Below are 115,343 nucleotides of genomic sequence, written 5' to 3'. Positions count from 1 at the left end.
AATCTAGCAAATTTTGCTTGGTGGGTGCCACGCTTAATTAAAACAGTTATTTTCTTTCCTATTCAAGTAATTGCCACTTATTATTTAGGCAATAAAATTCCCTTTAAACGTTTATTTGGAAAACCATTATCTGAATTAGATCAATAAATTTAAAATTAAAAGAGTCACTTTTCATCATCCCAGAAAAGTGACTCTTTTTTATTGTGCTTTTTGATTAAACTGCGCTTCGTAAAGGTCACGATAATAACCCTGTTCTTTTTGCAATAATTCGTCATGGGTGCCAATTTCAACTACTTGACCATTGTCCATAACTAGAATTTTTTCAGCACTTTTGATTGTTGCTAAGCGATGGGCAATAACAAAACTGGTCCGGCCAGTCATCATTTGTAAAAAAGCATCCTGAATTTTTTGCTCGGTCAATGTATCAACTGAACTGGTCGCTTCATCTAAAATAAGCATCGGCGGATTACTAATCATCGTGCGTGCAATAGTCATTAATTGTCGTTGTCCTTCAGAAATTTTAACGCCTTGGGAACCAATCTCGGTATCTAGTCCTTGAGGTAAACGCATGACGAAATCAAAAATATGGGCTTTTTTCATGGCTTCTATAATTTCTTCGTCAGAGGCTTCAGGATTCCCGTACGTTAAATTTTCCCGAATGGAGCTATCGAATAGCCAAGTATCTTGGAGAACCATACCAAAACTTTTTCGTAAGCTATCCCGAGTAATTTGAGTAATGTCGTGAGTATCAACCGTAATTTGACCATGGTCGACCTCGTAAAAGCGCATTAACAAATTCACTAATGTTGATTTACCCGCACCGGTTCGCCCAACAATGGCAATTGTTTCTCCTGGTTCAGCAATTAAATTAAAGTTTTCGATTAAAGGTCGCGTCGGCGTGTAAGAAAAATCAACGTCTTTAAATTCAACACGGCCTCGCGCTTCTTTCAAAACAATTGCGTTCGGGGCATCAGGACGTTCAACTGGTTGATCCATCATATCAAAGGTACGTTCCAATCCAGCTAAGGCGGCTTGGATTTGGTTGGTGATTCCTGAGAGTTCAATAAAAGGTTTAGAAAATTGACTAGAGTAAATGGTGAAACTGGAAATAACACCAACTGTGACTAAAGGATTGCCACTTAAAACTAACAAGCCACCGACTAATCCAATTGATAAGTAAGATAAATGGTCGATAAATCGAGAAAGTGGGTTGGTTAAGGAAGAAGAAAACTGAGCCTTCTGTCCTTTTTCATACAACGTTTGATTCAATGCTTCAAATGTTTCTTGCGTAGCTTGTTCTTGTTGAAAGGCTTTAACAATTTTTTGGTTGCCAACCATTTCTGAAACGAAACCGGAAATTTCACCAACAATCGTTTGTTGTGCAGCAAAGTTTTTTTGTGAAGCTTTTGCAACAAGCCAGTTTACAATAAAAATAATCGGCGTACTGATAAGAACCACTAATGTGAGCAGGGGACTTAGCCGAATCATAAAGAGCAAAGCAACAACGACGGTGGCTATGCCAGAAAATAATTGGTTGAAGACAGCCGAGCAAGCCATTGAAATATTGTCAATATCGTTGGTAAAGCGACTGACGATATTTCCGTGTGACGTTTGGTCATAATAACTTAACGGTAATTGATTTAAATGGGCAAAGGCATCTTTTCTCAGCTGTGTGGTCGATAAATAAGACACGCGATTACCGAGACGTTGAATCAGCCATTGACTTAGAACGGTTACGAGTAAAATCCCTGCTAATAAACCTAAAATTTTGATGAGTTGCGCAGCATTGACTTGTCCTTTACCCACCATTGTATCAACGGATTTACCTATATAATAAGTCATGAGGACAGTCGAAAAACCACTGAGAATTCCTAGGATTAAGGCGCCAATAATTTCTTTTGGATAGCGTAGTAAATACGGCTTAAAACGTGAGAAGGCACCAAAATGAATTTTTTTAGTTTGCATGGGTATCCTCCTCCTGTGACGCAACGATTTCTTGATACTCTTTAGAAGAAGTAAGTAATTCTTCGTGGGTGCCAAGGCCAGCGACTTTTCCACTATCTAGGACTAAAATTTGATTCGCCGTTGCAATCGAACTCACGCGTTGTGAAATTAAAATAACGGTTGTCTCTGCTCGTTCTTTTTGTAAAGCACGACGCAGATTCAAATCTGTTTGATAGTCGAGGGCACTCAAGGAATCATCTAAAATAAGTAAATGCGGTTTCCTAATCAAGGCACGGGCAATGGTCAACCGTTGTCTTTGTCCACCAGAAAAGTTTTTTCCGCCTTCGTTAACAGGCGTGTCTAACCCTTGGTCTAATTGTTCAACAAATTCTTTACATTGGGCGATAGCTAATGCTTCCCAACAGTCTTCATCAGTTGCATTTGGTTTGCCCCATTGTAAGTTTTCTCGAATAGTCCCTGTAAATAAGACGGCAGTTTGTGGAACACTTGCCACTTGTTGGCGTAAAGTAAAGAGCGGCCAATCGCGCACATTTATACCATTAATAAAAAGGTTTCCTGCACTCACATCATAAAATCTGGGAATGAGTTGGGTTAAGGTACTTTTCCCGCTGCCGGTAGGTCCTGTGATGCCGAGAATTGAGCCTTTAGGAATCGTAAAATTGATATTTTCCAAAGCCAAACCGGCCTCTGGTTCATAGCGAAAATCTACATGGTCAAAGGTAATATCACCAAATTGTGGAGATGTTTTTGCTGATTCTGGTGTATCTGTTAACTGGCTTTCTACAGTTAAAACCTCATTGACACGGTTTGCGGAAGCGGCAGCTCGCGTAAAAATTACCACGAGATTAGAAGCAACAATTAAAGCGAGCATCATTTGATTCATATAATTGATCAATGCTAAAACTTCCCCTTGTTGCAGGGAACCGAAAGAAACTTTTAAGCCACTAAAATAAAGTAAAAATAAAATTCCAACATTCATAATCAAAGTGGTTAAAGGCGTTAATAAAGCAGAAACATTCGATACACGAATGTAAATATCGCCTAAATCATCTGAAGCTTTATCAACATGTCGTTGCTCTGTTTCCTTTCTAGCAAACGCACGGATCACACGGACACCGCTTAAATTTTGACTAATTTGACGGTTTAACCGATCCAAATATTCTTGGACTTTTTGATATAAAGGCACAGTCACTTTAATGATAATAAAGAGAATAAGGCTAAAAATTGGTAAAAGTAATAGGAAAAGAAAGCCCATCTGCACGTCAATGTAAAAAGCCATGACCACAGAACCGATACTTAAAAAAGGTGTCCGAATGACCAACCGAATAAACATCGCTAAAGCCAATTGAAGCTGATTGATATCGTTTGTGATCCGGGTGATGAGGGTATCTGTACCAAAACTATTCAATTCTTTGTGTGAAAGCTGATTAATTTTCTTCATTAATTGATTTCTTAGCTCCGTCCCAAAACCTTGCGAAGCGACTGAAGCATAATATTGACAAATCATGACAAAAAATAAACCAACTAACGACATAACAAGCATCCAGAGGGCCATTTCTATGACAGTCTGTCGGTCGTTTTGACGAATACCGACATCGACTAAGTGAGCCATGAATAAGGGCAAGACTAACTCGAAACAAGCTTCTAAAAATTTGAAGACTGGACCGAGGATAATTTGTTTTCGATAATTTTTTGCGTATTTCAATAAACCAAACATAAGATTCCTCCCTTTGCTGCTCTCATTGTAGCCTAATCTTTCAATGAAAGAAAGTTGTTCGCTACATTTTCTCAACTTCTGTTAAAATAGAAGAAAAGAGCAAAGAAGTGGAGTGTGACAGAAACGTGGAAAAAATGAGTCAGGTTATTTTGTTATTTTTTATTTATTCCTTTATCGGCTGGTTATGGGAAACGGTGTATTGTTCATTAAAAGCCAAAAAATTTGTTTATCGAGGATTTTTGGTAGGGCCTTATTGTCCTATTTATGGATTTGGGGTCTTAAGCGTTCTCTATTTTGTGGAACCCTTTGAGAACAATCTCTTGGTATTGTATGTCGGATCGGCTGTTTTAGTGACGATTTTAGAATATGTCACTAGTTATGGCTTGGAAAAACTGTTCCATGCCTCTTGGTGGGATTATCATGATGTACCTTTTAATTTAAACGGTCGCGTGGCTTTACCGGTTTCTCTTTTTTGGGGATTGGGGTGTGTCTTGATTGTCAAAGTTATTCAACCAGAAATCGCCAAAGTTGTCAGCTTTTTACAAGCAACCTTTGGCAACTACTTAGCACTTTGCATAGTGATTGTAATGGGGCTTGACTTAATTTATACGTTGCTGAACATGCAAGGTTTCAAAAAACTTATTACCGAGATGGGCCAAACGTTGGAAACGAACCAACAAGAATTTAAGCAACGGTTGAACACAAAAATGGAAATCGCTACAGCTGATTGGCAGAAGTTAAAAGAACGAACCAAAAAAGAGCATTTCCAAAATCGATTAAATTTCCAACAACGTCGTTTTATTAACAATTACCCAAAACTAACTTTAAAAAACATTAAAAATTCCAAAGAAGTGCGGCATCTCTTAGAAGATTTGAAGAAAAAAGGCCAATAATTAACAAAAAATATTACAAAATATTTCAATCAATGGTCTAATGGGATGAAAAAAAGAAAAATCGTCAAAAGCTAGTTTTTAAGGCGTCTTAAGAAATTCTTAAAGAATTGAGATAGAAATGGACTAATGAATAAACGCAGGATAAAAAAAGAGTTGCATTTAAATTGTAACAAATTGTAACACGATTGAAATAAAACAAGCCCTCCTGACTAGTATAATGAGTAGGTGTTTTAGATAAGTTAGGAAAGGTGTTGGATTTAGTGAAGGTTAAAAAGTTGATACCATTTTTAACAACAATGATGCTTATCAATTTTGGACTTCCAGTCGCTGCGGCAGCAGAATCACTTGATTCGTTGCAAGAAAAAGAAGCGCAAGCGAAACAATCTGGGGAGTTAATTAGTAAAGAAATCAATTCAGCCTTAGACGATGTAAATGCTAAATATGCGGAAATCGAACGTTTAAAAACGCAAATTTCAAAAGCGGAAGATACGTTGAAAACTTCGAAAGAGGAAATAGAAAAAACAGAAAAAAATATTTCTCGTCGTAAAGAAGCTGTTGGCGATCGTATGAAGGATATTCAATTAAATGGCGACCAACGTACTTGGCAAGCCTTATTAGATGCAGAAAATTTATCAGATTTCTTTAATCGGGCCTACGCCATGACCGTTTTACAAAACTTTGAACGGGAAAAGATTGAAAGCTTAACTAGCGAAAAAGAAAAATTAGCTGCATTACAAGAAAAAGTTGAAAATACGCAAACAACTTTAAAACAAAATGAAGAGAAATTACAAGTTGAAGCTTCTTCAATGAATAATAAAGTCTCTGAGTTAAAAGCAAAAATGGCGGATAATGAAGAATTATTGGCTCAAATTTCGACAGACAAACAGAAAGAGCAACAACGCTTAGTCAGCGAAAAAGCAGCAGCTGAGGCACAGAAAAAACGTGCGGCAGAAACTGCCAAAGCAGAAGCAGCGAAGAAACAAGCAGCTGCCGACAAACAAGCGCAAGCAGATGCGGCGGCTAAACTAGAAGCCGAAGCTGCTGAAGAGTCAAGCAGTCAAGCATCAAGCTCTTCTACAAGTACGGAAAGCAGTAGCACTGAATCTTCAAGTTCAGCTAGTTCATCCGAATCGTCATCAACGACAGAATCATCGACAGGCGAATCATCAACACCAGGAACTGGCTCTGGTCGTGTTCTTCAGATGGAATCAACCGCTTATTCTTGGCGCGAAGCTGGTGCAAGTAATCTAAGTGCTACTGGTATTGACTTAAGTAAACAAAGCAATGTAGTTGCAGTCGATCCAAGTGTAATTCCTCTAGGTTCATTAGTGAAAGTCTCTGGTTATGGCTTTGCTATTGCTGGAGATACAGGTGGCGCTATTCAAGGAAATATTATTGATGTTCATTTTGATTCAGTAGACCAATGCCGTCTTTGGGGACGACGTCAGGTTACAGTAGAAATTCAATAATAAATTTGTTATACTAAAGACAAGATAAAAGGAATTGGCTAAGTCAGTAATGATAGTAGCCAGTTCTTTTTTAGTTAAATGTAAAGGAGAATTACAATGATTCGCTCGGCAACAAAAGAAGACGGTCAAGCGATTGCTCGGCTGGTCTTAGTTATTTTAAAAGATATGGAGTTACCAATTTTAGAAGAAGTCTCAGAAGAACAAATGATTGACCTGTTAGCAGAGGCAACGGCGTATCCAACCTATCGCTATGGCTATCAACGAATTTTAGTTTATGAACATGCAGGTGAAGTTGCAGGGATTGCTGTCGGCTATCCTGCGGAAGATGAAAAGATTATTGATGAACCTTTAAGAGAAGTCTTTAAAAAACATGGCTTAGCAGAAGATGTTCGGCTATTTATTGAAGAAGAAACCTTGCCTAATGAATGGTATTTAGACACGATCTCTGTGGATGAACGTTTCCGTGGAATGGGAATTGGTTCTAAGTTATTAGATGCTTTACCTGAAGTAGCCAAAGCTAGCGGGAAGCAAGCCTTGGGTCTAAATGTTGATTTTGACAATCCAGGGGCGAGAAAGTTATACGCAAGTAAAGGCTTTAAAGATGTCACAACAATGACTATTAGTGGTCACTTGTACAATCATATGCAAAAAGAAGTGTAAAAATAACGAAGCTAAAGTCAATCACTTTAGCTTCGTTATTTTTCATTAATCCGTTAAAGGATCAAAATCTAATCCAAAATCATCGGAAGTTTTTTGTTTTTTCTTATTATATAACCAGTAGTCAAGGACAGCTGCTATGCAGATGCACAACGGTGCGTCCTCATCATTGGCAACAGTTAAAACAAAATAGTCGCCTGTACAAAGCATGGTTTTATCCATTGACATAATTTTTTTATGGACTTGATAAATTGAATATTGATGCGCTTTGATATCACCAACAACTGCCCAGTGAAGGCCTTGAACATAATAGAAATCAGCATTCAAATTGAACAGTTTTCGTAGAGTACCCACTTTTTCAAAACGCTGATATAACTCAAATCGTGTACCAAAAGTCCAAGAAACTTGTTTAATACTGGCTAGAATTTCTCCGTTCATTGCATATAAAGAAAGCGCATCTCCTCGTGTGCCCCAGCGCCCCACCAATAGAAAAAGTGAACGGCCTGCTTGGTCTTTCACGATGGTTCGCGTAACTTTTCCTAACTGTTGTTCTTGAATAAAAAATTCAGACACGACACGATCTCCTTTCTATATATAAATGAGTGCTGTAACTGGTAGTGCTTATTACAAATCTTCTCTTATTGCACGCAGGATGGCTTCGCCAACACCATTTTCTAAATTAGTGGCTGTTTCATATTTAGCGTATTCTTTTAATTCCAGTTCGGCATTGCCCATTGCAAAACTTACCCCAGCCCATTGAATCATGCTGACGTCATTTAAATTATCACCAATAGTCATGACTTGTTCAGCGGGAATCCCACGTTCTTTAGCGACGCGCGCAACCGCAATCCCTTTTTGTGCTAGGCGGTGGTTAATTTCAATATTATTAAGAGCAGAAGAGGTAACAACCAAATCATCTAGTTCTTCTACTTCCATCCCAGCAGGACCTAATACTTTCGGCCCATCCATACTGAAGCCAATAATTTTAAGGACTTCAATCGAATCATCTTTTAAAATGTCGTCTAAGCGATCAACATAGGTAATATGCAATAAAGATAGGTGTGCTGAAGCCATGGCAATCGCCACTTTATAAGTTAAATGGGGCATGGATTCTGCAATATGAGCGGCAAAGTTTTCAATTCTTTTTTCTTGATGTTCAGAAAAAATACCTTTATTTGTAGAGATTTCATAGTAAACATTGTGTTGACTCAAAATAGTTAGTACTTCTGTTACTGTTTCTTTTTCGATCCCAGCCGTGAAAAGTGAGTGTCCATCTTTGTCGAACACTTGGGCGCCGTTTAAAGTAATCATGGCGCAGTCAATTCCAGCTTCTTCTAACGCGGGCTTCGCTTCGGTATATGCGCGGCCAGTAGCAACCATAAATTCGATTCCTAAACGTTCCGCTTCGCGAATTGCTGAAGCGTTATCATTTGTGATGCTCATTTTTGCATCTAAAAGTGTTCCATCCATATCTGAAGCAATTAATTTAATCATCGATTCTCTACACCTCATTATCTATTTAAAGCTTACCTATAGTTTACCACGTTTTTCCAAGAGAAAGTACCCAGAAATTTCTTGTCAGGTTTGGAGAAATTCGTTATGCTTAGAGAGCGAAGGAGTGAGCATTATGAAAGAAATTATTCACAATAGTTGGCAAACCGTTTTATCTGCTGAATTTGAAAAACCGTATTATCAAGAATTGCGGGAATTTTTGAAAAAAGAATATCAGACACAAACGATTTATCCAGATATGTATCATTTATTTTCAGCGTTAGAACTAACCCCTTTTGAAGAAGTAAAAGTAGTAATTTTGGGACAAGACCCATATCATGGACCCAATCAAGCACACGGACTAAGTTTCTCTGTCCAGCCAGGTGTGAAAGTGCCGCCATCTCTTGCGAATATTTACAAAGAATTACAAGCTGATTTAGGGTACCAACCCGTCAACCATGGCTTTTTAGAAAGCTGGGCTAAACAAGGCGTGTTATTATTAAATACTGTGTTGACCGTTCGGGCAGGTCAAGCCTATTCCCATCGAGGTAAAGGTTGGGAGCAACTGACAGATGTCATTATCGAAAAGTTGAATGAGCGTGAAAAACCTGTTGTTTTCATTTTATGGGGACGTCCTGCTCAAGAAAAAATTAAAATGATTGATACGACTCGGCATGTGATTATCAAATCGCCACATCCAAGTCCATTGTCAGCGCATCGTGGTTTTTTTGGCTCACGTCCGTTTTCTCAAGCGAATGCCGCTCTAGAAAGCTTAGGGGAAACGCCGATTGATTGGCAACTTCCTGAAACAGTGTAATGTAACAGCGCAAGCTGTTATAGTGTAGAAGAGTTAGTTTGTGAAAAGTTTATCGGATTATTGGTTTTTTTGACTAATACAGCTAGAAAAAACTGTTATTTTCTTTGAGAATAGTGTATGATGGATTTTGTAAATATAAAACTGGAGGGTTTATCGTGGAATTATTCGATAGCTTAAAATTTAAAGTCGTACGCCGTAATATCAAAATTGTTTTCCCTGAAGCAACAGATCCTAGAATCTTAGGTGCTGCTGCCCGCTTAAAATCTGATGAATTAGTAGAACCAATCTTAATTGGTGATCCAACAGATATCGCAAATGCTGCTATGGCTCGTGGAATCAACACATCAAACTTTATTATTATCAATCCAAATGATTATGAAAAATGGGATGAAATGGTCGAAGCATTTGTTGAACGCCGTAATGGAAAAGCTACTAAAGAAGATGCTGAAAAAATCTTAAAAGATGTCAACTATTTCGGTACTATGTTAACTTACATGGGTATTGCTGATGGTATGGTTAGTGGTGCTATCCACTCAACAGGTGATACAGTTCGCCCTGCGTTACAAATTATTAAAACAAAACCAGGCGTGAGCCGTACAAGTGGTGCTTTCTTAATGATTCGTGGTCGTGACCAAGAAAGATATTTATTCTCAGACTGCGCGATTAACGTGAACCCAACTGCACAAGAATTAGCTGAAATTGCTGTTGATAGTGCCAAAACAGCTGAATTATTTGACATTGAACCAAAAGTTTCATTGTTAAGTTTTTCAACAAAAGGTTCTGCAAAAGCACCAGAAGTAACAAAAGTTGCTGAAGCTACAAAAATTGCGCAAGAATTAGCACCTGAATATGCGATTGATGGTGAATTACAATTTGATGCTTCTTATGTATCTTCTGTTGCACAATTAAAAGCGCCTAACTCAAAAGTTGCTGGAGAAGCAACAGTCTTTGTATTCCCAGATTTACAATCAGGAAATATTGGCTACAAAATTGCTCAACGTTTAGGTAACTTTGAAGCAATTGGCCCAATCTTACAAGGATTGAACAAACCAGTTTCTGACTTATCACGTGGTGCAAACGAAGAAGATGTTTATAAATTATCAATCATTACAGCTGCTCAAACATTAATGAACGACTAATTAACTATGTCAAAGCATGATAAATAAGCAAAGTAGAAGTTGAGGTTCCCAGGACACTTGGGCCTCAACTTTATTTTTTTGAAGCTGCCACTAGTCAACTTATTGAATTTTCGGTATACTTTCATACATAGATTCTTGCAGATGGGAGGCAAAAAAATGAACATTGTCCTGAACAATCCATTGGAAACAGAAGCAATTGCTAAAATCATTGGACAAAAGGCACAAGCTGGTGATGTAATTGTCCTGACTGGTGATTTAGGGGCCGGTAAGACGACAATGACGAAAGGGATTGCTTTAGGATTAGGCATTTCCCAAATGATTAAAAGTCCCACCTATACGATTATCCGCGAATATCCACAAGGACGACTTCCGTTATACCATATGGATGTCTATCGTGTTGAAGAGGGTGCGGATGAATTAGGGTTAGATGAGTATTTTGAAGGAGATGGGCTATCCGTTGTAGAATGGGGCAGCTTGATTGAAGAAGAATTGCCAGAAGATTATTTAGAAATTATTTTGAATAAAGATTCTCAAGAAGCTGACAAGAGAGTTCTTGAATTCCGTGGAACTGGTCCATTGGCAGAAGAAAGAATAGCAGAGATTTTACAAGCGTGGGAGGCTCGCGAATATGACTGAACAAACATTTTCTATTCGAGAAGCAGTGCCTACTGATGCGGATCAATTACTATCTGTGATGTCAAAAATTGGGAGTGAAACGCCCTATTTGGTAATGGATGAGCGAGGAATGGCCATGTCGACAACAGAATTGGCTGAAAATCTAGCAACACTCTATGAATCGCCAAATAATGTTTTATTGGTGGCATTAGCGGGAGAAGCGATCATTGGGACCGCTTCTGTGTCTGCTTCTTCTAAAAAGCGGATGGAGCATATTGGTGAAATCGGCATTAGTATTTTAAAAGAGTACTGGGGCTATGGACTGGGCAGTATCCTGATGGAAGAACTTATTCGCTGGGCGCATGAAAGTTATGTTATTCGTCGCTTGGAATTAACGGTACAGGATCGTAATCAACGAGCGATTCATGTCTATAAAAAATTAGGGTTTGAAACAGAAGCAATTATGCCTCGGGGCGCCAAAACAGACCAAGGTGAATTTTTAGATGTTCATTTAATGCGTTTGCTGATTGATTAATTATTGGTTAATAATTTTAATTTCTTAAATAATCGAACGATAATTGCATGAAAAAACAAAATTTTCGCAATTATCGTTTGTTTCATATTTATTTTTCTGATATTTTTGTTATAATTATAGAAGAATTTAACGAAAAAATGAAAATTTATTTTGGGAAGGGATGTAAGAAATGGCAAAGGCAACGAAAATGAATGTTAACTATCGAGAGTCGATCTTGGATCGTGCGTATCGTTTAGAGCTAATAAAAAAAGATGAGTATGCAAAACATCAAGAAAAATTATCATTATTAAATGAAAAATTGTCTGACGGGGAACCAGCTCAATTTGATGCAAAAGAAGAAACGTTTTGGAAAAAAATTTCGCAAAAAGTTATTTTATAAAAGTAATACATACGAATAAGAGCGTACACATAGAAAGAAGCGTAAGCAGTGTTAAACTGCTTACGCTTCTTTTTTAATGAATAGGAATAACTGTTTCACGCTTAATTAATTTGTGAGGAATAACGAGACGGACACCATTCGTCAATTCTTCGTGGATTAATTCATATAATTTTTTCATCGCCATTCGACCTAATTCTGACGTGTCGATGTCAATACTTGTTAGATAAGGATGTGTCAATGTTGAAAAGATTGAGTTGTTAAAACTAATAATGGATAACGTTTCAGGAACTTGATAACCATAGATTTGCGCAAGTTGCATCGTCCGCAAAGCAAAGATATCATCAATCACCACCAACGCCGTGGCATTATTTTGATGAAGAATATCATCGAAAGCCATGTAATCTTCAGGTTTTTCTAACGCAACGCTTGGTAAAACAGTTAATCCTTGCATCATCATTGCTTTTTGATAACCAAAGTAACGTTCAAAGTACAAACTTTCATGCGTTGTATTGGTCACAAATAAAATATTTTTATGGCCGTTTTCAATTAAAAATTCCGTCGCTTGTTTCCCTAATAATTGATTATCATTATCCACGTAAACTATTTCCGTTTCATGTTGGTAAGGTTGACCAATTAAAGTAAAGGGAATGTTGTTTTCGTATAAGTAATCAATGACGGGGTCCTTACTATCTGAATACACAAGAATAAAACCGTCCACTTGTTTTTGAAGATGCATTCTTTTAACGTTTTCCAATAGTACATCAAAACTTTTGGCAGTTGCAATAGCAGTAGTCATATCATAAAGACGGGCTTCCTCATTGATGGCTTCCATAATTTCTAAATAAAATGGATTCCCTAACCGTTCTTTCGAATCTAAAGGAGGTAAAATTACGCCAATGGCACTTGAAATTCGTTTACCCAAATTCCGTGCCGTCATATTTGGCACATAGCCTAAGTCATCCATGACTTTTCGCACTTTCTTTTTTGTCGATTCAGAAATACTTGGATGATCGTTAATGACACGCGAAACGGTTGAGGTTGCAACCCCCGCTTTCTTAGCGACATCTTTTACTGTAATTGCCATTTTTGCCACGCCTTTCTTAGTGATTATAGAAGGTTAAATTGATAAACCGTTTGGTAGGTTTGCTTTTTATTAGCTGGTAATAAAATAGAGCCCCACTGAGGATGATGAACAATGTCTGGATACTCTTGTGGTTCAATTGCTAAGCCATAGTTTGAATGCATAGCTTGTCCATTAATAGAAAAAGGAGCCTCAAAACCAGTCGTAGAAAATAATACCATACTTTGGTTCGTTGTTGCTATCGTCATTTTTCTTCCAGAAGTAGGTTCTTGTAAGCAAAATTGTGGCTGTCTTAAGTCAGAGCCAACTAAGGAGAAAACATCATCTAACCCAGTTGGATAGCGTTGGAGGATTGTTTCGATAGGTGTCAGTTCATTAAAACGTATGGATAGTTCAGAAGCTGGTAAAATCCGTCCAGTAGGCAGCTTATTATCGTCTAATTCTAACATACCTTGACAGTTCAAAGATAGCAAATGTGACAGAATGTCTAACTTTCCATCGCCAGATAAATTAAAGTAGGCGTGGTTTGTAGGATTAAAAAGTGTTTCCTGTTTACTCCGTCCAGTACTGATCATTCGTAAATGATTATCCTCTAGCTGATAAGTGATGGTGGCCTCAATTGGTCCAGGATAGCCAGAAATGGTATCGGTTAAATGAAAAGCAACGCCAATGATATCTTTTTTTTCAAAGGGCTCGACTGTCCAATATTGAAAAGACCACCCCTTTGAGCCACCATGGATATGATGACCGTCGCTATTTTGTTCTAATATTCCATTTTGCCAATGGCCATTACGAATACGTCCAGCAACTGGTCCAACAGTGGCGCCAAAAAAGCTTTGATCCTTTAATACATCTTGATACGAATCATACGATAAAAGGATATTTTCCCAATGATTATTTTTGTTTGGCATAAAAAGTTGATGGAGGCGCGCGCCATAATTGAGAAGAACGACTTCTAAAAAGTCGTTCTTCAAAGTAATTTTCTTTAAGTTTGTGTTTGGAATATCGGTTACGGTGATACGATTATCCTTCATGATCAAGCCACACTTTTTTTAAGTAATCAAACGTTAAAGCGCTCGTCTCTGGCACGATGGGCAACCCTTCGCCTAACTCTTCTTTGCGGCCAACGCCAACAGGTTGCGCTCCACTAGCAAGAATCGCTTGAATCCCAGCTTTGGCATCTTCAATGCCAAGACATTCTGCTGGTGTCAAATCAATTTCTTTCGCAGCTAAAATGAAAATATCTGGAGCGGGTTTGCCTGCCTGAACGTCTGCTGGATTAGCAATGGCATCAAAAAGGGGCGTCAATTGCATTTTTTCTAAAAGGAAAGGCCCATTTTTACTTGCAGAAGCCAAGGCGATTTTAATATTGGCTTCACGTAATTCCGTTAATAAAGAAAGAATTCCTGGATAGACATCTTCAGGCGTAATTGCTTGGATCATTTCCAAGTAATAATCGTTTTTCCGTTGCGCTAACTGGGCAAATTCTTCAGAAGAAAACGTGCCTTCTTTTTTTCCGTATTTTAACAGTAACTGCAGAGAATCTTCACGGCTTACACCTTTCAATTGTTCGTTGAAAACACGGTCAATGGAAATTCCAATTTCGTTTCCTAATTTTTTCCAAGCGTGGTAATGAAATTCTGCTGTATCAGTAATAACGCCATCTAAATCAAACAAAACGCCTTTAAACATGAACTTCTTCCTTTCTAATCGGTAAAACTAATCGATCTTTTAACGTGTATTTTTGATCGTAAACAGTTAATGGAATTGCAGGGCCGTCGAGTAAAGTGAAGGCCACTTGGTCTGCTGCAACTTCAACAAATAGTAAACGATTCCGATAATTAATGTGGAACGAGTAGGCTGTCCATGTCGCTGGTAAAAAGGGTGCAAATTTTAGTTGTTGATGGTCCGTTTTCATTTGGGCAAAACCTTGAACAATCGCTAGCCAACTACCAGTCATTGAGGTAATGTGTAAGCCATCTTCTGTATCATTATTGTAATTATCTAAGTCAAGGCGCGCTGTTCGTTGATACATTTCCACTGCTTTTTCTTCCATGCCTAATTCAGCAGCTAACACAGCATGAATGCTTGGTGAAAGAGAAGATTCATGGACAGTCATTGGTTCGTAAAAGTTAAAGTTCCGGCGTTTTTCTTCTAAAGAAAAGGCGTCATTGAAGAAATAAATTCCTTGAAGAACATCGGCTTGTTTAATGAAACAAGACCGCAAAATTTTATCCCATGACCAATGTTGATTTAAAGGCAGCTCACTAAGTGGTAAATCAGAAACAGGCATTAAATCTTTATCTAAGAAAGTGTCATGTTGTACAAAAATGCCTAATTCATTATCCACTGGGAAGTACATATTTTCTACAATGTCTGCCCATTTAGCTAATTCGTCGTCTGCAATTTTGAGCGTTGTTTCTTCTTGGAATTTTAAATAAGACTCACGGGTGTAACGTAGAACCCACGCAGCGATGGTATTGGTATACCAGTTATTATTGATATTATTTTCATATTCATTTGGCCCCGTTACGCCATGAATCATATATTGTTTATGACGTTGGGAGAAGTGGACCCGATCTGCCCAAAAACGAGCGATTGCTACAAGTACTTCTAGACCAGCATCTTTTAGATAATCTTCGTCTCCTGTATAGTTGACATAATTATAAATCGCATAAGCAATCGCACCATTTCTGTGAATCTCTTCAAAAGTGATTTCCCACTCATTATGACATTCGACACCAGTAAAAGTAACCATTGGGTAAAGCGCACCCTTTAACCCTTGTTGTTGGGCATTATGAATGGCTTGAGGCAATTGATTGTGGCGATATTTCAGTAGATTTTTAGTAACTTCGGGCTTAGCCAACGCCAAGTAAAGTGGGACAGCATATGCTTCAGTATCCCAATATGTGGCACCACCATATTTTTCGCCAGTAAAGCCTTTTGGTCCGATATTTAAACGATCGTCTTCGCCATAGTAGGTTGAGAAAAGTTGGAACAGATTAAAACGAATGCCTTGTTGGGCTTCGTCATCTCCTTCAATAACAACATCAGCTAATTGCCAACGTTTTGCCCAAGCGGCAGCTTGCCCAGCTTTTGCTTCAGGGTACAAGGTAGTCATTTCTGCAAATAATTCGTTTACTCGTGTGATTTGTTGCGTTTCTGGCACATCACGACTGGTAACGACAAGCACTTCTTTTGTGATGGCGGTCGTTTCGCCTTCGTTTAAAGACACCGTCAATTCTGCGGTTAAAGCCAAGGGCTGTTGTGTATATGTAGGCACAACAGAGGCTCCATCAATGAAATGGCGCATGCCTGCAGTCACTGTAAAACGCTCTATTTCAAAGTTGTTAGGAATGGTCTTAGTCGTGACAAAGCCAAGTGTTTCTTGTGTTTCAATAGCTATTTCTTCCCAAAAATGTTCTTCATAATTGCTGTCTTCATTTTGAACATCGCTATCCAATTTTGAGTGAAGAGTGATTGTGCCTGTACCTTCCAGCATTTCAATTGTTAAGTAGATGTAAGCTGCCTCTTTTTTTTCTAAGCTTAAAAAACGTTCAAAAGAGAAGCGCACTTTGTTCTTCGGTGTTTGGATGGTGAATTGCCGAGAAAGAACCCCGTTTTGCATGTCTAATTCTAAAGAAAAATCTTCGTAAGGTGTAGTGGCTAAATCAATTGTTTGTCCATCAATTTGTAAGTCCATTGCGATGAAATTAATTGCGTTAATCACTTTGCCAAAATATTCAGGATAACCATTTTTCCACCAACCAACACGTGTTTTGTCTGGATACCAAACACCTGCTAAATAGGTTCCTTGATGGTGGTCGCCAGAATAGTGTTCTTCAAAATTTCCCCGCATCCCCATATAGCCATTGCCAATGCTCGTTAATGATTCTTGTAAACGTAAATTTTCTTTATCTAAGTGTGTAGTACGGATTTTCCAAGGATCAATTTGGAATAAACGTTTGATTTGTTTCATGAGAATCCCCCTCAGTGATTTTATTGATAGGTCTATCATAAACGCAACCGATTGCATTAGTCAATAGTCAATGCTTAAAAAGTGTAATCTTATGAATAAAAGCTGAAACAAAGGTAGGTTAGAAGGAGCTTTATTTGCTTTATTAAAAGACAAAATAAAAAAGGATTAAGTAGTAGGGAGTTGTTTTCCACAATATTTTTGAAATTAAAGCATTTACAAAAAGGAAACAGGAGTATATAATGGCAACATAACGAAACCGATTGCGTAAGGAGTGGCAGGAATGAAAAAAATGTTTAGTTTTGAGTTTTGGCAAAAATTCGGGAAAGCTTTAATGGTCGTTGTGGCAGTAATGCCCGCAGCGGGTTTAATGATTAGTATTGGGAAATCGCTTCCTTTAATCGATCCTAATTTAGGCTTGTTAGTAACAACAGGCGGAGTTCTGGAGAGTATCGGTTGGGCAATTATTGGCAACTTACATTTACTATTTGCGTTAGCAATAGGTGGCAGTTGGGCCAAAGATCGTGCAGGTGGCGCATTTGCAGCGGGGATTTCTTTTGTTTTAATCAACCGTATTACTGGAGCCATTTTTGGTGTAACAAATGAAATGTTGGCTGATGAACAAGCTTTCACGCATACCTTATTTGGCACCAAGATTATGGTGAAGGGATTCTTTACAAGTGTCTTAGAAGCTCCGGCATTAAATATGGGTGTTTTTGTAGGGATTATTGCTGGTTTTGTCGGTGCGATGGCTTACAACAAGTATTACAATTATCGGAAATTACCAGATGCGCTATCATTTTTTAATGGTAAACGGTTTGTCCCATTTGTCGTTATTTTGTGGTCAACAATTGTCTCAATTGCATTAGCACTTATTTGGCCAAATATTCAAGCGGGAATTAATAATTTTGGGTTATGGATTGCGCAATCTCAAGATAGTGCACCTATTTTAGCGCCATTCTTATATGGAACGTTGGAACGTTTGTTATTACCTTTTGGGTTACATCATATGTTGACGATTCCAATCAACTATACACAATTAGGTGGAACGTATGAAATTTTATCTGGCGCACAAGCTGGAACCCAAGTCTTTGGTCAAGATCCTTTATGGTTGGCTTGGGCAACAGACTTAGTGAATCTTAAAGGCGCTGGTGATATGAGCAAGTATCAGTTTGTCTTAGAAAATTGGACACCAGCTCGATTCAAAGTAGGCCAAATGATTGGTTCTTCAGGGATTTTAATGGGGATGGCTTTGGCGATGTATCGTAATGTCGATGCAGATAAAAAAGCTAAATATAAATCAATGTATTTTTCTGCTGCTTTAGCTGTTTTCTTAACTGGTGTGACAGAGCCGCTAGAATTCATGTTTATGTTTGCTGCAGTGCCGCTTTATGTGATTTATGCCGTGATCCAAGGTGCTGCTTTTGCAATGGCTGATATTTTACCATTGCGTGTGCATTCGTTTGGAAATATTGAATTGTTAACAAGAACACCGCTAGCAATAAAAGCTGGTTTAGGTGGCGATTTAATCAATTTTGTTTTAATGGTCATCATTTTTGGTGCTGTCACTTATTTCTTAGCCAATTTCTTAATTAAAAAATTTAATTACGCAACACCTGGAAGAAATGGAAACTATGACAATGATAACGGCGAAGAAATCGCATCTGGCGCGGCTGGTTCAGGCGTCGTCGATCAGCAAATCGCGCAAATTGTCTACTTACTTGGTGGTAAACAAAATATCAAAGAAGTTGATGCGTGTATGACACGCTTACGTGTCAGTGTAAAGGATCGAGAAAAAGTCGGTTCGGAAGAGGCGTGGAAACGGGCAGGCGCAATGGGCTTGATTGTGAAAGATAATGGCGTTCAAGCCGTTTATGGACCAAAAGCTGATGTTTTAAAATCCGATATTGAAGATTTACTAGCTTCCGGCGTTGACATTCCAGAACCAGTTATAGCAGAAAGTACAGCAGGAGTGCCAACAACGAATTTCTTAGGTAAGAAAAAAGATTTCGTGGCTGTAGCGACAGGGGAAGTTATTCCAATGGCGCAAGTCAATGATCCTGTCTTTTCACAAAAAATGATGGGGGATGGATTTGCAGTTAAGCCTCTAGAAGGAGAGGTGGTGGCACCAATTTCGGGGAAAGTTCTAAGTGTTTTCCCAAGCAAACATGCGATTGGGCTACAAACAGAAGAAGGTATCGAAGTACTTGTCCATATGGGGATTGATACAGTCGAAATGGCAACACCTGCTTTTGAATCTTTTGTTAAAGAAGGACAATCATTGAAAGCTGGGACGAAACTAGCTAAAATGAACTTGGATGTGATTGAACAAGCTGGCAAAGAAACAACGATTATTGTCGCTTTTACAAACAGCGACAAAGTGGAACAAGTAGTTATTCATCAACTAGGAACCACCACTGCGGGGACTGTGATCGGACAGATTGAAATTTAAATGATTAGGTCGGGCACAATCAATAATTGTGCCCGACCTAATAACATGTAAGAGAAGGGGAAAAGATGAATCTTTTAACAATCAATACTCATAGCTGGTTAGAAGAAGAACCATTAAAAAAATTAGAGGAGATTGCCAAGGTGATTTTATCTTCTGAAAGTGAAATAATTGCCTTACAAGAAGTGAATCAGAAAGTCGCTTCCAAGAAAGTGCCGTTAGAACAGTTAACTACTTTTTGTCCCATAGCGACCCAAACGCCAATCCATGAAGATAATTTTGCATATCTAATCGTTCAATATCTAGCTGAAAAAGGCCAACACTATTATTGGAGTTGGGAAATGAGCCACATTGGTTATGCTATTTATGAAGAAGGGAACGCACTACTTTCGAAATGTCCGTTGACTAGTGAAGCTCTCCTTATTTCAGAAAGCCAAGAACCAACGAATTATCGAACAAGAAAAATCTTAGTAGCGGAGACAGAGAGTTCAAAAGGTACGCTTACTGTTGTCTCTGGTCACTTTTCTTGGTGGGAAACACCCTGTACAGGTTTTGCCTATGAATGGCTACAATTAGAGAAATACTTAGCGATGGGGCAACAACCGTTAGTCATTTTAGGCGATTTAAACAACCCAGCTGGTACAACTGGCTATCAATTAGTGGAAAATAGTTACTTGCCGATTCAAGATGCATTTGTTGTAGCGGAAGAGACAAGCGGTGAAGCGACAGTAGAGAAAAAAATAGATGGCTGGGAAGAAAATGAAGCAGCCTTGCGGATTGACTACGCATTTGTTCCAAAACAGTGGCACGTACGAAAATATGAAGTAATTTTTGATGGTAGGAAAACACCGATAGTCAGTGATCATTTTGGCTTACTCATTCAACTAAAATAAGAAAAAGCGCTGAATTTTCAGCGCTTTTTCTTATTTATTCGCTCATGTAATTATTCTTCTCAGTCTTGTTTGGCTAATTCTTGATCCCGAAGGATGGTGGCCTCAATCCCTTTGATGACTGTTGAAATAAACGCATTGTTTTCTAATTCGACAATCCCAGCAACCGTGGTTCCGCCAGGAGAACTGACTTGGTCGATTAAAGTCCAAGGATTCTCTGTGCTATTTGCCAAAGTTTGAGCGCTGCCTAGTACAGCTTGTGTGGCAATTTCTAAGGCTAACTCTTTGTTCATACCATTTTTAACGGCTGCTCGGGCAATCGAATCAATAAATAAGAAAGCATACGCAGGAGTGCTACCTGCAATAGCAGTAAAAATCGAAAAATACTGTTCCTCTAATTCCCAGGCTTGGCCAACTGCTCGAAACAACGATAATACAGTCTGGATGTCTTCAGGGGATGCAAAAGCGTTGCCACAAACAGCTGCTGCACCTGCGCCAATCAATGCATTCATATTTGGCATCACACGAACAAGACGAAGCGGTTGGGTAGTCTCAAACAGTTGATGCAATTCTGCAATAGTCGTACCTGCTGCAATGGAAACAATTAACGGTTGCTTGTCTAAAATTGCTTCTTTTGCTTCAAGTAAAGCTGCTTGAACGAATTGCGGTTTCACCGCTAAAATAACTAAGTCAGCTACTGTAATAGCTTCTTGAGGCGAAGCAACCGCGTGTGCACCAATTTCTTGTGCAAAAGCGGCGGTTTTTTCGACTTGAATATCATAAAAATAAAGGTTTTCTGCGGCAATAAATTGCTTTTTTAGCGCACCTTTGGCAATAGCGGATGCCATATTTCCAGCACCGATAAAACTAATTTTCATAAAAAATTCCTCCTAAAAACTGTTGAATCTCTTTTTTCGTGTTACCATGTATCTAGTATAGAAGGAAACGCCAAAGAAAAAATAGAGGGAGTAAAGTAAAAAGTGTTGGATTATGAGGTGATTAATTGGCAAGCAAAGAAGAGCAATATGCAGCATTTTATCAGTTTTTAGAGACCTTAGATTGTTATTTAACCACTACCAATGCTCTTGAGAATGAAGTAGCGCAATTTAAGGAAAATCCGCATCGAGAAATTGCGGGCTTTATGTTGGCATCTTCGGAAACAATTGACGTTCCGAAAGGATTTATTCGGATGCTCTATTGTTTAGAGCAAGATGGCAATGCTTATTTGGATCAACAAAGGTGTTCGTTTTCGGCTGGCCAAGTCATGATTGTCAATGAGGCCACCTCGGTTAGCTATCAGGGGCAAGGAATGTCTATGATTATATTTTATTTTAAAAAGCACTATTTTCTTGATACGCTCTTAAATCAGCTGGCGGAAGAACCAGTCATGTATCGTTTTTTTACAGAAATTGCTAGCAGTGAATTTGAAAACATTCCTCGATATTTCGTTTTTGCCAGCCAGCCAAATTCGGATGTCCACGTCTATTCGCTATTATTACTGAAACAAATTGTGAAAATGGCCTATTTTAATAATAAAGTGACCAAAGCGGCCTTTGTTTTGCTGGTGGTGGAACTAGGTCAACTGCCTAGAGAAGCTTTAAAGATGCAAGATAATTATTTGTCGAATCATCAACGTGTCGAGGTGATTTTAGCGTATATTGAGCAACAGATTGCGCATGTCACTTTAGCAGAAGTCGCCGCTAAATTTCATTTTCATCCGAATTACTTATCGAATTTTTTAAAAGAAAAAACAAACAAAACGTTTACGGAAATTGTCTTAGCCTACCGAATCCAATTGGCGAAAAACTACTTGAAGCAAACAGATTTATCGATTCAAACGATTGTTGAACGAATCGGCTATCAAGACAAAGCCTTTTTTTATAAACGTTTTAAAGAAGAAATGGGCATGACCCCAAAACAATATCGACAGAAAGAGGGAATGGCAGATGTACGAAGAAGTCTTTGAAGAATTTCAGTTAACTGTAGTAGAATTACCAATCGAATTCGTTGATGATTTGCCTGTCTATCGCGGACACTTAAAAGAATTAACGTTTCTTTCAGCGGAAGCCTCTTCACGAAAAAAACTTTACCAACAGCTTTTACAGGCTTATTTGTTGTATAGAGAAGAGAATCAAGCAGTTGTTGAAGAGGAAGAAATAACCTCCTCATTATTGTCTACAGAACAGTTATTAAAATACTATGATGGTGAAACGTTCGATGGGTTTCAGTTGCCATCAAATGAATAAGAAAGCAGGGGAACAAATGGATACAATGGCAAAAATTAATAAATTTCGTGATGAAAGAAATTGGCGCCCCCACCATAATGAAAAAGATTTGGCGCTCTCAATTTGTTTAGAAGCAGCAGAATTGTTAGAACTTTTTCAATGGAAAACAGCAGAAGAAGGCATCAAACAAGAAGAACGAATCAAAGAAGAATTGGCTGATGTTCTCATTTACTCCTACATGATGGCTGATAATTTAGGGTTTGATTTGGACGAAATTATCGAAGAAAAGTTGAAGAAAAATGCGTTGAAATATCCAGTGCCAGACTAAGAAGCTTGTATTTTGATTACACGCCCCAAAGTTTAGAAAAATATCAGTTTGGGGCGTATCAAAATTGATACTTTTTTAGTTTCAACTAGTTGTATTTGATTTAATCTATTGTCTCGAATAAGTAGATGAATCCTATCTGCGAAGTGGGTGTCGTTTATACTCCTAGTCTTAGCCAACGTTTATTATTTACCCTTGCAATAGCCAGCGCGATGACTGTTAGAACTATAATATACAAGATAATCAATAAATTGTGGTCAAAACTAATTGAGTTTTCTGAGCCTTCTAAAAAATTCTGGACGTTTAGATATAATTCGTTTGAAGCATCAAATATTGCAAAAAAACGTAAAAATCTACCAATTGCAACAAAAAGTACTGTTGTAATCCAATAGAGTATGCTAAAACCGATAGATAAAAGAACGTTAGCAGATAAAAAACTGATCAACGCAACAATTAAAATATACTGAATTGAAATCATCGATAATAAAAAAAACATTTGCAGAATTACAGAAAAATCCATAAAAATAAAGGAAACGATAAATAACAGAACTAGAATACTGCCTAGGGTCTCTACCGTAAGTGTCAAAACTTTTTTTATATAAAAAGTAAGGCTATTGGTATTCATCATACGATAAAATAAAATTGTTTTTCCTGAGTATTCTTTATTAATAAAGAAAGAGACTAGAAACGAAAACATTAGAAAGCCAAATTGTGTAAATACAGTATATGTACTAAATAAGTATTCTCGGTAACTTAACCTAGTTACTTTATCGATGCCAATAGGTAGAATCCATCCCATTGCAAAGATTGCAACGATAATTGCAATTAAAATAATCATTATTTTGTTGGAAATCGTTTTTTTAATTCCAAAATTTCACCCCTCAATATACTTCTGAATAACTTCAGTTTGATTAGTAAAACGAATCATTTTGAAATCTTCAATTAAGTAATAGTTGCCTTTTAAATTTTTTAAATCTGATAAATTGTGTGTGATGTTTAGAATAATTTTTTTAGGATGATTTTTTATATATGCAAGTAGAAATAGATAGATTTCATTAATTGTTTGTTTATCTAAGGCGTTGGTAATTTCATCTAATACAATAATTGATTTATCTTCCAGAAAAAAAGAAAGTAATTTTAGTTTTTGTTTTTGTCCATCACTTAATTGTCCAATTAAGGAAGTTTTAGAAATATTTGTAGCGTGCAAAGAATGAGCCAAGTGTGCGACTGAATCTAAACCAAATATTTTCTCTAGAAGAATAAATAATTCGCAGACTTTTAAATCGTTAGGGACATTAGAAAAGCTTGAAATAATCGTAACATTTTTACTTATTTCAGAAGGGATTAAACCACTTCGGTTTAACAATAAATCCTTAGCAAATTGTGATTTCCCTACACCGTTTTTCCCTAAGATATGATTAATCACCCCTTTTCTAAATGAAACTTTTGTATGTTCTAAAAGTAATTTATTATTTATTTTCAATGTGTAATCATTTAGTTCTAACAACTTAGTCACCTCACACAAACCAACTAATGACTGTTTCAATGACCAATAACAAACTAATTGCTTGTATTAGCTTTACAATCAAGTGATTTTTTCTTTTATTTTCTAATTCATCTACACGGAATAACGTGATTAAAACTTTATAACCATCAGAGTTTAACACAGAAACTAGATTCCATATAAACGCATATGAAAAAAATGAATGAACTGTCGAGTATTTTACTTTTTTAAAATAAGAGATTGATGACCTGAATAAAGTTAATGGTTAGATGATTTCATTTAGATTACCTTTTAGTAAATCAAAGATTATAAAATTCTAATTTTAAGAAGGTATACTAATCGTATCAACTGTTTTGGTAAATGTAAAGGAGATTTTTAGAAAATAACAAGAGAAAGATCACGGGAATATCCAAATAAAATAGAAATGTATGAATAGAAACTTTTTCATTGACTTTCACATGGTGTCAAGGTTTATGATAAGAATATCAATTGAATGAAAAGGAGACTCTATGTATCAAATTGGGCAATTTGCCAAGTTAATGGATATTTCCCCACGGATGCTGCGTCATTATGAAAAAGCAGGAATTTTTGTTCCAAATGAAATTGATAAAAAAACAGGATATCGCTATTATAGCGCACATCAAATTCCTTTATTGAAACAAATTTTACTGTTAAGAGATTCAGGGTTTAAAGTTGAAGAGATGGCGGAAACTTTGAGAAAACTTAAGGATGCTTCTTTTTTGGAAACTATTTTGTTAAGAAAACGAGATCAATCGCGACATTTAATTCAAATGGAGGAGCAAAAGATTAAAAAAATTAATCAACAGTTAGTAGCTTTGAAGGAGGAAAAACAAATGATTAAAGGGACAGAAATCGATTTTATTGTTAGTGATAGCCTTAAGGCGCTTGCCTTATATAAAAAGGTGTTTGAAATAGAGGTAGTAGAAGCAACTGAATACCCTATCGGAATGAATGAAGCGGTTTTTCAACTTTATGGCACGAGGTTTCACATGTTAGATGCCAATGAAGAATATGGTTTAAAATCACCAACCCAAGAACATCCCAATACTATCTGGTTTAATATAACAGTAGAAAATATTGAAGAGACACATCAACTGGCAATGGAAAACGGTTGTCAAGAAGTACAGCCTATTACTGAAATGATGGAAGGAGCGCTCAAAAATTCATTGTTTATTGATCCGTATGGGTACATGTGGATGCTCCACCAAATCTATCAAGAGTTGAGTTTTGATGAGCGGATTGAGATTTTAGAAAACGAGCTGTAAAAATCAATATTCTTGTGTTTGTTTAACTAGTTATCTGAAAAGAACGTAACGTTTGTCAACTAAGCGTTACGTTCTTTTTTATGCGTGTTAACAGAAATTAGTTAAAAAGATAGAAATTTGAACGTCTCCTGAATACTATGATATGCGTTTTGCTTATGGAAATGTGTCTATTGCTAAATTTCTAGCAAGTTCACGTTCTGACAGGCAACTAAAAAAGACCAGTATGTATGCGAATCGTCATGATTGGTGGGTTACAAGCAACGAGGGTTCTTCTGATGATGGCTCCGGTGACAGTTTCGGAGGTGGGAGTTTTGGCGGAGGTGGAGGTACTTCAAGTTGGTAGAAAGTTAAACTAGGTTAGGATGAACTTGGGATAACAAAAGCGCCTCTTAGAAACCAAGGTTTCTAAGAGGCGCTTTTGTTATCGTTACGTCACAGGAGGGATTCGAACCCCCGACCGTCCGCTTAGAAGGCGGATGCTCTATCCTGCTGAGCTACTATGACAATAGTTGTAACACAACAAAGCTAATTATAATGGAAGTAGTGTTAGAAAGTCAATCGGAAATTTAAATAACAGAAGAAGTTTTTTTGGAGAGAGAAAGTGAAGAAAATAGAGAGTTTATATTGACGAGGTTTTCTGGTTCTGTTATTATAGTTAGTGTTGTAATTGTGGTCTCCACAGCTACAACCGCACAGAACAAGTTTTTAAGCATGAGTAATCATCACTTGGGATGGCGAGTCTAAGTCTAGAAGAAGGAGGTGCTGTATAGCATGTACGCAATTATCAAAACTGGTGGTAAACAAGTGAAAGTTGAAGTAGGTCAAGCAATCTACGTTGAAAAATTAAACGTTGAGGCTGGCGAGAAAGTTGTTTTTGACGAAGTTATCTTAGTAGGTGGCGAATCTACAAAAGTTGGTGCGCCAACTGTTGCAGGCGCAACTGTTGAAGGAACTGTTGAAAAACACGGCAAACAAAAGAAAGTCGTGACTTTCCAATACAAACCTAAAAAACACTCTCACCGTAAACAAGGTCACCGTCAACCGTATACAAAAGTTATGATCGAAGCAATCAACGCTTAATCTCTCTTGTTGACAGGAAAGAAGGCCTATCAATGATTAAAGGTTCTTTTAAACGAACAGGCTCCGGCCGAATCGTTTCATTTGAATTAACCGGGCATGCTGAAGCAGGTCCTTATGGCAGCGATGTGGTTTGCGCGGCAGTTTCTGCCTTAGCAATTAGCACAGTCAATGGGATTGATGCCTTAGCAGGTTTTGAACCGATTGTCGAAGTTGAAGATGTAGAAGGTGGCTACCTTTATGTCGAGATGTTAACAACTGTCAATCAGGAACAAAAAAATATTGCCCAAATTCTATTAGAAAATCTTTTATTAGGTTTACAATCAATAGAGAACGAAAATACTGAATTTATTCAAATAAAAACAATCACTGAGAAATAGGAGGTGCAGACTATGTTATTGACTATGAATTTACAATTATTTGCCCATAAAAAAGGTGGCGGTTCTACATCAAACGGCCGTGACTCTGAATCTAAACGATTAGGCGCTAAAAGTGCTGATGGCCAAACAGTTACAGGTGGTTCAATTTTATACCGTCAACGCGGAACTAAAATTTATCCAGGTGTGAACGTTGGAATCGGTGGTGACGATACGTTATTTGCAAAAGTTGACGGTGTGGTACGTTTCGAACGTAAAGGCCGCGACAAAAAACAAGTATCAGTTTATCCAGTAGCTAACTAATACGATTAAAAAGCTGAATCTCCGGATTCAGCTTTTTTTGTCTTGCATAAAGGGTTAGCCGGAAAATAAAGAAACATCTCAAAATAAAAAAAATCTCACATTGGGTTTAACTGCTTGTCTGACAAGGTTAATTGATGATATATTTAATGTAATAACAAGCATGTTATAAAATAATTGAGTCAAAAGAAAGAAGGGTATTATGCAGAAGAATTTTAGTGTAGTAAAGAAGTACGTGAATTTGATTTTGGATATTGTATTAGGGATTTTAGGAGTTTTCTTATTAGTATTTATGGCTAGTTATTTAGTTGACCTCGCTACATATCTCATGAAGCCAATGACGCCGGATAATTTTTCAGTTATCATGCAAGAAATTATTTCATTCTTTATGTTATTTGAGTTTATTATGATGATTCTTCGCTATATTCAAGAAGGACACCATATTCCGATTCGTTATTTGATTTTAATTTGTTTAACCGCAATTTTACGTCAATTAATGGTTGCACATGGCGATGGCTTGCAGACTTTATTGTTATCTTTATCAATTCTTTTACTAGTGCTTGTACTATTTATTCTCGGGTTAAATGGCAGCAAATTTTATACGCTAGGAAAAGCGAAAGTAGAAGAAGATCACGAGCAAGATTTTCATCATTAATCGAACATAATCAAAGACCGTCCAACGTGAGAATTTTTCTCTAACGTGGGGCGGTCTTTTTAATGCATAGTTAAATAGTTAACTCAATCAGTTCAATTGTTGGTAAGACACCAAAGCGTGCGCTGATTTTAGTGGTTCCGATTCCTGGGTGAACAATTAGCGGCGTTTCATCTTCTAAATGATAAAGCCCATGTGTATATTTTTTAGCAAGCTGATTTTTGTAAGTGAAAAAAGGCAAGCGAATCTGTCCGCCGTGACTATGTCCTGCTAAAATGAGGTCAATGTTTTTGTTGACTGCTGAGTCTGCGACATCTGGCTCATGGGTTAGTAGCAGAGTGGGCGTTCCAGTAGGGCGGTTGACTAAAGCTGCAGCTAAGTCGGTTTGTCCATATAACGAATCTTCTAAACCAGCGACGTACAAGGAGATGCGGTGTGAGACAGGCAGTAATTTGCCCGTGTTTTTTAGTACGGTAAAGTCGGCAGCTTCTAAGATTGTTTCGTAAAAATTGGTATCTAACCCGCTATACTCGTGGTTGCCATAAATAGCGAATTTGCCATATGGGGCGTTAATTTTACGGAAAAGTTGACTCACTTCATCCTGAATTTCGATACCGAAACGGGCATAATCATCAAATAAGTCTCCTGTAAAAACGACTATGTCTGGTTGTAATGTATTTGTTTTTTCAACAATCTGTTTTAAGGCCTTCACAGAATAATTCTTTTTTAAATGAATATCAGAGAGTTGAACAATCCGTAAGGTTTTCCCTGATTCTGTTACTTTAATTTGATTTTTGTGTATGACTAAGCAGTTAGGTTCAATAAAAAAACTATAGCTTAAAATGCCGATAATAATGAAAAATAGTGCCAGAAATAAATAAACGTTCATAATTTCCTCCTTGAAGTCGCTAAAGTAGTTTACTACAAAAGTGTTAAGCAAAAAATAAGGAAAGGTAAAATTTTCAGTAAACTTTCTCGATGAAGTTTTTTGGTGATTCATGCTTTTCTGAAGTAAATTTGCTATAATGAAAAATGAGAAAAAAGAAAGAAGGTCGAACCAATGATGGCAAGAGTCGAAAAGCTACGGGAGTTAATGAAAGAAAATAATTTACAAGGATTTTTAGTGACAAGTCCGTATAATTTACGTTATTTAACCAATTTTACTGGGACAACAGGCTTGGCAATGATTACATTAGATAAAGCTTTTTTTGTAACGGATTTTCGTTATACGGAACAAGCTGCGGAACAAGCAACTGGTTTTACTATCGTTAAAAACACAGGACATATTTTTGACGAAGTAGCAGATTTAGCTGAACGTTTGCAATTAGATAATTTAGCTTTTGAAGAAACGCAAGTTAGTTTCGCTGATTATAGCTTATTGGAAGAAATTTTACCATGTGAATTAGTTCCTGTAATGGGTTTGATTGAAGAATTAAGAGAAGTGAAAGATGAAGAAGAAGTAGCGATTATTGAAAAAGCGTGTGCCATCGCGGATCAAGGATTTGCCTTTGTCTTAGAGATGATTAAACCTGGAATGACAGAGATTGAAGTGGCTAATCAATTAGATTTCTTCATGCGGTCAAAAGGAGCCAGTGGTGTTTCTTTTGAGACAATTGTGGCCAGCGGTCTACGTTCAGCGATGCCACATGGCGTTGCTAGCCATAAAGTCATCGAAAAAGGTGAGTTAATCACTTTGGATTTCGGTTGTTATTATGAAGGCTATGTTTCTGATATGACACGGACATTCGCTATTGGTAGTATTCAGCCAAAACTAAAAGAAATTTATGATATTGTTTTAGAAGCACAATTAAAAGTGTTAGCAGAAGCTAAACCTGGGTTGACGGGCATTCAATTAGATGCGATTGCACGGGATCATATTGCTTCCTATGGCTATGGCGATGCGTTTGGCCACAGTACTGGTCATGGCATTGGATTAGAAATTCATGAAGGACCAAATGTTTCATTCCGAGCAGATAAACAGTTTGTACCAGGGAATGTGATTACGGACGAACCTGGAATTTATTTGCCAGGAATTGGTGGCGTGCGTATTGAGGACGATTTATTGATTACTGCTGAAGGTAATCGTGTATTGACACACGCGCCAAAAGAATTAATCATTTTATAAAGGTTGGGAGAACATGGATATTCAAGAGTATCAGCGGTTTATTAGCGCGTTTTATAAAAAACGTAACTGGTATCAATATGATCCGTTTATTCGTTCCAACTTTTTAACAGAAGAAGTCGGCGAAGTTTGTCGGGCCATTCGGACAATTGAAATTGGCCGTGATCGACCGGATGAAACAGTTTTGGCAGATGAAGAGAATCTGGAAAATTTAACGGAAGAGTTAGGCGATGTGTTGGATAATTTATTTATTTTAGCGGATAAATATGACATCTCTTTAGAAATGATTATGCAAAAGCATCGGACGAAACTAATGGAACGTTATCCTGAAGAATAAAGACGTAAAAATAAGAAAGCCAAAATTACTTGGTCTTTCTTATTTTTACGTCTAAAGCCTTGAATTAGAAATTTATGACAAGAAATTATCTGTTCTTTTAGTCAGAACTTAGCTTTTCTGGTAGCGAAATAGGCTAATTAATGATAAACTAAGAACGAGTATTGATAAGCAAAATTTGGACGTTCTTTCACAACTAACTGAAGAAACCAGTGTTGTTTTAATTTTTAAGAATCATCCGTTGCTTAAAAGAGAATCCTTAAGAGACTTAGTGATTCATCAAATAAATCGTTTATTTAACGATTTTGTGCGTAATAGATAAGGAGGACAACCAAATGTCAGAAGAAAAAAATCTTGTAATCAATGCAAACGATTCTTTAGGAGAAATCGTGATCGCTCCTGAAGTCATTGAAGTAATTATCGGAATCGCTGCTTCAAAAGTAGAGGGCGTTTATGGGATGCGCGGCACGTTTGCCAATAATGTGAATGAATTATTAGGCCGTGCAGCACACGGCAAAGGTGTATATTTACGAACAGAAGAAGAAGGCTTAAAAGTCGATATCTATTGTTACTTGAACTACGGTGTTTCTGTGCCAAAAGTTGCATTAGAAATGCAAGACCGTGTGAAACAACAAGTCTTATTTATGACAGATATTGATTTAGTTGAAGTGAATATTCATGTTGTAGCGGTAGTACCTGAAAAAATCCCTCAACCAGACTTAAATGAATTATTCCCAGAAGATGAAGATGGAGAAGAGAATGAGTAAAACAGAATTAACCCGTCACGAGATTCGTGAAAAAGCGCTCCAAGCCCTTTTTCCTTTAGATTTTAATGCTGATTTAACCAAACAAGATGCCATTGATTATGCATTGGCTTATGATAATCGGGAAATCGTCAGTGAAGATGGCGAAGACCTAGTCCCTACGTATTTAGATTTACTTGTCGGCGGTGTGTGTAGCCGCAAAGCAGAACTAGACGAAGTGATTACGAACCATTTAGGTAATAACTGGTCTATGCAACGCTTAGCAAAAATAGATATTGTTATTTTACGTTTAGCTATTTTTGAAATGCTATACGTTTCAGATGTGCCAAACATTGTGGCATTAAATGAAGCCGTTGAGTTAAGTAAAAAATACAGCGACGACCGTTCACGTAAATTTGTTAATGGTGTGTTATCAAATGTAATGAAAGAAATTGATTCAGAGGCGTAAGCTCTGAATCTTTTTTTACTATCTAACTGGTGTTAAGATACTGGGTTATATGCTAAAATAAATACTATTAAAGAAGTAAAGAAACAATAGAGGGAGCGAAGGAATGAGTACAGTAATTAACGGTCGTGAATTAGCAGATCAAATGCAAGCAGAGATTCAAAAAGATGTAGAAAAGATGACACAACAAGGCATCCAACCAGGATTAGTTGTTTTATTAGTTGGGGAAAATCCTGCCAGCCAAACGTATGTGAGAAATAAAGAACGTGCAGCAGCCAAAATTGGCATTCTGTCAAAGGTCGAAAAACTGCCAGAAACTATTTCAGAAGAAGAATTATTGGCTGAGATTGACAAATATAATCAAGATTCACGCTTTCATGGCATTCTTGTACAACTACCTTTGCCAAAACATATTGATGAAGAAAAGATTTTATTAGCGATTGATCCCAAAAAAGATGTAGATGGGTTCCATCCAATGAATTTAGGCCGTTTGTTTGTAGGCAAACCTGAAATGATTCCTTGCACGCCGTATGGAATTATGAAGATGTTTGAAGCCTATGATATTGATTTAACAGGTAAACGTGCGGTGGTTATTGGTCGAAGTAATATTGTTGGCAAGCCAATGGCACAATTATTGTTAATGAAAAATGCGACCGTGACGATTGCCCATTCTAAAACTGAACATTTAGCAGAAGTTGCAAAAGAAGCGGATATTTTAGTTGTAGCAATTGGACGCGGGCATTTTGTCACCAAAGAGTTCGTGAAACCAGGTGCGGTAGTGATTGATGTGGGTATGAATCGCAATCAAGAAGGAAAACTGATTGGTGATGTAGCATTCGATGAAGTTTCTGAAATTGCAAGCTATATCACGCCGGTTCCCAAAGGTGTTGGCCCAATGACGATTACCATGTTAATGTATCAAACAGTCGAGGCAGCAAAAAAACAAAAGTAAGGTGAAAAAATGACGCAACAGTATTTAACAGTAACAGCCTTAACGAAGTATTTAAAACGTAAATTTGATGCAGACCCTTACTTAGGACGTGTCTATTTAACAGGTGAAATTTCGAACTTTCGCTTCCGAGCGAACGCGCATCAGTACTTCAGTTTAAAAGATGACCATGCGAAGATTTCTGCAATTATGTTTAAATCAGCCTTTCAAAAATTGAAGTTTCAACCAAAAGAAGGCATGAAAGTCATGGTGGTGGGGCGGATTTCGCTTTATGAAAACAGCGGCTCCTATCAAATTTATATTGAACATATGGAACCAGATGGTGTAGGTGCACTTTATCAAGCATTGGCAGAATTAAGAGAAAAACTAGGAAAAGAAGGACTTTTTGAAGGGCCTAAACAACAGTTGCCTCGTTATCCCAAACGAATCGCTGTGGTTACAAGTCCTAGTGGTGCTGTTATTCGGGATATCATTACGACAGTCAAAAGACGGTATCCGATTGCACAACTGGTCCTTTTTCCAACCTTGGTCCAAGGCGAGCAGGCGGCGGATGACATTGTGCGGAACATTCAGCGAGCCGATGCGCAAGGCGATTTTGATACGATGATCATCGGCCGTGGCGGTGGTTCAATCGAGGATTTATGGCCATTTAATGAAGAAAAAGTGGCTCGAGCCATTCATGCTGCCACCACACCGATTATTTCATCGGTTGGTCACGAAACAGATGTGACAATTGCCGATATGGTAGCAGATGTTCGTGCGGCAACGCCAACGGCAGCAGCGGAACTAGCGGTACCAGTTTTAAATGAAGAACTATTAAGAATTAGTGAACGGCGTAGTCGTTTAGAACAAAGCTTTTTATATCTCTTACAACAACGAACAGAACGTTTCCAACGACTACAAAACTCTTATGTGTTTAAGCAACCTGAGCGACTTTATGAAGGTCAAACGATTAAATTAGATCGAATGACGCAACGTCTTTTCCAAGCAATGACAACAATTCATCACAAAAAACAACGTCAAGCCCAAGGAATTATCGCTCAATTGCAACAACAGACACCAAAGGGACAATTAAGAGAAAGTCAGCAACAATTGGCATTTTTACAACGAAACTTGCAAACACAAATGACACAATTGTTCCTAAACAAACAAAAGCAATTCACGTCTGCTGTTCAACAACTAGACTTACTCAGCCCACTCAAAATTATGGGTCGAGGATATAGTTATACTACAAAAGAGGACCGTGTCGTTAAAACTGTTACCGAGTTACAGCCAGCAGATCAATTAACGATTCATTATGCTGACGGTACAGTTCAAGCAAACGTCGAAACAATAACAGCGAAAAAAGAGGAGTTTTAACATGCCAGCAAAAGAAAAAACGTTTGAAGAATCATTAAATGCCTTAGAAGAAATCGTTCAGCGCTTAGAACGAGGAGATGTTCCTTTGGAAGAAGCCTTAGCTGCCTTTCAAGAGGGCATGGCATTAAGTAAACAATGTCAAGATACATTGGAAAAAGCGGAAAAAACTTTAACGAAAATGATGACAGAAAACAATGAAGAAATTGTTTTTGAAGAGAGCGAGGAAGCGTAATGACGAATTTTAGTCAACAGCATTTACCGTTGGTTGAAAAAGTCATGGTCGATTTTATCGCAGAATATACTGAAAATGAGCGTTTGAAAGAAGCAATGCTCTACTCAATACACGCAGGTGGCAAACGATTACGCCCGCTATTAGTGTTAACAACAGTGGCCGCTTTTCAAAAAGAGATGGAAACACAAGACTATCAAGTGGCTGCCTCTTTAGAGATGATTCATACGTATTCATTAATTCATGATGATTTACCAGCAATGGACGATGATGATTTACGTCGTGGCAAACCAACCAATCATAAAGTGTTTGGTGAAGCGACTGCCATTTTAGCAGGGGACGGCTTATTAACAGGTGCATTTCAGTTACTTTCTTTGAGTCAATTAGGCTTAAGTGAAAAAGTTTTACTGATGCAACAACTGGCAAAGGCAGCGGGGAATCAAGGCATGGTTGCCGGCCAAATGGGTGATATTGAAGGAGAAAAAGTCAGCTTGACTTTAGAAGAGTTAGCGGCTGTTCATGAAAAGAAAACCGGAGCGCTAATTGAATTCGCCTTAATTGCTGGGGGCGTATTAGCCAATCAAACAGAAGAAGTCATTGGTTTACTGACACAGTTTGCGCATCACTATGGCTTGGCTTTTCAAATTCGTGATGACTTATTAGATGCCACAAGTACAGAAGCAGATTTAGGTAAAAAAGTAGGCCGAGATGAAGCGTTGAATAAAAGTACGTATCCAGCTCTTCTAGGGATTGCTGGCGCGAAAGATGCGCTAACACATCAATTAGCAGAAGGCAGCGCTGTTTTAGAAAAAATCAAAGCAAATGTTCCCAACTTTTCAGAAGAACATTTAGCAAACTTGTTAACTCAGTTACAATTGAGATAGAAAGAAGGCACTTATGAAAAAAGAACGCGTCGATGTCTTGGCGTTTAATCAAGGACTATTTGAAACACGAGAAAAAGCCAAACGCAGCGTGATGGCTGGTTTGGTTTACAATGATAAAAATGAACGTTTAGATAAACCAGGGGAAAAAATTTCTGTGGAGACACCCTTACATACTAAGGGCCAAGTAATGCCTTATGTTTCTCGTGGGGGCTTAAAACTAGAGAAGGCACTAAATGTTTTTGCAATCAACGTTCAAGGCAAAACAATGCTAGATATTGGTTCCTCCACAGGTGGTTTTACCGATGTTGCTTTACAAAATGGGGCTCGTTTGAGTTACGCTTTAGATGTTGGCTATAACCAACTAGCATGGAAAATTCGGCAAGATGAACGCGTGGTGGTAATGGAACGTACCAATTTTCGCTATAGTAAACCCGAAGATTTCACCGAAGGGGTGCCGGATATTGCAACGATTGATGTTTCCTTTATTTCATTACGCTTAATTTTGCCACCTCTTCATGATATTTTGAAAAAAGGTGGTAGTGTGGTGGCGTTAATTAAGCCACAATTCGAAGCTGGCAAAGAGTTTGTTGGGAAAAAAGGAATCGTGCGTGATCCAGAAACCCATCAAATGGTTGTGGAGGAAATTACACGCTTTGCCATGAATAACGGTTATGATGTGAAAAACTTAGATTTTTCACCAATCACTGGTGGCGAAGGAAACATTGAATTTTTGGCACACTTAGTTTCTGTTGAAGGAGAAGGATCCTATCAAGCAACAGAATCCATTGAAGAAGTTGTCGCGCATGCGCATCAAAAATTAGCGGAATGATGAGAAAGGCAGCAAATTTTGTAGACTAAGCAATTAAATAAAAAGGGATCTGAGACAGTCATTAGAAGTATAGCTGTCTCAGGTCCTTTTTTTATTTTATAAATAAATTGGTGAGACATTTAATAATGATAAAAAGGAATTTAAATAAAAATAATCGTTGAAATAGACTTATTGGCTCTTGTTTTATTGTGAGAAAATAACATTTTTAAAACTAATATTTTTTAAATAATAATTAAAAAAACATTATCGATATTATTTAATTTAATTTTAATTTACTGATGTGTTTTTTAATGTTAAACTAAGGATAGTTCTGATCAGACAAACTATTTTAGTAAGACCAAGTAATTGAATAGAGAGGTAAAAAAATGAAAAAAATGAAGTTATTAATTTCTGGTTTTTTTTGTAGCAATCGTTTTGAGTACTAGTGTTGATACATTTGCAGCCTCTAGGTTTCCTGGCATATTATCGAGAGGAATTAATGGAATTAGTTATTGGCTAGGACCAACCGCAACATTTGGTAATACCGATACAGCGATTAGAAATTGGATGTATACTCCGTGGGGGAATCCTTTGTATATTTATAAACAAGGAAATAACTATGGGACATCAATTGATTTTTATTCAACAAAGTTAAATCTGGGAATAGGTGGGGTTACAGATTTTTTTGATGGCAGAGATAGGATGATTGCAACTGGGATGCGAGAAGCTCCGCGAATAAACTACTACTATGCTAAAATTAATTATAATACTATGTATTCACGGGCTTCATCGATGAAGAATGGGACTATTGCTAGACATGAAATTGGGCATGCGCTCGGGATTGCACATTCAAATGGCATTATGATACGTTCTGTAAGTACTAATACAAATCTTGCTGTTGATAAAGCGAATAATGATATCTTAGCAAGAATATATGGGTGGTGAAAAAATGAAAAAAAATCCCATAGTATTTTTGTTAGCGCTTTCTTTATTGGCGTGCGCTTTCTTAATGATTAATTTCGTTAAAGAGAACGAGAAGAAACAAGTTGCTGCTGAAAAAATAACAACAACTTCCACTTCATTAAAGAAAAAAGCTTTGAAAAATAGTATTGATTCTTCAGAAAGAAAATATTATTCATATCTTGATGAAATTGACCAAAGTAAAGTTATTAATCAATCCGGTGGATCGCAACGACTGTTAATGTATAATCCTGAAATCCCAAAAGATATCCAATCTTTGTCAACAAATATTGTTATTGGCAAAGTTCTTTCTTTAGATAAAGCAGACGCGCCTGCTAATGATCCTAGTAGTCCCTATAATGGAGAAATCTATCCATGGACATTTGGGAAAATCCAAGTACTAAAAAATATTCAAGGCGAATTAGCATCTACGATTGAATTTGCGCGACCAGGTGGCATTATGGAAGAAGGGCGAATGTTTTTAAATGATGCGAAAGAAAATGTTGATAAATTGAATCGTGGGCGTGCAACAAGACGAATGGCGCCAATTCAGCAAAGTCGTCAGCTTGTTGAAATACTACAGTATGAAGGAGATTTTTATTTAGAAGCTGGTGAGACCTATTTGTTTTATGTTTATTGGGATAAGGAATGGAATAAGGGGTTAATAATGGGCTATCAATACGGTTCTTTACGTTTAGAAGACGAGCAGCAACCTGCTGAAGAATTAACCCAAAGGAATCGCCGAGCGATTGGCAAAACGTGGAATGTTGTCAATGAATTAACCAAAGAAACGACTAATTTAACTACCTATTTAAAAGATGAATTAGGAATTGAACTTCCAGCAGAATAGAAGTAGAGAATAACAAAAAGTCAGCGGAGCTTCCCTTGCTTTTTGTTATTCTTTTCTTTGTTTAGTCTTTTAAAATGCATAAAAATAAGCTATGATGAGGGCAAGAGTAAACTGAAAAGGAGAGCGGCGCCATGAGAAAGCAAGATAGACACCGTTTAATTACACGTTTATTGACTGAAAAAAATATTCAAAAGCAAGAAGATTTTGTCAACTACTTACAAGAAAAGGGCGTAGCTGTAACACAAGCAACAATTTCTCGCGACATTAAAGATATGAAACTGATCAAAGTTCCATCTGCAGAAGGGGGTTATCGGTATAGCCTTCCATTAGAAACACAAGCTAATACGAGTGCTAAACTTGCAAAGCTTTTAAAAGATGCCTTTGTAGCTGCAGAACAAATGGAAAAATATGTCGTATTACGAACCATTCCTGGCAATGCGGCGGCGTGTGGTAGTTTAATCGAAAAGAATTACCAAGAGAAACTTTTTGCCGTCATCAACGATGATGATAGTGTTCTCATGATTGCGCGAACTGAGGAAGCAGCAGAAAAACTTCATAAAGAGCTGTTAAGCTATCTATAAAGAATGAGGTGAACAAGATGTTACAAGAACTTTCCGTGAAAAATTTTGCGATTATCTCTTCGTTACAATTAGAGTTTCAAATGGGTATGACCGTTTTAACGGGAGAAACGGGTGCGGGGAAATCCATCATTATTGATGCAATGGGATTACTCACAGGCGGACGCGGCTCCAGTGACTATATTCGTCAAGGAGCAAATAAATGCACCTTAGAAGGACTTTTTTCAATGCCGAAAAGTCAAGAATTAAAGCAATTATTAGAAGAATTAGGTATTGAAACAGAAGAAGATTCTTTAGTGATTCAACGAGATATTTCCGCTTCTGGTAAAAATGTTTGCCGTGTCAACGGACGGATTGTCAACATTACTAATTTAAAAAGAATTGGGGAATATTTAGTAGATATTCATGGCCAAAACGAACATCAAGAATTGATGCAAAGTGAACGCCATATTGATATGTTAGATGAATTTGGTGGGAAAAAACTTTTAGCAGTCAAAGAAAAATATACACAGGCGTATCAAGAGTATCGCGCACTCGAAGCCAAAGTCAGAAAGCGACAAAAAAATGAAAAAGAATTTGCCCAAAGAATGGACATGCTTCATTTTCAAAGTGATGAAATTGCTAGTGCACAGTTAGTCGCTGGCGAAGAAGAACAATTGTTAGAAGAACGCAATAAACTGAACAATTTTCAAAAGATTGCTGATGCACTGACGATTAGTTATGCCGCGCTAAATGGTGAAGACGATAGTAGTTTGGATAAAATCGGAACAAGTATGAATGAACTCGCTTCGATTGAATCCCTTGATCCAGAATATAAATCATTGTCAGATACTGTTCAAAATGCTTACTACTTACTACAAGAAGCCAGTGGAGATCTTTCTAGGTTAATTGATGGCTTAGAACTAGACGAAGGTCGCTTGAATGAAGTAGAAAATCGTTTGGAATTAATCCGTCAAATGAAACGTAAATATGGCGATTCAATCGAAACGATTTTATCTTACTATGAAGAAATCACCAAAGAGTTAGCAGAGGCTGATTTTTTGGAAGGTGGTACAGGTGACTTAGAAGCGTTGCTTGCAGAGAAACAACAAGCGGTTCATCAACAAGCGTTAGCTTTACGAAAAGAACGAAAGCGCCTAGCCAAAGAGCTCGAACAACAAATTTTAACCGAATTAAAAGAACTATATTTGGAGCGAACTGAATTTGAAGTCCGCTTTACAGAACTTGAGCATTTACAAGAAAATGGCTTAGACGGAGTAGAATTTTATATTACTACTAACCCAGGGGAACCATTAAAACCGTTAGTTCGGGTGGCTTCTGGCGGAGAACTTTCGCGAGTGATGCTGGCTATGAAAACAATCTTTTCTCAAACGCAAGGGATCACTAGTATTGTTTTTGATGAAGTAGATACAGGAGTCAGTGGCCGAGTAGCACAGGCGATTGCCGATAAAATTTATCAAATTTCAGAAAATTCGCAGGTGTTGTGTATCACGCACTTGCCACAAGTGGCGGCCGTTGCCGATGAACATTATTTTATTGAAAAAGAAATCGTGGCGGGTCGGACAGAAACAAGCGTCCGAATTTTATCTGAAAAAGAGCGAGTAAACGAAATTGCGCGTATGCTCGCAGGAAGTGAAATTACGAAATTAACCATTGAACATGCACAAGAGCTGTTGGCGATGGCGAAAAAATAGCCGCTCTATTTGAGTAAGTAAAAAAAACAGCCCCTTCAATTGATAGAAGGGGCTGTTTTTTTACTTTTAATGTGTGAAAAAGTTCTCCAGTTTAAAGACTAAGAATCGCTGTTAAAACAGTTGAACCTACAATTGCGATCAGCATTAGCCAAACCACGACTTTCGTGATTTTTGAAAAGCGACTTTGTTCTTTGTCGTTCATAAATGACACGTCCTTTTTAATTTCTGCTAATAGTGTACAACCTTTTCCTGAAAACAGCAACCTAAAGTTATAAGAGATTCTTTTTCTTTAAAATTCGAATACTAATTATGCAGATTAAGGTAGTGATGGCAAAAATAATCCAAAAGGAATATTCATGCTCTGCAAAAGGGAGTTTCACATTCATGCCGTAAATTCCTCCGATGATGGTTGGAATGGTCAGGACAATTGTTAAGGATGTTAAAATTTTCATGACATTATTTAAGTTATTTGAAACGATTGCTGAAAAAGTATTACTAATGTTATCAACTAATTTTAGTTGTATTTTAGTCGTATTCAGTCCTTGTTCTAGTTCAATCAGAATATCCCTTAAAAATGGCAAATGTTTTTCTGGATGATTAAAAATTTCAGCGCTATATAAACGTTTTAATACTTTTAAATTATCCGTTAAAGCTGCTTCGAAATAAACTAGACTTTTTTGAATGTCCATAATCTGATACAATTGACTATTTTCTGTGGCTACTTGGAGCTCTCCTTCAAGTTTGTTGGTTTGTTGGATAAGTGCTTGTAAGTTTTTATTGAAGGAAAGGGCCATCTTCCATGAAAGGGCTAAAATTAAGGCCTTCTCAATAGAAAGATCTTGATGGGTGAACGCCTCTTTTTGGATCCCATGAACGATGTCGTTAGGCCCATTGCTAACAGTAATTAGTTTGTTATCGACGGTTGCGATTAAAGCAATCGGCACCGTTTCTACTTGCAGATAGCCACTAGGACTGATACTAGCTTTGGGATAACGAAATAAAAGTAACGTAGGCGTTTGTAATTTTTCGTGGCGGAAACCTTCCACTCGAGCATTTTCTTCATCATCTAAAACGCCGGTAAGATAATCTGTTGGTAAGTGGTATTGATTGACGAGACGCTCGATTTCTTCTTCTGTAGGAGATTCTACCGAAATCCAACTTAGGGCTTCATCGTCTGGTGAACAAGGTTCAAAATAGTCATTTTTCAATAATAAATAATTAATCAAAAGATTCACCCCGAATCAACATTTTTTGTTCTAAATCCATTATAATAGAAGTATGACACAATACGAGAAGAAAAGCTTATAAAAAACATTCAAAAATAAGTGGCCGCGATAGGTGAGGCCTCGTTTTGAAAATGGTTTGATAAGTAATCCGTTTTTTATATGAAAAAGCAAGCAAAAAGGGCTTTTAGCACATATATTTAAACGAAATGAAACATCTGTGTAACGTTGATGAAGTATAGTTATAGCAGGTGGAATGAAAGGATTTGTTGAGAGAATGGTGTCGTTTTCGGCAATAATGTTATTTTGGTATATTTTTCCGGTAATTGTGCTCTTTGCATGCAATTTTCTCGTGTCCACTTTTTCCCTAACGGAACGTTGGAAAATAAAAGCACCGGATTTGGCCATTCCGTTTTTATTCATAGGGATCCATGAGTTATCCAAAGATAGTTATGATGAATCGATTATGCCGTATTTTGTGATTTCTATTTTGTTATTAGGAGTCGCTGTTGCCCTGTTTCAAGCTTATTATTATGGAGAGATTTTATATAGACGATATTTCAAGATGTTTTGGCGGTTGACGTTTTTACTAACGTTTGTGTTGTATGTGTTGCTTATCTTGCTAAATATCAGTCATTATCTACTGTAATAAAGCGTGGAGACAATAGGGGAAATACGCTGTGGGAAAATGTCCCCCACAACTCCCCACTCCGTGGGGTTTTTTTGTTATTTGTGGGGTTATTTTATAAAAAACATAGTAAAAACCTTGTTATAATAACATTTTTTGTTGGGTGATGCTTGTTACATAAAACCCTGTAAATATTACAGAAATTTTAAATAACAGTTAAAAAATAGAAGTTTTTAGATTTATAGTGGTAGAAAGTGGTGGGATGTGGTAGACTTGTTCTATCAAGTGGAAAAGCGGGTGTATTGGCTATGCTTATGGGTGAATACCAACATAATATCGATGCCAAAGGCCGCCTAATCGTTCCATCAAAGTTTCGTGAGGAACTTGGTGAAAAATTTGTGGTAACGAGAGGGATGGATGGCTGTTTATTTGGTTATCCTTTAAATGAATGGTCACAACTTGAAGCAAAACTTCAAGAAATGCCCTTAGCTAAGAAAGATGCACGTACCTTTGTACGATTCTTTTATTCCGCTGCAACAGAATGTGAGATTGATAAGCAAGGTCGTATCAATATTCCGGCGAATTTACGAACACATGCCAGTTTAGAAAAAGGCTGTGTTGTTATCGGCGTCTCTAACCGAATTGAAATTTGGAGTGACGAACGTTGGCATGCATTCTCTGATGAAGCTGAAGAAAACTTTGATGAATTAGCAGAAACAATGATTGATTTTGGATTTTAGGAATGAGGCAAATGATGACTGAAGAATTTCGCCATTACACCGTTCTTTTAAAAGAAACAGTGGATGGATTACAAGTGAAGCCGGATGGCGTATACGTAGATTGCACACTCGGTGGTGCCGGACATAGTGAATACTTACTGACACAATTGAATGAGCACGGTCATTTATATGCCTTTGATCAAGACCAAAAAGCGTTGGCACATGCTAAGACTCGTTTGCAGAAATATGTAGACAAAGGTCAAGTGACCTTCATCAAATCAAATTTTAGAAATATTAAAGAAGAATTGGCAGAACACGGGGTGTTCCATGTTGATGGGATTCTATACGATCTAGGTGTTTCTTCACCACAATTAGATGAAGCGGAACGTGGTTTTAGCTATCATCAAGACGCGCCCTTAGATATGCGCATGGATCAAGACGCACCCTTGACGGCTCGCGAAGTGGTGAATACGTATAGCTATAGTGAGTTAGTAAAAATTTTCTTTCGTTATGGGGAAGAGAAATTTTCGAAACAGATTGCTCGAGAAATTGAACGTGTTCGTGAAAAGCAGCCAATTGAAACAACAGGTGAACTTGTTGAGATTATTAAGACGGCGATTCCAGCTCCAGCAAGACGCAAAGGTGGACATCCTGCAAAACGAATTTTCCAAGCAATTCGCATTGCCGTTAATGATGAATTAGGGGCAGTTGAAGAGTCGCTAGAACAAGCAATTGATTTGCTAGCGAAAAATGGCAGAATCAGTGTGATTACGTTCCATTCGTTAGAAGATCGTATTGTTAAAACAATGTTTAAAGAATACAGTACGGTACAAGATTTGCCACCAGGCATTCCAGTGGTACCAGAAGAATTTCAACCAGAATTAAAAGTAATTACTAGAAAACCAATTTTACCAAGTGACAGTGAGTTATCTGAGAATAATCGTTCACGAAGTGCGAAGTTACGCATTGCCGAAAAAATAAAATCTAGATAGAGAGAGGGGTAGACACATGGCTGAATTGAAGAAAGTAAATGATTTCCATTATGAAGCACCAGAAATGGATCAGCCAACTGTGGCAACAGAGCAAGACAGAAAAATGCAAGAGGAAACACTACCTGTCCCCACTCTATTACCCAAAAAGAAACTAAAAAATGTCTCTTTACTAGAAAAATTAATCGGTGTTGTATTAGTTTGTGCAACGATTGGTATTGCAATTGCGACAATTCAAGTAAGAACGACAATTGTCCAAACCATGAACGATATTACAGAAACACAAGCAGTCATTAAAGAAAAGGAAGATAACGCTTTGAAATTGGAACAAGAAAGAAGCGAACTTTCTAAATCAGATCGAATCAAAGATGTCGCTAAAAAACAAGGACTAGAAAATAACGGCGACAATGTTAGGACTGTTAAATAATGAGTAAAAGACATAAATTTAAACAATTCATGAAAAAGAAAAACTTAAATCCGATGAACAATCGTAAAAAAGTAGGCATCATTTTATTCGCTACGAGTATTGGATTGTTCTTTTTATTTGCCTTTAGAACGACATACATTGTGGCAACAGGCAAAGTAGCCGGTGTATCGCTAAAGGAAAAAACAGCTTCTTTATATGAAGGAAGCCAAGTGGTAAAAGCTAAGCGAGGATCAATTTTAGATCGATATGGTAATCCAATCGCAGAAGATGCTACTTCCTATTCGTTATATGTCGTATTATCAAAAAAATATACGGGACAAAATAATGAAAAGCTATATGCGGAGAAAAAAGACTTCGATGATATTGCTGAAATTTTAGCGAAATATACCAAACTAGACAAAAAAACAGCATTGAAATACTTGAATAATGGGATCCATGAAGATGGGTCAACACAATATCAAGTGGAATTTGGTACGGGTGGTCAAAACATCACCTTGGAAACACGCCAAAAAATTGAAGCAGATTTGAAAAAGAAAAAAATCTCAGGTGTTTATTTCAATGAACATCCAGCCAGATTATATCCCAATGGGCAGTTTGCTTCTCACTTTATTGGCTATACAAAAGCAGCCAATCCAGATGATGATAAAGAAGGCTTAGTAGGCGCGATGGGACTAGAACAGGCCTATAATGATATTTTAAGCGGAACCGATGGCCGTGTGTATTTTGAAAAAGATATTTACGGTAATGCCTTACCAGGAACTGTGGCGGAAGAGAAAAAAGCAGTGGATGGTCAAGATATTTACACAACGCTAGATAGTCGCTTGCAAAATACCTTAGAAGATTTGATGACGCAAGTTAATGAAAAATATGAACCAGTTTCCATGACTGCCATGTTAATGGAAGCAAAAACAGGCGAAATTGTTGCCATGTCTCAACGGCCAACATTTAATCCTGAAACGAAACAAGGATTAGACAATAATGGCACGTGGCAGAACCTATTGGTTGAAAGTCCGTATGAACCTGGCTCAACGCTTAAATTATTTACGTCGGCGGCTGCTATTGAGCAAGGATTGTTTAATCCAAATGAATCATTTAACCGTATAGGTGGTATCACTGTTGGTGACACCACGATTAACGACCATGATGTCGGCAATTTAAAAGACAAAACGTCTTTAACTTATCGTCAAGCTATCTCTTGGTCTAGTAATATCGGAATGGTGAACTTGGAACAACGAATGGGTGGCGACAAGTGGGTCGAATATTTGAAAAAATTTGGGTTTGGTTCAAGCACACATTCAGGTTTAACTTCAGAACACACTGGGAAACTTCCAGATAATAATATTGTTGATCGGGCCAATTCAGCTTTTGGTCAAGGGATTACGGTTACTAATTTCCAAATGATGAAAGGTTTCTCAGCTATTGCAAATGACGGTTCAATGTTGCAACCTCATTACATCAGCAAAATTGTTGACAAAAATACAGGAAAAGAAACGATTACGGAACCACAAATCGTAGGAACCCCAATCAAAGCGCAAACAGCTCAACAGATTCGTACGTACATGATTGATACTGTTGAAGACCCGACTTACGGGATTGCGTATGATATTTATAAAGTGCCAGGCTATCATGTTGCTGCCAAAACAGGAACTGCCCAGATTTCAGATGGTAAAGGGTACGTTGATGGAGCAAGTCAAGTCTTGTCTTCTGTAGTGGAAATGGTCCCAGCGGATAATCCTGAATATGTTTTGTATATTACACTGAGACAAGCAAAATCAGGTTCGCCTTCAGAAGCAATGGCGGCAATTGCAAACCCATTAATGAAATTAGCGTTAGACATTAAAGAGACAGATCCGGAAACAACGAAAGTAGCTTCTGATAAAGTCACAGTTGCTGATTATAAAAACATGACACCAGCGGAAGCGTTGGCCAATGCCAAAGTGAACGGGGTGGATCCTGTGATTATCGGTGATGGTGAAAAAATCAAGAAACAATCAACGCCGGCTGGTCAAACATTAATGCCTAATCAGAAATTGATTTTGATCACAAATGGAACGAACTATATGCCTGATTTAACCGGCTGGTCGAAGAGCGATGTTACCAAGTTTGGCGATCTATTAGGTTTGACTGTCGAGTTTAAAGGTGAAGGCTATGTGACGAAACAAAGTATCGCTGCTGAAACTGAAATTACGGAGAAAAAATTAACCGTGACTTTAGAAGGCACAGAATAATAACGTAGAATAATTAGGAGAGATAACATGGAGTGGACACAGATTTTTATTCCCATAGTGGTGAGTTTTGCCATTACAGTGAGCGTAATGCCACTATTCATTGGCTATTTTCAAATGAAAAAACAAGGGCAGGTTACTCGTGAAGATGGCCCGACTTGGCATAGCGTGAAAACAGGTACCCCTACAATGGGGGGAGTCGTTTTCCTTGTAGCCAGCTTGATTACTTCATTAGCAATGGGGTTGTTTTTCCACCAATTTACGCCGTCTCTACTAATTATTCTATTTATTTTAGTATTATACGGTTTGCTAGGTTATTTAGATGATTTCATTAAAGTCTTTAAAAAACGGAACATGGGCTTGAATTCTCGTCAAAAATTAATTGGTCAAATTTTTGGTGGGTTGGTTTTCTACTTTGTTTATCGAAGTGAAGGCTTTTCAGACACCTTAGATTTGTTTGGAGTAGCAGAAGTTCCGTTAGGTATTTTTTATGGCGTGTTTATTATTTTTTGGTTAGTCGGTTTTTCTAATGCCGTGAATTTGACAGATGGGATTGATGGCTTAGTTGCTGGTTTAGGAACAATTTCATTTGGTACTTATGCAATTATTGCCTGGAAACAACAACAATTTGATGTTGTGATTATCTGCCTAAGTGTGATTGGTGGGCTGATTGGCTTTTTCCCTTATAATAGAAAACCAGCAAAAATCTTCATGGGTGATGTTGGTTCATTAGCATTAGGTGGATTGTTAGCAGCAATTTCAATTATTTTGCATCAAGAATGGACGCTACTTTTAATTGGACTTGTCTACGTTTGTGAAACAGCAAGTGTTATTTTACAAGTTGCTTCATTTAAATTATTTGGTCGACGGATTTTTAAAATGTCACCAATTCATCACCATTTTGAAATGTGTGGTTGGTCTGAATGGAAAATTGATTTTGTCTTTTGGTCTGTCGGTTTAATCTGTTCAGGAATCACATTATGGATTCTTTTCTAATCTATCAAAGGGGAAATTGACAATGAAAAAAATAACAACCTATCAAAACAAAAAAGTGTTGGTTTTAGGACTAGCTAAAAGTGGTGTCAGCGCAGCGAAACTCTTACATGAGTTAGGTGCGCTCGTTACCGTTAATGACGCAAAACAATTTGATCAAAACCCTGACGCCCAAGATTTATTAACCTTGGGTATTCGTGTTGTTACAGGGGGGCATCCAATTGAATTGTTGGATGAAGAATTTGAACTAATCGTTAAAAATCCTGGTATTCCTTATACAAATCCACTTGTGGCAGAAGCACTAACTCGGAAAATTCCTATCATAACTGAGGTGGAATTAGCAGGTCAAATTGCCGAATGTCCAATTGTCGGCATTACGGGCACCAATGGCAAAACAACCACGACCACGATGATTGGTTTATTGCTAAACGCTGACAGAACGGCTGGTGAGGCACGTTTGGCGGGAAATATTGGTTTTCCAGCGAGTACGGTGGCTCAAGAAGCAACAGCCAAGGATGATCTTGTGATGGAACTTTCTAGTTTTCAGTTAATGGGAATTGAGACGTTTCACCCACAAATTGCAGTAATTACAAATATTTTTGAGGCACACTTGGATTATCATGGTTCGCGGAAAGAATATGTTGCTGCAAAATGGGCCATTCAAAAAAACATGACCGCAGAGGACACCTTGATTTTAAATTGGAATCAAGTAGAGCTTCAAACGTTAGCCAAAACCACAGCTGCCAACGTATTGCCTTTTTCAACGAAAGAAGCAGTAGAAGGGGCTTATCTTTTAGATGGGAAATTATATTTCAATGAAGAATATATTATGCCCGCCGATGAGCTAGGGATTCCTGGTAGTCACAATATTGAAAATGCACTCGCAGCGATTTGTGTAGCTAAATTAAAAAATGTATCGAATGCTCAGATTAGACAAACTTTGACAAACTTTTCAGGCGTTCCCCATCGAACGCAATTTGTTGGCGAAGTTCAGCAAAGACGTTTTTATAACGATTCAAAAGCAACCAATATTTTAGCTACAGAGATGGCGTTAAGTGGGTTTGACAACCAAAAACTACTTTTACTTGCGGGTGGCTTGGATCGCGGTAACTCATTTGATGAATTGGTTCCTGCTCTGCTGGGACTCAAAGCAATTGTTTTATTTGGAGAAACTAAAGAAAAATTGGCGGAAGCTGCTAAAAAAGCGAACATTGAAACAATTTTATTTGCTGAAAATGTTCAAACGGCGGTTACCATTGCCTTTGATTATTCGGAAAAAGATGATACTATTTTACTATCACCTGCTTGCGCAAGTTGGGATCAATACCCGAATTTCGAAGTACGCGGGGAAGCCTTTATGCAAGCTGTTCAACAATTAAAAGAAAGTGAAATGTGAGAAAATGAAGATACTAGTAACTGGTGGTGGCACAGGTGGGCATATCTATCCTGCGTTATCCTTCGTCGAACACGTCAAAAAAGAAGCACCTGCAACAGAATTCTTGTATGTGGGAACAGAAAATGGTCTAGAAAGTCAAATTGTGCCAAAGGCGAAAATTCCATTTAAAACGATTAAAATTCAAGGATTCAAGCGTTCGCTAAGTCCTCAAAATTTTAAAACAATTTATTTATTTTTAACAAGCATTAATAAAGCAAAAAAAATTATTCGTGAATTTCAACCAGATGTGGTCATTGGTACAGGCGGTTATGTTTCTGGTGCAGTAGTTTATGCGGCCCACCAATTGAAAATACCGACAATTATTCATGAACAAAATAGTATCCCCGGAATGACAAATAAATTTTTAAGTCGTTATGTGGATAAAATTGCGATTTGTTTTCCAGATGTCGCTAGTTTTTTCCCGAAAGAAAAAACAATTTTAACAGGGAACCCGCGGGGACAAGAAGTCGTAACGGTGGAAAAGTCAGCTATTTTATCAGAGTTTGGCTTGGATCCAGCAAAGAAAACGGTGGTTTTATTTGGCGGAAGTCGTGGCGCCTTGAAAATCAATCAAGCGTTTGAACAGGCCTTTCCTTTGTTTGAAGAGAGAGAGTATCAAGTTTTATACGCTTCAGGAGAAAGATATTATCAGGAACTTCAAGAAAGTCTAAAGCTTTCTGAAAAGAAATTGACAAACATAAGTGTGCAACCGTATATTGATAAAATGGTTGAAGTGATGGCTAATACGGATTTAATGGTGGGACGTGCAGGAGCAACCTCAATTGCGGAGTTCACCGCATTAGGATTACCAGCAATTTTAATTCCGAGTCCTTACGTCACGAATGATCATCAAACGAAAAACGCGCAAAGCTTAGTAAAAGTTGGTGCTGTTGAAATGATTCCAGATGCAGAATTGACCGGCGCTCGTTTAGTTGCGGCAATTGATGATATTTTATTAAACAATGAAAAAAGACAACAGATGGCAACGGCGTCCAAAGGGGAAGGCATCCCAGATGCAAGTGATCGTTTGTATCAAGTTGTGAAAACGTTAGTCTGAGATAGGAGGTGTGGAAGATTAGTAACGAGAACGATATATTCAAAAAAAGAAAACCATTACCTCCAAAAAAATCGGAAGAGTCTCAACCTGAACTGACACCTTGGCAAAAACAAAACCAAGAATATTTGAAGAAGCAAGCGGAAGAAGCTGCTTCAAAAGGTGAAAACGAACAAGCAGAAGTCACCATCACTTTACAAGAACAAAGTCAAGAAGAGCCTCAACAACATCTTCCACAAGAAACAGTGGAAGAAGAGGAGCATTTTGCAGATCGTTTACCGAACGTTAAGAAAACACGGAACAAGCGCTTATATAGGCGTTTAGCCTTTATTTTAACTTGTTTAGGGACAGCCATTTTAGTGGCATTGTATTTTGTTTCGCCTCTTAGTCGATTGAGTGAAGTAACAGTTTCAGGTAACAAAAGTGTGGAGAGTCAAGCGATTATTCAGCAGTCAAAACTTGAAACGGGCAGTGGCTTATGGGAGCAGTATTCAAATAGAAATTATTTTTCTGCAAATATTCAGAAAAAGTTTCCAATTATAAAAAAGGCGAACATTAAGTTAAATGGTATTAATTCATTTAAAATTGATATTCAAGAGTATCAAATTGTCGCTCTTGCTGCGACTAAAGGCGGCTATCATCCGATTTTAGAGAATGGTAAAACTTTGGCGGAAACCACCAAGGCTGCTGAAAGTGGCAAACCAATTTTTGAGAATTTCAAAGAGGATAAATTAATCCCTGAATTAATGGCCTCTTACAACAAATTACCTCAAGAAATTAAACAAGGAATTTCAGAAATTAAATATGCACCATCCAAAACCAATAAAGACTTGATTAATGTCTATATGAATGATGGAAACCGAGTGATTGTTAATATTTCTGATTTAAGTGAGAAAATGGCTTATTATTCACAAGTAGCCGAACAAATGGACAAACCTGGAATCGTTGATATGGAAGTCGGCATTTTTTCTTATCCGTATGAAAAAGAAAGTGAAGAAACGGGCAGTGAAGTTTCCGAAGATTCAGCGGTTGAAAATCAAGAAGTTGTGGACCCAAATGCAGGCGTAGCAACGGATGGAGCGAATAACGGTACGCCGACAAATGGAGAAAATCAAGAAGTGCAACAAGCAGAATAAGTTTTTTACAAAAATGTTTCAAAAATTAACGAACAAATTCGTATAATCTGCTTTCTAAAACCCCCATTTTTATGGTAAAATTGGAAGAAGTGAATAATACTAAAAAAGAGATAGTTAAACGGACGCCTTTGTCCGCTTAGATATTGGAATTAATAGGAGGAGGAATTCCGTTCATGGCAAAAACAGGAATGTATGTAGGCCTCGATATTGGTACAACTTCTGTCAAAGTAGTTGTCGCTGAATATATTGAAGGTCAAATGAACATCATCGGCGTTGGAAATGCAAAATCAGACGGTTTGAATCGAGGGATTGTCGTCGATATTGATCAAACAGTTCAAGCAATCCAACGGGCCGTTCGACAAGCCGAAGAAAAAGCCGGCATTCAAATTAAAAGCGTAAATGTTGGATTACCAGCGAATTTATTAGAAGTAGAAAGCTGTCAAGGAATGATAGCTGTTAGCAGTGAATCAAAAGAAATTACAGATGAGGATGTGCGCAACGTCGCATCTGCAGCTTTGGTTCGTTCAACTCCTCCTGAACGTCAAATTGTTGCAATCTTACCGCAAGACTTTACCGTCGACGGCTTTGAAGGCATCAAAGACCCACGTGGAATGCTTGGCGTTCGCATGGAGATGTTTGGCGTTGTCTATACTGGACCAAAAACAATCATCCATAACATCCGTAAATGTGTTGAAAAAGCTGGCTTAGGAATTAACGAATTAGTGATTACACCGCTTGCTTTAACAGAAACAATTTTAACAGATGGCGAAAAAGACTTTGGAACAATTGTCATTGATATGGGTGGCGGTCAAACAACGACATCTGTTATCCACGACAAACAATTGAAATTTACTCATGTTAACCAAGAAGGCGGCGAGTTCATCACGAAAGATATCTCAATCGTATTGAATACTTCTTTTAACAACGCCGAAGCCTTAAAAATTAATTATGGGGATGCTTATCCAGAAAGAACTTCAGCAAACGAAGAGTTTCCTGTTGATGTTATCGGTAAGTCAGAGCCTGTAAGAGTGGACGAACGTTACCTTTCAGAAATTATTGAAGCGCGTGTGGAACAAATTTTGAGAAAATCAAAAGAAGTTCTGGATGAAATTGATGCGTTTGAATTACCTGGAGGCGTTGTGTTAACTGGTGGCGCCGCTAGTATGCCAGGTATTGTCGATTTGGCGCAAGAGATTTTTGAAGCCAACGTAAAACTATACGTACCAAATCACATGGGCTTACGTAACCCAGTCTTTGCTAATGTCATTAGCATTGTGGAATATTCAGCGCAACTAAACGATATTTATCACATTGCCAAATATGCAATCCCTGGTGAAAAATCGAAACCAGCACAATCAGTCGCTGTCCAACAAGAAGTTCGCTATGACACATATGCTGAACAGCCTCAAGAAGAATACGAAGAATTCAACGAACGTGAGTCTGGTGAAAAAGTGACAGGCAAAATCAAAGACTTCTTCTCGAACATTTTCGACTAATCACACAAACAGGAGGATACGATATCATGGAATTTTCATTAGACAATAACATTAACAACGGTGCAGTCATTAAAGTTATCGGTGTAGGTGGCGGCGGCGGAAACGCTGTAAACCGTATGATCGAAGAAAACGTTAAAGGCGTGGAATTTATCACAGCCAATACAGACGTTCAAGCATTAAAACATTCAAAAGCAGAAACAGTGATTCAATTAGGCCCTAAATACACTCGTGGTTTAGGTGCTGGTTCACAACCTGAAGTTGGCCAAAAAGCTGCAGAAGAAAGTGAACAAGTGATTTCAGAATCATTACAAGGCGCGGATATGATTTTCATTACTGCTGGTATGGGTGGCGGAACTGGTACAGGTGCTGCGCCAGTAGTTGCAAAAATCGCTAAAGAATTAGGCGCTTTAACAGTTGGTGTAGTAACTCGTCCATTTAGTTTTGAAGGTCCAAAGCGTGGTCGTTTTGCCGCTGAAGGAATTGCCTTATTAAAAGAAAACGTTGATACACTATTAATTATCTCAAACAACCGCTTATTAGAAGTCGTTGACAAGAAAACGCCAATGCTTGAAGCATTTAGAGAAGCTGATAATGTATTACGTCAAGGTGTTCAAGGGATTTCAGATTTAATCACTGCACCAGGTTACGTAAACTTGGACTTTGCTGACGTGAAAACAGTGATGGAAAACCAAGGAACAGCTTTAATGGGAATTGGTGTAGCGAGCGGCGAAGAACGCGTAATTGAAGCAACGAAAAAAGCTATTTCTTCACCATTGTTAGAAACATCAATCGATGGTGCGGAACAAGTCTTATTAAACATTACTGGTGGCTTAGATATGACCTTGTTTGAAGCGCAAGATGCTTCAGATATCGTGACAAATGCTGCTTCAGGTGATGTGAACATCATCCTAGGTACATCAATCAACGAAGATTTAGGCGACGAAATTCGTGTAACAGTAATCGCTACAGGTATTGATGAATCAAAAAAGGATAGAAAACCGCACCGTCAAACAAGACAAGCGGTTCAACCAATGCAACAAACAACTCAATCTGTGGAAATGGATCAACCAAAATCACAAGAAGAAGCAAGTGCTTTTGGCGATTGGGATATTCGCAGAGAACAAAATACACGTCCAAAAGTTGATGAATCTTCATTAGAACAAGTAGACAAAAAAGAATTTGACACATTCCACCGTGAAGAACCAAATCACAATGATGACGAATTAAGTACGCCACCATTTTTCCGCAGAAAACGATAAGGAGCATCGATTAGAAATGATAGCTGAAAACTTAACAAATATTAATAATCAACTTCAGCTAGCATGCAAAAGCTCACAGCGCTCTGTTGCTGATGTGACAATGATTGGCGTCACTAAATCAGTAGGAATTGAGGAAGCAGCAGAGCTTGTTCAGCTTGGTGTCCAGAATTTAGCTGAAAACCGAGTAGATAAGTTACTAGAAAAGAAAGCTGGATTGGAAAAATTTAATGATATTCAGTGGCATTTAATTGGTAATTTACAACGTAGGAAGGTAAAATTAATTATTAATGAGATAGATTATTTTCATGCATTAGATAGTCTGAGTCTAGCCAAAGAAATTCAAAAAAGAGCAACGAAAGTTATTCGTTGTTTTGTTGAAGTGAATATAACTGGGGAAGAAAGCAAGCACGGCTTTCGTAAAGAAGACGTCTTACCTTTCATTCAAGAACTTGCTGATTTGGACAAAATTCAAATCGTCGGTCTAATGACTATGGCACCTTTTGGGGCAAGTGAAGAAGTATTACATGCAACATTTAGAGAATTAAAAGAGCTGCAAATGACCGTAAATGAGAAACATTTATCTTTTGCTCCTTGTACAGAACTTAGCATGGGAATGAGTAACGATTTCCCAATCGCAGTTGAAGAAGGTGCAACTTTTATACGAATCGGAACAGCGTTATTCAGAGATGCGTAAAGGAGAGGAATTTATGTCAATTTTTAACAAGGATGCGTTATCGAGCTTTTTTGGCTTATCTGGCGAAGAAGATGATTATTATGATAACTACGAAGAATATGAAGAGCGCAAAGCAGTTAATGAACCACCGCGTCGTGCAGCTCGGCCTAAACCACAACGCCCTGTTCAACAACAGGAAAGTTACAATCAGCCAGCTTATACACAACAAAGTGAGCCTGTAGTTGAAAAACCTTCTGCACGCTATCGTTCTGCTGAAGCGCATCAAGAAAGAGACACACAACAAGCTGCTTACACAGAGAAAAAAGTGGTTTCTATGCGTAGTTCTAATCAATCAGCGACTACGAATACAAGACGAGCACAAGAAAGCACCGCCAATGCAAAAACACATAAAATTACTATTATTGAACCACGTGTGTATTCAGAAGCAATGAGCATTGCGAAACATTTATTTGCTGAAGAAGCTGTGCTAGTTAATTTTACATTAGTAGAAGAAGACCAAGCACGACGCATCGTTGATTTCTTAACTGGTACTGTGTATGCTTTAGACGGAGATATTCAGCGCGTTGGCAATGAAATCTTCTTATGCACACCAGCGAATATGGAAATTGATAGTGCGACAGCACAATCTTTAGCCAACAAACAATTCTTTGATTTCTAAGCCTTAGGGAGGTGTTATTATCGCAACACTGATTACTCTATTATACAAAGGCGTTCAAATCTATTCAGGATTACTAGTGATTTACGCGCTACTTTCATGGTTTCCAGGAGCATATGATTCTGCTTTCGGGCGTTTGCTCTCTAGAATTTGTGAACCATACTTAAGTTTGTTTGACCGTTTGAATTTAAGGATTGGAATGGTTGGATTTAACGTAATGGTAGGGATTATTGTCCTTAACCTAGCAGCGGGTGGCTTAGCAGTCATTTTACGAGCTATTGTTTATTAATAACTTTTAGAAAGGATGATTTATCTATGAACGCAAATGTGTATCAACATTTCCGCAAAGATGAACATCCTTTTATTGACACTGTCGGGGATTGGCTAGAGCAAGTGGAGATGCAATACGCGCCTTATTTGACAGACTTTCTTGATCCTAGACAGGCGTATATTTTGGAAACGTTGATTCGACAAAACAGTGATTTATCGTTTACTTTTTATGGTGGTTATGAGCAAGCAGAACGAAAACGCTGCTTGATTTATCCAGCGTATTACATACCAGAAGAGACAGATTTTGGTGTTGTATTATTTGAAATTATTTATCCATCTAAATTTGCGACATTATCTCATGGGAAAATTTTAGGCACCTTGATGAATGTTGGGGTTCGTAGGGAAGCCTTTGGAGATATTATTTCCGATGGTGATAAGTGGCAGGTTTTTATAGCACAAGAAGTAGCTGGCTTCGTTGTTAACCAAGTCGACAAAATTGGTAAAATTACTGTTCGCTTAGAAGAACGGGATTATACACAAATTTTGATACCGAAGGATGGTTGGCAAGAAGAGCGAACGACTATGAGCTCTTTGCGGCTGGATAGTGTGATTTCCGCCGTATTTAATATTTCAAGGCAGCGATCAAAACAATTGATCGAATCTGGTAAAGTAAAAGTCAATTGGACAGAAACGACACGACCAGATTTTGCTTTAGACTTATTAGATATTGTTTCGATACGGGGATTTGGGCGCCTTCAGATTCAAGAATTAGAAGGAAAAACAAAGAAAGAAAAATTTCGTGTCCTCTTAGGGGTATTGAGAAAATAATCTCGAACTTTTGTTTAAGAAAACCATTTTGGCTGTTCATTCAGACGAAGTTGTGTATAATAAAAAAAGTAAGATATTTGCTATTTCAGGATTAGTATGAGAATGTGTTCATAAGGGGTTTTACAAAAATAATCCAAAGAGGTGAAGGAATATGGCATTAACTCCATTAGATATTCAAAACAAAGACTTCTCAACAAAAATGAGAGGCTATAACCAAGACGATGTAGATGACTTTTTAGATCAAGTCACACGTGATTATGAAGATGCATTACAAAAAAATCGTGAACTTGAGAAATCATTAAAACACGCAGAAGAAAAATTACAATACTTCAATGAATTGAAAGATGCATTGAACCAATCAATTATTGTTGCACAAGATACCGCTGATAAAGTGAAATCAAGTGCCAACAAAGAATCAGAAATGATTATCACTTCGGCAGATAACCAAGCCAAAGAAACCTTGGTAGAAGCTGAACGTAAATCAAATGCAATGATTGCAGATGCTGAAGCGAAATCAACACAAATCTTAGCAGAAGCAATTGAACGTGCTCGCCAATTAGCTGGGGAAACAGAAGACTTGAAGAAGAAAACACGTGTCTTCCATCAACGCTTAAGCTTAATGCTTGAAACTCAATTAGAGCAAGTGAAGAGTGAAGAGTGGGAAGAGATTTTAAAGCCTTTTTCTAGTTATGTCGGAGACAAACATACAGCAGTTAAGGAAATTCTTGATGAACAAGACCTTGACAACGAAAATGAAACTGTTGTAAACTCTGAAGAGAACACAGATGCTGTAGTAGAAAAAAAGCCTGTAATTGAAGTCACTGAAGAAACAATTGAAGAAGAATCAAAATAGATAGAACAGAACGTTTAATGTTTATTCTTAGCAGCGAGTCAATGATAGTGAAAGTTTGACAGACACTGGCATTAAACAGATCCTCTATCCTAGATGCAGTTCTGAACACTTGAGTAGGAATTGCCGGATAATTACCGTTATCAATTTCAGAGAAAGTAGGGGCAACTCTACTTTGAATTTGGGTGGTAACACGAGTACTTCGTCCCTTGGGATGGAGTACTCTTTTTTTATCTACTTTTATCAGCTATCGTTCATCTTTAGTATGAACTAACACAATTAAATCGATAAAATGAAAGCGAGGCAAATGCATATGAAAATGAAAGAAACATTGCAATTAGGAAAAACAGCTTTTCCAATGCGTGGGAACTTGCCAAACCGTGAAGCAGAATGGCAAAAAGACTGGGAAAAAAAAGGCTTATATGAACAACGTCAAAAATTAAACGAAGGAAAACCAACCTTTGTTTTACATGATGGCCCTCCGTATGCAAACGGAAATATTCATTTAGGACATTCTTTGAATAAAATCAGTAAAGATATTATTATTCGTTCAAAATCAATGTCTGGTTTCCGTTCTCCTTATGTGCCTGGTTGGGATACTCATGGTTTACCAATTGAGCAAGTGTTAACCAATAAAGGGGTTAAACGTAAAGAAATGACTGTCGCTGAGTATCGCGAAAAATGTAAAGAGTATGCCTTATCACAAGTCGATAAACAACGTAACGATTTTAAACGTTTAGGTGTGTCAGGCGATTGGGAACATCCATACATTACGTTAGATCCAGAGTATGAAGCAGCAGAAATTCGTGTTTTTGGTAAGATGGCAGAAAAAGGCTATATTTATAAAGGCTTAAAACCAATTTATTGGTCTCCTTCAAGTGAATCTTCTCTAGCAGAAGCAGAAATTGAATACAAAGATGTAAAATCACCTTCTATTTACGTAGCTTTTAATGTGGCCGATGGTAAAGGTCTTTTAGATAACGAGACAGCCTTTGTAATCTGGACGACAACTCCTTGGACATTACCAGCCAACTTAGGTATTTCAGTTAATCCTGATTTTACGTATGTTGAAGTGAAGGCAGACGGTCGTAAATTTGTAATTGCTAAAGATTTATTAGCAACAGTTAAAGAAGCGATTGGTTGGGAAGAAGTAGAAGTCTTGCGAGAATTTTCTGGTGAAAAATTAGATCGTATGACAGCTCAACATCCATTCTATGATCGAACATCACTTGTTATGCTAGGCGACCACGTGACGCTAGATGCCGGGACTGGCTTAGTTCATACCGCACCAGGGCATGGTGAAGATGACTATATCGTTAGCCGTAAATATGATTTACCTGTTATTTCTCCTGTTGACAGCCGTGGGGTCTTTACAGATGAAGCACCTGGTTTTGAAGGAATTTTCTATGACAAAGCGAATCCAATGATTACTGAGTTATTAGAAGAAAAAGGCGCGTTATTAAAGTTAGATTTCTTTACGCATAGTTATCCACATGATTGGCGTACCAAAAAACCAGTTATCTACCGTGCAACGCCACAATGGTTTGCTTCAATCTCTAAATTCCGTCAAGATATTTTAGATGAAGTTGAGAAAGTTGACTGGCTAATTCCTTGGGGAAAAACACGTTTGTATAATATGATTCGTGACCGTGGTGATTGGGTAATCTCTCGTCAAAGAGCGTGGGGTGTACCATTACCGATCTTCTATGCTGAAAATGGGGAAGCCATCATTACGCCAGAAACAATTGAACATGTAGCGAATTTATTTGCAGAACATGGATCAAATATCTGGTTTATGCGTGAAGCAAAAGAGTTACTACCAGCAGGCTTTACACATCCAGGTTCACCAAATGGCGAGTTTACCAAAGAAACAGATATCATGGACGTTTGGTTTGACTCAGGTTCTTCACATGAAGGAGTTTTACGAGAAAGAGAAGAGTTAACTTTCCCAGCAGATATGTATTTAGAAGGTTCTGACCAATATCGTGGTTGGTTTAACTCAAGTATTACAACAAGTGTCGCTATCAATGGAGTAGCGCCTTATAAATCAATTATTTCTCAAGGGATGGTTCTCGATGGCGAAGGCCGTAAGATGAGTAAATCGTTAGGCAATACTATCTTACCTGAAAAAGTTATCAATCAAATGGGGGCAGATATCTTACGCTTGTGGGTAAGTAGTGTTGACGCGGAAGCCGATGTGCGTGTCTCAATGGATATCTTAAACCAAGTATCTGAAGTGTACCGGAAAATCCGTAATACTATGCGTTTCTTGTTAGCGAATACGAGTGATTTTAATCCAGCTGAGCATACTGTAGCTTATGCTGATTTACGTTCTGTAGATAAATACATGACGGTTCGTTTAAATCAAGTCATTCAAGAAATCCGTGAAAATGGTTATGAAAAATATAATTTCATGCATATTTATCGGACAGTTATGAACTTCTTAACTGTGGATCTATCTTCTTTCTATTTAGACTTTGCGAAAGATGTCGTTTATATTGAAGCAGAAAATGATTATCAACGTCGTTGTATGCAGACTGTTTTCTATCAAACATTGGTTTCATTAACAAAATTATTGACACCAATTATTCCACATACAGCGGAAGAAATTTGGAGTTTCTTACAAGAAGAAGAAGAGTATGTGCAATTAGCTGAATTCCCAGGTTACGAAACGTTTACTAATGAAGAAGAATTGATGGATACATGGGCAGCCTTTATGGATTTCCGTGACAATGTCTTAAAAGCGTTGGAAGAAGCTCGTCATTCTAAATTAATCGGTAAATCGTTAGAAGCTAAAGTAACTGTTTATCCAAATGAACAAATTCGTCAATTAATGACAGCTGTTGATGCAGATATTGCTCAATTACTAATTGTTTCCGACTTTGAAGTATCAAAAGAAGTAGCACCTAGTGAAGCTGTTCAATTTGAAGACATGGCTATTTTAGTTGAAAAAGCAGAAGGCGAAACGTGTGACCGTTGTCGTTCCGTTCGTCAAGATGTCGGCTCAGATGAAAAATTACCAACACTTTGTGGCCGTTGTGCACACATTGTTGAAGAAAATTATCCAGAAGCGGTTGCTGAAGGATTCGAATAAACAAGAAAAAAGATCCGCTAGTCGTTAACTAGCGGATCTTTTTTCTTGTTTATTGCTCAAGTTGACCGCGGTCACGGTACCAGTTATCTGGTTGCCATTCCCAAGTAAAGCCATCTTTTTCTAATAAGTCGAAGGCAGCTTGCGGGCCCATTGTGCCAGCGGCATAATTAGGGAAAGAAACGTCTGTTTTATCCCAAGCATGTCGAATAATGTCAACAATGCGCCAAGATTGGGCAACTTCGTCCCAATGAGAGAAGTTTGTACTATCGCCATTTAGGCAGTCTAATAGAAGTTTTTCGTATGCTTCTGGACTATTTTCAGTCATTTCAGCACTTTGACGGAAATCAAGTTTCACTGGAGTTGTATTGAACCCTTGACCGATTTCTTTTCCATTTAAGGTTAATGAAAATCCTTCAGTTGGTTGGATATAGATAGTTAAAACATTCGGTGGTAAATCGGTTTTATCGCATTCTTCACACGTATCATCTTTGAAGACATTAATAGGTACTTGTTTAAAGACGATGTTAATACGTGTGCCTTTTTCAGTTAATCGTTTACCTGTGCGAACATAGAAAGGGACGCCAGACCAACGGAAATTATCAATTAAAAATTTACCAGCAACAAAAGTTTCAGTGGATGAAGTTTCTGCCACATTTGGTTCATCACGATAGGCTGCGAATGTTTGATCAGCTAGCTGACCTTCGCCGTATTGTCCACGCACGAAATTTTGAAGGGCTTCTTCTTCAGAATAAAGGCGGATGGCACGTAAAGCTTTTACTTTTTCAGTCCGAATTTCTTTTTCAGAAAAGGCAACAGGAGGCTCCATAGAAAGCAATGCAACGACTTGTAAAATATGATTTTGAACCATATCTTTTAGTGCGCCACTGTGGTCATAATAGCCGCCACGATCCTCGACACCTAAGCTTTCAGCGAAGGTGATTTGGACATTATCAATGTAACGATTGTTCCATTGTGATTCAAAAATATTATTGGCAAAACGAATGGCTGAAATATTTTGGATCATTTCTTTGCCTAAGTAATGGTCAATTCGGAAAATATCTTGTTCAGGAAATGCAGCACGAATTTCTTCATTTAATTCGTAGGCAGATTCATAATCAGAACCAAATGGCTTTTCGATAATTAGACGATCAAAGCCTTCTTCCGAAATAATATGTTGTGATTTCAAGTGATTAACAATGGTTCCAAAGAATTGAGGGGCCATAGCTAAATAGTAAACATGATTGCCTTCTAAGTGGTATTGTTCATTTAGGCGATCAGATAATTCTTTTAAGGTATTATAATGTTCCGTATCATTCACATTATGTGATTGGTAATAGAAATGACTAGAAAATTCAGTTGCCTCTTCGGCCGTAGGATTTAAGTCTTGAATGGTTTCACGAACGATTTCACGATAGTATTCGTCTGTCCATTCCCGACGTGCGGTACCAATCACCGCAAAACGCTCAGCTAATAATCCTTTTTTATATAAGCGGAACAGGGAAGGATACAATTTACGTTTGGCAAGATCACCTGTCCCCCCGAAAATAGTAAATAATGCTACTTTTTCATTCATTAGTTTTCCTCACTTTCTCTAATCAACGGCTCAACAAAAATTGTGTTTGCTGCTTTAAAGCTGACGGATAGCTCTTTGTTTTCATTATAAATGGTGATCGGTCCTTCATATGCAGCAATTTCTTTAATCGTATATTCTTCTTGAATATTTAAATCAATGGAAACTAAATAATCCAGTAATTCTTTTTCGTCTAAGACACGTGCAATCCGAATTTTTGTGCCAACAGGGTAGTCTGTTAACGTTTGGCGTTTCTCCTCATGAATGGGTTGATTATCTTCGGGAATAACACCACCGTGTGGACAAAATTCTGGATGATTTAAATAATCCGCTAAACGGTTCACAAGCGTCTGTGAAGTAACATGTTCTAAAACTTCTGCCTCTTCGTGCACATCATTCCAAGTGTAATTTAAGTGCTCTACTAAAAAGACTTCCCAGATTCGGTGTTTGCGAATTAACGTACTCGCTTTTTTTAAGCCTTTTTCAGTTAATTGTACCCCTTGATAAGGAGAATGCTCAACCAAATCTTCTTTTACTAACTTTGAAATCATCTCACTAACCGAAGCTGCCGAAACATCGAGTCCAGAAACAATTTGTTTATTATTCACTTTAACTTCGTCGCCACCTAATTCAAAAATTAATTTTAAATAGTCTTCGCGATTTGGTGTCATAGGGGCTCATCCTTTCAAAAAAACATCATCCTAAGTTTATCAGAAAAAGGCGCATTTGACTATTTAATAATATTCAAGTTGTAAGAAAACTTTCTGAATGCTTTTGCAAGGGATGTAAAAAAATAAATCACCCACTGCACATACTTCATTTTATGTGTCGTGGGTGATTTATTAATTGTAAATGGCCCGTTCTAGTGTGTAGGTTTCGTCGTCGGCTTCATCGTAAAGCGTCGCAGGGACACCATTTTCACATTGAATGATTAAATGGTAACCTAACTTGTCTAAGATAACTAAGCGTTTAGGGGTTAATTCAACAAGCAAGGCATGCGTTTGTTTGCCATCAATGAAAACATTGAAAGATGAGGTGATTTCTAAGGTGTGTTGCGTGGCTTTCTTCACGTCTACAAACCACCAATGTCCAGTATAGTTGTGTTGAAGCTCCTGTGGGGAAGGGAGCTGTTTATTTTTTTTCCAGAGGATAGAGCCTGCTAATCCAGTAAGTAAAGATGCACCAACCAAGAAAGTCCAATGTTTTTTCAAAGAAATTCCTCCTAACCTTCATTTTCATTTATTCGTCTTCGTCACCTTTATTATATAGAACTTGTCTAAAATATTCGACTAAATCGCTGAGAATTGACAAATATTTAATGATTGACACAAGATAGTAAAATTGTTGGTTTTGGTCTATACTTTTCCTTGTTTTTTTATGGTATAGTGTGTAAGAAAGGAAGTCTGTGTATGAAGTACCCGAATGTCCAACTTGCTTATTTTATCGAACGACCCAATCGGTTTATTGCACACTGTCGTTTAATGGAAACGAATGCAGAAGTAATCACACATGTCAAAAATACTGGCAGAGGGAAAGAAGTTTTTTTACCAGGTGCTGTTGTGGCGCTTAGTTATCAACCATCGCCTAAAAGAAAAACAGATTACGATTTGATTGCAGTAAAAAAAGGTTCTTTTTGGATTAATATTGATAGCCAAGTACCGAATACATTAGTCAATGAAGCGTTAAAAAATGGTCAAATTGTGCTTCCTGGTTTAGTTGGTACGATCCAAACTGTTAAACGTGAGCAACGATTTGCACATTCAAAATTTGATTTTCTAGTGGAAACGGATGCGGACGAACAAGCTTTTGTCGAAGTGAAAGGCATGACTTTAGAAAATAAAGGCATCGGTGCTTTTCCTGACGCGCCAACACTTCGTGGCTTGAAGCATGTCACTGAACTAATGGCTGCAACTAAAGCGGGTTACCGCTGTTACGTTTTGTTTGTGGTCCAATTTGAAGAAATTAAGCAAGCAACGATTCACCAAGAGATGCAACCTGCCTTTGCTGAAAATGTGGGTGCTGCAATTGATCAAGGTGTGCAAGTCCTTGCTTACAATTGCCACGTAACACCAGCAACGATTGAACTTAAGTCACAGGTAACCTTTGATTTATTACAGGCATTTGATGATCCTAATAAATAACTTGAAGAACTCCTAGCGCATTAAGTCAGGGTAATTACGTGACTTTTGTACGAGAGATTACTATTATAAAGAGAGTAAATAAACAAAAAATGGAGGTTTTTGATTATGATACATTTAGGCGTAATTGGTACCAATTGGATTAGTCATCAATTTGTTGCAGCAGCTTTAGAAACGGGTGCGTACGATTTAACGGCTGTTTATTCTCGGAAACTAGCAACGGCACAAGAATTTGGTTCTCGCTATGGGGATGTGGAATATGCAATTGATTTAGAGACGTTTTTTGGTATTGCACATATGGATACGGTTTATATTGCCTCACCAAATTCATTACATTTTGAACAAGCGAAACAAGCAATTTTAGCGAAAAAAAATGTAATTGTTGAAAAACCAGCTTTTTCAACACCTGATGAGATGGCAGAAATTATTGAATTAGCGAATAAAAATCGTGTGTATTTCTTTGAAGCGGCCCGTAATATTCATGAGCAAAGTTTCCAAAAAATTGCTGAATTATTGCCATTAAAAAACCAAATTTTAGGTGCGAATTTTACGTATATGAAATATTCTTCTCGCTATGATCAAGTATTAGAAGGCAAAGAGCCAAATATTTTTTCTCCTCATTTTTCTGGGGGAGCCTTAGCAGATTTAGGCGTTTATTTAGTTTATGCAGCCTTGGGCTGGTTTGGCGTACCAAACGAAAGCCATTATTTTGCTAGTAAAATTGCGACAGGTGTCGATGGCTTAGGAACAATTATTTTACGATATGATCAGTTTGACGTGACGTTAAACACTGGGAAAATTAGTGATTCTTTTGCGCCATCCGAAATTTACTTTGAAAACGGGACCTTGATTTTAGATAGTGTCAATGCTATTTCTTCGGCTGAGTACCATGATCGCGCACATGAAGAACGTGATGTCTTAGATATTCAAGTAGCCGATAATCCAATGATTGAAGAAGCCCGTGATTTTGCAGCAGTTTTAAATAACCCAACAGATAAGTATTGGGGCACCAAGTATGAAGAATGGGTTGAGCTTGCTCGAAATGTCAATAAAGTAGTCACTGATTTACGTCATAGTGCCGGCATTATTTTTGATGCTGATAAATAAGAATTAAGCGATAGGAAAGGAACAATATGAGATTTTTAGAACAACTTCCAGAGGCTTGGCAAGAACAGTGGCAAGCTTCTGGCTTTAACGAACCATCAACAATTCAAGAAAAAAGTTTTACGCCCCTTCGCGAAGGAGAAAATGTTTTAGGAATTTCGCCGACAGGAACTGGAAAAACACTTGCTTACATGCTGCCTTTACTCTTAACTGTTGAAAAAGGACAGGGAAATCAATTGTTGATTATTGCTCCGTCTCAAGAATTAGCTATGCAAATTGCTGAAGTTGCTCGGACTTGGGCTAAGCCACTTCAATTAACGGTTCAAACGTTAATCGGCGGGGCAAATGTTTCACGCCAGATTGACAAGTTAAAAAAACGTCCCGAAGTGTTAATCGGAACACCAGGTCGAATTTTAGAGTTAATGAAGAATAAAAAAGTCAAAGCTCAGTTGTTAAAAACAATCGTAATGGATGAAGTTGATCAACTTTTCCAAGAGGAAGAGCTAAGTTTAACCAAGCAAATTTTGACACACACACCAACCGAATACCAACTTGTTTTTTATTCAGCGACTGCTGATCGTGTCGTGAATCAAGCGCAATCTTTAAGCCAAAAATTACAGATGATTGATGTGACGGAAGAAGATACTTCAGCAGGTCAAGTCGCCCACTACTTTATTCGGTTAGCACCAAGAAAAAAAGCTGATTACTTACGTCGTTTGGCCCATACAGAAGCATTCAGAAGCATGGTCTTTTTCAATCAAGTTGCTGATTTAGGTGCAGCAGAAGAAAAATTAGTTTATGAGAATGTGCCAGCTATTGGTCTGGCTTCAGATCAAAGTAAACAGTTGCGTAAATTGGCGATCGATCAATTTAAAGCAGAACGAGTGAAGTTGTTATTAACCACGGATATTGCGGCACGGGGCTTAGATTTCACAGGGGTCCCTTACGTCGTAAACGTAGATGTTCCTTTAACCGAAGAGAGCTATATTCATCGTTCTGGTCGCGTTGGCCGGATGGGTGCACAAGGGGCAGTGATTACGTTTATCAACGATGTCACCAAAAGGGATTATCAACGTTTGATGAAACAATTGGCCATTCCTTATCAGGAAATCTTTTTATATGATGGTGCACTTCATGAGCAGCCAAAAGCCAAAGATGAACTAGAAAAAAAGAACGTAGCCAAAGATACGTATTCAGAAAAAAAGAGTACGAAAGAAAGAAAACCAGAAACAGTAAATTCTGTTGTCAAAGAACCACAAGAAACACGCAAAAAGAAGAAAAACAAAAAGAAAAACACGAAAAACAAAGGAGCTCGTAAAGCGAAGAAATAACGCTTTACGAGCTTCAAGCAGAACGTTGTATCGAGGAGGATTCCATGAAATCTCGGAAGGAAGAAATCTTAGCGTTACTTCAAAAAAATGAAACTGGCTTAACGGCAGGAGCGGTAGCAGAACAGTTAATGATTGATCGCAGTAATGCCAGCCGTTATTTAAATGAATTATTCAAAGAAAAGAAAATTACTAGAAGTACTGGACGTCCTGTTATCTATTCAGTGCCAACAATCAATGAAGGAGAACAAGTCCATGTAGATGAGTCCACCTCTGTTAGTTTTGACACATTAGTAGGTGCCAATGATTCTTTAAAAGTGAGTATTCAGCAGGCTAAGGCGGCTATTTTATATCCACCAAGAGGTTTGCATACGATTATTTTTGGGAAAACAGGAACAGGGAAATCTCTTTTTGCTGAATGTATGTACCGTTTTGCCATTGATTCAAAAACCTTAGATGAAGATGCCCCTTTTGTCTCTTTTAATTGTGCTGATTATGCACAAAACCCACAATTATTATTTGGTCATATCTTTGGCGTAAAAAAAGGCGCCTATACTGGTGCGAATGAAGATAGTCCAGGCTTAATGGCAAAAGCAGATGGCGGGATTCTCTTTTTAGATGAAATTCATCGTTTACCGCCAGAAGGTCAAGAAATGCTCTTTACGTTTATTGATAAAGGCGTGTACCGTCCATTAGGAGAAAGTGGCCAAACCTATGAAGCCTCTGTTCAAATTATTGGTGCGACAACGGAATCCTCAGAAAACTTTTTAACCACTTTTAATCGGCGGATTCCGATGTCGATTACATTACCATCTTTAGATGCACGGACGCTAGATGAGCGTTATGCCATCATTTCGTTATTTATTCAGCAAGAGGCAACACGTTTGGGCCAACAAATTGATATCGAACGCGAAGCAGTTTTGGCGTTCATGTTATACGATGCAGAAGGAAATATTGGTCAGGTGAAGCGGGACTTAAAATTAGTTTGTGCTAAGTCATTTCTTTATTATCGGACGCACAATTTAGAACACTTGGTTATCCGTAAACGGGATTTGTCGTTACCTGTCCAAAAAGGATTATTAAAAATTAAAGAAGTACCTGAGCGCTTGGATCAATTTGTCGACAGTAAAAGTAATTATTTATCTTTCCAACCAGGTACCAACAAAATTGTTTGGTCGCAAGATCCAGCTAGAGACATGCAAGTTTACAATGAAATCGAAGAAAAAGTCGCTGATTTGTCTGAAGCTGACTTAGAAAATGTTGATTTAGAAGAATTGATTTCCAAAGATATGAATGCGTATTTTAAAAATTATGTCGAAGAATTAACCCAACATTCTTTACATAAGGAGTTATTACCAGAAGCTATTTGGGACTTAACGAATCGTCTTTATGATATCGCAGAAGAGCGTTTGGAACACACGTACAACGAAACAGCACGCTTTGCCTTTGCGCTTCATTTACAAAGTACGATTGAACGTGTCAAAGAAGGTCACGTGATTGTCCATCCTGATTTAAATAATGTCCGTAAAAATATGAAAAAAGAATTTCAAGTAGCCTTAGATTTATCTTCTATTATTGAAGAAGAGAACAACATAGAGATTCCTTTCGATGAAATTGGCTTTATTAGTATGTTTTTATCTATTAATGTCGGTAAAGAAGAAAGAACTCCAGAAAATAATGTTGGTGTGTTCGTCTTAATGCATGGGGATTCTACTGCCTCAAGTATGTTGAAAACCGCCCAAGAACTTTTAGGAACGTCAATCGGAACAGCGATGAATATGCCGTTAACGATGGAAGTTCAAACAATGTATGAACAATTACGAAATCAAGTAATTACGCAAAAAGAATCGTTAAATAATGGGATTTTATTACTGACGGATATGGGTTCATTAAATTCGTTTGGAAATATGTTGTTTGAAGAAACAGGTATCCGAACGAAGGCGATTACAATGACGAGCACAATGATTGTCTTAGAAGCTATTCGAATGGCAAGCGTGGGACGAAGTTTAGAGGACATTTACCAAAATATTCAACTTTCTTTTGAAAGCGTTGTGAGAGAACAATTTCGCTCTAGTCTGCAAAAACGTCAAAACGTAAAAAAAGCAGTAATCGTGACGTGCTTTACAGGAGAAGGGGTCGCCGCAAAACTATACCAACGAATCTTACCAGTTATTGATGAAACAAAAGTGGAACTGATTCAAATGCAATTTATTGAACGAGAAACGTTTAAAAAGCATATCGACAACTTGATGGAAGAATATGAAATTAAGGCCATTGCGGGAACTGTGGATGTTGAATATCAAAATATTCCCTTCTTTTCCGTCTATGATATTTTTGATGATGAAAAATTAAATGTACTGAAACGGATTGCTAGTGATGAAGTGGCGATTGATACAATTGTTCATTCACTAAGTGGCGTCATTACTTCTGTGGACTCCTTACAAAAATTAATTCTCATGTTACAAAAAACAGTTCATCAAATACAAACAGACATGCATATTATTGTTGAACCAGGGGTGGATGCCGGAATCATGATTCATTTGGCTTTTCTGGTAGATGCTTTAATTAAAGGAGAAGAAGCAAGAACTTTTCCAAACTTAGCGGAATATGTTAAAACACATCGTTTAGAAATCGATGTCGTACGCACGAATTTTATGTTAATTGAACGGGCGTATCGTGTGACGATCCCGGAAGCAGAAGTTGCGCATGTTACCCAAATGTTTTTAGAAAATGAAATTAAAAGTAAACAATAATAAATAAAAAAACATCAAGAAATGAGAAAACGCTCTCTTTTTTCTTGATGTTTTCTTTTTGTAAGTTACACACAATTTCATGTGTGTAAGCGTTTTCTTTTAGTGTGTGCACGCTTTTTTCGATGACAAAAGCTGTTATATCAGTATTTTAATGAGGAAAAAACTTGGCACAATTATTGCTATAAATAAAGTGTATAACGTCATAACTTTTAAGGAGATGAAGAAAAAATGGCAAAAAAAACAATTATGTTAGTTTGTTCCGCAGGAATGAGCACGAGTTTATTAGTAACAAAAATGCAAAAAGCAGCAGAAGATCGTGGCATGGAAGCAGACATCTTTGCAGTATCGGCTTCTGAAGCAGATACAAACTTGGAAAATAAAGAGGTGAATGTTTTACTTTTAGGTCCACAAGTTCGTTTCATGAAAGGGCAATTTGAACAAAAATTACAACCAAAAGGGATTCCTTTAGATGTAATTAACATGGCAGATTATGGCATGATGAATGGCGAAAAAGTTTTAGATCAAGCAATCTCATTAATGGGATAAGGAATTAAAACGTTTAGGAAAAGTGAATAGCAAACAAGGATAGTGCATGTTACCAAAGGTTTTATTTTGTACGCTCGATTCATTCGTTTAATAAGGCTACTGCCTTTTTAATAAATATAAATGGATACAGGAGGAATAAAAATGAACGGATTAATGGCATGGATGGAAAAATATATCTTACCAACTGCCGCAAAAATTGGTGCACAGAAACATCTGGTGGCACTAAGGGATGCTTTTATTGGTACATTACCTGCGACAATGGCTGGATCAGTCGCCGTAATGATTAACGCAATTATTCGAGATCTTCCCCAAGAGTTTGTCTCAACTTATGCGGCAAGTTTGGAAGCAGACAAAGGTATTTTTGCAGTATTGAATGTCATCATTGGGATTAATGGTTTTGTTTGGAATGGTACATTGGCTATCGCTGGTTTGATTTTCGCTTTTTCTTGGGGCTATAACTTAGCGAAAGCATACAATGTGAATGAGCTAGCTGGTGGGATTGTCAGTTTAGCTACCTTAATTTCAGGTGTTGCTTTTGCACCAAATAACACAGCTGAATTAGCTGTGAAAGTGCCAGAAAAGATTGCCAACGCAATTAATGGGGCAGAAATTGGTGCGTCAATTGCTAATAATCAATTGACTGTCAATCCATGGGGTTGGTTAAATCTCAACCATCTAAATGGTAACGCTTTCTTTACAGTGATGATTATGGGCGCTTTATCAACCATTATTTTTTGTAAATTAATGCAAGCGGATTTAACAATAAAAATGCCTGATTCTGTACCACCAGCAGTTTCAAAAGCGTTTGCGGCAATTTTACCAGCAACAATCGCATTGTATGTCGTAGCAATTATTAACTTTACGGTGTCAAAACTTTCAGGCGGTCAATTATTAATTGACTTAATTCAAAAATATATCGCGGAACCGTTCCTTGGCTTATCACAAGGACTAGGTGCTGTGTTAATCGTAACAGTTTTTGTTCAAATTTTCTGGTTCTTTGGTATTCATGGGCCAAACGTTTTGGCACCAGTTCTTGAAGGAATTTGGGGACAAGCACAATTAATCAATATTGATATTTTCCAAAAAGGTTATGAAGGAAAAACAGGAACAGCTGCGGTTTTAGCCGCTATTGACGACGGTAAAGCCTACATGTGGGTCCGTGGTTCGTTTGATGCTTTTGCTTGGTTTGGTGGTTCAGGCGGTACAATTGTCCTAATTATTGCAATCTTGTTATTCTCCAAACGAGCAGATTATTTAACAGTCGGTAAATTATCATTAGGACCTGGGATCTTTAATATCAATGAACCGATTATGTTTGGTTTACCAGTTGTTCTGAATCCAATTATGTTTATTCCATTTGTAATTGCGCCATTAGTTGCTACTACAATTGGCTGGGTTGCAACGTATCTTGGGCTAGTCGCCCCAGTTTCTCAACAAGTCGCATGGGTGACACCGCCGTTGCTATTATCTTTCTTAGCGACAGGTGCTGACTGGCGCGCACCAATCGTAGCGTTGGTATGTATGGTAGTCACTTTCTTGATTTGGACACCGTTTGTTATCGCTGCTAACAAAATGGATCCTGCATTAGGCGAAAGTGAGCAATAGGCAATAAAAACAGCAATTACTTGTATAGAAAGGAGCGAGCGGCATGATTTCGATTGCAAGTGCAATGAAGCAAGAGGAAATTATTACTTTACTAGAGGCATATCAAGGGGAAAATGAAACATTTACTTTTAAAGAAAAGAATGGTATTAAGTTATTTTTTGAAGTTGAAGGAGACCCTGAAACTGCTGCACAAGTTGCAAAACAGCTGATTAAGGAACAACCTTGGGGTGGCGTTTTATATTTCCAAGCAACGGTAGTCTAAAAAGATAGGATGGATGAAAATGATTAGAAATGGATTATTTTTATGTAGTATTGGCTTCTTGATTGTTTTGTATTCGTTGAATCCCAGCTCCTTAAACTATGATTTATTAAGTCTGACAACGGGGATTTTTTTCATTGGACTTGGTGGTTACCTGTTTTTTAAAGGAAAAAAAGTTGCTGAAGAAGAGGCGACAAAGGATGAGGTGAAACGGTAATGGAAATTACGAAAACATTAACTATTTCAGCAGATGAATTTTACACGCAATTAATGAATTCTGTTATTTTTGATATCCGTAAGCAAACAGGCAAAACTCTTACAAGAAAGCAGTTGCGTAAGTTTGAATATATCAAAGAATATAGTAAAAATAGTCGCGCGAAAATAGTTATTGAAGAAGCTGTAGAAAATAAGACCTATCAATTTCGAACATCCACAACTAAAAATGATTTCTCGGTGCGGTATGAGCTCCAGCCAATTGATGAAAAAAGCTGTGAACTGCGTTATACAGAAACAATGGTTTCTTATGGGGCGTTACAAAAACTGAATGATGCAGTATTAGGTATCTTTTTAAGTTATTTTAAAAAGAAACAGTTTTATAAAATGCTTAAAATGATGGAAACTGCTTAAAGGGAAAAAGCGGCTTTTGTCCAGTTGATTCTCTTCAGCTTTAGAAAGTGAGCGATGAGTCGTTTCGACTTATCGCTCACTTTCTTTTGTTGCCCTATTATTTTGGAAACGCACACAAAAAAGCTGTGTGTAATCGTTTTATTTTTAGTGTGTACACGCTTTCTATATCAAGAAATGTTGGCATATCAAGGTTTTTAATATGTTAAAACTTGGCACGCTTCTTGCTTATATAAAGGTGTAAAGCAAAACAAAGAGAATTTAGGAGATGAAGGAAAATGGCAAAAAAAACAATTATGTTAGTTTGTTCCGCAGGAATGAGCACAAGTTTATTAGTAACAAAAATGCAAAAAGCAGCAGAAGATCGTGGCATGGAAGCAGACATCTTTGCAGTATCGGCTTCTGAAGCAGATACAAACTTGGAAAATAAAGAGGTAAATGTTTTATTATTAGGCCCACAAGTTCGTTTCATGAAAGGGCAATTTGAACAAAAATTACAACCAAAAGGGATTCCTTTAGATGTCATTAACATGGCGGACTATGGCATGATGAATGGCGAAAAAGTTTTAGATCAAGCAATTTCATTAATGGGATCATCAAACTAGAGCAGAAAATGGGGTAGAGGTAATGGACGGACAACAGAACTTAGAAGCAATCATGGGTTTAATCATGTATGGCGGAAATGCTAAAAGCGATGCAATGGAAGCGATTGCCGCAGCAAAATCGGGGGATTTTGAATTAGCAGACAAAAAAATTGCAGATGCAGAAGAATCACTTGTACATGCACATCATTCGCAAACAGGAATGTTAACAGAAGAAGCAAAAGGCAATAACATGCAAGTAACATTGTTAACAGTGCACAGTCAAGATCATTTAATGACTGCGATTGCATTTACAGATTTAGCAAAAGAAATTATCGATCTTTATCGTCGTATTGATAACGAGTAATCTCGTTGTCAATGCGTCTTATAAGAAAAACGCGCTTGAGAAAGCGTTAATTAGGAGGAATAACAATGGACGGATTTGTTCAATGGATGGAGAAACACTTTATGCCGAAAGCGTCAGTTATCGCAGCGCAACGGCACTTGGTAGCAATTCGTGACGCGTTTGTCGTAACGATGCCATTAATGATTTTAGGGGCTTTGGCGGTATTAATTAATAATATTCCAATTCCAGGATATGAGGACTTTTTAAACAAAATTTTCCCAATGATGTATAACGATGCACCAATTTGGAAAAGCTTTGGTGGTAACATTTGGAACGGTACATTCGCAATCTTTGCCGTTTTAGTAGCCTTTTTAGTAGCACACAATTTAGTTAAATCTTATGGAAAAGACGGCATTGCAGCCGGTACAGTTTCTGTAGCTTCATTCTTCGCAGTTGGCGGCTTAGAAGGCATGGGCGCAACTGGATTATTTATTGCTTTGATTATTGCACTTATTTCAGGAGAACTATTCCAACGTTTATCTGGCAATCCTAAATTAGTTATCAAAATGCCTGATGGTGTACCACCAGCAGTAGCAAAATCATTTGCGGCATTATTACCAGCAATGATTACAATCAGTTTATTTAGTTTAATTACATCAATTCTATTTGCTTTAGGAATTGACAATATCGTTATTTCATTCTATGAAGCAGTTCAACAACCATTTATGGGACTTGCAAACAGCTACCCATCAGCATTATTGTTAGCTTTCATTACACCATTCTTATGGTTCTTTGGTTTACATGGTGCCAACATGGTTGACCCATTAATGCAAACAATCAACGTACCAGCGATTGATGCGAACATTAAAGCTTTAGAAGCAGGTAAAGCAATTCCTTATATTGTAAACAAACCTTTCTTTGATTCATTTGTAAACTTAGGTGGAACAGGGGCAACATTAGGTCTGTTAATTGCTATCTTTATCGTAGGTCGTCGTAACAAACCATACAAAGTCATTACAAACTTAAGTTTAGCACCAGGACTATTTAATATTAATGAACCAGTCATGTTCGGTTTACCAATTGTTTTAAACCCAATTATGTTTATCCCATTCATTTTAGTCCCAATGGTTCTTGTAACTGTTGCGTATGTGGCGACAGCAACTGGTTTAGTACCAGCTGCAACCTTTATGCCACCTTGGGTAACACCACCAATTATTGGCGGATTTTTAGCAACGAAGAGTATCGCCGGCGGAGTTTTAGCAGCTGTTAACTTATTGATTTCTATTTTGATCTACATGCCTTTCGTAAAAGTAGCAACAGATCAATACTTGAAACAAGAAGCAGCCGCAGAAGCAGCTGAGTAAAAAATCGAAGGATTGAATCGTCCGGACTCTTACGGAGGGTTCAATCCTTTTTTTAATGATTAAATCGTAAAGGAGCAAATAACATGAAATATCAATTTCCAGAAAATTTTTGGTGGGGTTCTGCAGCCAGCGGTCCTCAAACAGAAGGCGTTTTTGAAGGTGATGGTAAAGGTCAAAATATTTGGGATTTTTGGTATCAAGAAGCGCCAGAAAAATTTTTTCAACAAGTCGGTCCAGATAAGACCTCACAATTTTATAAAAAATACCAAGAAGATATTCAGTTAATGAAAGAAACGGGACATAACTCTTTTCGAACATCCATTCAATGGAGCCGTTTAATTCCAGATCCTACAACAGGAAAAGTCAATCAAACAGCAGTTGATTTTTATAATCAAGTCATTGATGATTTATTAGAACGAGGGATTGAGCCCTTTATGAACTTGTATCATTTTGATATGCCGATGGTACTTCAAGAAAAAGGCGGTTGGGAAAGCCGTGAAGTGGTTGATTTGTATGTTGACTTTGCCAAAACCTGTTTTGAATTGTTTGGCGATCGCGTGAAAAAATGGTTTACGCACAATGAACCAATTGTACCAGTTGAAGGTGGTTATCTCTATGGCTGGCATTATCCTGATAAAGTGAATCTAAAAGAAGGGATTCAAGTACTCTATCATGAAGCTTTAGCTAGTGCCAAAGCGATTGCCGTCTATCACTCTATGAACTTATCAGGTGAAATTGGCATTATTTTAAACTTAACGCCGACTTATCCTCGTGATGAGCACAACGAAGCCGATGTAAATGCGGCTAAATTTGTCGATGGTTTCTTTAACCGTTCGTTTTTAGACCCGGCTGTTAAAGGTCATTTTCCAGAAGATATGGTTGCTTGGGCGAAAGCAAATGACTTATTGCCAGAAACAACGCCAGAAGATTTAGCAATAATTGCTGAAAATACTGTGGACTTATTAGGAGTAAACTACTATCAACCACGTCGTGCCAAAGCAAAAGAAACACCTGTTGAAACACGACCAGAAGGCTTACTTCCAGAAGATTTTTATGATGTCTACGATATGCCTGGCAAAAAAATGAATCCTTACCGTGGCTGGGAAATCTACGAAAAAGGTATTTATGATACATTAATGAATTTAAAAGAAAATTATGGCAATATTCGCTGCTACATTTCAGAAAATGGCATGGGCGTAGAAGGAGAAGAACGCTTTGTCAATGAACAAGGAGTCATTGAAGATGATTATCGGATTGAATTCGTGCAAGATCACTTGAAATGGGTGCACCAAGCGATTCAAGAAGGTAGTAATGTTCAAGGATATCATATGTGGACGTGTATGGATAACTGGTCTTGGCTCAATGCCTATAAAAATCGTTATGGCTTCATCGCTGTGGATTTAGATGATGACGCGAAACGGACCATTAAGAAAAGCGGTCGTTGGTTCAAAGAAATGACAGCAAATAACGGCTTTTAGAAAGAGAACCGTTTCTGTGATAAAATGAATTGATACAATGTGCGAGGAGGAAAGAAAATGACAACTAAAAGAGTCAAAAAAATGGGCAAAGAAGAAATGAAAGAGATGTTTGATCTTGTCATCTATGCTTTTAATCAGGAACCCACGGCGGAACGCCAAGAACGTTTTGAAAAATTGTTGTCACATACGCAAAGCTATGGCTTCCTAATTGATGAGCAATTAACAAGTCAAGTGATGGCGACACCTTTTCAAGTGAATTTCCATGGTGTCCGCTATCCCATGGCTGGAATTGGCTATGTGGCTTCTTATCCAGAATATCGTGGTGAAGGCGGCATCTCTGCTATTATGAAAGAAATGTTGGCTGATTTAGCGAAACAAAAGGTTGCCCTTTCTTACTTAGCACCGTTTTCATATCCATTTTATCGTCAATATGGCTATGAACAAACATTTGAACAAGCAGAGTATACAATTAAAACGGAAGATTGGCCACGTGTTAAACGAGTTCCGGGTACCATTAAACGAGTCTCTTGGGCTGACGGTAAAGAGGTCATTAAAGACGTATACCTTGAAAATCAAAGAGCGCACTCTGGTGGTGTGATCCGTGAAACTTGGTGGCTGGATTATACGCTGAATCGTGCAAGTAAACCAAATAATCAAGCGATTTATTATTCGTCAGAAGGGAAAGCAGAAGGCTATGTGATTTATCGGATAGCTGCTGGCACCTTTGAAATCGTAGAATGGAACTATTTAACTAATACAGCTTTTAAAGCTTTAGCTGGGTTTATTGGCTCACATAGTGGTTCCGTTCAATCGTTCCATTGGATTAATGGTTTTGCTGGAAAAGATTTAAATGATTTAATGCCAACGCCAGCAGCTTCTGTAAAAATTTTACCTTACATGATGGCACGAATCGTTGAGTTACAAACATTTCTGGAAAAGTATCCATTTCAATCAGGAGAAAAAGAAACGTATTCTTTAGAGATTGAAGATTCCTATGGGCCATGGAATGAAGGCATTTGGACAATCACAATTGACGAACAAGGAAAAGCAACAGTGACTAAAGGTGCTGCGGAAAAAGAAGGGACTGCTGCTTTGAAAGCAGATATCCAAACGTGGACGCAACTATTCTTGGGCTATCGTTCAGCAGAGACGTTATCTTTTTATGAACGCTTGCAAGGAGACGCAACGACAGCTCAACGTTTAGGCCAACGTTTAGTCAAAGGCATGCCAATTTTAGAAGATTATTTTTAAAAGTGTGTTTATTCGCAAAAAATGACAGAACCTACTATAATAAAAATGTAAAAAGAATTATTTTAGAAAGGTGATGGGGACAATGGCGAAAACGAAACAAGAAAAAGTTGCACGCAATAATAAAATTGGGCAATATATAGCTATTGCGACAGGACTTTATTATTTAGGAAAAATGATTCTTGATCGGCGGCAAAAAAAATAATAGATAAACGAACGACGTGTTTCACTGAAAGAAAGTATCTCGCATAATTATTTATGCAGGATACTTTCTTTTTGTCTATTGACAGATGTAGTGAAGACTTCTAAAATTAAAACAGATTGTTCTCGTAGCTCAGTAGGATAGAGCAACCGCCTCCTAAGCGGTAGGTCGCTGGTTCAATTCCAGTCGGGAACGTAAAAAGGCAAGCAAATTTAGGGGGGAAGACAGATGGCGATTACTATAAATATTTATTATAGTGGGACAAATGGACGTGCAAGAGAATTTGCCAAAGAAATGATTGCCAGCGGAATTGTAGAGGCAATCCGTGCAGAAAAAGGGAATAGTCGCTATGAATACTTTTTTCCAATGGACGATGAAGAAACAGTTCTGCTGATTGATAGTTGGACAGATCAGGAAGCATTAGACAAACACCACGCTTCTCCAATGATGACCCGTATTACGGAACTTAGAGAAAAATATGATTTGCATATGAAAGTAGAAAGATATGTATCAGATGTAACAGACCCCTTGACAAAAGATGCTGCGTTTATAAGAAAATAACCAGAGTACAATCATTGATCTTAAAATTTAGTGCTAGGAACATCAAGCGTTTCGACTGATGTTCCTAGCACTTTTTATCTTGTAAGGATGAATCATTTGTTACACACGTTAAATTAAAGAAGGACCATTTGTTCTTCAGTCACAGCCGGTTCGGTTAAAATTTTGGCTTGGGCAGCTGCGAGTTTCGCAATAGGTACCCGATAAGGTGAGCAAGAGATGTAGTTTAGGCCAAGTGTTTGGAAAAATGTGATGGATTGCGGATCACCACCGACTTCTCCACATACGCCGATACTCATGTTTGGTTTAGTACGACGCGCTTTCTCTACAGCTAATTGAATCAGTTGACCAACACCTGTTTGATCTAGTGATTGAAACGGATCTTGGGTAATGATTTTCTTTTCCCGATACGTATTAATGAATTTACCGATATCATCACGAGAAAAACCATAGGTCATTTGTGTTAAATCATTTGTTCCAAAGCTGAAAAAGTCTGCTTCTTCTGCTAACTGATCCGCAATCAGACAAGCTCTAGGTAGTTCAATCATTGTCCCGATTTCGTAAGGGAAAGGAGTCATTTTATGTTCTTCAAAGAGACCGTCAATCGTTTCTTTTAAAATGCGTTTGAGATAGAGAAGTTCTTCTTTTTCGGCGATTAGAGGAATCATCACTTCTGGATAAACAGTAATTCCTTCTTTGACTAATCGAATGGCACTAGTAAATAAGGCTGTAACTTGCATTTTGTATATTTGTGGTTGGGTCACACCTAAGCGACAACCACGATGGCCCAACATTGGATTGGTTTCTTGTAACCGTTCAATTTGTTTGGCGATGGTCACCGGGAACCGTTGTAGTTGCTTCGCCAATAATTGAATATCATTCTTTTCATGAGGTAAAAACTCATGCATCGGCGGATCTAACAAGCGGACCACCATGGGTTTGTCTTGAACTACTTTCAGCATTTGATAAAAGTCTTCCTGTTGAAAATGAAGAAGTTGCTCCAACGCATAGGTTGCTTCCTTTTCAGACTCTGCTAAAATCAGGCGACGCATTTCCAAGACACGCTCTTCACCGAAAAACATATGCTCTGTTCGCGCTAAACCAATCCCCGCTGCGCCAAAACGGATAGCAGTCTCTAAATCTTGTGTAGTTTCTGCATTGGCACGAACAGTTAAATCAGCATATGCATCTGCCCAAGACAAGAGCTCTTGAAGGTCATCGTTATTATCAGCAGAAATTGTAGGAATTTCGCCAAGATAAATTTCCCCCGTTGAGCCATCGACGGAAATGATTGTTCCTTCTAAGATGACCTGTGGCCCGCAGTGTAGTTGTTTGGCTTCTTCATTGACGGTTAAACTTTCACAACCAGTCACACAGCAAGTTCCCATTCCTCGTGCGACCACAGCGGCATGAGAAGTCATTCCGCCACGACTGGTCACGATTGCTTCGCTTACAACCATGCCTTCAATATCTTCTGGTGAAGTTTCTTGACGAACAAGAATGACTTTCTTTCCTAGATTGGTCAGTTCTTTGGCTTTTTCTGCTGTAAAAACAATTTGGCCACTTGCTGCACCAGGACTAGCAGGAAGTCCCATAGCTAAACGTTCCATGTGTTGTCGTTTCTCTTGATCAAACACGGGATGAATTAATTGATCAATCGTATCAGGTGTCACACGCAACAGTGCTTCTTGTTTAGTAATGCGATTTTCTTTGGCTAAGTCTAAAGCAATTTTAACCGTAGCTGCGGCGGTTCGTTTCCCGTTTCTTGTTTGTAAAATATATAATTTTTCATTTTCAATGGTAAATTCAATATCTTGCATGTCACGATAATGATATTCTAAAAGTTCTGCGTAATGGCGAAAATCTTGATAAACTTTTGGCATAGTCAAACGTAAACGACGAATGGGTTCTGGCGTCCGAATACCAGCCACTACATCTTCTCCTTGCGCGTTCAAAAGAAACTCTCCAAACAGTTGATTTTCCCCTGTGACCGGATTTCTAGTAAAGACAACGCCAGTGCCACTGTCTAGTCCACGATTGCCGAAAACCATTTCTTGAATGTTGACAGCTGTACCTAAATCATGTGCAATATGATGTAAGTTTCGATAAACCACCGCACGTTGATTATTCCATGAATCAAAAACAGCTTTGATTGCTTCAAAAAGTTGTGCGACAGGGTCTTGTGGGAAGACCACATGATATTGTTCGAAAACTTCTTGGTAGCGGACAATCAAGGCGAAATGATCTGCTTCTTGAAAAGCGGTAATTTTTTTGTTTAGCTCTTGTTCCAAGCGCTCTTTTTGTTGGTCAAATAATTCTTTGGGAATGTGATAGACGACGTCTCCAAACATTTGAATAAGTCGGCGATAACAGTCAAAAGCAAAACCAGGAGAGGTTAAGGTCGCAAATTTTTTCACACGTTGATCATTTAAACCTAAATTTAAAATAGTATCCATCATACCAGGCATCGAGAAGGCAGCACCGCTGCGAACGGAAACTAAGAGAATCTCATTGTCCGCGGTAAAAGATTTGCCTGTTTCAGTTTCTAGATTTTTAACCGCTTTCAAAATTTCTGATTGTAAGTGTTCTTCAAAGAAAGTAGCATCTGCCAAATAGTCCATACAGCAACGGGTTGTAATCGTGAATCCTTGTGGAATCGGCAAACCTAAGCGTGTCATTTCTGCCAAGTTTGCCCCTTTACCACCAAGAGTCTCTTTACCTTCATTGTGTGTTTCGTTAAAAGAATAAATAAACTTTTTCATGCGTGACCTCCGTTTAATATGTGTCTTATATGTTCAATAAACATCATAATAGACGGAAATAAGTTTGTCAATAGAAAAAGTTTCTTGTCAATATGTTGAAAAAACAATAAATATGTGTATAATTGTAAGCGAATGCACAATTTGTTTAAGAGGAATTGAGGAGGAAATGATGAAATTAAGTAAACGACAAGAGCAAATTATCGCTGTTGTAAAAGAGCATCAGCCAGTTAGTGGTGAACGCATTTCGGACATACTAGCCGTTTCACGTGCGACATTGCGTTCTGATTTGTCTTTTTTAACACTTTCAGGAATTTTAAAAGCAAGTCCGAAAGTTGGGTATACTTACGAAAGTGATAATATGGAGGCTTTTTTCTTTTTTGATGTTTTTCAAACAAAAGTTCAGGAGATCATGAGTCCACCATTGATGGTTGCCCAAGACACCTCAATTCGAGATGCGATTACCAACTTATTTATGTATGATGTCGGTTCTCTTTATGTCATGGATGAAGCAAAAGAATTATTAGGGGTTTTGTCACGAAAAGATTTATTACGGGCCTCTTTAAATACAAATATTGATGGCACACCTGTTGCTGTTTGTATGACAAGAGTGCCACATGTGAAAACCTGCACACCAGAATTTACTATTCTTGAAGCTGCTGACACTTTGCAAAAATACGAAGTGGATTCTTTGCCAGTCGTTGAAAAAGAAAATCCTAAAAAAGTTATTGGAAAAATTACGAAAACGAAAATTTTAACCTATATTACGCAACAAGCGAAAGAAGCCGCACAAAACAGATAAGGGAGCTTAATTATGAAAAAAGAGATCATTGTTTATACTATTTCCGATTCACTTGGAGAAACATCACAAAAATTGTTAGCTGCAGCAAGCGCACAATATCCAGATATTTCTTTTCTTAATCGATACAATTTTTCTTTTGTCACAACAGAAGAAGAATTATTAGAGATTTTAAAAGATGCCTTAAAAGATAAAGCCTTAGTTGTCAGTACATTAGTCAGTAAACAACTAATCACAGCGGCGAAAGAATTTAGTGAACGAACAGGGTTGTTATATTTAGATTTAATGGCGCCATTTTTTGAATTAATTCAAGCGAAAGCCGGAGTAGATCCTATTGAAGAGCCTGGACGACGCCACCAACTAGATCGTGCCTATTTTGATAAAATCTCAGCGATTGAATTTGCTGTAAAATATGATGATGGCAAAAATCCTCAAGGGTTTCTTGATTCTGATATATTGTTGTTAGGCGTTTCGCGGACCTCAAAAACGCCAGTCAGTATGTATTTAGCGAATCAAGGCTACCGCGTTTCTAACTTACCATTAATTCCAGAAGTTCCATTGCCGCCAATTTTGGAAGAAATGGATCCACAAAAAATGATTGGTTTAGTTTGTTCGCCAGAAACATTAGGACAGATTCGTAGCAGTCGGTTGGCTTCCTTAGGTTTAGGTAATGAGACCAGTTATACCAATGTTGAACGGATTGAACAAGAATTAGCTTATGCTGAAGAAATTTTTGCGAAGTATGGCATCCCAGTGATTGATGTAACCGCAAAATCTGTCGAAGAAACAGCCTTTTTAATTAAAGAAAAACTAGATGAAAGAAATTAAAAAGCTTGGCAACCTCACTAAATTTCAGTGAAGTTGCCAAGCTTTTTATACTTAATTGGGATTCTTTTTGTTAGTCAATATTTTTTTGATCGACAATGAGTAAAGCAATCATCACGTAGACAATCCAGCTACTTTTAGAATAAAGTGTATAGCGGGGTTGCCATTTGCTAGCAAATTTTTCCTTGTATTCGCGTAATCCTTGGAAGGAGTAAATTTCTGAACCAAATTCATAAATTAACGCAGCAATCCGTTCTTGAATAAAACTTTTTCTTGATTGACCAACGTTGGCTAACGGAGCCATCCCTAAATTGAAATAATGAATATTTTCTGTTTTCATATATTCAAATAAATGAATAAATAAGAAATCCATACTTCCAGAAGGGGCTTTTTCTTTATGGTGACGCATCAAGTCGATGGTACCAACTTCATTTGTGTAACTAGGAATGATATTAGCGAAAGAGACCATTTCTCCTTCAGCATTTCGGACAACAGCAATTGGGTTTCTTTGAAGATACGCTTCATCGAAAAATCCTAGTGAAAAGCCTTTTTCTTTTCGATTGTCTAACCAACTATCCGAAATAGCTTTTAATTCGTGCATTTGTTCGGCACTAAAAGGAGGTTGGAGTACGTCAAATGAATAGCCGGCTTTGGTAATTTTATTAAACACTGCGCGGGTACCTTTGAATTTTTTCCCAGACATCGTAAATGTTTCTAGATTAACTAAGGCTTCTTCGCCCATTTTGATAAATTCGTAGCCATATTCGTGTAGTAACATCACGCTGTCCTCATTGGTTTCGTAAAAGACGGGTACATAGCCGAAACGATCTGTTTCTTTAAGGAATGCATCAATCGCCGCAGGAAAATCTTCTTTGTTCCCAGAAGGGTTGCCCATCACAACGCATTTATTATTAATGGTGTTGAATTGTAAAAAGACAGTCGGTTCTTCTTTGGGATATAAGAAAACCTGTTTATCATGAAGAAAGACAAGTTCACTGTCAATATTCCCGCCATAAGTTGTTAAGATATTATGCAAGATACTATCTTCTGGAAACTCACCAACTTGGTGTTTTTTCCCTTGGAGGTAGCGAACAAATAGAAAGTTAAAACTCATAACTAAGAGGATAGCGATAAATCCTGACAACCAGATCCGTTCGGAAGGGAACAAGAAAAATTCCACAAAATGATGACGATGGTGTGGGAAGTTCGGTAAATTATAAACACCAATTACCAGGTATAACAAAGTCAACAAGCCAAAGATAAAGCCATCAATCGTCATCCACTCCCAAGAGTAAACCAGTTGTTCACGGTACAATTCTGATTTTGAAAAAATAACGATAAATAATAAAATAGCTAAATAGAAAATGGAAAACATACTAAAGTCAACAACAAATGAATACAAGATAGCACCAATTAATAAAATAATCGTTGGATAATAGGCTCTTTTAACACGATCAGCAATCCCACGTCCCATAATTAATAATGCAAAGCCTAAGACAATACTCGGAATTTGAATAATAATATGAGAACGGAAGGGGTTAATATCTCTTAACCAATGCACTTGAGTGAAGGCTTCTGGAATAGTGGCTAGGAGCACCATCATAATTCCTGAAAAATAAAGTAAAACCACTTCCAGCTTGTGGGCAATTTCCAAAGTAATTTGTTTTAGCAATTGACGATAATGAGTATCCAACTTTTGGCTTAAGTGTTTTGTAAAGAACAAACAGCCAATTAAGAAAGGAATAATATAATAGAATAAACGATAGAGCAATAACCACAAAACAATAATTTCACGATCAACACCTAAGTTGCTTAGTCCTAAAATCATCATGACATCAAAACTACCTAAAGCCCCTGGAATCATCGAAGCAATCCCAATAATCGAAGCTGCTACATATAAAGGAACAATATCAATTAAAGGAATCGGTACATCTAATAAGTAACCAATACTGATAAAGGTAATTAAAACACCTGTCCATTCTAAAAACGAAGAAACAACTAAAGATAAGCGATTTTTTGCATCGAGGTTACCAAAGGAACTATTTTTTTGGAAATGTAAAATAAGATAAAGTAACGGGAAATAAAGACCGCCACCTAATAACCAAATCCAATATTGCTGTAAATAAGCCATCTTTGGATCAAACTGAACAAGGAAAAAGCAAAGAATACTATAAATAGATAGACCGGATAACACAAAAAGTAAAATATGGGTTAACGCAGGTAAAATTTTCTTTTCCTCTGTTTTATTTCCATAAAATTCAGAACGAAGTCCCATGCTGACCAAACCACCGAATCCACCAATATTATTGATGGTATTGACAATCCAGCTAGATTCAAGGAGTTCCCGTTTTGAGACTTTCAAGTTTAAAATGCGATTTAATGTTAAGTCATAATTTAGCATCGGAGTAACGGAAACTAAACCGATAACCATCATCAATAACAATTTCCATAGCGGAATCTCATCAAAAATCTGTTTTAACTGTTCAAATGAGATCGTTTTACCAATTGATAAAAGTTGGGCAACAACAATAATTGAGACCGCAATAACAAACAGTGTTTTTAGTAATCCTGTATGCGTTTTGATCCAATGAATAATTTGTTTCATTTAGACACCTTCATTTCCTTTAAGAATTTTTCGATTGTTTTATTAAAAATATCTGGTGAGTTTTTGGCAAATAAATGACCCTGTTTATTTACCAAGACCAATTTGCCAGCAGGAATGGCATCAGCAATCGCCCGTGAATGGGAAAGCGCAATTAAATCTCGACTGCCAGTAATAACAAGAGTAGGACAGGGGATGTGTTCTAAATCTTGTTTTGTCAGTCCAGTATCTTCAAATAACAGAGCCACGATAGGGAGCCGTGCGCGCAATTTTTTTGAAAAAAAGGCGCCAATACGACAAAACCAATATTGAAAATAAGTGGCAATCGTTACATATTTTTTCAGACCAGACATGGTGACATTTCCAGAATTTAAGACGAGTTTGTTGACGAAATCAGGATATAAATGGGTAAAAACCATGGCAATATTTGCTCCGTCACTAAAGCCCAATAAATTAATTTTTGTTAAGTGTTCTTGTTGAATAATACCAGCTAAATCTTCTGCCAAAAGCGGAAAAGTTAATTGACTTTGTGTATTGGTGGAACGTCCATGTCCGCGGGTATCCACCGCAATAACTTGATACTCCTTGGAGAAATAAGAAATTTGATAATTAAAAAAAGTATGATCATTGCCATTACCATGAAGTAACACAAGGGGGTAATTTGTTTCTTTGCCAAAAATTTGATAAAAAATTTGACTGCCATCTATTGTTTGAAAATATTTTTCTATTGCCATTCTCCGTCACCTATCTCATCTATAATCAATCGAGTCCTCTCTCATTATAGAGTCTTTTGTCTTTTTTTTGTAATAAAAAACAGAAAATTTTCCGAACAGTTTTGTAAGGTGTTGTAATATAGTGTGATATAGTAGAAGATAGCCACCTAAAAATTAGGCTAGAGGAGGGGAAGTTGATGTCTTTAATCGTTTTAATTGGTGCCCAAGCTGTCGGGAAAATGACCGTTGGCAAGGCTTTAGAAAAGCAGTTAGATGCTAAATTACTATTTAATCATCAAACCATTGACTTATTTGCAAACTATCTTGGGTATACGGAACGTGCATTTCAATTGTCTGATTCCGTTAGAAAGGAACTTTTTCATGCCTTTGTCGAAAATCCAGCCACAAATACAACAAAAAACATTATTTTTACAGTGGTGATTGCTTTTGATCAAGAACAAGATTTTCAATTTTTAGAAGAAATATCAGAAATTTTTCTTAGTAAACATGAAGCCGTCTATTTCGTCGAACTCGTCTCTTCAACAGCAATCCGCCTAGAACGAAATGTTCATCCAGAACGGCTAGAGGCAAAACCTTCAAAACGCGATGTCGACTTTTCTCGAAAAGAATTACTCAATACCTTTAAAGAACATCGATTAGTAAGCCACGAAGGTGAACTAGAAAGTACATTTCCAAATGTAAAAATAACGAAAATAAATAATTCAAACATGACACCAGAAGAAGTAGCAACGAAGATAATTACTACTTTTGGTTTGACATAATGTGAAAGGAACATCGGAATCAATGAAAAAGTTTTTTAAATATCTCGGTAGCTTGATGGTCCTTCTTCTAAGCATAGCTTTAATTTTGATAGGATATTTAACCTTCCGAGAGTTTCGACCACGAGCGGTTGAACCAGTTGCTATAAATAAACAATTTTCAGAACAAACCATCGAAAAACAGCAATCCATTTCTTTAGTCACGTATAACATAGGCTATGCCGGCCTAGGACAAACAGAAGATTTTTTTATGGACGGTGGCAAAACTGTCCAACCAGTTAATAAGGCAATGGTCCAACAGAATTTAACAGGCATTGAAGAAACCTTAAAAGAATTACCAGCGATGATTTACTTATTCCAAGAAGTCGATCGTCGCTCGCAACGTTCTTATGAAGTCAATCAAGAGGAAGAATTACAAAAACAGCTACAGCTGAACAGCGCATTTGCTTATAATTTTAAGGTAGATTATGTGCCCATTCCTTGGCCGCCGATTGGACGAGTAGAAAGTGGTTTATTAACATTATCAAATGAAAAAATAACAGAGGCTAAACGCATTGCTTTACCCAATCCCTTTCGTTGGCCCGTTAGCATTAGTAACTTAAAACGAGCGCTTCTAGAAACGCGCTTTTCAATTAAAGGCACAGACAAAGAATTAGTGGTTTTTAACTTACATTTGGAAGCCTATGACAATGGGGATGGGAAGATTGCTCAAAGCAAAAAGTTAGCTGACGTATTATCCCAAGAATACGCTAAAGGAAACTATGTAATTGCTGGAGGTGACTTTAATCAAGTTTTCAAAGGCAGTCATCGATATCCTGACTTAGGGGAAGCTGGTTGGGTACCAGGAGAAATTGATCCTGCAGACTTACCTAAACATTTTTCACTTGCTTATGATGATCAACAACCGACTGTGCGGGTGCTTAATAAGCCTTACACTGGCTCTTATGAAACATCTCAAGTGTATGTAATTGATGGTTTTATTGTTTCTGATAATGTGGCTGTTCATAGCGTGAAAACAAAGGACGAACAATTTAAATATACAGATCACCAACCTGTGAAGATGGAAGTTGGATTGAAATAGAAAAAGTACAAACGGTGCTCATTGCTTGCACCGTTTGTACTTTTTATTTTATAGATAGCCTTTAGTAATAGAATGAGTGGAATTTAGCATATTTGCTGGTGTTCCTGTAAAAAGAAGCTGTCCGCCTTTTTCTCCACCTTCGGGACCTAGTTCAATCAACCAGTCAGCACTTTTAATCACGTCAATGTGATGTTCTAATAAAATCAAGCTGTTTCCTTCTTCTACCATTCGATTGAAAAGTTGAAGACTTTGTTGGATATCAATTAAGTGTAAACCATCTGTAGGTTCATCCATTAAATAGATAGCTTTTTTTTGGTGAAGTGTGTCTGCTAATTTTACCCTTTGCAATTCGCCACCAGATAATGTTGAGAGCGATTGATTGAGTTTAAGATAGCTTAAGCCAACTTCTAGTAAATTTTTTAATGAAAGAGCAAAAGGCTGGTCTTTGAAAAAATCATAGCCATCTTTAACGCTTAAAGCTAGTACTTCAACGATATTTTTTCCGTTATACAGATAATGAAGCACCTCTTCTTTGTAACGCGTTCCGTGACAGGTTTCGCAAATACTAGTAACATCCTCCATAAAAGACATATCGGAGACAATTATTCCTTTCCCCTTGCAAGTAGGACAGGCGCCTTTGGAATTATAGCTAAATAAAGCTGGACTAACATGATTTTCTTCCGCAAACAGTTTGCGGACCTTATCAAAAATATTGAGATAGGTCATTGGTGTGGATCGTAAATTTGCGGTAATGCTTTTTTGTGAAAGATGAATAATTTCTTGGTTATCAGCCTGGGCTTTTTGATAAATTTCTTCCGCTAATGATGATTTACCTGAACCAGCGACCCCACAAATAACAGTCAAAACTCCTAACGGAACTTCGACAGATAGATTGTTTAAATTATGCAGTGTCGCATGTTCGATTGTTAAAGACTTCCTTACTTTTCTTGGTTGGTCGTTTAAAGGGAGCGGCTCTTGAAGGGCTTGACTAGTCAAGGTTTTGGAGGCTAAAAATGCGTCATACGTTCCTGAAAACTGGACATGGCCACCATTTTCGCCTGCGAAAGGTCCGATATCGATGATAAAATCAGCTTCTCTAATTAATTGTGGATTGTGTTCCACCAGAACCACGGTGTTTCCTTTATTTTTTAAATTGAGCAATGCACGACTGATCCGTTCGATGTCCTTTGGATGTAAGCCAGCACTTGGTTCATCTAAAATATACATAATATCGTTTAAGGCGCTGTTTACATACTTAGCAATTTTAATCCGCTGTGCTTCACCACCAGAAAGTGTTTCAGTTGCTCGTCCTAATGTGAGGTAGGAGAGACCGATATTAATTAATGCTTCTAGACGTACAAGTAGCTCTTCTTGAATATTTTTTATTAAGGAAAGGTCCATCGAACGAATAAAAGAATGTAATTCAGTGAGTGGCATGTCAACAGCATCAGCAATACTTTTCTGATTAATTTTGCAGCTACGAACACGTTCATTGACTCTACTTCCTAAACAATCAGGACATCTTTTTACGGTAACAAAGTGATTAAGGTATTTTTGATGACGTTTGCCTTCGTCTGTATGCAATATGCTACGTTGCATGCGCGGGACGATTCCTTCATACAAAGCTGTATGAGGCCACTCTTTGGGTGGATTAGCTAGTTTTTGTTGTGGAGCATATAAAAATAATGCTAACTCTTCAGGGGAATAGTCCTTGATTTTTTTATCCAAATCAAATAGACCACTATGGGCATAACGCTTCCACCGCCAGTTGCCAACTGTAAATGTGGGGAAATCGATAGACCCTTCGTTTAATGATTTGTCATAATCAACTAGCTGATGAAGATTGATTTCGGTAATCTTTCCTAAGCCATCGCATGTTGGACATTTTCCATCCGGATGATTAAACGAAAAAGTATCTGAATAACCAACAAATGGAGAACCTGCTCGTGAAAACAGCAAACGTAAAAACGTATAAATATCTGTGTACGTTCCCACTGTCGAACGAGAATTACCTGCTACTTTTTTCTGGTCAATGACAATTGCAACAGGAAGATTCTCGATTTTTTCAACTTCTGGACGACCATATTTGGGTAAGTAATTTTGAACAAACGAACTAAATGTATCATTTAGTTCACGACGTGATTCAGCGGCTAATGTGTCAAATACTAAGGAGGACTTTCCTGAACCCGAAAGTCCAGTAACAACAGTTAGTTGCTTTTTAGGGATATTGACAGAGATATTCTTCAAATTATTTTGTGTTGCGTGCTTAATTTCAATCCATTCCATTAAAAAACCTCCGTTTCTATTCTATTTTAGCATATAAAAAGAACCTAGCCTAAAAGTTGAACATGGGAATGTTCAAGAGAACTTTACTTTTTAATCGCTTTCATTTATGCTATAAGTAATACAGATTTTTTAACTGTATTAATAGATAAAGGATGTGACTTATGAAGAAGTCGATTTTGTTCAAAAAGTTAGGGATTATTTTATTAATTAGCCAAACACTGGTAGGGGTACCAATGTTGGCACAAGAAAGTATACTAGAAACAACCGTTCAAACAGAGACGGAATCAGTAACAACAGAAACCAGTCAGACGGTAGCTAACTTGGAATCTGAAACTACTAGCCAAACGGTGATGCAGGAAAAAGAATCCTCTTCGACAATCGCCGAAAGCAGTAGCCGAAATGTGGTTGCAGTAACCACTGAAACCACAAATGAGATACAAAATAGTGATACAGATGGAAAAGCTGTTTCTGCAGAGAATGCTTTTTCAGAAGCAGATTATAAACAAGCAACTGCACTGGAGTTAGCAACTTTAGTAAGAGAAAAAAAGGTGACGAGCGAAGAATTAGTAAAAATTGCGTTGGCCATCACTAAACGTGAAAATCCTACATTAAATGCGGTCATTACTTTACGAGAAGAAGCGGCTTTGACAGAAGCAAAAGCTTTACAAGATACAGGTCAACCATTTCTAGGTGTGCCGCTCTTACTAAAAGGGTTAGGACAATCCTTGAAAGGTGAAAGCAACACGAACGGTTTTGGTTTTCTCCAAGATCAAGTAGCTGGTGGGACATCGACCTTTGTCAAAGCACTACAAAATGCCGGATTCATAATCATTGGTCAAACGAATTATCCAGAATTAGGTTGGAAGAATATTTCAGATTCGAAGTTATATGGTGTTTCCGTCAATCCATGGAATCCTAACCATTATTCAGGTGGTTCTTCAGGCGGAGCGGGTGCTAGTGTCGCCGCGGCATTTGTTCCCATTGCTTCTGGAAGTGATGCTGGTGGCTCTATCCGCATCCCTGCTTCTTGGACAGGCACCGTAGGTTTGAAACCTTCTAGAGGAGTAATCATTGGCAATTCTAATAGTGCAAAAGGTCAAACTGTTCACTTTGGTTTAAGTCGAACCGTGGCGGATACAAATGCATTATTTGAAACCTTATTAACCAAAAAAGATCTTCCTGCGGGACATTTAAGTCAAGCGCAACCCATTGCTTATACAACAGAATCTCCTGCCGGAACGCCTGTAAGTGCCGAAGCAAAAGAGGCGGTCGCTGAAGCTGTTGCTTTTTTAAAAGACCAAGGGTACACATTGGTTGAAGTGAAGCACCCTGTTGATGGGGAACGTCTAATGAAAAATTATTATACTGTAGCTGCTGGCTCAGCAGGAATTGCCGATTTTATGGCGCGGCAGAAATTGAAAAGACCGCTTGAACGAAATGATGTAGAACTGTTAACATGGGCGCTTTTTCAAACAGGAAAAAATATAACGAGTGAAGAGACAACTGCGGCTTGGACAGATATTGCTTTACAAGCACAAGCGATGGACGAATTTTATCAACAGTATCCTATCTTATTAACACCAACGACAGCTGCCACGGCACCTAGTATTGATAATCCGTTACTAAAACCAGAACATGCAGCACAGATGGAAAGAATTGATCAATTGTCACCAGCAGAACAAAAACAATTGATTTATGACCAATGGCTGACGGCGTTCACATATACACCGTTTACACAACAAGCAAATTTATTTGGACATCCAGCATTAAGTGTACCAACTTACGTTTCAAAAGAAGGACTGCCTTTGGGGATTCAATTTAATAGTGCATTAAATGAAGACCGAACATTGCTACAATTAGGTGCTTTATTTGAAAATAACCACAAGATAAATCAACCACATGTAGAAGAACCAGACAAAGACAAAGAGCCAAATGCAAGCGGCGAACCAGATAAAGACAAAGAACCAGATGCAAGTGGCGAACCAGAAAAAGACAAAGAGCCAGATGCAAGTGGCGAACCAGAAAAAGATAAAGACTCAGATGCAAGTGGCAAACCAGATAAAGACAAAGAAACAAAAACAAGTGAAGGACCAATCGAAGGAAAAGATCAAAACCAAAACCAAAACCAAAACCAAAACCAAAACCAAAACCAAAACCAAAACCAAAACCAAAACCAAAACCAAAACCAAAACCAAAACCAAAACCAAAACCAAAACCAAAACCAAAACCAAAACCCAGACAAAGCTGGAAAAACTACTAGTGAGTCATCCTTAGATAATTCGCTGAATTCATCAGCAAATCAGGGAACCAAATCAACAGAAAGTACGCATGCTTTTTCTAATAAAAGTATGATTGGGAAACAAGAACAGCTTCCCAAAAAAGTATTACCAAAAGCAGGTGCAGAAGTACCTAGTACTTTCTGGATTGTTTTAGGAGGAGCTTTCTTAGTAACGAGTGGAACGATTTATATAAGGAAAACTAGAAAACGATAACCAGTGAAGGCTAGAGACAATTTATCCCCAATTGTCTCCAGCCTTTTTTCTTTGGTATACTAAAACCAATAGGAAAATGGAGGCGAAAGTAATGAGGGCGTTTGAGAAGATTCCAGCGTTTCAGCAATGGCAAAAAGTTGAAGCTATTCACCGTGGTTGGTCAACTGATTTAAAGTTTAAAGTTACCAAAAATCAAGAAATCTTTTTATTGCGAATTTTTCAACAAGAAGAGTTATTAGCCAAACAACAAGAATATCAATTTATCAAAAAAGTAGCGGCGTTAGGATTTCCCAGTTCTAAACCTTTTTTATGTGCACCTATTCCTGAAAGTGAACAAGGATACATGTTATTAACGTATCTAGAAGGTGAAGACTTAAGCGATGTTTTACCCGCTCTTTCTCCCAAAAGACAACTGAACTTAGGCGTAGAGGCAGGCCGCTATTTAAACAAAATCCATAAGCTTTTGTTGCCTGAAAGGATTAGTCAAAGAGAGATTGCGCGAAATTTATACGAAAAAAAGCAGAGTCAACTAAATAAGTATAAGGAATCTCAATTTTGTATGCCGTACCAACAGCCAATAATTTCATATTTAGAAAAACAATTACCGTTATTGCAACAACGGCCTGTGGTTTATCAGCATGGAGATTTCCATGTGGGAAATTTTATTTACTTGCCAACTAGGCAGGTCGGTGTGATTGATTTTAATCGATGGGATTTTGGGGATCCTTATGAAGAATTTTACAAGTTACAATTTTTTTCAAGAAATGTTTCGCCATTGTTTGCTTATGGTCAATTACAAGGTTATTTTGCTGGGAAAGTTCCTACCTTATTTTGGCGGTTTCAAAAGCTTTATACTTTTCACGCAGGACTCTATTCTTTAGTTTGGGCACTGAGCTTTGGTGAAAAAGAAATCAGGACTATGGAACAGCAATACCAACAATTACTAGAGGACTATAATTGTGGAGAATTACTAGTTCCCAAATGGTTTTCAACTATCCAAAGCAAGGGATTGAGATTTTAGGTTTATTTCGATAGAATAAAAATAAAAACAGGAGTTTAAGGAATGAAACTAAACGGGATTATTATGATAGCAGTTGTTGGAAGCGTTTTATCTAGCTGTGGTTGGCAAAAATCGAAAGAGGAATCACAGAAAGTACAAACCGTACAAACAAATAATGTAAATACTGAAGAAACAAGAGCAATTTCAGCAACCGAAGTTAGTCAAACCACGGCGTTGGAATTAGAGCAAACAACGCAAACACAAGAATTAACTGAATTAGTTACAGAAGAAGGGACGATTTGGAATCAGCAAAAAGCAAAACAGTTAGGACAATACATGGAAATCTGGGGTCAAGAACGCAATCAGAACTATCAAGCGTACCAACCAGGTCACTCTGTAGCTTTTTACACGATTCAAGTGCCTGATGATTTATTGAGTTATGAACCTAAAATACAACCAGCTATTGGAAACAATCCCATTTGGTTAAATTGGTCAGAAACAGGCAGCGAAGGGGGGTATTGTCTGGTGGCAGTATACTCTGACAGTGCGACACAAGTTGCCCAGAAGCATGTCTATTTATTTACTTTAGTGAATGGTGAAGCCAAAGTTTATGTGAGTAAAGAACAGCCAGCAGAAGAGCAACCTTATTTGTTTTTAAAAGAAACAAGTAATACAGAACTGAAAGAACAATTCACAAACCTTGTGAATAATCTTTAATTTTTTATTTAATCAAAAGGAAAAGAAAATTTATCATTGACAAAGTATCCGCTTTCATTTTATTCTGTAGCTACCCCTTGGGAAAGGGCAAAAGGAAGTTTTGAAAGGGATGGAAAAAATGAAGGAAACAAGTTTAGTAATTATTAAGCCAGATGGCGTTGAACGAAAGTTAGTTGGCAAAATCATTCAACGTTTTGAAGATAAAGGTATTGACTTATTGCACCTTAAATTCGAACGACTAACAGTAGAAACAGTGAAGGAACATTATGAGCATTTAAAAGATGAACTATTTTTCCCTGAATTATTAGCCTATATGACAAGTGGCCCAGTGGTTGTGATGGTCGTTGTAGGGGACAATGTGGTTAAAAAAGTGCGTAAATTAGTTGGAGCAACGAATCCGTTAGATGCTGAAAGTGGCACCTTACGAGCGGATTATGGGTTGTCTGTCACCAAAAATTTAATCCATGCTTCTGATTCTGTTCAATCAGCAAAAATTGAGATGCAACGGTTCTTTGGTTAATCATCAAAAAAGAAGCAATCCTTTATTTTTTATAAAGGATTGCTTCTTTTTTATTAATTGTCAGAATATTCCGCTTAAATGGTTGACATCTGGAGGTAGAAGAGTAGTATAGACTACATACTAAATACTAAATGACCGCGTGTGCTTCAGGAGGATAAAATGATAACAAGTGATGAATTGACAGAAAATCTTAGTCCGTTTGAATTAAGTCTATTTTTAGAGAAGAAATTACATGAAGAAAATCATAATTTAGAAACATTGTTAAATGCAGGGCGAGGCAATCCTAATTGGACGGCGCCAACACCAAGGGAAGCCTTTTTTTTATTAGGTCAATTTGCTACAAAAGAAACGTTAAGAGAGGGGAGCGAACAAACGGCTGGTATGATTCAGCCAAGTTTTGGTAGAACGCAACGCTTCTTAAACTTTTTAGCAGAAAATCCTAGCAAAGGGGCAACCTTCTTACAAGAAATTTGGACAGCAGAGCATAACTATTTTGGGATGGATAAGGAAATGTGGTTAGATGCCATGTTAGACTATGTGATTGGGGATAATTATCCGAATCCTGTTCGTTGCTTGAAGGCGTGTGAACAACCGATTAAAGCATATTTAAATCAAGAATTATTTTCCAGTGAAGCACAACCGTTTGATATTTTTGCCGTTGAAGGTGGTACAGCAGGGATTTGTTACTTGTTTGATACGTTGGCAAATAATTATTTACTAGAAAAAGGTGATCGTATTGCGTTGTTATTACCAACGTTTGCTCCTTATCTAGAAATTCCAGAACTACCACGTTATGATTTTGACGTGGTTAAAATCAAAGCAGAGCAAATGATTATTGATGGAAAAACGACGTATCAATACTCAAACAAGGAAATTGATAAACTAAAAGACCCGTCCATCAAAGCGGTTTTTGTCGTAAATCCCAGCAATCCAACTGCTAATGCTATGGGAAAACCTACCATTGAACAAATCAAACAAATCGTTGCAGTGGATAACCCTAAGCTAATGATTTTAACAGATGACGTTTACGGAACCTTTGTGCCAGCTTTCCGTTCACTATTTACGGAGTTACCTTACAATACAGCCTGTATCTATTCTTATTCTAAATACTTTGGCGCTACCGGTTGGCGTGTGGGGACTATTGCGGTCAGTCAAGAGAACATCTTTGATCAATTATTAAAAGAATTGCCAGTGGCTCGAAAAATGGAATTACAGGCACGTTATGCTACATTGAATGCAGACACAAGCCAAATTAACTTTATCAGCCGCTTAGTCGCAGACAGCCGCGATATTGCGTTGAACCATGCAGCGGGACTTTCTTCTATTCAGCAAGCAATGATGGCTTTATTTAGTTTGTATGCTTTGTTAAAAGACGGTCAAGCATATAAAGACGAAGTGATGGATATCTGTCATACGCGTGAAAAGCTCTTGTTCCGCACCTTAGGCATTGAAGAGCCTTTAGCAAGTTTAAATACAGCATACTATTGTGAAATTAACTTTAGAGATTGGACAGAAAAACGTTATGGCCCAGAATTTTCAAGTTATTTAACGAAATCGTGGACGATCACAAAAGTATTAACTTCGTTAGCAGAAAAAGAAAAATTAATGCTTTTAAAAGCGGATGCTTTCGGGAGTGACAAATGGTCAGTTCGAATTTCTTTAGCCAATTTAGCTACTAACCAATATAGTGAAGTTGGTAAACGAATGATTCGCCTATCTGAACACATTAAAGAAGAGTGGTTGCGCCAAAAGCGCCAAGCAATTAAATAAAAAAACGCTAAGTCTCTTAAGCTGCAGGAGACTTAGCGTTTTTGTTTATTATTTATTCATTTTTCCGTCAGTTTTGGTTTATAAATGTTTGCTACACTGGAGATAAGAGGAAATTAAGCGTTTATAAAAAGGAGAGAAGTGAATGAAACATATTAAAGGAATGTTGGTTTTTATCGGATTATTTATTTTGGTTGGTTGTGCGCCAGATCAAGAGCCAACGAAACAAACAACAAGTGGTCCGCAAGAGACAAAGCAAGTGAAGCAAGTTACCGTCACCAATCAAACGACTTCTGCGGTGGAAAAACAAGCGCCGACTAAAAATGACGAACTGATTGCTAATCAATTGACTTTTGATTCTCATGAATACACGTACGAAGTGGTTACAGGAGCCACACAAACGACATTTGGGACAACCCCACCAGCAAAATATACACCAGAAGAAAAAAAGAAAAAAATGTTTTGGTCCAATCAACCGCCTTTGGGATTAATGACGGGTAACTATTATAAAAATGAAGGTGTATTTACCGGCGGAAATTACGGCATTGTAGAGATTATTACGGAACCTGAAACGCAAAGGATTCTGAATGTTGAGTTTACAGAGTTTGCTAGTGATCCTTATTACGATACACGCTATTCGGGTGTCAACAAACGCCTGTCGGATTATCCTGAATTTCAAGCAAGCAACACGCGCACAGACGATACGTTAGTCACCGTTGTTAATGGTATTACTTATGTAGAAAAACAAATGCGTGACGAAAATCGTGTCACAGGTAATTTTTATACGGTACGTGGTTCATCAACTTCTGCGCGTGAAGGTTTAATGCCTTTAGCAGCAGAGATGGACACTTGGCTAAAAGAGCCATCGAAAGAAACGTATATCGGTTACGCAGAAGATTTAGGCAATGGCCTAATCGCTCGACTTCAAGTGATAACAGAAGAGCAGAAAATAAAACATGTCAGCTATGATGAATACTTTTCAGATGAACAGGAAAAAATCACAGAAACAGCTCTGCGGCCTTTTTATCGTCAATCGAAATATTATTCACCAGGATACAATAAACAAACCAACAATTCTTTTATTCATTTTGTAGATGCACTAACAAAGGCCATTACGACACAACAAACTTTATCCGTTAACGAAGAACAAGAGCTACAGCATCCGTCTTTTACTACTTATCAAAGATTGGCTGAAAAAATCAGCACGTTTCAAAATTCATTGAAGGAATAAAAAAAACGGAAGTGGGGCATAAGTCGTTTCGACTTATGCCCCACTTTCGTAATCTTAAGATTATCAGCTAAATCAAAGTGAGTTCTTTTTAAAGAAATACTTTTATTTTAGCCTTTTATAGATCTAAATAATTTTCTAAGTAATCTGCTAAACCATCTTGATCATTTGTTTTTTCAGTGACATCGTTGGCTACGGATTTAATTTTATCCGTGGCATTGTTCATAGCAACACCCCAACCAGCATAACTTAACATTTCTTCGTCATTATGTTCATCGCCAAAAGCAATGATATCAGCTGGTTTGACAGATAAAAAGTTCGCCACTTGATCAACGCCATGGGCTTTTTGAATTCCTTTTGCGACCATTTCTAAAATAGGCATTGGACCGCCCCAAGTGCGGACATCAATATAATCACCATATTGTTTTGTCAATGTATCAGCAACTTTTTCAGCTTGGTTTGGTGTGGTCCGAACCATCATTGAGGTAGGATTTGTTCGTAAATTTTTAGCAGTAAGTAAATTATCTAAGGTTGCTTTGGAAGCAAAAAATTTCGGATCGAACCCATCTAACGTATCGATATAAAATGTTTCTTTGTTTTCAGCAGCAACAAAATCTAATTGTAATTCTTTTTTCTGTGCCAAAATGTCAAAGACTAGGTCACGCTCAATATTGGCTTCGCTTTCCAAGTCCCATTTTTTCTCTGGAATGTGGACTAAAGCGCCGTTAAAGTTAACCATAGGGGTCGTTAGGCCAAGTTGTTGGTAAAATTGATGACTCATTCTATAGGGACGTCCAGTGGCAATACTGACGTAATGACCGTTGTCAATCGCTTTTTTTAGTGTTTGTTCGGTTTTTGGACTGATTAAAGACTGTGCATTTAATGTTGTGCCGTCTAAATCAATAGCAATTAATTTTTTCAAGTAAAAATTCCTCCTAAATGCCTTTTACTCAGTCTAGCATAAAACCGAAGATTATCAAGGGGAGAAGCATGTTCATTTATAAGGTTTAAAAAAAAGCTTAAGAAGTATGCTACACTAAAATAAACCGTTTGAAAAAGGAGCGCAGAGCATCTTGAAAAATTCTAGAAATTATTTACGAGTGATCACCTTAATCTATTGTATCTATATGTGGTTATTTGCTACGCATTTTCATTTTATGGCGTTGAACGTGTTGTTAGCCTATATTCCAATTGAACTTAGTTATCTTTTAAACGCAGAAAAACGTAAAAGGGATTGGTTGATAGGTTTTGCTTGGTTAATTTTTTATCCTAATGCGCCGTACCTATTTACGGATTTTTTTCATTTAGAAACGCTATCTATTTATCGAGGCTTTAATACGATTTTTGCAAACCAAATTGGTGATTGGTGGGCGTTTGTTTGCTTAACTAGCGGGATTGTTATATATGGGCTTTTAGGGATGAAAACAGTAACAACTGTTAGCCAGAAATTGCAAAGTTATTGCGGCTATAGAACAATTGTAGTCTTTCAAGCCAACCTTCATTTCTTGTCTGCTTTGGCGATTTATGTTGGACGTTTTGATCGATTACACAGTGTCTATCTTTTTATGAGTCCAATTGAAACAGTGAAAATTATCTTTTTTGACTGGTCCCTTCAAAAATTAATGTTTATTTTATTAATGATGTTTCTACAGATGCTATTGTTTGGGCTAATCCAATTATTAGGAAAAGAAGAAGCAATGTAAAGCTTTTTCTTTTTTTATATCTGTAAAACACGAACATTATATAGAAAAATATATATAATAGTTAATATTTTGTTGTAAAAAGATAGCGATTCTCTTATAATCAAAGAGTAATTATTCGAAAACATGGATTTTAAGGGAGAGAAGTGCAATTATGAATACGTTTTTCAAATTAAAGGAAAACAAGACAACGGTGTCGACTGAAATAATGGCGGGGGTCACGACCTTTTTTGCAATGAGTTATATTTTATTTGTTAATCCGTCCATTCTTTCAGAAACAGGGATGCCTTTTCAGGCTGTTTTTTTAGCGACCATTATTGCTTCAATCATCGGTACATTAATTATGGGACTGTTTGCTAATGTACCTTACGCTCAAGCACCGGGGATGGGACTCAATGCTTTCTTCACGTTTACGGTCGTTTTTGGGATGGGATATACTTGGCAACAAGCATTAGCAATGGTTTTTATTTGTGGTTTGATTAATATTTTGATTACAGTGACAAAAATTCGCAAAATGATTATTAAAGCAATTCCAGAGAGTTTACAACATGCTATTGGTGGTGGGATTGGAATTTTTGTCGCTTATGTAGGGTTGAAAAATGCTGGCTTACTAAGTTTCACAGTACAAGCAGAACCTCAAAATGGTGTTGTGAATGGTTCGAGTATCGTGCCCGCTTTAGGAAATTTTGATAATCCAGCCATTATTTTGGCGGTAATTGGGTTAGTTTTAACAACGATTTTAGTTGTCACGAATGTTCGTGGGGCTATTTTAATTGGCATTGTGGTTACTACGTTAGTCGCAATTCCAATGGGGGTGGTAGACACTGCTTCGGTTGATTGGCATGCTAATTCGTTGGGCAATTCATTTAAAGAATTAGGTACAACTTTTGGCGCTGCTTTTGGTGCTGAGGGCTTACAGTCATTGTTTAGTGATTCTTCAAAAATTCCTCAAGTCTTAATGACCATTATTGCCTTCAGTTTATCAGATACGTTTGATACAATTGGAACATTTATCGGTACGGGACGTCGAACAGGGATTTTCTCTAAAGAAGATGAATTAGCTTTAGAAGATAGTAAGGGTTTCAGCACTAAAATGGACAAAGCTCTATTTGCAGATGCTATTGCAACATCTATCGGTGCGATTTTTGGTACATCGAATACGACAACTTATGTAGAAAGTGCAGCAGGAATCGGTGCGGGTGGTCGAACAGGTTTGACATCGGTAGTGGTAGCAATTCTATTTGCCCTAAGTAGTCTTTTTTCACCACTTATTGCTATTGTACCAGCACAAGCTACGGCTCCAGCGTTAATTTTAGTGGGAATTATGATGTTAGCTTCTTTCAAAGACATCAATTGGACGGATTTAGAAGATGCGATTCCAGCATTTTTTGCTTCAATTTTCATGGGATTATGTTATAGCATCTCTTATGGGATTGCTGCTGGGTTCATCTTTTATGCAGTGGTGAAAGTAGTCAAAGGAAAAGCCAAAGAAGTTTCACCAATTATTTGGGTCATTGATGCGTTGTTTATCTTAAACTTTGTAATCTTAGCTATTTTATAGTAAACAGAAGTGAGGCTAAGATAACAGCGGTTAGCTTTGAAGGTGTTGTATTTATTCAGCTGTTTATCTTAAGCCCAAGTGTTAAGAAGTCTGGCAGATTGGTCGTTTTGACCGGTCTGTCAGACTTTTTTTTAAAGAATTTTCTTTTGAGAGATTCACTCTTTTAGAGTATAGTGGTAGGTGAAGAGGTGATAAGGTGGATAAAAGTATGAAAATAAAATGGAAGCAGAATTTATTAGTCGCATGGATTGGTTGCTTTTTTACAGGGGCGAGTATTAGCTTAGTTATGCCGTTTATTCCAGTATATGTTGAACAATTAGGGACGCCTAAGAGTCAAGTAGAGTTGTTTTCTGGATTGGCAATTTCTGTCACGGCGTTTGCTGCTGCGATTGTTGCACCGATTTGGGGAAATTTAGCTGATCGAAAAGGTCGGAAAATTATGATGATTCGGGCTGCAGCAGGAATGACGATCACAATGGGGGCGTTAGCATTTGTCCCTAATGTATACTGGCTGTTGATTATGCGTTTTATGAACGGGATTTTATCCGGCTATATTCCTAACGCAACAGCGATGATTGCATCGCAGGCGCCAAAAGAGAAAAATGGCTGGGCTCTAGGGACATTATCAACAGGTGCAATTGCTGGGACGTTAATTGCGCCATCAATTGGCGGTGCGTTGGCACAGTGGTTTGGAATGGAAAATGTCTTTATTATTACCGGCGTTATTTTATTCATTACAACGTTGTTGACTATCTTTTTAGTTAAAGAAGATTTTCAACCAGTTGAGAAAAAGGATTTATTAACGACTAAAGAAATTTTTAGTAAGATGGATCATGTTTCAGTATTGATTGGTTTGTTTGTGACTACGTTAATTTTACAATTAGGAATTACAAGTATCAGCCCAATCTTAACGCTATATATTCGATCTTTAAGTGGCGATACAGAGAATGTATTATTTGTTAGTGGTTTGATTGTTTCGATTGCCGGCGTTTCAGCAATTATTTCTTCTCCAACTTTGGGAAAAATTGGGGACCGCATTGGGAACCAAAAAGTTTTATTAGGCGGATTAATTCTTTCTTTTATTTGTTACATTCCCATGGCGTTTGTGCAAACACCTTTTCAGTTAGGTGTTTTACGATTCCTTTTAGGTTTTTCAACAGGTGCTTTAATGCCATCAATCAATACGTTAATTAGTAAAATAACGCCAACGGAGGGCGTAAGTAGAGTTTATAGTTACAATCAGATGTGTAGTAATTTCGGTCAAGTTTTAGGACCGATGGTAGGGTCGACAGTTGCCCATGGTTTTGGCTATTCTTCTGTTTTTCTGGTAACCGCTTGTTTCGTTTTAGGAAACATTGGGTTGTCCTTCTTTAATTTCCGAAAAGTTTTAAATAAAAAGCTCTAAACAGTTGAAAAGATAAAAAAACCAGTTACAATAACTTTAGTAACTGGTTTTTTCTTATTTAACAGGTTTGGTTTCTTTCGGTACTGCAAAGTGTGCAATTAATAAAATAATAACGGCTGTTGCCAACGATAGAATCGTTGTCATTTTAAAGTCGTATGAACCACCAGATAATGCACCGCCGATATATCCAACGACTTGGCCTAATGCGAAGGTCCAGAAAAATACAACAAGATAACGCATATGAGCACCTCTTTTCTAGCTCTTAGTTTAGCATATTTTCTTTAAAAGTAAAGAATCCGCGATAGGAAAATAAGAGAAGAGGCAAAAAATAGCAAGGATTCAAAAAGGAGCTGTCCAATGTCATTTCCACAATTACATACCGTTACTTCCTACTCGCTTTTATCTAGTACGGTTAGGATTCGTTCCTATGTAAAACAAGCGAAAGCGTTAGGTTATCAAACATTAGCGATTACCGATATCAATGTCTTGCATGGGGCGGTTGAATTTTATGAAGCATGCCAAGAAGCGGGAATTCAACCAATTATCGGTTTAAGATTAGAATATACCCCAGCAGAAAAAGAAGGGCATTCCGAGTTGCTTTTATTTGCTAAAAATTTAAAAGGATATCAGCAATTAATGCAACTATCTAGCAGCAAAATGACGACAGAGGGTCCCTTTTACTTAGCGGAACATCAATCCTTATTAAGTGATTTATTTGCCGTGACTTTGTCAGCTAAAGGAGAAGTCGCCCAAACATTTTTTGAAGATGAACAACAAGCGGTTCACGCTTTCCAACAACTTGCTTCATATTTTGATCCCCAGTCGTTATTTGTTGAACATTCTTTTTCAATGAATCAACAACGCAATCCAGCGCTCTTTTCTTTTTACCAAAGAGAACAATTACCTGGCGTGGCTTTGCAAGAGGTACGTCATTTAACAAGGGAAGAAGGCTTTGCCGTTACTGTTCTTGAGAGCATCAAAGAAAATAATCAATTGAATATTACAAGCCAAACACCGGAAATAGAAGGTCTGAATTACTTGCGCGAAGCAGAGACGACGATGGAACAAATGCTTCAAATAGCTGGTTCAGAAGTGGTCCAGAATACGATTCAGCTAGCTGAAAATTGCCGAGTTGACATTCCTTTACATCAAAAATTATTACCGCATTTTCCTGTGCCTGATAATCAAACGGCTGGTTCTTATTTACGCTCATTGTGTTTAGAAAAATTACCAGAAAGAGTGCCTCATCTAAATGAAGTTTACCAAAAAAGATTAGAAAAAGAGTTAACCATCATTCACAATATGGGCTTTGATGATTACTTTTTAATCGTTTGGGATGTGATGGACTTCTGTCATAACAATCAAATTGTTACAGGCGCTGGCCGAGGTTCAGCTGCAGGCTCTTTAGTGTCCTATGTGTTATCAATTACAGATGTAGATCCAATCAAATATGATTTGCTTTTTGAACGTTTTTTGAATCCAGAACGCTACACGATGCCCGATATTGATTTAGATATTCCTGATAATCGGCGGGAGGAAGTTTTAGCTTATGTCAGTCAAAAATATGGTCATTATCATATGGCGCAAATTGCCACGTTTGGTACGATGGCTGCGAAAATGGTTTTACGGGACGTTGCACGTGTTTTCGGGTTGTCCCAGAGTGAAGCGAATCGTTGGTCGGCAGCTGTCCCCAACAAGCTGAAAATTACGTTAGAAGAAGCATACCAAGAGTCAAAACGGATGCAAGAATTGGTCAATTTTTCACCAAATAATCAATTGCTCTATAAAACAGCTGTTCAGCTAGAAGGATTGCCTCGCCATGTTTCTACGCACGCAGCAGGTGTGGTAATTAGTGATGAAAATCTTTTGAATTTGGTTCCGTTACAACCAGGATCGAATGAAATTTTATTGACCCAATTTACTATGAATGATGTTGAAAAAATTGGTCTTCTGAAAATGGATTTCTTGGGCTTAAGAAATTTATCCATCATTGATGATACCCTCACAGCTGTTAAACGCGTCTATAATCGAACCATTCGTTTAAATCAGATTCCATTAGATGACGAAACAACGCTGGCTTTATTTAGAAAAGGGGAAACAAGTGGCGTTTTCCAGTTTGAATCTGCTGGAATTCGGAATGTATTAAGAAAATTAGGGCCAACTAGCATTGAAGATATTGCTGCTGTCAATGCCCTGTATCGTCCTGGTCCGATGCAAAATATTGATGTTTTCATCCGCCGGAAAAAAGGCTTGGAACAAATTAGTTATCCAGAGCCTAGTCTCGCCCCCATTTTGGAAAATACGTACGGAATTATTGTTTACCAAGAGCAGATTATGCAAGTTGCTGCGAAAATGGCAGGCTTCTCTTTAGGGCAAGCTGACATTTTACGTCGGGCCATTAGTAAAAAGAAAAAAGATGTGCTAGATGAAGAACGAAATCATTTTGTTAATGGTGCGCTACAACAAGGCTATCCTCAAGAGACAGCTAACCAAGTGTACGATTATATAGAGCGCTTTGCTAATTATGGCTTTAACCGCTCGCATGCATTTGCCTATTCCTTTATTGGTTTTCAAATGGCTTACTTGAAGGTTCATTATCCGAGTGCTTTTTATGTCGCATTGTTGCATTCTGTTCGTCATAATCCAACAAAAATTAAAGAATATATTGGCGAAGCTAGAAAAAACAAGCAGACGATTTTGCAGCCGTCAATTAACCAAAGTCACTACAGCTTTTACCTAAATCAGCAACAGCAAATTTTATTTGGTTTTAGTTCTTTAAAAGGAATCCGCCGAGACTTCATTCAAAATATTTTAAATGAACGCCGAGAAAATGGACCGTACAAAACGTTCGATGAGTTTCTTTTGCGAATTGACCGTAAGTGGTTGAAAGTTGAAAATATCGAACCATTGATTGCCATCGGTGCATTTGACGAAATTGCGCCTAATCGCCGTCAATTAGCGGTAGGTTTAGAGAGTAATATCCAAAGTATTCTTCTCAGCGGTGGTAGTATGGATTTGTTAGAAACATTGAAGCCAAAGGAAGAAGAAATTGCCGATTATCCGCTAGAAGAGCGACTAGAACAAGAAGAACAATATTTAGGGGTCTATTTATCAGGACATCCGACAGAAGAGTTCAAAAAAACACGCTTAGCCAAGCAAACGCAACTTGTTCATGAACTTGTTGAAAATCAGCCCACGAAATTATTGATTTATGTCAAAAACATTCGGACGATTCGGACCAAAAAGGGAGAACAAATGGCCTTTGTTGATGGGGATGATACAACAGGAAGTATTTCACTAACGTTGTTCCCAACCGTTTTTCGCCAGTTAAGACAGAGTGTCGAGAAAGGGCAAGTTTATTATGTGGAAGGAAAAGTGGAACGCAGTACGTACAATCAAGAATTGCAAATATTGGTTCAACGAATAGAAAAAGCGCAACAAGTAGAAACATCAATTAGTGACGAAACGTGTTTTATCAGAATTACAAAAGATGTCGAACAAACGGACGTTTTTCAGAAAATGAAAGAGGTACTCAGTCGTCATGCTGGACACATTCCAGTGATTGTCTATTTTGAAAAAACAGGAAAGAAAATAGTATTAAATGAAGAAAATTGGGTCGCTCATACAAGCGCTAGTCAGCAACAATTAGCTTACGTTTTAGGTGAGCAAAACGTCATTTTCAAATGATTTACGGTAAAAAATACTAGTTGTTTTCAACTTTTTTCATTTTTTTCTTCTTAACTCAAGACATTTTGGTTCTTTAATGGTAAAATGAATGACGTAATATTTTTGTATATCAATTTTTGCGAAAAGGTTTCTTTTGGCAGTTGAAAGTATATTATATGAGGTGAAATAGCGAATGAAACGCATTGGTATTTTAACCAGCGGGGGAGATGCCCCTGGAATGAACGCTGCAATTCGTGCAGTCGTACGCAAAAGTATTTTTGATGGAATCGAAGTTTACGGTATTAACTATGGATTTGCCGGTTTAGTCGCAGGCGACATCCGTCGTTTAGATGTTGCTGACGTTGGCGATAAGATTCAACGTGGTGGAACATTCTTGTACTCTGCTCGTTATCCTGAATTTGCTACTGAAGAAGGGCAATTAAAAGGAATCGAACAATTGAAAAAATTCGGTATTGAAGGCTTAGTTGTTATTGGTGGAGACGGTTCTTATCATGGCGCAATGGCTTTGACAAAACGTGGTTTCCCCGCTGTTGGAATTCCTGGAACGATTGATAATGATATTCCTGGAACAGATTTCACAATCGGTTTTGATACAGCGATTAACACTGTTTTGGAATCAATTGACCGAATTCGTGATACAGCGACTTCTCATGTTCGTACATTCGTTATCGAAGTAATGGGACGTAACGCTGGTGATATCGCATTGTGGTCAGGCGTGGCAGGCGGAGCAGATGAAATCATTATTCCTGAACATGATTTTGATATGAAAAACGTTGCCAAACGTATTCAAGAAGGCCGCGACCGCGGGAAAAAACATTGCTTAATCATTTTAGCAGAAGGCGTAATGGGCGGAAATGAATTTGCTGATAAACTTTCTGAATACGGTGATTTCCATACGCGTGTATCAATTTTAGGACACGTGGTTCGTGGGGGCTCGCCAAGTGCTCGTGACCGTGTATTAGCAAGTAAATTTGGGTCATATGCTGTTGAACTTCTAAAAGAAGGCAAAGGCGGTTTATGTATCGGTATGTTAGATAACCAAGTAGTTGCAGCTGATATTATTGACACGTTAGAAAACAATAAACACAAACCAGATTTATCTCTTTATGAGTTAAATCATGAAATTTCTTTTTAATCTTGTATATTAGCTAATCTTATTAGCTTTGTATAAACAAATTTGGAATAGGAGCGTTTTAGTAATGAAAAAAACGAAAATCGTATGTACGATTGGACCAGCTAGTGAATCCGTTGATATGCTAGTAAACTTAATTAATGCAGGTATGAATGTTTGCCGTTTGAACTTTTCACATGGTGACTACGAAGAGCATGGTGCTCGTATTAAAAACATTCGTGAAGCTGTAAAAATTACAGGGAAACGCGTAGCGATCTTACTAGATACAAAAGGTCCTGAAATCCGCACAAATGACATGGAAAATGGCGCAATCACAATGAAAATTGGTGATTCAGTACGTATTTCTATGACAGAAGTTTTAGGAACAAATGAAAAATTCTCAATCACTTATCCAGAATTAATCAATGATGTAAACGTAGGTTCACACATTCTTTTAGATGATGGTTTAATCGATTTAGAAGTAACTGATATCGACCGTGATGCAAACGAAATCGTAACAGTTGTTAAAAACGAAGGCGTCTTGAAAAACAAAAAAGGCGTTAACGTACCAGGCGTTTCTGTAAACTTACCAGGGATCACTGAAAAAGATGCTAACGATATCCGTTTCGGAATTGGTCAAGGAATTGACTTTATCGCAGCTAGCTTCGTTCGTCGTGCTTCTGACGTTTTAGAAATCACTAAAATTTTAGAAGAAGAAAACGCAACACACATCCAAATCATTCCTAAAATCGAAAACCAAGAAGGTATCGATAATATCGATGAAATCTTAAAAGTTTCTGATGGTTTAATGGTTGCTCGTGGTGACATGGGTGTTGAAATTCCAACAGAAGATGTTCCAGTTGTCCAAAAAGCTTTAATTAAAAAATGTAATGCTTTAGGTAAACCAGTTATCACTGCAACACAAATGTTAGATTCAATGCAACGTAACCCACGTCCAACACGTGCGGAAGCAAATGACGTAGCAAACGCAATCTACGATGGAACAGATGCAGTAATGTTATCAGGCGAAACTGCAGCAGGGGATTACCCATTAGAAGCTGTTCAAACAATGGCTCGTATTGCAGTTCGTACAGAAGAAACATTAGTTAACCAAGATTCATTCGCATTGAAATTATATAGCAAAACAGATATGACTGAAGCAATCGGACAATCTGTTGGTCATACAGCACGTAACTTGGGTATCCAAACAATCGTTGCGGCAACAGAATCAGGCCATACAGCACGTATGATCTCTAAATACCGTCCAAAAGCACATATCGTTGCAATTACGTTCTCAGAACAAAAAGCACGTAGCTTATCATTATCATGGGGTGTTTACGCAACAGTTGCTGACAAACCATCAAGCACAGATGAAATGTTTAATTTAGCTTCAAAAGTATCACAAGAAGAAGGTTATGCTTCAGAAGGTGATTTAATCATTATCACTGCTGGTGTTCCAGTTGGCGAAAAAGGCACAACAAACTTAATGAAAATTCAAATGATCGGTTCTAAATTAGTTCAAGGTCAAGGTGTCGGCGAAGAAGCAATTATTGCAAAAGCCGTTGTGGCAGGAACTGCTGAAGAAGCAGTTGCTAAAGCGACTGAAGGAGCTATTTTAGTTACAAAAACAACAGATAAAGAATACATGCCTGCAATTGAAAAAGCATCAGCATTAGTTGTTGAAGAAGGTGGTTTAACTTCTCATGCAGCTGTTGTAGCGATTGCGCAAAATATTCCAGTTATCGTAGGTGCTGCAGATGCAACATCATTAATTAATAATGACGAAGTGATTACTGTTGATCCTCGTCGTGGTATTGTTTACCGCGGAGCAACAACAGCTATCTAAGTCTAATTAATTCAATCATTTGATTTTAAGCAATATGTACTCGGACGCAAAGCTGGGACAAACCGATTCGTCAGTTTGTCTCAGCTTTTTTTACAAGGAAGACAGTGGTATGAAATGTTCAGAAAACACGTATTCAGTAAATAAAGAGTTGGGCGCAAATAGTAAAATTATGTCTTATTTTTAAATTATCTATGTTATTTCACACAAAAATTTTGTTATTTAATTGAATAAGCGCTAAGTTATCTTCAACAGAAAAACAATTATAAAAAAAACGAAAGAAAAACAGGAAATAAGAAAGGGCTGTCAAGAAAATTTCATTGACAAAGCTTTCATACCCCTGTATAATAGCTTTTGTTGCTTAGGAGTGATAATTATGAAGTGGTCTTTGTTAGAATTAAATAAATACAAAGAAGAGCCGCTAGTGTTTTCAGAAACATTGCATCTTAAAGAAGAGCTTCTTCAACGAGATGATACCTTGTTGGATGTAAGTCCAATCAAAGTAGAAGGCTTATTAGCAGTCAATAAATCAGAATATTTACTTCATTACACTATTCAGGTAACTGTAACCGTTCCTTCATCCCGTTCTTTAGAACCTGTAGCTTTGCCAATGCAAATCACGGTCGATGAAGTCTTTATGACAAAAAAACAAATGGATACAAGAGATGAACGATTTGCAGCTGAAGAGATTATTTTATTGGACAAGCCAACAATTGATTTAGATGAATCTGTCGAAGACAACATTCTATTGTCCATTCCAATTCAAGTGCTTACAGAAGAAGAACAAAACAGTCAAGAAATGCCAAGTGGCAATGACTGGGAAGTGATTTCAGAAGAAGCATATTTGGAAAGTAAGCAGAAAGCAGCAGAACAAACAGTGGATCCTCGTCTGGCTAAACTATCAGAATTACTCAGCGATAATGCTGAAGAGGAAGATAACAGCTAGGTTGGAATATATTGTGTATGTAAATACACGCATCTTTACAAGGAGGTGGAACAACAATGGCAGTACCAGCTAGAAGAACTTCTAAAGCGAAAAAAGCAAAACGTCGCACACACTACAAATTAACAATCAAAGGCTTAAATGCATGCTCAAACTGTGGTGAAATGAAAAAAAGCCATCACGTATGTCCAGCATGTGGTCACTACGATGGAAAAGACGTAATGTCTAAAGAAGCATAAGCATAAAAACATTTTTTGAAATGTTGAATCCCCTAGGCTAACCATGGAGCCTAGGGGATTTGTATTTTTTTAAGAAAATATGAAGAAATTGGAAATTTATTGGCACTATATTGTTTTCATATGAAAGATAGTGCGTTATAATAGTGAGGATTATAAGAGAATGCTCATAGAATTTTCGTTGATTATAATATAGGAGGTCATAAAATGACAAAACAACAATTTGGCGTAGTCGGCATGGCTGTCATGGGGAAAAATCTTGCTTTAAACATTGAAAGCAGAGGCTATACAGTTGCGCTGTATAACCGTACAGGATCAAAAACAACAGAAGTGGTTGAAGAACATCCTGACAAAAACTTTCAAGCAACATACTCAATTGAGGAATTTGTGAATGCAATTGAAAAACCTCGTCGAATTATGTTGATGGTTAAAGCTGGACCTGCAACAGATGCGACAATCCAAGAATTGTTACCACACCTTGATAAAGGCGACATCTTAATTGATGGCGGTAATACGTTCTTCAAAGACACAATGCGACGTAATGAAGAACTAGCAAACTCAGGAATTAACTTTATTGGTACTGGCGTTTCTGGCGGAGAAGAAGGAGCCTTGAAAGGACCATCTATCATGCCTGGCGGACAAAAAGAAGCGTATGAGTTAGTTGCGCCAATTCTTGAAAAAATTTCAGCTAAAGCAGAAGACGGTGAACCATGTGTGACTTACATTGGCCCAAATGGTGCTGGACATTATGTAAAAATGGTTCATAATGGGATTGAATATGGGGACATGCAATTAATTGCTGAATCCTACGACTTAATGAAACAAATCTTAGGTTTATCTGTTGATGAAATGGCAGAGATTTTCAAAGAATGGAACGAAGGCGAATTAGACAGTTACCTTATCGAGATCACGGCTGACATTTTGACACGTAAAGATGATGAAGGAACCGACCAACCAATCGTTGATGTTATTCTTGATGCAGCAGGCAACAAAGGAACAGGTAAATGGACAAGCCAAAGTGCGTTAGATCTTGGCGTACCATTACCATTAATTACAGAATCAGTATTTGCACGTTTTATTTCGGCTTACAAAGAAGAACGCGTAAAAGCAAGTGGCATTTTATCAAAACCTGCAGCCTTTAACTTTGCAGGCGATAAAAAAGAATTGATTGAAAAAATTCGCGAAGCATTATACTTTAGTAAATTAATGAGTTATGCGCAAGGGTTTGCACAACTCCGTGCAGCTTCTGAAGAATACGGATGGGATTTACCATTTGGTGAAATTGCAAAAATCTGGCGAGCAGGTTGCATTATCCGTGCACAATTCTTACAAAAAATTACCGATGCATATGAAAAAAATCCAGCACTTGAAAACTTGTTGTTAGATGAATACTTCGTAGAAATTACGAAAAAATATCAACAAGCCGTTCGTGAAGTTGTTGCGATTGCTGTTCAAGCAGGTGTTCCTGTACCAACATTCTCATCTGCAATTGCTTATTACGATTCTTATCGTTCAGATCGCTTACCAGCGAATTTAATTCAAGCACAACGTGATTACTTCGGTGCTCATACGTACGAACGCACAGACAAAGAAGGAATCTACCATTACAGCTGGTACAACGAAGAATAAACACGCTGGAGACCATGAGTGTGGCTCACCATGCTCATGGTTTTACTGTGGCTTAAAAAAGAACCAGACAGATTGAGTAGTAATTCTCTAATAAGTAGTAAGGAATAAAAAGGTTGAGCTTGAGTATAGCTTTTAAAGAGAAAGGACAATTAATCAAATGAGCAACATTTTAATTATTGAAGATGAAAAGAACTTAGCGAGATTCGTTGAGCTTGAATTAAAACATGAGGGGTATACGACAGAAGTACACTACAATGGTCGTACAGGATTGGAAGCCGCTCTTAACAACGAATGGGATGCTATCCTTCTTGATTTGATGTTACCAGAATTAAATGGATTAGAAGTATGTCGCCGTGTTCGCCAAGTGAAAAATACACCAATTATTATGATGACTGCGCGTGATTCAGTAATTGACCGTGTTTCTGGCTTAGACCATGGAGCGGATGATTATATTGTTAAACCATTTGCAATTGAAGAATTGTTAGCTCGTTTACGTGCGTTACTTCGTCGTATTGATATTGAGGGCGATAAAAACGTTGCAAAACAAACAACGATTACATATCGTGACTTAACAATTGAAAAAGAAAATCGTGTCGTTCGTCGTAATTCTGAAATGATTGAATTAACAAAACGCGAATACGAATTACTATTAACGCTAATGGAAAACGTGAACGTTGTCTTGGCACGTGATGTGTTACTAAATAAAGTTTGGGGCTATGAAACAGAAGTAGAAACAAACGTTGTGGATGTATATATCCGCTACTTGCGAAATAAAATTGACGTACCTGGAGAAGAAAGCTACATCCAAACTGTCCGTGGAACTGGCTACGTTATGCGTTCGTGAGAACTAATTAATGAAAAGAACGATTAAAAAAGAACTGGAAGGCCCATCTTTAACTATAAAGTGGGCTTTCGCAAGTTCTTTCTTTATATTTGTAGTTTTTACCATTTTTGCGGTGATTACCTATAAGTCTTCTGTCAGTCTTATTGTTGCCAAAGAAAAGGAAAATGTCGAAGCAACGATTGCAGAAGTAACAAATCGATTAGCTAATGCCAATGAAAATTTAACGGTAACAGACGTTTTTGACTATTTAAAAACGCCGAGTGAAAGAGATGAAAACTACTATAATAAGCATACAGCAGTAGAAGGTTCGTTTATGGAAATGGACAGTTTCATATCTGAACTAGGACAACCAGAACTTTATTTATCTGTGTATGACACAAACCAAAAGCTAGTTTTTAAAACACAAAATGAATATGATAAGTTATTACAATTGGATCGACAATTACCTGTTGTTCGAACCGTTTTTGATAAAACCGGTTTTTATTCCGTGGAACCTATTTTTTCAAAAGAAACACGAGAAAAGATTGGCTATATTCAAGCGTTTTATGAACTTTCTTCTTTTTATGAAATTCGTAATCATTTATTATTAACACTTGTAGTTTTAGAAGTGATTTCTCTGATTGTAAGTAGTGTCTTAGGCTTTATCCTCTCTTCTTATTTCTTAAAACCATTAAAAGTATTGAGAGACACGATGGATACAATCCGCAAAGACCCGCAATCAGATGTCCACATGCCGGAGATTAATACGAGAGATGAGTTAGCAGATATCTCGGAAATCTTTAATGAAATGTTAGATCGTATGAGACGCTATATCGAACAACAAGAGCAGTTTGTTGAAGATGTTTCCCATGAATTAAGAACGCCCGTTGCGATTATGGAAGGTCATTTAAACCTTTTAAATCGTTGGGGGAAAGACGATCCTGAAATTTTAGATGAATCATTAAAGGCCAGTTTACAAGAAATTAGTCGTATGAAGAGCTTGGTCCAAGAAATGCTTGACCTTTCACGCGCTGAACAAGTGGACACCCAATATGCAAATGAACGAACAGATGCTAAACAAGTAGTCTACCAAGTATTTAATAACTTCCAATTGGTTTATCCTGAGTTTCATATCACATTAGATGACGATTTACCAACCGAAGTTGAACTGAAAATCTATCGTAATCACTTTGAACAATTGCTAATTATTCTATTAGATAATGCGATTAAATATTCAACAGATCGAAAAGAAGTGCATATTTCCATTTCTCGAACGATGAATGAATTTGAAATAGCTGTGCAAGATTTTGGTGAAGGAATCACTGAAGAAGACTTGGAGAAAATATTTGATCGATTCTATCGAGTAGATAAAGCCCGTGCAAGAAATAAAGGCGGTAATGGCTTAGGACTATCAATTGCAAAACAATTAGTCGAAAACTATAAAGGACGTATTGATGCAGAAAGCGTATTGCATCAAGGAACGATCTTTAGAATTTTTATTCCAATCGCTGGAATAAAAGAAGAGAGCAACGTACAATAAAGTACGTTGCTTTTTTTACGAATGATTAACGAACATTTCAGTAAGAGAAAAGGGATTATAAGATAAAGAAACGAATGTTTTCTTTGCAGAAAATATTTATCGTTCGAAATTGAAAAAAATGTTATTTTTCTGCAAAATAATAGTTGCGTTTTAGAAAAATCCTTGGTATATTAATATCTGTTCTGACAAACAGTTCGTTAAGAAAAAAGTTTTAAAAAGTTAAAAATTTTTCTTGACGAAAAGATAAATAACATGTTAGAATAACAAAGTCGTTAAAGAGATTGCTTTTAAATCAATCATTTGATCAAAAAAACTTGTTATAAAATAACAAAAAAGTTTTAAAAAGTTGTTGACAAACAACTGAGATAATGATAAGATATAGAAGTTGTCACAACAGACAACAACAACCGAGCAAAACAACTTAAAAAACTTTTTAAAAAAAGTTCTTGACATTCAAACGAAAGTTTGTTATGATATAAAAGTTGCTGCGAGGTAACGTAGACCTTTGAAAACTGAACAAAGAATAGACGAACCAAATGTGTAGGGCGTCTTGATTCAATTCAAGACAACAAACATTTTTAACAAGCAAGCAATATGCTAGCAAACAAATTGAGCTTAACAATCGCAAGATTGTTCTAACTTTTATTATGAGAGTTTGATCCTGGCTCAGGACGAACGCTGGCGGCGTGCCTAATACATGCAAGTCGAACGCTTCTTTCCTCCCGAGTGCTTGCACTCAATTGGAAAGAGGAGTGGCGGACGGGTGAGTAACACGTGGGTAACCTACCCATCAGAGGGGGATAACACTTGGAAACAGGTGCTAATACCGCATAACAGTTTATGCCGCATGGCATAAGAGTGAAAGGCGCTTTCGGGTGTCGCTGATGGATGGACCCGCGGTGCATTAGCTAGTTGGTGAGGTAACGGCTCACCAAGGCCACGATGCATAGCCGACCTGAGAGGGTGATCGGCCACACTGGGACTGAGACACGGCCCAGACTCCTACGGGAGGCAGCAGTAGGGAATCTTCGGCAATGGACGAAAGTCTGACCGAGCAACGCCGCGTGAGTGAAGAAGGTTTTCGGATCGTAAAACTCTGTTGTTAGAGAAGAACAAGGACGTTAGTAACTGAACGTCCCCTGACGGTATCTAACCAGAAAGCCACGGCTAACTACGTGCCAGCAGCCGCGGTAATACGTAGGTGGCAAGCGTTGTCCGGATTTATTGGGCGTAAAGCGAGCGCAGGCGGTTTCTTAAGTCTGATGTGAAAGCCCCCGGCTCAACCGGGGAGGGTCATTGGAAACTGGGAGACTTGAGTGCAGAAGAGGAGAGTGGAATTCCATGTGTAGCGGTGAAATGCGTAGATATATGGAGGAACACCAGTGGCGAAGGCGGCTCTCTGGTCTGTAACTGACGCTGAGGCTCGAAAGCGTGGGGAGCAAACAGGATTAGATACCCTGGTAGTCCACGCCGTAAACGATGAGTGCTAAGTGTTGGAGGGTTTCCGCCCTTCAGTGCTGCAGCAAACGCATTAAGCACTCCGCCTGGGGAGTACGACCGCAAGGTTGAAACTCAAAGGAATTGACGGGGGCCCGCACAAGCGGTGGAGCATGTGGTTTAATTCGAAGCAACGCGAAGAACCTTACCAGGTCTTGACATCCTTTGACCACTCTAGAGATAGAGCTTTCCCTTCGGGGACAAAGTGACAGGTGGTGCATGGTTGTCGTCAGCTCGTGTCGTGAGATGTTGGGTTAAGTCCCGCAACGAGCGCAACCCTTATTGTTAGTTGCCATCATTTAGTTGGGCACTCTAGCGAGACTGCC

Annotated in this window: 108 protein-coding genes, 2 tRNA genes, 1 rRNA gene, 1 pseudogene and 1 other annotated feature (2 of these 113 only partly in view); of the genes and pseudogenes, 88 read left to right on the top strand and 24 right to left on the bottom strand. The window is 37.7% G+C overall.

Annotated elements, in window-relative coordinates:
• A protein-coding gene (locus IGL80_RS10345) for a folate family ECF transporter S component (protein WP_002385065.1) crosses the window boundary here: on the top strand, positions 1–147 show its final stretch. It extends 402 nt beyond the left edge of the window; the window shows 147 of its 549 coding nt (coding positions 403–549); its start codon lies beyond the left edge, outside the window; it ends in the stop codon at positions 145–147.
• 51 nt (positions 148–198) lie between these two features.
• Here IGL80_RS10345 and IGL80_RS10340 read toward each other — a convergent pair whose 3' ends face one another.
• Together IGL80_RS10340 and IGL80_RS10335 are read right to left on the bottom strand one after the other, a co-directional pair.
• Positions 199–1,965, bottom strand: coding sequence for an ABC transporter ATP-binding protein (locus IGL80_RS10340; protein WP_002358850.1), 1,767 nt, complete (start codon positions 1,963–1,965; stop codon positions 199–201).
• Positions 1,955–3,682 (bottom strand): ABC transporter ATP-binding protein, encoded by a 1,728-nt coding sequence (locus IGL80_RS10335; protein ID WP_002363303.1) that lies wholly within the window; start codon positions 3,680–3,682, stop codon positions 1,955–1,957. The genes IGL80_RS10340 and IGL80_RS10335 overlap by 11 nt, the downstream gene beginning before the upstream one ends.
• Before the next feature lie 125 nt (positions 3,683–3,807).
• Here IGL80_RS10335 and IGL80_RS10330 point away from each other — a divergent pair, with 125 nt between their 5' ends.
• The 3 genes from IGL80_RS10330 to IGL80_RS10320 all read left to right on the top strand — a co-directional run bounded on the left by IGL80_RS10330 (position 3,808) and on the right by IGL80_RS10320 (position 6,704).
• Positions 3,808–4,575 (top strand): putative ABC transporter permease, encoded by a 768-nt coding sequence (locus IGL80_RS10330; RefSeq protein ID WP_002387023.1) that lies wholly within the window; start codon positions 3,808–3,810, stop codon positions 4,573–4,575.
• 248 nt (positions 4,576–4,823) lie between these two features.
• Positions 4,824–6,044 (top strand): 3D domain-containing protein, encoded by a 1,221-nt coding sequence (locus tag IGL80_RS10325; RefSeq protein ID WP_002425710.1) that lies wholly within the window; start codon positions 4,824–4,826, stop codon positions 6,042–6,044.
• Positions 6,045–6,140: 96 nt separating this feature from the next.
• Positions 6,141–6,704, top strand: a complete 564-nt coding sequence (locus tag IGL80_RS10320; RefSeq protein WP_002355832.1) for a GNAT family N-acetyltransferase — start codon at positions 6,141–6,143, stop codon at positions 6,702–6,704.
• Positions 6,705–6,749: 45 nt separating this feature from the next.
• Here the strand turns inward: IGL80_RS10320 and IGL80_RS10315 are convergent, their stop codons facing one another.
• Both IGL80_RS10315 and IGL80_RS10310 read right to left on the bottom strand, forming a co-directional pair.
• The gene (locus tag IGL80_RS10315) at positions 6,750–7,274 is read right to left on the bottom strand and encodes an LURP-one-related/scramblase family protein (protein ID WP_002355833.1); all 525 of its coding nucleotides are present in this window, start codon (positions 7,272–7,274) and stop codon (positions 6,750–6,752) included.
• Between the two features lie 51 nt (positions 7,275–7,325).
• Positions 7,326–8,195, bottom strand: coding sequence for a Cof-type HAD-IIB family hydrolase (locus IGL80_RS10310; protein ID WP_002383369.1), 870 nt, complete (start codon positions 8,193–8,195; stop codon positions 7,326–7,328).
• Positions 8,196–8,328: 133 nt separating this feature from the next.
• Here IGL80_RS10310 and IGL80_RS10305 point away from each other — a divergent pair, with 133 nt between their 5' ends.
• From IGL80_RS10305 to IGL80_RS10285, 5 genes are all read left to right on the top strand, one after another.
• Positions 8,329–9,009 (top strand): uracil-DNA glycosylase, encoded by a 681-nt coding sequence (locus IGL80_RS10305; protein WP_002425709.1) that lies wholly within the window; start codon positions 8,329–8,331, stop codon positions 9,007–9,009.
• A gap of 155 nt (positions 9,010–9,164) precedes the next feature.
• Complete coding sequence (pta, locus tag IGL80_RS10300) at positions 9,165–10,148, top strand: phosphate acetyltransferase (RefSeq protein WP_002355836.1); 984 nt, start codon at positions 9,165–9,167, stop codon at positions 10,146–10,148.
• Between the two features lie 141 nt (positions 10,149–10,289).
• Positions 10,290–10,784 carry a tRNA (adenosine(37)-N6)-threonylcarbamoyltransferase complex ATPase subunit type 1 TsaE gene (tsaE, locus tag IGL80_RS10295; protein WP_002396467.1) on the top strand — a complete coding sequence of 165 codons (495 nt, stop codon included), beginning with the start codon at positions 10,290–10,292 and terminating at the stop codon, positions 10,782–10,784.
• Complete coding sequence (locus IGL80_RS10290) at positions 10,777–11,298, top strand: GNAT family N-acetyltransferase (protein ID WP_002358858.1); 522 nt, start codon at positions 10,777–10,779, stop codon at positions 11,296–11,298. The genes tsaE and IGL80_RS10290 overlap by 8 nt, the downstream gene beginning before the upstream one ends.
• Positions 11,299–11,467: 169 nt before the next feature.
• Complete coding sequence (locus IGL80_RS10285; protein ID WP_002355840.1) at positions 11,468–11,677, top strand: hypothetical protein; 210 nt, start codon at positions 11,468–11,470, stop codon at positions 11,675–11,677.
• 73 nt (positions 11,678–11,750) lie between these two features.
• Here IGL80_RS10285 and bopD read toward each other — a convergent pair whose 3' ends face one another.
• Genes bopD through IGL80_RS10265 form a run of 4 tightly spaced genes read right to left on the bottom strand, consistent with a single transcriptional unit; the run spans position 11,751 to position 16,737 of the window.
• Positions 11,751–12,761, bottom strand: coding sequence for a LacI family transcriptional regulator BopD (gene bopD, locus IGL80_RS10280; protein WP_002358859.1), 1,011 nt, complete (start codon positions 12,759–12,761; stop codon positions 11,751–11,753).
• A gap of 23 nt (positions 12,762–12,784) precedes the next feature.
• Positions 12,785–13,792 (bottom strand): aldose epimerase family protein, encoded by a 1,008-nt coding sequence (locus IGL80_RS10275; RefSeq protein WP_002404478.1) that lies wholly within the window; start codon positions 13,790–13,792, stop codon positions 12,785–12,787.
• Positions 13,782–14,450: a beta-phosphoglucomutase gene (gene pgmB / locus IGL80_RS10270; RefSeq protein WP_002355844.1), complete on the bottom strand. Its 669-nt coding sequence runs from the start codon at positions 14,448–14,450 to the stop codon at positions 13,782–13,784. The genes IGL80_RS10275 and pgmB overlap by 11 nt, the downstream gene beginning before the upstream one ends.
• Positions 14,443–16,737 carry a glycoside hydrolase family 65 protein gene (locus IGL80_RS10265; protein WP_010708306.1) on the bottom strand — a complete coding sequence of 765 codons (2,295 nt, stop codon included), beginning with the start codon at positions 16,735–16,737 and terminating at the stop codon, positions 14,443–14,445. Before IGL80_RS10265 ends, pgmB begins: the two co-directional genes overlap by 8 nt.
• Before the next feature lie 280 nt (positions 16,738–17,017).
• Between IGL80_RS10265 and IGL80_RS10260 the strand changes: the two genes are divergently transcribed.
• Together IGL80_RS10260 and mapP are read left to right on the top strand one after the other, a co-directional pair.
• On the top strand, positions 17,018–19,186 hold the full coding sequence (locus tag IGL80_RS10260; RefSeq protein ID WP_002358862.1) for a PTS transporter subunit IIBC: 2,169 nt from the start codon (positions 17,018–17,020) through the stop codon (positions 19,184–19,186).
• Between the two features lie 65 nt (positions 19,187–19,251).
• Positions 19,252–20,076 (top strand): maltose 6'-phosphate phosphatase, encoded by an 825-nt coding sequence (mapP, locus tag IGL80_RS10255; RefSeq protein WP_002358863.1) that lies wholly within the window; start codon positions 19,252–19,254, stop codon positions 20,074–20,076.
• Between the two features lie 59 nt (positions 20,077–20,135).
• Here the strand turns inward: mapP and proC are convergent, their stop codons facing one another.
• Positions 20,136–20,951, bottom strand: coding sequence for a pyrroline-5-carboxylate reductase (proC, locus tag IGL80_RS10250; RefSeq protein WP_002358864.1), 816 nt, complete (start codon positions 20,949–20,951; stop codon positions 20,136–20,138).
• Positions 20,952–21,076: 125 nt separating this feature from the next.
• Here proC and IGL80_RS10245 point away from each other — a divergent pair, with 125 nt between their 5' ends.
• From IGL80_RS10245 to IGL80_RS10235, 3 genes are read left to right on the top strand one after another with little or no spacing between them, the layout of a single operon-like run.
• Entirely contained in the window at positions 21,077–22,039 is a 963-nt protein-coding gene (locus IGL80_RS10245) for a helix-turn-helix domain-containing protein (RefSeq protein WP_002358865.1), read from the top strand.
• Positions 22,020–22,319, top strand: a complete 300-nt coding sequence (locus IGL80_RS10240) for a hypothetical protein (protein ID WP_002358867.1) — start codon at positions 22,020–22,022, stop codon at positions 22,317–22,319. The genes IGL80_RS10245 and IGL80_RS10240 overlap by 20 nt, the downstream gene beginning before the upstream one ends.
• Entirely contained in the window at positions 22,312–22,626 is a 315-nt protein-coding gene (locus tag IGL80_RS10235; RefSeq protein WP_161978253.1) for a nucleotide pyrophosphohydrolase, read from the top strand. Before IGL80_RS10240 ends, IGL80_RS10235 begins: the two co-directional genes overlap by 8 nt.
• Before the next feature lie 154 nt (positions 22,627–22,780).
• Here the strand turns inward: IGL80_RS10235 and IGL80_RS10230 are convergent, their stop codons facing one another.
• Together IGL80_RS10230 and IGL80_RS10225 are read right to left on the bottom strand one after the other, a co-directional pair.
• Positions 22,781–23,461 (bottom strand): peptide ABC transporter permease, encoded by a 681-nt coding sequence (locus tag IGL80_RS10230; RefSeq protein WP_002404475.1) that lies wholly within the window; start codon positions 23,459–23,461, stop codon positions 22,781–22,783.
• 36 nt (positions 23,462–23,497) lie between these two features.
• A complete protein-coding gene (locus tag IGL80_RS10225) occupies positions 23,498–24,139 on the bottom strand; it encodes an ATP-binding cassette domain-containing protein (RefSeq protein ID WP_025186153.1) in 642 nt (213 codons plus the stop codon).
• A gap of 497 nt (positions 24,140–24,636) precedes the next feature.
• Here IGL80_RS10225 and IGL80_RS10220 point away from each other — a divergent pair.
• A pseudogene (locus IGL80_RS10220) lies at positions 24,637–24,837 on the top strand (MerR family transcriptional regulator); the annotation flags it as partial.
• A gap of 144 nt (positions 24,838–24,981) precedes the next feature.
• On the top strand, positions 24,982–25,413 hold the full coding sequence (locus IGL80_RS10215; RefSeq protein ID WP_002370677.1) for a VOC family protein: 432 nt from the start codon (positions 24,982–24,984) through the stop codon (positions 25,411–25,413).
• A 430-nt stretch (positions 25,414–25,843) separates the two neighbouring features.
• Here IGL80_RS10215 and IGL80_RS10210 read toward each other — a convergent pair.
• A tRNA-Arg gene (locus tag IGL80_RS10210) sits at positions 25,844–25,917 on the bottom strand.
• A 172-nt stretch (positions 25,918–26,089) separates the two neighbouring features.
• Positions 26,090–26,165, top strand: a sequence feature (ribosomal protein L21 leader region).
• A 19-nt stretch (positions 26,166–26,184) separates the two neighbouring features.
• Between IGL80_RS10210 and rplU the strand changes: the two genes are divergently transcribed.
• The 4 genes from rplU to psiE all read left to right on the top strand — a co-directional run bounded on the left by rplU (position 26,185) and on the right by psiE (position 27,822).
• A complete protein-coding gene (gene rplU, locus IGL80_RS10205; protein WP_002355866.1) occupies positions 26,185–26,493 on the top strand; it encodes a 50S ribosomal protein L21 in 309 nt (102 codons plus the stop codon).
• Positions 26,494–26,525: 32 nt separating this feature from the next.
• Positions 26,526–26,870, top strand: a complete 345-nt coding sequence (locus tag IGL80_RS10200) for a ribosomal-processing cysteine protease Prp (protein WP_002358874.1) — start codon at positions 26,526–26,528, stop codon at positions 26,868–26,870.
• A 12-nt stretch (positions 26,871–26,882) separates the two neighbouring features.
• Positions 26,883–27,170: a 50S ribosomal protein L27 gene (gene rpmA, locus IGL80_RS10195; protein ID WP_002355868.1), complete on the top strand. Its 288-nt coding sequence runs from the start codon at positions 26,883–26,885 to the stop codon at positions 27,168–27,170.
• 199 nt (positions 27,171–27,369) lie between these two features.
• Complete coding sequence (gene psiE, locus IGL80_RS10190; protein WP_002358876.1) at positions 27,370–27,822, top strand: phosphate-starvation-inducible protein PsiE; 453 nt, start codon at positions 27,370–27,372, stop codon at positions 27,820–27,822.
• Positions 27,823–27,892: 70 nt separating this feature from the next.
• On the opposite strand, the gene IGL80_RS10185 is transcribed toward psiE, so the two are convergent.
• Complete coding sequence (locus IGL80_RS10185) at positions 27,893–28,708, bottom strand: metallophosphoesterase (protein ID WP_002355870.1); 816 nt, start codon at positions 28,706–28,708, stop codon at positions 27,893–27,895.
• Between the two features lie 171 nt (positions 28,709–28,879).
• On the opposite strand from IGL80_RS10185, the gene IGL80_RS10180 reads away from it, so the two are divergent.
• From IGL80_RS10180 to recN, 13 genes are all read left to right on the top strand, one after another.
• The gene (locus IGL80_RS10180; protein ID WP_002391500.1) at positions 28,880–29,944 is read left to right on the top strand and encodes a M24 family metallopeptidase; all 1,065 of its coding nucleotides are present in this window, start codon (positions 28,880–28,882) and stop codon (positions 29,942–29,944) included.
• 13 nt (positions 29,945–29,957) lie between these two features.
• Positions 29,958–30,278, top strand: a complete 321-nt coding sequence (locus IGL80_RS10175; RefSeq protein WP_002355872.1) for a MazG nucleotide pyrophosphohydrolase domain-containing protein — start codon at positions 29,958–29,960, stop codon at positions 30,276–30,278.
• A 332-nt stretch (positions 30,279–30,610) separates the two neighbouring features.
• A complete protein-coding gene (locus IGL80_RS10170; protein ID WP_002355874.1) occupies positions 30,611–31,042 on the top strand; it encodes an Asp23/Gls24 family envelope stress response protein in 432 nt (143 codons plus the stop codon).
• The gene (gene nusB / locus IGL80_RS10165) at positions 31,035–31,487 is read left to right on the top strand and encodes a transcription antitermination factor NusB (protein ID WP_002355875.1); all 453 of its coding nucleotides are present in this window, start codon (positions 31,035–31,037) and stop codon (positions 31,485–31,487) included. The genes IGL80_RS10170 and nusB overlap by 8 nt, the downstream gene beginning before the upstream one ends.
• Positions 31,488–31,590: 103 nt before the next feature.
• Positions 31,591–32,436 (top strand): bifunctional methylenetetrahydrofolate dehydrogenase/methenyltetrahydrofolate cyclohydrolase, encoded by an 846-nt coding sequence (locus IGL80_RS10160; protein WP_002355876.1) that lies wholly within the window; start codon positions 31,591–31,593, stop codon positions 32,434–32,436.
• Between the two features lie 9 nt (positions 32,437–32,445).
• Entirely contained in the window at positions 32,446–33,792 is a 1,347-nt protein-coding gene (gene xseA / locus IGL80_RS10155) for an exodeoxyribonuclease VII large subunit (protein WP_002358878.1), read from the top strand.
• 1 nt (position 33,793) lies between these two features.
• Positions 33,794–34,024, top strand: coding sequence for an exodeoxyribonuclease VII small subunit (locus IGL80_RS10150; protein ID WP_002355878.1), 231 nt, complete (start codon positions 33,794–33,796; stop codon positions 34,022–34,024).
• On the top strand, positions 34,024–34,905 hold the full coding sequence (locus IGL80_RS10145; RefSeq protein WP_002355879.1) for a polyprenyl synthetase family protein: 882 nt from the start codon (positions 34,024–34,026) through the stop codon (positions 34,903–34,905). The genes IGL80_RS10150 and IGL80_RS10145 overlap by 1 nt, the downstream gene beginning before the upstream one ends.
• Before the next feature lie 13 nt (positions 34,906–34,918).
• A complete protein-coding gene (locus IGL80_RS10140; protein WP_002355880.1) occupies positions 34,919–35,734 on the top strand; it encodes a TlyA family RNA methyltransferase in 816 nt (271 codons plus the stop codon).
• 414 nt (positions 35,735–36,148) lie between these two features.
• Complete coding sequence (locus IGL80_RS10135; RefSeq protein WP_002358879.1) at positions 36,149–36,658, top strand: matrixin family metalloprotease; 510 nt, start codon at positions 36,149–36,151, stop codon at positions 36,656–36,658.
• A gap of 4 nt (positions 36,659–36,662) precedes the next feature.
• Positions 36,663–37,523 (top strand): hypothetical protein, encoded by an 861-nt coding sequence (locus tag IGL80_RS10130; RefSeq protein ID WP_223302470.1) that lies wholly within the window; start codon positions 36,663–36,665, stop codon positions 37,521–37,523.
• Between the two features lie 131 nt (positions 37,524–37,654).
• Complete coding sequence (locus tag IGL80_RS10125) at positions 37,655–38,104, top strand: arginine repressor (protein ID WP_002358881.1); 450 nt, start codon at positions 37,655–37,657, stop codon at positions 38,102–38,104.
• 17 nt (positions 38,105–38,121) lie between these two features.
• Positions 38,122–39,795, top strand: coding sequence for a DNA repair protein RecN (recN, locus tag IGL80_RS10120; RefSeq protein ID WP_002404473.1), 1,674 nt, complete (start codon positions 38,122–38,124; stop codon positions 39,793–39,795).
• 91 nt (positions 39,796–39,886) lie between these two features.
• On the opposite strand, the gene IGL80_RS10115 is transcribed toward recN, so the two are convergent.
• Positions 39,887–39,997 carry a DUF4044 domain-containing protein gene (locus tag IGL80_RS10115; protein ID WP_002383399.1) on the bottom strand — a complete coding sequence of 37 codons (111 nt, stop codon included), beginning with the start codon at positions 39,995–39,997 and terminating at the stop codon, positions 39,887–39,889.
• Positions 39,998–40,064: 67 nt separating this feature from the next.
• Positions 40,065–41,030: a magnesium transporter CorA family protein gene (locus tag IGL80_RS10110; protein ID WP_002386196.1), complete on the bottom strand. Its 966-nt coding sequence runs from the start codon at positions 41,028–41,030 to the stop codon at positions 40,065–40,067.
• Between the two features lie 244 nt (positions 41,031–41,274).
• Here IGL80_RS10110 and IGL80_RS10105 point away from each other — a divergent pair, with 244 nt between their 5' ends.
• The 17 genes from IGL80_RS10105 to ileS all read left to right on the top strand — a co-directional run bounded on the left by IGL80_RS10105 (position 41,275) and on the right by ileS (position 59,770).
• Complete coding sequence (locus IGL80_RS10105) at positions 41,275–41,667, top strand: DUF3397 domain-containing protein (RefSeq protein ID WP_002383401.1); 393 nt, start codon at positions 41,275–41,277, stop codon at positions 41,665–41,667.
• A gap of 233 nt (positions 41,668–41,900) precedes the next feature.
• A complete protein-coding gene (gene mraZ, locus IGL80_RS10100) occupies positions 41,901–42,386 on the top strand; it encodes a division/cell wall cluster transcriptional repressor MraZ (protein ID WP_002383402.1) in 486 nt (161 codons plus the stop codon).
• 14 nt (positions 42,387–42,400) lie between these two features.
• Positions 42,401–43,357 (top strand): 16S rRNA (cytosine(1402)-N(4))-methyltransferase RsmH, encoded by a 957-nt coding sequence (rsmH, locus tag IGL80_RS10095; RefSeq protein WP_002355891.1) that lies wholly within the window; start codon positions 42,401–42,403, stop codon positions 43,355–43,357.
• Positions 43,358–43,373: 16 nt separating this feature from the next.
• Positions 43,374–43,781 (top strand): cell division protein FtsL, encoded by a 408-nt coding sequence (gene ftsL, locus IGL80_RS10090; RefSeq protein WP_002358883.1) that lies wholly within the window; start codon positions 43,374–43,376, stop codon positions 43,779–43,781.
• Positions 43,781–46,009, top strand: coding sequence for a penicillin-binding protein (locus tag IGL80_RS10085; protein ID WP_002404472.1), 2,229 nt, complete (start codon positions 43,781–43,783; stop codon positions 46,007–46,009). Before ftsL ends, IGL80_RS10085 begins: the two co-directional genes overlap by 1 nt.
• 27 nt (positions 46,010–46,036) lie before the next feature.
• Positions 46,037–47,002 (top strand): phospho-N-acetylmuramoyl-pentapeptide-transferase, encoded by a 966-nt coding sequence (gene mraY, locus IGL80_RS10080; protein ID WP_002355894.1) that lies wholly within the window; start codon positions 46,037–46,039, stop codon positions 47,000–47,002.
• 22 nt (positions 47,003–47,024) lie between these two features.
• A complete protein-coding gene (gene murD, locus IGL80_RS10075; protein WP_002358885.1) occupies positions 47,025–48,395 on the top strand; it encodes a UDP-N-acetylmuramoyl-L-alanine--D-glutamate ligase in 1,371 nt (456 codons plus the stop codon).
• Positions 48,396–48,399: 4 nt separating this feature from the next.
• Positions 48,400–49,491 (top strand): undecaprenyldiphospho-muramoylpentapeptide beta-N-acetylglucosaminyltransferase, encoded by a 1,092-nt coding sequence (gene murG, locus IGL80_RS10070; protein ID WP_002355896.1) that lies wholly within the window; start codon positions 48,400–48,402, stop codon positions 49,489–49,491.
• Positions 49,492–49,499: 8 nt separating this feature from the next.
• The gene (locus IGL80_RS10065; protein WP_002358888.1) at positions 49,500–50,624 is read left to right on the top strand and encodes a cell division protein FtsQ/DivIB; all 1,125 of its coding nucleotides are present in this window, start codon (positions 49,500–49,502) and stop codon (positions 50,622–50,624) included.
• A gap of 173 nt (positions 50,625–50,797) precedes the next feature.
• A complete protein-coding gene (gene ftsA / locus IGL80_RS10060; protein WP_002355898.1) occupies positions 50,798–52,120 on the top strand; it encodes a cell division protein FtsA in 1,323 nt (440 codons plus the stop codon).
• 26 nt (positions 52,121–52,146) lie between these two features.
• Positions 52,147–53,379, top strand: a complete 1,233-nt coding sequence (gene ftsZ, locus IGL80_RS10055; RefSeq protein ID WP_002355899.1) for a cell division protein FtsZ — start codon at positions 52,147–52,149, stop codon at positions 53,377–53,379.
• A 16-nt stretch (positions 53,380–53,395) separates the two neighbouring features.
• A complete protein-coding gene (locus IGL80_RS10050; RefSeq protein ID WP_002358890.1) occupies positions 53,396–54,073 on the top strand; it encodes a YggS family pyridoxal phosphate-dependent enzyme in 678 nt (225 codons plus the stop codon).
• 13 nt (positions 54,074–54,086) lie between these two features.
• On the top strand, positions 54,087–54,731 hold the full coding sequence (locus tag IGL80_RS10045; protein WP_002358891.1) for a cell division protein SepF: 645 nt from the start codon (positions 54,087–54,089) through the stop codon (positions 54,729–54,731).
• 28 nt (positions 54,732–54,759) lie between these two features.
• Complete coding sequence (locus IGL80_RS10040) at positions 54,760–55,017, top strand: YggT family protein (RefSeq protein ID WP_002355902.1); 258 nt, start codon at positions 54,760–54,762, stop codon at positions 55,015–55,017.
• Positions 55,018–55,043: 26 nt separating this feature from the next.
• Positions 55,044–55,826: an RNA-binding protein gene (locus IGL80_RS10035; protein WP_002355903.1), complete on the top strand. Its 783-nt coding sequence runs from the start codon at positions 55,044–55,046 to the stop codon at positions 55,824–55,826.
• A 151-nt stretch (positions 55,827–55,977) separates the two neighbouring features.
• Positions 55,978–56,679: a cell division protein DivIVA gene (gene divIVA, locus IGL80_RS10030; protein WP_002355904.1), complete on the top strand. Its 702-nt coding sequence runs from the start codon at positions 55,978–55,980 to the stop codon at positions 56,677–56,679.
• A 310-nt stretch (positions 56,680–56,989) separates the two neighbouring features.
• Positions 56,990–59,770, top strand: a complete 2,781-nt coding sequence (gene ileS, locus IGL80_RS10025; RefSeq protein ID WP_010708357.1) for an isoleucine--tRNA ligase — start codon at positions 56,990–56,992, stop codon at positions 59,768–59,770.
• 49 nt (positions 59,771–59,819) lie between these two features.
• On the opposite strand, the gene zwf is transcribed toward ileS, so the two are convergent.
• From zwf to IGL80_RS10010, 3 genes are all read right to left on the bottom strand, one after another.
• Positions 59,820–61,343, bottom strand: coding sequence for a glucose-6-phosphate dehydrogenase (zwf, locus tag IGL80_RS10020; RefSeq protein WP_002358895.1), 1,524 nt, complete (start codon positions 61,341–61,343; stop codon positions 59,820–59,822).
• A complete protein-coding gene (locus IGL80_RS10015; RefSeq protein WP_002358896.1) occupies positions 61,343–62,011 on the bottom strand; it encodes a metal-dependent transcriptional regulator in 669 nt (222 codons plus the stop codon). The genes zwf and IGL80_RS10015 overlap by 1 nt, the downstream gene beginning before the upstream one ends.
• 171 nt (positions 62,012–62,182) lie before the next feature.
• Positions 62,183–62,551: a DUF4828 domain-containing protein gene (locus IGL80_RS10010; RefSeq protein ID WP_002355908.1), complete on the bottom strand. Its 369-nt coding sequence runs from the start codon at positions 62,549–62,551 to the stop codon at positions 62,183–62,185.
• Positions 62,552–62,749: 198 nt separating this feature from the next.
• Between IGL80_RS10010 and sfsA the strand changes: the two genes are divergently transcribed.
• The 16 genes from sfsA to IGL80_RS09930 all read left to right on the top strand — a co-directional run bounded on the left by sfsA (position 62,750) and on the right by IGL80_RS09930 (position 77,477).
• Positions 62,750–63,481, top strand: a complete 732-nt coding sequence (gene sfsA / locus IGL80_RS10005; RefSeq protein ID WP_002358897.1) for a DNA/RNA nuclease SfsA — start codon at positions 62,750–62,752, stop codon at positions 63,479–63,481.
• A gap of 105 nt (positions 63,482–63,586) precedes the next feature.
• Positions 63,587–64,585, top strand: a complete 999-nt coding sequence (locus tag IGL80_RS10000) for a Gfo/Idh/MocA family protein (RefSeq protein ID WP_002355910.1) — start codon at positions 63,587–63,589, stop codon at positions 64,583–64,585.
• Positions 64,586–64,611: 26 nt separating this feature from the next.
• Entirely contained in the window at positions 64,612–65,913 is a 1,302-nt protein-coding gene (locus IGL80_RS09995; protein ID WP_002358900.1) for a DEAD/DEAH box helicase, read from the top strand.
• A 44-nt stretch (positions 65,914–65,957) separates the two neighbouring features.
• Positions 65,958–68,663 carry a sigma 54-interacting transcriptional regulator gene (locus IGL80_RS09990; RefSeq protein WP_002355912.1) on the top strand — a complete coding sequence of 902 codons (2,706 nt, stop codon included), beginning with the start codon at positions 65,958–65,960 and terminating at the stop codon, positions 68,661–68,663.
• A 228-nt stretch (positions 68,664–68,891) separates the two neighbouring features.
• Positions 68,892–69,209, top strand: a complete 318-nt coding sequence (locus IGL80_RS09985) for a PTS sugar transporter subunit IIB (protein WP_002355913.1) — start codon at positions 68,892–68,894, stop codon at positions 69,207–69,209.
• A gap of 141 nt (positions 69,210–69,350) precedes the next feature.
• On the top strand, positions 69,351–70,814 hold the full coding sequence (locus IGL80_RS09980; protein WP_002364646.1) for a PTS sugar transporter subunit IIC: 1,464 nt from the start codon (positions 69,351–69,353) through the stop codon (positions 70,812–70,814).
• A 43-nt stretch (positions 70,815–70,857) separates the two neighbouring features.
• Positions 70,858–71,076 (top strand): hypothetical protein, encoded by a 219-nt coding sequence (locus IGL80_RS09975; RefSeq protein ID WP_002355915.1) that lies wholly within the window; start codon positions 70,858–70,860, stop codon positions 71,074–71,076.
• A gap of 13 nt (positions 71,077–71,089) precedes the next feature.
• Positions 71,090–71,290, top strand: a complete 201-nt coding sequence (locus tag IGL80_RS09970; RefSeq protein ID WP_002355916.1) for a DUF3188 domain-containing protein — start codon at positions 71,090–71,092, stop codon at positions 71,288–71,290.
• Positions 71,290–71,700 carry a DUF3284 domain-containing protein gene (locus tag IGL80_RS09965; protein WP_002355917.1) on the top strand — a complete coding sequence of 137 codons (411 nt, stop codon included), beginning with the start codon at positions 71,290–71,292 and terminating at the stop codon, positions 71,698–71,700. The genes IGL80_RS09970 and IGL80_RS09965 overlap by 1 nt, the downstream gene beginning before the upstream one ends.
• Before the next feature lie 275 nt (positions 71,701–71,975).
• Positions 71,976–72,302 carry a PTS sugar transporter subunit IIB gene (locus tag IGL80_RS09960; protein ID WP_002355918.1) on the top strand — a complete coding sequence of 109 codons (327 nt, stop codon included), beginning with the start codon at positions 71,976–71,978 and terminating at the stop codon, positions 72,300–72,302.
• 22 nt (positions 72,303–72,324) lie between these two features.
• Complete coding sequence (locus IGL80_RS09955; RefSeq protein ID WP_002355919.1) at positions 72,325–72,645, top strand: PTS lactose/cellobiose transporter subunit IIA; 321 nt, start codon at positions 72,325–72,327, stop codon at positions 72,643–72,645.
• 65 nt (positions 72,646–72,710) lie between these two features.
• Positions 72,711–73,988, top strand: coding sequence for a PTS sugar transporter subunit IIC (locus IGL80_RS09950; protein ID WP_002355920.1), 1,278 nt, complete (start codon positions 72,711–72,713; stop codon positions 73,986–73,988).
• An 83-nt stretch (positions 73,989–74,071) separates the two neighbouring features.
• Complete coding sequence (locus IGL80_RS09945) at positions 74,072–75,466, top strand: glycoside hydrolase family 1 protein (protein WP_002358902.1); 1,395 nt, start codon at positions 74,072–74,074, stop codon at positions 75,464–75,466.
• A 57-nt stretch (positions 75,467–75,523) separates the two neighbouring features.
• Positions 75,524–76,717: a GNAT family N-acetyltransferase gene (locus IGL80_RS09940; RefSeq protein ID WP_002355922.1), complete on the top strand. Its 1,194-nt coding sequence runs from the start codon at positions 75,524–75,526 to the stop codon at positions 76,715–76,717.
• Between the two features lie 320 nt (positions 76,718–77,037).
• A tRNA-Arg gene (locus tag IGL80_RS09935) sits at positions 77,038–77,111 on the top strand.
• Between the two features lie 33 nt (positions 77,112–77,144).
• Positions 77,145–77,477, top strand: coding sequence for a putative quinol monooxygenase (locus tag IGL80_RS09930; RefSeq protein WP_002358903.1), 333 nt, complete (start codon positions 77,145–77,147; stop codon positions 77,475–77,477).
• A 113-nt stretch (positions 77,478–77,590) separates the two neighbouring features.
• Here the strand turns inward: IGL80_RS09930 and ppdK are convergent, their stop codons facing one another.
• Entirely contained in the window at positions 77,591–80,236 is a 2,646-nt protein-coding gene (gene ppdK / locus IGL80_RS09925) for a pyruvate, phosphate dikinase (RefSeq protein ID WP_002358905.1), read from the bottom strand.
• 169 nt (positions 80,237–80,405) lie between these two features.
• On the opposite strand from ppdK, the gene IGL80_RS09920 reads away from it, so the two are divergent.
• Positions 80,406–81,035: a helix-turn-helix transcriptional regulator gene (locus IGL80_RS09920; RefSeq protein WP_002355926.1), complete on the top strand. Its 630-nt coding sequence runs from the start codon at positions 80,406–80,408 to the stop codon at positions 81,033–81,035.
• 12 nt (positions 81,036–81,047) lie between these two features.
• On the top strand, positions 81,048–81,860 hold the full coding sequence (locus tag IGL80_RS09915) for a pyruvate, water dikinase regulatory protein (protein ID WP_002355927.1): 813 nt from the start codon (positions 81,048–81,050) through the stop codon (positions 81,858–81,860).
• A 70-nt stretch (positions 81,861–81,930) separates the two neighbouring features.
• On the opposite strand, the gene mprF is transcribed toward IGL80_RS09915, so the two are convergent.
• Positions 81,931–84,462 (bottom strand): bifunctional lysylphosphatidylglycerol flippase/synthetase MprF, encoded by a 2,532-nt coding sequence (gene mprF, locus IGL80_RS09910; protein WP_002358907.1) that lies wholly within the window; start codon positions 84,460–84,462, stop codon positions 81,931–81,933.
• Positions 84,459–85,193: an alpha/beta fold hydrolase gene (locus IGL80_RS09905; protein WP_002358908.1), complete on the bottom strand. Its 735-nt coding sequence runs from the start codon at positions 85,191–85,193 to the stop codon at positions 84,459–84,461. The genes mprF and IGL80_RS09905 overlap by 4 nt, the downstream gene beginning before the upstream one ends.
• A 176-nt stretch (positions 85,194–85,369) precedes the next feature.
• On the opposite strand from IGL80_RS09905, the gene IGL80_RS09900 reads away from it, so the two are divergent.
• A complete protein-coding gene (locus tag IGL80_RS09900) occupies positions 85,370–85,954 on the top strand; it encodes a hypothetical protein (protein ID WP_002404468.1) in 585 nt (194 codons plus the stop codon).
• Between the two features lie 22 nt (positions 85,955–85,976).
• Positions 85,977–87,032, top strand: coding sequence for an endonuclease subunit UvrC (locus IGL80_RS09895; RefSeq protein ID WP_002404466.1), 1,056 nt, complete (start codon positions 85,977–85,979; stop codon positions 87,030–87,032).
• A 48-nt stretch (positions 87,033–87,080) separates the two neighbouring features.
• Here IGL80_RS09895 and IGL80_RS09890 read toward each other — a convergent pair whose 3' ends face one another.
• Positions 87,081–89,318: an ATP-binding cassette domain-containing protein gene (locus tag IGL80_RS09890; RefSeq protein WP_002358911.1), complete on the bottom strand. Its 2,238-nt coding sequence runs from the start codon at positions 89,316–89,318 to the stop codon at positions 87,081–87,083.
• Between the two features lie 161 nt (positions 89,319–89,479).
• Here IGL80_RS09890 and IGL80_RS09885 point away from each other — a divergent pair, with 161 nt between their 5' ends.
• The 6 genes from IGL80_RS09885 (at position 89,480) to IGL80_RS09860 (ending at position 97,045) form a co-directional block, all read left to right on the top strand.
• Positions 89,480–91,810 (top strand): amidase family protein, encoded by a 2,331-nt coding sequence (locus tag IGL80_RS09885; protein ID WP_174097769.1) that lies wholly within the window; start codon positions 89,480–89,482, stop codon positions 91,808–91,810.
• A gap of 76 nt (positions 91,811–91,886) precedes the next feature.
• The gene (locus IGL80_RS09880) at positions 91,887–92,831 is read left to right on the top strand and encodes an aminoglycoside phosphotransferase family protein (RefSeq protein ID WP_002404464.1); all 945 of its coding nucleotides are present in this window, start codon (positions 91,887–91,889) and stop codon (positions 92,829–92,831) included.
• A gap of 42 nt (positions 92,832–92,873) precedes the next feature.
• Positions 92,874–93,527: a DUF4767 domain-containing protein gene (locus IGL80_RS09875; protein ID WP_002358915.1), complete on the top strand. Its 654-nt coding sequence runs from the start codon at positions 92,874–92,876 to the stop codon at positions 93,525–93,527.
• Between the two features lie 109 nt (positions 93,528–93,636).
• Positions 93,637–94,047 carry a nucleoside-diphosphate kinase gene (gene ndk / locus IGL80_RS09870; RefSeq protein ID WP_002381321.1) on the top strand — a complete coding sequence of 137 codons (411 nt, stop codon included), beginning with the start codon at positions 93,637–93,639 and terminating at the stop codon, positions 94,045–94,047.
• Between the two features lie 159 nt (positions 94,048–94,206).
• The gene (aspD, locus tag IGL80_RS09865) at positions 94,207–95,817 is read left to right on the top strand and encodes an aspartate 4-decarboxylase (protein WP_002355939.1); all 1,611 of its coding nucleotides are present in this window, start codon (positions 94,207–94,209) and stop codon (positions 95,815–95,817) included.
• Positions 95,818–95,959: 142 nt separating this feature from the next.
• Entirely contained in the window at positions 95,960–97,045 is a 1,086-nt protein-coding gene (locus tag IGL80_RS09860; protein WP_002386205.1) for a lipoprotein, read from the top strand.
• A 115-nt stretch (positions 97,046–97,160) separates the two neighbouring features.
• On the opposite strand, the gene IGL80_RS09855 is transcribed toward IGL80_RS09860, so the two are convergent.
• On the bottom strand, positions 97,161–97,964 hold the full coding sequence (locus IGL80_RS09855) for a Cof-type HAD-IIB family hydrolase (RefSeq protein ID WP_002355941.1): 804 nt from the start codon (positions 97,962–97,964) through the stop codon (positions 97,161–97,163).
• Positions 97,965–98,169: 205 nt separating this feature from the next.
• Between IGL80_RS09855 and IGL80_RS09850 the strand changes: the two genes are divergently transcribed.
• The 3 genes from IGL80_RS09850 (at position 98,170) to IGL80_RS09840 (ending at position 101,708) form a co-directional block, all read left to right on the top strand.
• Positions 98,170–98,745 carry a DUF1361 domain-containing protein gene (locus IGL80_RS09850; protein ID WP_002404463.1) on the top strand — a complete coding sequence of 192 codons (576 nt, stop codon included), beginning with the start codon at positions 98,170–98,172 and terminating at the stop codon, positions 98,743–98,745.
• 151 nt (positions 98,746–98,896) lie between these two features.
• Positions 98,897–100,303, top strand: a complete 1,407-nt coding sequence (locus IGL80_RS09845) for an NCS2 family permease (protein ID WP_002355943.1) — start codon at positions 98,897–98,899, stop codon at positions 100,301–100,303.
• A 208-nt stretch (positions 100,304–100,511) separates the two neighbouring features.
• Positions 100,512–101,708 (top strand): multidrug efflux MFS transporter, encoded by a 1,197-nt coding sequence (locus IGL80_RS09840; protein ID WP_002381323.1) that lies wholly within the window; start codon positions 100,512–100,514, stop codon positions 101,706–101,708.
• A gap of 54 nt (positions 101,709–101,762) precedes the next feature.
• Here IGL80_RS09840 and IGL80_RS09835 read toward each other — a convergent pair whose 3' ends face one another.
• Complete coding sequence (locus tag IGL80_RS09835) at positions 101,763–101,948, bottom strand: YjzD family protein (protein WP_002355945.1); 186 nt, start codon at positions 101,946–101,948, stop codon at positions 101,763–101,765.
• Between the two features lie 117 nt (positions 101,949–102,065).
• Here IGL80_RS09835 and dnaE point away from each other — a divergent pair, with 117 nt between their 5' ends.
• The 9 genes from dnaE to IGL80_RS09790 form a co-directional block, all read left to right on the top strand.
• Positions 102,066–105,395, top strand: a complete 3,330-nt coding sequence (gene dnaE / locus IGL80_RS09830) for a DNA polymerase III subunit alpha (protein ID WP_002355946.1) — start codon at positions 102,066–102,068, stop codon at positions 105,393–105,395.
• Positions 105,396–105,567: 172 nt separating this feature from the next.
• Positions 105,568–106,530: a 6-phosphofructokinase gene (gene pfkA, locus IGL80_RS09825; protein WP_002355947.1), complete on the top strand. Its 963-nt coding sequence runs from the start codon at positions 105,568–105,570 to the stop codon at positions 106,528–106,530.
• A 64-nt stretch (positions 106,531–106,594) separates the two neighbouring features.
• Positions 106,595–108,352: a pyruvate kinase gene (pyk, locus tag IGL80_RS09820; protein WP_002355949.1), complete on the top strand. Its 1,758-nt coding sequence runs from the start codon at positions 106,595–106,597 to the stop codon at positions 108,350–108,352.
• A gap of 373 nt (positions 108,353–108,725) precedes the next feature.
• Positions 108,726–109,295, top strand: a complete 570-nt coding sequence (locus IGL80_RS09815; protein WP_085366486.1) for a YceD family protein — start codon at positions 108,726–108,728, stop codon at positions 109,293–109,295.
• A 56-nt stretch (positions 109,296–109,351) separates the two neighbouring features.
• The gene (gene rpmF / locus IGL80_RS09810) at positions 109,352–109,531 is read left to right on the top strand and encodes a 50S ribosomal protein L32 (protein ID WP_002355952.1); all 180 of its coding nucleotides are present in this window, start codon (positions 109,352–109,354) and stop codon (positions 109,529–109,531) included.
• Positions 109,532–109,735: 204 nt separating this feature from the next.
• Entirely contained in the window at positions 109,736–111,157 is a 1,422-nt protein-coding gene (gene gndA, locus IGL80_RS09805) for an NADP-dependent phosphogluconate dehydrogenase (RefSeq protein ID WP_002355953.1), read from the top strand.
• A 157-nt stretch (positions 111,158–111,314) separates the two neighbouring features.
• Positions 111,315–112,001: a response regulator transcription factor gene (locus tag IGL80_RS09800; RefSeq protein ID WP_002355954.1), complete on the top strand. Its 687-nt coding sequence runs from the start codon at positions 111,315–111,317 to the stop codon at positions 111,999–112,001.
• Between the two features lie 10 nt (positions 112,002–112,011).
• Complete coding sequence (locus IGL80_RS09795; RefSeq protein ID WP_002363430.1) at positions 112,012–113,520, top strand: HAMP domain-containing sensor histidine kinase; 1,509 nt, start codon at positions 112,012–112,014, stop codon at positions 113,518–113,520.
• Between the two features lie 643 nt (positions 113,521–114,163).
• Positions 114,164–115,343: ribosomal RNA gene (locus IGL80_RS09790) — 16S ribosomal RNA — on the top strand (it continues 381 nt past the right edge of the window).

The organism is Enterococcus sp. DIV2467a (genome assembly GCF_050532945.1).
Lineage (GTDB): Bacteria > Bacillota > Bacilli > Lactobacillales > Enterococcaceae > Enterococcus > Enterococcus faecalis.
This window is presented reverse-complemented; position numbering and strand designations above follow the sequence as displayed.

Excerpts from the sequence above, each read along its gene's own strand:
- IGL80_RS10140 (WP_002355880.1), top strand. The coding sequence starts at position 34,919 with ATGAAAAAAGAACGCGTCGATGTCTTGGCGTTTAATCAAGGACTATTT.
- IGL80_RS09835 (WP_002355945.1), bottom strand. The coding sequence starts at position 101,948 with ATGCGTTATCTTGTTGTATTTTTCTGGACCTTCGCATTAGGCCAAGTC.
- ftsZ (WP_002355899.1), top strand. The coding sequence starts at position 52,147 with ATGGAATTTTCATTAGACAATAACATTAACAACGGTGCAGTCATTAAA.
- dnaE (WP_002355946.1), top strand. The coding sequence starts at position 102,066 with ATGTCATTTCCACAATTACATACCGTTACTTCCTACTCGCTTTTATCT.
- IGL80_RS09965 (WP_002355917.1), top strand. The coding sequence starts at position 71,290 with ATGGAAATTACGAAAACATTAACTATTTCAGCAGATGAATTTTACACG.
- ileS (WP_010708357.1), top strand. The coding sequence starts at position 56,990 with ATGAAAATGAAAGAAACATTGCAATTAGGAAAAACAGCTTTTCCAATG.
- zwf (WP_002358895.1), bottom strand. The coding sequence starts at position 61,343 with ATGAATGAAAAAGTAGCATTATTTACTATTTTCGGGGGGACAGGTGAT.
- IGL80_RS09905 (WP_002358908.1), bottom strand. The coding sequence starts at position 85,193 with ATGGCAATAGAAAAATATTTTCAAACAATAGATGGCAGTCAAATTTTT.
- IGL80_RS09795 (WP_002363430.1), top strand. The coding sequence starts at position 112,012 with ATGAAAAGAACGATTAAAAAAGAACTGGAAGGCCCATCTTTAACTATA.
- IGL80_RS10105 (WP_002383401.1), top strand. The coding sequence starts at position 41,275 with ATGAAAGGATTTGTTGAGAGAATGGTGTCGTTTTCGGCAATAATGTTA.
- pyk (WP_002355949.1), top strand. The coding sequence starts at position 106,595 with ATGAAAAAAACGAAAATCGTATGTACGATTGGACCAGCTAGTGAATCC.
- IGL80_RS10260 (WP_002358862.1), top strand. The coding sequence starts at position 17,018 with ATGAAAAAAATGTTTAGTTTTGAGTTTTGGCAAAAATTCGGGAAAGCT.
- IGL80_RS09990 (WP_002355912.1), top strand. The coding sequence starts at position 65,958 with ATGAAATCTCGGAAGGAAGAAATCTTAGCGTTACTTCAAAAAAATGAA.
- IGL80_RS10340 (WP_002358850.1), bottom strand. The coding sequence starts at position 1,965 with ATGCAAACTAAAAAAATTCATTTTGGTGCCTTCTCACGTTTTAAGCCG.
- IGL80_RS09950 (WP_002355920.1), top strand. The coding sequence starts at position 72,711 with ATGGACGGATTTGTTCAATGGATGGAGAAACACTTTATGCCGAAAGCG.
- IGL80_RS10145 (WP_002355879.1), top strand. The coding sequence starts at position 34,024 with ATGACGAATTTTAGTCAACAGCATTTACCGTTGGTTGAAAAAGTCATG.
- IGL80_RS09890 (WP_002358911.1), bottom strand. The coding sequence starts at position 89,318 with ATGGAATGGATTGAAATTAAGCACGCAACACAAAATAATTTGAAGAAT.
- IGL80_RS09920 (WP_002355926.1), top strand. The coding sequence starts at position 80,406 with ATGAAATTAAGTAAACGACAAGAGCAAATTATCGCTGTTGTAAAAGAG.
- aspD (WP_002355939.1), top strand. The coding sequence starts at position 94,207 with ATGATAACAAGTGATGAATTGACAGAAAATCTTAGTCCGTTTGAATTA.
- xseA (WP_002358878.1), top strand. The coding sequence starts at position 32,446 with ATGACGCAACAGTATTTAACAGTAACAGCCTTAACGAAGTATTTAAAA.
- IGL80_RS09985 (WP_002355913.1), top strand. The coding sequence starts at position 68,892 with ATGGCAAAAAAAACAATTATGTTAGTTTGTTCCGCAGGAATGAGCACG.
- ppdK (WP_002358905.1), bottom strand. The coding sequence starts at position 80,236 with ATGAAAAAGTTTATTTATTCTTTTAACGAAACACACAATGAAGGTAAA.
- IGL80_RS10240 (WP_002358867.1), top strand. The coding sequence starts at position 22,020 with ATGTACGAAGAAGTCTTTGAAGAATTTCAGTTAACTGTAGTAGAATTA.
- IGL80_RS10185 (WP_002355870.1), bottom strand. The coding sequence starts at position 28,708 with ATGAACGTTTATTTATTTCTGGCACTATTTTTCATTATTATCGGCATT.
- ndk (WP_002381321.1), top strand. The coding sequence starts at position 93,637 with ATGGAAAAAATGAAGGAAACAAGTTTAGTAATTATTAAGCCAGATGGC.
- IGL80_RS09980 (WP_002364646.1), top strand. The coding sequence starts at position 69,351 with ATGAACGGATTAATGGCATGGATGGAAAAATATATCTTACCAACTGCC.
- IGL80_RS10320 (WP_002355832.1), top strand. The coding sequence starts at position 6,141 with ATGATTCGCTCGGCAACAAAAGAAGACGGTCAAGCGATTGCTCGGCTG.
- IGL80_RS09945 (WP_002358902.1), top strand. The coding sequence starts at position 74,072 with ATGAAATATCAATTTCCAGAAAATTTTTGGTGGGGTTCTGCAGCCAGC.
- IGL80_RS09845 (WP_002355943.1), top strand. The coding sequence starts at position 98,897 with ATGAATACGTTTTTCAAATTAAAGGAAAACAAGACAACGGTGTCGACT.
- IGL80_RS10115 (WP_002383399.1), bottom strand. The coding sequence starts at position 39,997 with ATGAACGACAAAGAACAAAGTCGCTTTTCAAAAATCACGAAAGTCGTG.
- IGL80_RS10285 (WP_002355840.1), top strand. The coding sequence starts at position 11,468 with ATGGCAAAGGCAACGAAAATGAATGTTAACTATCGAGAGTCGATCTTG.
- ftsL (WP_002358883.1), top strand. The coding sequence starts at position 43,374 with ATGGCTGAATTGAAGAAAGTAAATGATTTCCATTATGAAGCACCAGAA.
- rpmF (WP_002355952.1), top strand. The coding sequence starts at position 109,352 with ATGGCAGTACCAGCTAGAAGAACTTCTAAAGCGAAAAAAGCAAAACGT.
- rsmH (WP_002355891.1), top strand. The coding sequence starts at position 42,401 with ATGACTGAAGAATTTCGCCATTACACCGTTCTTTTAAAAGAAACAGTG.
- IGL80_RS09955 (WP_002355919.1), top strand. The coding sequence starts at position 72,325 with ATGGACGGACAACAGAACTTAGAAGCAATCATGGGTTTAATCATGTAT.
- IGL80_RS10215 (WP_002370677.1), top strand. The coding sequence starts at position 24,982 with ATGATTAAAGGGACAGAAATCGATTTTATTGTTAGTGATAGCCTTAAG.
- psiE (WP_002358876.1), top strand. The coding sequence starts at position 27,370 with ATGCAGAAGAATTTTAGTGTAGTAAAGAAGTACGTGAATTTGATTTTG.
- IGL80_RS09960 (WP_002355918.1), top strand. The coding sequence starts at position 71,976 with ATGGCAAAAAAAACAATTATGTTAGTTTGTTCCGCAGGAATGAGCACA.
- bopD (WP_002358859.1), bottom strand. The coding sequence starts at position 12,761 with ATGGCAATTACAGTAAAAGATGTCGCTAAGAAAGCGGGGGTTGCAACC.
- IGL80_RS09900 (WP_002404468.1), top strand. The coding sequence starts at position 85,370 with ATGTCTTTAATCGTTTTAATTGGTGCCCAAGCTGTCGGGAAAATGACC.
- rpmA (WP_002355868.1), top strand. The coding sequence starts at position 26,883 with ATGTTATTGACTATGAATTTACAATTATTTGCCCATAAAAAAGGTGGC.
- IGL80_RS10305 (WP_002425709.1), top strand. The coding sequence starts at position 8,329 with ATGAAAGAAATTATTCACAATAGTTGGCAAACCGTTTTATCTGCTGAA.
- sfsA (WP_002358897.1), top strand. The coding sequence starts at position 62,750 with ATGAAGTACCCGAATGTCCAACTTGCTTATTTTATCGAACGACCCAAT.
- IGL80_RS10085 (WP_002404472.1), top strand. The coding sequence starts at position 43,781 with ATGAGTAAAAGACATAAATTTAAACAATTCATGAAAAAGAAAAACTTA.
- IGL80_RS09815 (WP_085366486.1), top strand. The coding sequence starts at position 108,726 with ATGAAGTGGTCTTTGTTAGAATTAAATAAATACAAAGAAGAGCCGCTA.
- IGL80_RS10200 (WP_002358874.1), top strand. The coding sequence starts at position 26,526 with ATGATTAAAGGTTCTTTTAAACGAACAGGCTCCGGCCGAATCGTTTCA.
- IGL80_RS10235 (WP_161978253.1), top strand. The coding sequence starts at position 22,312 with ATGAATAAGAAAGCAGGGGAACAAATGGATACAATGGCAAAAATTAAT.
- mraY (WP_002355894.1), top strand. The coding sequence starts at position 46,037 with ATGGAGTGGACACAGATTTTTATTCCCATAGTGGTGAGTTTTGCCATT.
- IGL80_RS10175 (WP_002355872.1), top strand. The coding sequence starts at position 29,958 with ATGGATATTCAAGAGTATCAGCGGTTTATTAGCGCGTTTTATAAAAAA.
- nusB (WP_002355875.1), top strand. The coding sequence starts at position 31,035 with ATGAGTAAAACAGAATTAACCCGTCACGAGATTCGTGAAAAAGCGCTC.
- IGL80_RS09840 (WP_002381323.1), top strand. The coding sequence starts at position 100,512 with ATGAAAATAAAATGGAAGCAGAATTTATTAGTCGCATGGATTGGTTGC.
- IGL80_RS09970 (WP_002355916.1), top strand. The coding sequence starts at position 71,090 with ATGAAAATGATTAGAAATGGATTATTTTTATGTAGTATTGGCTTCTTG.
- murG (WP_002355896.1), top strand. The coding sequence starts at position 48,400 with ATGAAGATACTAGTAACTGGTGGTGGCACAGGTGGGCATATCTATCCT.
- IGL80_RS09975 (WP_002355915.1), top strand. The coding sequence starts at position 70,858 with ATGATTTCGATTGCAAGTGCAATGAAGCAAGAGGAAATTATTACTTTA.
- IGL80_RS10050 (WP_002358890.1), top strand. The coding sequence starts at position 53,396 with ATGATAGCTGAAAACTTAACAAATATTAATAATCAACTTCAGCTAGCA.
- pgmB (WP_002355844.1), bottom strand. The coding sequence starts at position 14,450 with ATGTTTAAAGGCGTTTTGTTTGATTTAGATGGCGTTATTACTGATACA.
- recN (WP_002404473.1), top strand. The coding sequence starts at position 38,122 with ATGTTACAAGAACTTTCCGTGAAAAATTTTGCGATTATCTCTTCGTTA.
- IGL80_RS10265 (WP_010708306.1), bottom strand. The coding sequence starts at position 16,737 with ATGAAACAAATCAAACGTTTATTCCAAATTGATCCTTGGAAAATCCGT.
- pfkA (WP_002355947.1), top strand. The coding sequence starts at position 105,568 with ATGAAACGCATTGGTATTTTAACCAGCGGGGGAGATGCCCCTGGAATG.
- IGL80_RS10015 (WP_002358896.1), bottom strand. The coding sequence starts at position 62,011 with ATGACACCAAATCGCGAAGACTATTTAAAATTAATTTTTGAATTAGGT.
- IGL80_RS09995 (WP_002358900.1), top strand. The coding sequence starts at position 64,612 with ATGAGATTTTTAGAACAACTTCCAGAGGCTTGGCAAGAACAGTGGCAA.
- divIVA (WP_002355904.1), top strand. The coding sequence starts at position 55,978 with ATGGCATTAACTCCATTAGATATTCAAAACAAAGACTTCTCAACAAAA.
- IGL80_RS10290 (WP_002358858.1), top strand. The coding sequence starts at position 10,777 with ATGACTGAACAAACATTTTCTATTCGAGAAGCAGTGCCTACTGATGCG.
- IGL80_RS10125 (WP_002358881.1), top strand. The coding sequence starts at position 37,655 with ATGAGAAAGCAAGATAGACACCGTTTAATTACACGTTTATTGACTGAA.
- IGL80_RS10150 (WP_002355878.1), top strand. The coding sequence starts at position 33,794 with ATGCCAGCAAAAGAAAAAACGTTTGAAGAATCATTAAATGCCTTAGAA.
- IGL80_RS10000 (WP_002355910.1), top strand. The coding sequence starts at position 63,587 with ATGATACATTTAGGCGTAATTGGTACCAATTGGATTAGTCATCAATTT.
- tsaE (WP_002396467.1), top strand. The coding sequence starts at position 10,290 with ATGGGAGGCAAAAAAATGAACATTGTCCTGAACAATCCATTGGAAACA.
- IGL80_RS10230 (WP_002404475.1), bottom strand. The coding sequence starts at position 23,461 with ATGATTATTTTAATTGCAATTATCGTTGCAATCTTTGCAATGGGATGG.
- mapP (WP_002358863.1), top strand. The coding sequence starts at position 19,252 with ATGAATCTTTTAACAATCAATACTCATAGCTGGTTAGAAGAAGAACCA.
- ftsA (WP_002355898.1), top strand. The coding sequence starts at position 50,798 with ATGGCAAAAACAGGAATGTATGTAGGCCTCGATATTGGTACAACTTCT.
- rplU (WP_002355866.1), top strand. The coding sequence starts at position 26,185 with ATGTACGCAATTATCAAAACTGGTGGTAAACAAGTGAAAGTTGAAGTA.
- IGL80_RS10035 (WP_002355903.1), top strand. The coding sequence starts at position 55,044 with ATGAACGCAAATGTGTATCAACATTTCCGCAAAGATGAACATCCTTTT.
- IGL80_RS09895 (WP_002404466.1), top strand. The coding sequence starts at position 85,977 with ATGAAAAAGTTTTTTAAATATCTCGGTAGCTTGATGGTCCTTCTTCTA.
- IGL80_RS09885 (WP_174097769.1), top strand. The coding sequence starts at position 89,480 with ATGAAGAAGTCGATTTTGTTCAAAAAGTTAGGGATTATTTTATTAATT.
- IGL80_RS09930 (WP_002358903.1), top strand. The coding sequence starts at position 77,145 with ATGGCGATTACTATAAATATTTATTATAGTGGGACAAATGGACGTGCA.
- IGL80_RS09850 (WP_002404463.1), top strand. The coding sequence starts at position 98,170 with ATGTGGTTATTTGCTACGCATTTTCATTTTATGGCGTTGAACGTGTTG.
- gndA (WP_002355953.1), top strand. The coding sequence starts at position 109,736 with ATGACAAAACAACAATTTGGCGTAGTCGGCATGGCTGTCATGGGGAAA.
- murD (WP_002358885.1), top strand. The coding sequence starts at position 47,025 with ATGAAAAAAATAACAACCTATCAAAACAAAAAAGTGTTGGTTTTAGGA.
- IGL80_RS09860 (WP_002386205.1), top strand. The coding sequence starts at position 95,960 with ATGAAACATATTAAAGGAATGTTGGTTTTTATCGGATTATTTATTTTG.
- IGL80_RS10335 (WP_002363303.1), bottom strand. The coding sequence starts at position 3,682 with ATGTTTGGTTTATTGAAATACGCAAAAAATTATCGAAAACAAATTATC.
- IGL80_RS09915 (WP_002355927.1), top strand. The coding sequence starts at position 81,048 with ATGAAAAAAGAGATCATTGTTTATACTATTTCCGATTCACTTGGAGAA.
- IGL80_RS09940 (WP_002355922.1), top strand. The coding sequence starts at position 75,524 with ATGACAACTAAAAGAGTCAAAAAAATGGGCAAAGAAGAAATGAAAGAG.
- IGL80_RS09880 (WP_002404464.1), top strand. The coding sequence starts at position 91,887 with ATGGAGGCGAAAGTAATGAGGGCGTTTGAGAAGATTCCAGCGTTTCAG.
- IGL80_RS10160 (WP_002355876.1), top strand. The coding sequence starts at position 31,591 with ATGAGTACAGTAATTAACGGTCGTGAATTAGCAGATCAAATGCAAGCA.
- IGL80_RS09875 (WP_002358915.1), top strand. The coding sequence starts at position 92,874 with ATGAAACTAAACGGGATTATTATGATAGCAGTTGTTGGAAGCGTTTTA.
- proC (WP_002358864.1), bottom strand. The coding sequence starts at position 20,951 with ATGAAAATTAGTTTTATCGGTGCTGGAAATATGGCATCCGCTATTGCC.
- IGL80_RS10130 (WP_223302470.1), top strand. The coding sequence starts at position 36,663 with ATGAAAAAAAATCCCATAGTATTTTTGTTAGCGCTTTCTTTATTGGCG.
- IGL80_RS10180 (WP_002391500.1), top strand. The coding sequence starts at position 28,880 with ATGATGGCAAGAGTCGAAAAGCTACGGGAGTTAATGAAAGAAAATAAT.
- mprF (WP_002358907.1), bottom strand. The coding sequence starts at position 84,462 with ATGAAACAAATTATTCATTGGATCAAAACGCATACAGGATTACTAAAA.
- IGL80_RS10275 (WP_002404478.1), bottom strand. The coding sequence starts at position 13,792 with ATGAAGGATAATCGTATCACCGTAACCGATATTCCAAACACAAACTTA.
- IGL80_RS10045 (WP_002358891.1), top strand. The coding sequence starts at position 54,087 with ATGTCAATTTTTAACAAGGATGCGTTATCGAGCTTTTTTGGCTTATCT.
- IGL80_RS10170 (WP_002355874.1), top strand. The coding sequence starts at position 30,611 with ATGTCAGAAGAAAAAAATCTTGTAATCAATGCAAACGATTCTTTAGGA.
- IGL80_RS09800 (WP_002355954.1), top strand. The coding sequence starts at position 111,315 with ATGAGCAACATTTTAATTATTGAAGATGAAAAGAACTTAGCGAGATTC.
- IGL80_RS10310 (WP_002383369.1), bottom strand. The coding sequence starts at position 8,195 with ATGATTAAATTAATTGCTTCAGATATGGATGGAACACTTTTAGATGCA.